Source organism: Mangrovactinospora gilvigrisea (assembly GCF_001879105.1).
Classification (GTDB): domain Bacteria; phylum Actinomycetota; class Actinomycetes; order Streptomycetales; family Streptomycetaceae; genus Mangrovactinospora; species Mangrovactinospora gilvigrisea.
Map to the genome: position 1 here is coordinate 57672 of NZ_MLCF01000043.1, position 112956 is coordinate 170627.

Genomic DNA, 112956 nt, shown 5'->3' on the forward strand with positions numbered 1-112956 from the left:
TCCCCGGGCTGATCTGACACTCCGTCGGCCCCTTGACGAACTCCTGTCACCGATTCGGAAGAACTTTGCCCACTTCTGGCGCACACGGGCTTGGCGACCTCCGCCGCCTCCGCGTTAGGGTCGTTGCAAGAGGTTCGCGGACCACTTCGTTCCGCCGGTCGGTCAACCTTCGTGGGCGACACAGCGTCACTTGACGGCGGGTGATGCCCGATCGGCGGAGAATGGTCATGGATTGCCCGGCTCTCCGGAAGGCGAGCCGCGGCTACCATGGATCCTCTCCCCGTCCGAGTAATTCCCATAACGAACCGTCAGTTCCCGGACAAAGCCGGACCAAACTCACGGAGCCATCCGTCCCGGATCGTCCACGTCAACGGAAGGCCGCATTCCACCCATGGCGAACAACATGTCGTTCATCGGCCGTGACATGGCTGTCGACCTCGGCACCGCCAACACGCTGGTGTACGTCAGAGGTCGCGGCATCGTCCTCAATGAGCCGTCGGTGGTCGCGATCAACACCAACACCGGCGGCATCCTGGCGGTCGGCGCCGAGGCCAAGAAGATGATCGGACGGACGCCCGGCAACATCGTGGCGATCCGCCCGCTGAAGGACGGCGTCATCGCCGACTTCGAGATCACCGAGCGGATGCTCCGCTACTTCATCCTCAAGATCCACCGCCGCCGCTACCTGGCCCGCCCCCGTGTCGTGGTCTGCGTCCCCTCCGGCATCACCGGGGTGGAGCGGCGCGCCGTCGTCGAGGCCTCCAGCCAGGCCGGCGCCCGCGCGGTGCACATCATCGAGGAGCCGATGGCCGCGGCGATCGGCGCGGGCCTGCCCGTCCACGAGGCCACCGGGAACATGGTCGTCGACATCGGCGGCGGCACCACCGAGGTCGCGGTGATCTCCCTCGGCGGCATCGTCACCGCGCAGTCCATCCGGGTGGCCGGCGACGAGCTCGACAACGCGATCATCCAGCACATCAAGAAGGAGTACTCCCTCCTGCTGGGCGAGCGCAGCGCCGAGTGGATCAAGATGACGGTGGGCTCCGCGCACGCCCCGGCGGGCGACGGCGAGGCCGACGACGAGCACACTGAGATCCGCGGCCGCGACCTGGTCAGCGGCCTGCCCAAGACGGTCGTCATCTCCGCCAGCGAGGTGCGGCACGCCATCGAGGAGCCGGTCAACGCCATCGTCGACGCGGTGAAGACCACCCTCGACAAGTGCCCGCCCGAGCTCTCCGGCGACATCATGGACCGCGGCATCGTGCTCACCGGCGGCGGCGCCATGCTCCGCGGCCTCGACGAGCGGCTGCGCCGCGAGACGGGCATGCCGATCCACATCGCCGACAACCCGCTCGACTCGGTCGCGCTCGGCTCCGGCAAGTGCGTCGAGGAATTCGAGGCCCTCCAGCAGGTACTCGACGCCCAGCCCCGTCGTTGATCCCTGCGGACCCGTAAATCCGGAAGGCTTCACGCCGAACTAGAAGGGCGCTGCCGAGCACCGTGAGGGACACGCGCGAGAGCCGGCTGCTGCTGGTCCTCCTCATCGTCATCGCGTTCGCGTTGATCACCGTCGACATCCGGACCGGCCAGAGTTCGCCGCTCGCCGGGGCCCGCAGCGCCGTGGCCGCCGTGTTCGGCCCCGCCGAGCGCGCGGTGTCCGCGGCGGTCGACCCGGTCGGAGGGGCCGTCAACTCGGTCCGCACCGCGGGGAGCAGCCAGGACACCATCAAACGGCTGCAGCGCGAGAACGCGGCGCTGCGCACCAAGATCGCGGCGGGCCCGCTCGCCGCGAGCCGCGAGAAGCAGCTCGACAACCTGCTGAAGACCGCCGGCGCCGGCCAGTACCGCATCAAGGCCGCGCAGGTCATCGCGATCGGGGCGGCCCAGGGCTTCTCCTGGACGGTCACCCTCGACGCGGGCAGCGCGGACGGCATCACCCGCGACATGACCGTCGTCAACGGCGACGGCCTGGTCGGCCGCGTCACCACCGTCGCCTCCAGCACCTGCACCGTGCTGCTCGCCAACGACCCCTCCTTCACCGTCGGCACCCGCCTGGCCGGCAGCAACGAGCTGGGCTTCGCCTCCGGCGAGGGCGAGTCGCCGCTGAAGATGCAGCTGCTCAACGGGCACGCGAAGGTCGGCAAGGGCGACAAGCTGGTGACCTTCGGCTCCGAGCACGGCCGGCCGTTCGTGCCGGGGGTGCCGATCGGCTCCGTGCAGAAGGTGGACGCCACCCCGGGCGAGCTCACCCGCACCGTCGAGGTGAAGCCGTTCGTCCACTTCACCGCGCTCGACCTGGTGGGCATCGTCGTCGCCCCGCCCACCCGCGACCCGCGCGACGCCGTGCTGCCCGCGGCCCCCAAGCCGAAGCCCACCCCCACGGTCACCGTCACCGCGACCCCGGGGGCGAGCGCCTCGGGCTCCCCGAACGCCTCGGGCTCCCCGAACCCCTCGAAGACGGGCGGGTGACGGGCGCCGTGAGACTCCGAATCCGCCGGCACCCCAACCAGGAGGGCAGCTCGCTGTGCTGATGAAGCAGATCCCGCTCTGCGCGGCAGCGCTGATCGCCGCGCTCCTCGTCGAGGTGACGATCCTCGCCCGGCTCCACCTGCCCGGCGCGGTGCCCGACCTGGTGCTGGTGGTCGTGGTCGGCCTCGCCCTGGTCTACGGCCCGCGGGCCGGCTGCCTGCTGGGGTTCTGCGGCGGCCTCCTCGTCGACCTCGCCCCGCCCTCCGACCACGCCGCCGGCCGCTACGCCCTCGTCCTCACCGTCGTCGGCTACGCCGTCGGCCTGATCCGCCGCGAGGCCGGCCAGCTGCGGTCCGCGCTCGGCGGGTTGCTCGCGGTCGCCGCCGCCACCGTCTGCGGCACCCTGCTCTTCGCCGTCGTCGGCCAGATCACCGGCGACAACGGCACCGGCCACCTGCCGCTCTCCGAGCTCACCATCACCGCGCTCATCTACAACGTGCTGATGGCCCCGTTCGTGGTGCCCGCCGTCATGGCGCTGGCCCGACGCACCGTCAGCGACCCGGTGGCCCGCACCCTCGGCGGCTCCGCCGAGAGCGCCGGCGCCGGCGGCGGGGGCGGCCCGGCCGCCGCGTCCGGCTTCGCCATGCCCCGGATCCGCGCCCCGCGCTCCGGCGCCCGCCTCGGCCGCCGCGGCGGCAGCGTCAAGCTGAAGGGGGGCTACCGGCGGTGAGCAACATCCCGGAGACCGGCCGCACGCCGCGCGTCACCCTCCGCCTGATCGTCGTTCAGATCGTCGCCCTCTCCCTGCTCGTCACCCTCGGCGGCCGCCTGTGGTACCTGCAGATCCGCGAGGGCGACCACTACACCGAGGCCGCCTCCTCCAACCACATCCGGCAGATCGTCACCCCCGCGGTGCGCGGCTCCATCCTCGACACCAACGGCGTCGCGATGGCCGACAACAACACCGCGCTGGTGGTCTCCGTCTCCCGCACCGACCTGCTGCGCGAGAAGGACGGCGGCAAGGCCGTCCTCACCCGCCTCGCCGGCGTCCTCGGCACCAGCTACAAGGACGTCGCCGACAAGGTCCGGCTCTGCGACGCCAAGACCCCGCAGCCGTGCTGGAAGGGTTCGCCGTACCAGCCGATCCCGGTCACCGACAAGGCGACCACCCGGCAGGCCCTGCAGATCGCCGAGCGCCGCGAGGACTTCCCCGGCGTCACCGCCGAACCCACCGCGGTGCGCACCTACGAGAGCCCGGACGGCGTCCAGCCCGCCCAGTTCCTCGGCTACACCGGCCCCGTCACCGACAACGAGCTGCAGCAGTCCAAGAACAGCAAGCACCCCTTCCAGCCGTCCGACTCCGTCGGCCGCAGCGGCCTGGAGGCCCAGTACGACTCGGCGCTGCGCGGCGGCACCGGCGTCGACAAGCTGGAGGTCGACAACCTCGGACGGGTCGTCGGCAGCGCCGGCAAGACCCCCGCCGCCCCCGGCGACTCGGTGGTCACCTCGATAGACGCCCGCGTGCAGGCCGTCCTCCAGAAGCAGTTGGAGGACGCCCTCAAGCGCGCCCGCACCCAGGTCGACCCCACCACCCACACCCGCTACAAGGGCGACTCCGGTGCCGCCGTCGTGCTGGACGCGCACACCGGCCGGGTCATCGCCATGGCGAGCGCCCCCACCTACGACCCCAACGTCTGGGTCGGCGGCATCTCCCAGGCCGAGTACGCCAAGCTCACCGGCAAGGACTCCGACTACCCGCTGCTCAACCGGGTCATCCAGGGCACCAGCGCGCCCGGCTCCACCTTCAAAGTGATCTCCACCTCCGCCGCGCTGGCCGCCGGCTTCAACAAGAACAGCACCTACCCCTGCCCGTCCGGGATCTCCATCGGCGGGCAGACCCTCCACAACGACGACAGCGAGTCCTACGGCGACATCACGCTGCCGCGCGCCCTGGAGGTCTCCTGCAACACCTTCTTCGCCGGGCTCTCCTACGCGCAGTGGCAGAAGGACGGCGGCATCAAGCCGCACAAGCACCCCAACGACTGGTTCATGAAGCGCGCCGCCGCGTACGGGCTCGGCAAGAAGACCGGCATCGACCTGCCCTCCGAGACCGGCGGCACGATCGCCGGCCGGCAGTGGAAGCAGCAGACCTACGACCGGATGAAGTCCTACTGGTGCAAGCAGGCCAAGACCGGCAACCCGAGCGACTACGTCACCCGGATCGCCAAGGAGGACTGCGTCGACGGCTACCAGTGGCGCCCCGGCGACGCGATGAACTTCGCCATCGGCCAGGGCGACACCGCCGTCACCCCGCTGCAGATGGCCCGCATCTACGCGGCCGTCTTCAACGGCGGCACGCTGTGGGAGCCGCAGCTCGGCAAGGCGATCGTCAGCGCCGACGGGAAGACCGTGGAGAAGCTGGCGCCCAAGGTCGCCTCGCACCTGCCGGACAGTCAGTCGACGCTGTCGTTCATGCAGCAGGCGCTGGTCGGCGTCTCCCGCGAGGGCACCGCGGCGCCCGTCTACGCCGGCTTCCCGCTGAACAAGATCCCGATCGGCTCCAAGACCGGTACCGCCCAGGTGTACGGCAAGCAGGCCACCTCCTGGTTCGCCAGCGCCTCCAAGGACTTCGCGGTCGTCATGACCGTCTCGCAGGGCGGCTACGGCTTCGCCACCTCCGGGTTCAGCGTCCGCAAGGTCTACGACGCGCTCTACGGCGTCCAGAAGGACGGCTCCGTCGACGACAAGAAGGCCCTGATGCCGCACGGCGAGCCCAGCACCCTGCCGGACGTCAAGCACGACGGCACGGTCGACCCGCCCACCGACCGCAGCGGCCCGACCACCGTCTCCGTCGCCTGGCACCAGCCCTGGCTGACGCCGGCCACCCGCGGCGGCGGCGCCCCCGCCACCCCGGCCACCGCGCCCGTCCGCTCCGCCGTCGCCGCCGCCCGGCGACGCCGCCGCGGCGGCCCCGGCCGCCCGGAGGACGGCCGATGACCGCCGGGCTCTCCGCCGGAAAGCTCCGCGTCACCGGCCGGTTCGGCCCGCAGCAGAGCGGGCTGCGCCGGCTCGTCGCGCGCGACTCCCCGTTCCGCCGCACCGACTGGCCGCTGCTGCTCGCCGCCACCGGGCTCTCCCTGATCGGCGCGCTGCTGGTCTACTCGGCCACCCGCGGCCGCACCGCCCTCACCCACGGCGATCCGCAGTACTTCCTCCAGCGCCACCTCGTCAACCTGGTCGTCGGCATGGTGCTCGGCGCCGGAACGGTGCTGCTGGGCGGCCGGCGGCTGCGCGGCGTCGCGCCGTTCGTCTACATCGGCAGCGTGCTGCTGCTGCTCGCGGTGCTCAGCCCGCTCGGCTCCACCGTCAACGGCGCGCACTCCTGGATCGTGCTGGGCGGCGGATTCTCCATCCAGCCCGCCGAGTTCGGCAAGATCGGCATGATCCTGGCGATGGCGATGGTGCTCGCCGCCCGGGTGGACGCGGGCGAGCGCGAGCACCCCGACCACCGCTCGGTGGGGCAGGCGCTGCTGGTCGCGCTCGTCCCCATGGTGGTCGTGCTGGCGCAGCCGGACCTCGGCTCCATCATGGTCATGGTGGTGATCGTGATGGGCTGCCTGCTCGCCTCCGGCGCCTCGCACCGCTGGATCGCCGGCCTGGTCGGCGCGGGCCTGCTGGGCTGCGTGGTGATCTGGCAGGCCGGGGTGCTGAGCCAGTATCAGATCAACCGCTTCGCGGCGTTCGCCAACCCCGCGCTCGACCCGGCCGGCACCGGCTACAACACCAGCCAGGCGCGGATCGCCATCGGCTCGGGCGGGCTGCTCGGCAAGGGCCTCTTCCACGGCACGCAGACCGGCGGGCAGTTCGTGCCCGAGCAGCAGACCGACTTCGTCTTCACGGTCGCCGGCGAGGAACTGGGCTTCGTGGGCTGCCTGGTCATCCTGGGGCTGCTCGGCGTGGTGCTGTGGCGGGCCTGCCGGATCGCCCGGCTCGCCACCGACCTCTACGGGACGATCGTGGCCGGCGGCATCATCGCCTGGATCGCCTTCCAGGCGTTCGAGAACATCGGGATGACGCTCGGGATCATGCCGGTCACCGGCCTGCCGCTGCCCTTCGTCTCCTACGGCGGATCCTCGATGTTCGCGGTGTGGATCGCCGTCGGGCTGCTGCAGTCGATCAGGATCCAGCGGCCGCTGTCGGCATGACGGACCGGCGGCCGTGACCAGTGCGGCCGCCCCGCAACCCTGATCCGTGCCGGATTTCCCCGATTGTCCCCTTGCCCGCGCGACCAGTACGGAGTTGGCTTCGTGCATGGGCGAAGACGCGATAACCCCCAGGAACGCCGCCGCCACCCTGACCACCGCCGGCACCGAGCTCGAGACGGAACGCAAGTACGAGCCCGGACCGGACTCCGCCGACGACTCCTTCAACGCGGTCCCGGACCTGGCCGCCGTCCCGGGGATCCCGGACGGCGCCGCGCTCCGCGGCAGCGGGCGCATCGCCCTCAACGCGCTCTACTTCGACACCCCCGACCTGCGGCTCTCCGCCGCGGGCGCCACCCTGCGCCGCCGCACCGGCGGCGACGACCCCGGCTGGCACCTCAAGACCCCCACCTCCGACCCGGCCCGGCGGACGGTCCGCATCGAGCCGCTCACCACCCGCGTGCTGGACATCCCGCAGCCGCTCCTCGACGAGGTCGCCCAACTGCTGGGCCCGGACGCGCCGCAGGCGCTGGTCCCGGTGGTGCGGATGCGCACCGCCCGCAGCCCGCGCCGGCTGACGGCCGCCGACGGCCGCGTCCTCGCCGAGATCGACCGGGACCGGGTGACCACGCATCCCACCGAGACCTCCCCGTCCGGGCTGGTGCCCGCCGCCTGGACGGAGATCGAGGTGGAGCTCGGCGAGGCGGGCGACACCAAGCTGCTCGACGCCATCGACGACGCCTTCGTGGCGGCCGGCCTGAGGCGCTCGGCGGCGCCGAGCAAGCTGCGGCGGGCGCTGGGCACGTCGGCCCCCTCGGTGCCCGCGCAGCGCGCGTACGGCGCGGTGGCCGCGCCGAGCGAGGCGGTGAAGGCCAAGCAGAAGGCCGCGAAGGCCGCGAAGAAGGCCGACCGGGCGGCCAGGGCCGGCAAGGCCGCGGCCGAGCCGTCCGCCAAGCCCGCAGCCAAGTCCGCCAAGGCCGGCCGGAAGGTGCGCCGGACCACCGGCGACATCGTGCTCGGCTATGTCGGCAAGCAGGTCGAGACGCTGCACACCCTGGAGCCGGCGGTGCGCGCCGACTCCCACGACGCCGTCCACCGGATGCGGGTGGCGATGCGCCGGCTGCGCAGCGCCTTCCGCAGCCACGAGAACGTCCTCGACCCGGAGATCACCGGCCCGATCGGCGACGACCTGCGCCGCCTCGCGACGGTGCTGGGCCGCGACCGCGACCAGGAGGTGCGGGCGGCCCATCTGCTCGCGCTGGTCGACGAGTTGGACGACGCCTCGGTGGTCGGCCCGGTGCGGGCGACGGTCGCGTCCTGGTCGGCCGAGGAGCACGCGGCGGCCCGCAAGGGGATCCTCAAGGCCCTGGACGGGCGCCGCTGGCGGCGGGTGCGCACCGCGCTGGACGGCCTCGTCGCGGAGCCGGGCGCGGGGCTGCGCCCGCTGGCCGGCTCGGCGCCGCGGCCGGCGCTGGCCGCGGCGCTCCGGGCGGACCTGGAGCGGTTCGACCGCCGGGCGCGGGCCGCGCGGCACGCGGACGTCTCGGACCCCGCGCTGCACGCCGCCCGGAAGGCGGCGAAGCGGGCGCGCTACTGCGCGGAGTCGGCGGTGCCGGTGCTGGGACGGGAGGCGGAGCGGGCGGTGGCGCGGCTGACGGAGGTTCAGGACGTGCTGGGCGCGCACCAGGACCGGGCCCTGACCCGGGAGACCCTCCGGGTGCTGGCGGCGCGGGCGCAGGCGGAGGGCGACAGCGCGTTCACCTACGGCGTGCTCTTCGAGCGCGAGTCGTCGGCCTCCGCGGAGACGGCGTCCGCGCTGGCGTCCGTCTGGCCCAAGGACCGCCTCGCCTCCCTGCTGAAGCGGCTCCCCTAGGTCCGTGGCCCCGCCGCCCCGCCGCCCCTCCGCCCCGGCGGCGGGGCGGCGAACCGGGCGCCGCGCGGACGACTGCATTGCGCGAATGTGAGCGCAAGACGCGTTGACTCTGCATCAACGCGCAAATACATTCCTAGGGTGACCGCACCACGTACCCTGCAGCTGGCCCTCGTCGGCATCGGCATGCGCGGCGGCATCAGCCGCCACGCGCACCGCCCCGACCACCCCACCGCCCCCGCCGCGGTCGTCGCCGCCGCCGACCCCGCGCCGCACGCCGCCGAACGCCTCGCCGAGTGGTTCCCGGAGGGCGCCCCCGCGCTCCACGCGTCCCACAAGGAGCTCATCGCCGAGCACCCGGACCTGGACGCCGTCCTCATCACCACCCCGGACCACACCCACGAGGACCTCGCCGTGGACTTCCTGGAGGCCGGCATCGCCGTCTTCCTGGAGAAGCCGATGGCCATCACCACCGCCGGCGCCGACCGCGTCCTCGCCACCGCCGAGCGCACCGGCACCCGCCTGTACATCGGCCACAACATGCGGCACATGCCCGTCGTCCGCGAGATGCGCCGGCTGGTCCAGGAAGGCGTCATCGGCGACGTCAAGGCCGTCTGGTGCCGTCACTTCGTCGGCGAGGGCGGCGACTTCTACTTCAAGGACTGGCACGCCGACCGGACGAAGACCACCGGCCTGCTGCTCCAGAAGGGCGCCCACGACCTGGACGTCATCCACTGGCTGGCCGGCGGCTACACCCGCGAGGTCAGCGCCGTCGGCGGGCTCACGCTCTACGGCGACCTGCCCCGCGCCGCCCCGGGCGAGCGCGACGGCGAGCTGATGGGCGACTGGTGGAAGCCCAAGGAGAACTGGCCCCCGACGAGCCTCACCGGCCTCAACCCGGTCGTCGACGTCGAGGACATCTCCATGCTGGTGGGCCGCCTCGACAACGGCGTGCACGTCTCCTACCAGCAGTGCCACTACACCCCGGACTACTGGCGGAACTACACCGTCATCGGCACCCACGGCCGGCTGGAGAACTTCGGCGACACCGGCGGCGAGGCCGAGATCCGGGTCTGGAACGCGCGCCGCAGCGGCTACCGCGCCGACGCCGACCTCGTCGTCCCGATCGGCGTGTCCGAGGGCGGCCACGGCGGCGCCGACCCCGCGCTGATCGACGAGTTCCTCGGCTTCGTGCGCGACGGCGGCACCACCGACACCTCCCCGGTCGCCGCCCGCGAGGCCGTCGCCGTCGGCGTCGCGGCCACCGAGTCGCTGCGGGACGGCAGCCGCCCGGTGCGCATCGCCCCGGTCCCGGAGGGCCTGGCCGGCTACTTCGAGGGCGGACAGGACAAGTCCTGACTGCCGGTACGCTGAAGGGATGACCGTCGAGTCCGTCTTCCCCCGGCTGGAAGCCCTGCTTCCGCACGTCCAGAAGCCGATCCAGTACGTCGGCGGCGAGCTCAACTCGACCGTCAAGGAGTGGGACGCCGCCGACGTGCGCTGGGCGCTGATGTACCCGGACGCCTACGAGGTGGGCCTGCCCAACCAGGGCGTCATGATCCTCTACGAGGTGCTCAACGAGCGCGAGGACGTCCTCGCCGAGCGCACCTACTCGGTGTGGCCCGACCTCGAGGAGCTGATGCGCAAGCACGACGTGCCGCAGTTCACCGTCGACGCGCACCGCCCGGTGAAGGCGTTCGACGTCTTCGGCGTCAGCTTCTCCACCGAGCTGGGCTACACCAACCTGCTCACCGCGCTCGACCTGGCCGGCATCCCGCTGGAGGCCGCCGACCGCACCGAGGACGACCCGGTCGTCATCGCCGGCGGCCACGCGGCCTTCAACCCCGAGCCGATCGCCGACTTCGTCGACTGCGCCGTCCTCGGCGACGGCGAGCAGGCCGTGCTCCAGATCACCGACGTCGTCAAGGCCTGGAAGGCCGAGGGCCGCCCCGGCGGCCGCGACGAGCTGCTCTTCCGGCTCGCCCGCACCGGCGGCGTCTACGTCCCGCGGTTCTACGACGTCCACTACCTGGCCGACGGCCGGATCGAGCGCGTCGTCCCCAACCGCTCGGGCGTGCCGTGGCGCGTCACCAAGCACACGGTGATGGACCTCGACGAGTGGCCCTACCCCAAGCAGCCCCTCGTGCCGCTCGCCGAGACGGTCCACGAGCGGATGTCCGTGGAGATCTTCCGCGGCTGCACCCGCGGCTGCCGCTTCTGCCAGGCCGGCATGATCACCCGCCCGGTGCGGGAGCGCTCCATCACCGGCATCGGCGACATGGTCGAGAAGGGCCTGAAGGCCACCGGCTTCGAGGAGGTCGGCCTGCTGTCGCTCTCCTCCGCCGACCACACCGAGATCGGCGACATCGCCAAGGGCCTCGCCGACCGGTACGAGGAAGAAAAGATCGGCCTCTCCCTCCCCTCCACCCGCGTCGACGCCTTCAACGTCGACCTGGCCAACGAACTGACCCGCAACGGGCGCCGGTCCGGCCTGACGTTCGCCCCCGAGGGCGGCAGCGAGCGGCTGCGCAAGGTCATCAACAAGATGGTCTCCGAGGAGGACCTGATCCGGACGGTCGCCACCGCCTACGGCAACGGCTGGCGCCAGGTGAAGCTGTACTTCATGTGCGGCCTGCCCACCGAGACCGACGAGGACGTGCTGCAGATCGCCGAGATGGCCAAGAAGGTCATCGCCAAGGGCCGCGAGGTCTCCGGCCGCAACGACATCCGCTGCACCGTCAGCATCGGCGGCTTCGTCCCCAAGCCGCACACCCCCTTCCAGTGGGCGCCGCAGCTCTCCTCGGCGGACACCGACGCCCGCCTCGCCAAGCTGCGCGACGCCATCCGCTCCGACAAGCGCTACGGCCGCGCCATCGGCTTCCGCTACCACGACGGCAAGCCCGGCATCGTCGAGGGCCTGCTCTCCCGCGGCGACCGCCGGATCGGCCGCGTCATCAAGGCGGTCTACGAGGACGGCGGCCGCTTCGACGGCTGGCGCGAGCACTTCTCCTACGACCGCTGGATGCGCGCCGCCGGCGCCCTCGCCGGCACCGGCGTCGACGTCGACTGGTACACCACCCGCGAGCGCGGCTACGAGGAGGTGCTGCCCTGGGACCACCTCGACTCCGGCCTCGACAAGGACTGGATGTGGGAGGACTGGCAGGACGCCCTCGACGAGGTCGAGCTCGACGACTGCCGCTGGACGCCCTGCTTCGACTGCGGCGTCTGCCCCTCGCAGAGCACCGAGATCCAGATCGGCCCCACCGGCAAGAAGCTGCTGCCGCTGACGGTCGTCAACAAGTAGCCGACACCACGTCACCGAAGACGCAACCGAAGGACTGAGCAACCCTGGCACGCACGCCCGACGGACCGCCGCCCGCACCCGCGGTGCAGCGCATCCGGCTCCGCTACACCAAGCGCGGCCGCCTCCGCTTCACCAGCCATCGGGACTTCCAGCGGGCCTTCGAGCGGGCGCTGCGCCGCTCGGCGGTCCCCATGGCCTACTCCGCGGGCTTCACCCCGCACCCCAAGGTCTCCTACGCCAACGCGGCGCCGACCGGCACCGCCAGCGAGGCCGAGTACCTGGAGATCGCGCTCGCCGAGCACCGCGACCCCGAGGAGCTGCGCGCCGCGCTCGACGCGTCGCTCCCCGACGGCCTCGACATCACCGAGGCGGTGGAGGCCCGCACGTCCGGCCTCGCCGAGCGGCTGCAGGCCTCGATCTGGGAGCTGCGGCTCCCGGGCGTCGCCGCGGCGGACGCGGCGGACGCGGTCGAGGTCTTCCTCGGCCGCGAGAGCGTCGAGGTCGAGCGGCGCACCAAGAACGGCGTCCGCAGCTTCGACACGCGGGCCGCGGTGGCCTCTTTCACCGCCGAATCGCCCGCCACACCGGCCACGTCCGAGCAGGCCAATAGGTCGGACGGCGCCCCCTGTGCGATACTGCGCCTGGTTGTTCGGCATCAGACACCCGCCGTGCGACCCGACGACGTCCTGTCCGGTCTCCGTGCGACGGCCGACCTCGCGACGCCGGTCCCCCCAGAGGTGACCAGGCTGGCGCAGGGGCCGTTCGACGAGGAGACCGGGTCGGTGGCCGATCCGCTCGCGTCCGACCGCACCGCGCCATCGCGCGCCGCGGAGGCGCAGCTCAGCGGCTCCGCCTAGGAGTTGTCGCAGGCGTGCCGAGCAGTGCACCGGGAGCCACCCGGGGACGGCGGCGGCACGCGGCCCACCAGACTTTCGGCGGGCCCGCCCGGAGGGGCGGGGACGCCGAGCCAGACGAACAGCTCCCGCGCAGCAGTCCGCGCCGGCCGCCCCTGACGGGGCGGGAGTGGCGCCGGGACGCCTCGCAGGGAGCGTGACGGGAGAACCGCCCGCATGCTCGACCACACCGAGTCGACCGACGACAACGCGTCGACCAACAACGCCACCGGCAGTCCGGTCGGCGAGAACAGCACCAGCGCCGCGCGGCCGGCGCGCAAGCGCCGCACCGCGTCGCGGCCCGCGGGGCCGCCGTCGGCGGACGCGCCCGAGGCGGGCGCGGCCTCCGGGCCTTCGGGGGCCTCGGGGGCCTCGGGGGAGGAGCCGGCGAAGAAGGCGCCCGCGCGCCGCACCCGCAAGAAGACCGCCGCCGCGGAGCCGGCTGCCGCCGGTGACGCGCCCGCGGACACCGCGAAGTCGGCGAAGTCCGTGAAGAAGGCGCCCGCGCGCCGCAGCCGCAAGAAGACCGCCGCGCCCGAGCCGGGCGCGATCCGCCTGGAGTCGGGCTCCCTCGCCGGCGAGCACGCCGACGACGAGCCGGCCCCGGCGCGCAAGTCCGCCGCGGCGGCGCCCGCCGCCGAGACCGCGCCGTCCCGCCCGTCCGCCAAGGGCGACGGCGCCCGCCGTCTCAGCTCCGGCTCCCTCGCCGACGACGGCGCGGCCCCCGCGCCCGCCGCCGCCCCTGCGGCGGAGGAGGCGCCGGCGGCCGGTCGCCGTACTCGCCGCCGCGCCACGCGCCCTGCGGGCGCGGGCGACGCCGCACCGGCCGACGCCGGGTCCGGGCAGGCGGCGGGATCCGCCGACGCCGCGTCCGCGGGCAACGCCGCGGAGGAGGCGTCGGCTGCCGGCCGTCGCACTCGCCGCCGGGCGACGCGTCCCGCGGGAGCGGGTGCGGGCGACGCGGCGTCGGAGCAGTCGTCCGAGGTGTCGGCTGACGCCGCGTCCGCGCAGTCCGCCGGTACGGGGTCCGCCGCATCCGCTGACGCCGCGTCTGCGGGCAATGCCGCGGATGGGGCGTCGGCTGCCGGCCGTCGCACTCGCCGCCGGGCGACGCGTCCTGCGGGAGCGGGTGCGGGCGAGGCCGCGTCGGAGCAGCTGACGGAGGTGTCGGCTGACGCCGCGTCCGCGCAGTCCGCCGACGCCGACCGGTCCGCCGCGTCCGCCGGTGCCGCGGGGGCTGTTGACGCCGCGTCCGCGGGCAACGCTGCGGATGGGGCGCCGGCCGCGGGCCGTCGTACCCGTCGCCGGGCGACGCGTCCTGCGGGAGCGGGTGCGAGTGACGCCGCGTCGGAGCAGTCGTCCGAGGCGTCCGCCGGTGCCGCGTCCGCGCAGTCCGTCGACGCCGGGTCCGCGCAGTCGGCCACGACCGGCGCCGCGCCGGAGCAGGCGTCCGTCCCTGCGACGTTCGCCGATGCCGATCAGTCCGCCGGCGCCGAGGCGGCCGGCGGCCGCCGTACCCGCCGTCGGGCGACGCGTGCCGCGGGGTCCGCGGCCGAGGCCGAGGCCGCGCCCGAGCTGGTGACCGAGTCCGCCGCGCAGCCCGCCGACGCCGCGCCGGAGCAGCCGGCCGCGTCCGAGCGGAACGCCGACGAGGCGCCGTCCAACCGCCGCAACCGCCGCCGCGCCACGCGCGCCGCCGGTTCCGCGGTCGAGGCCGCGCCGGAGCAGGCCGCCGAGGCCGCGTCCGAGCCCGCCGGTGACGAGGACGGCGCGTCCAACCGCCGCGACCGCCGCCGTGCCGCACGCGGCGAGCAGACCGCCGGGGACGCGTCCGAGCGGAACGGCGAAAGCGGCGACGCCGACGAGGCGCCGTCCAACCGCCGCGACCGCCGCCGTGCCGCGCGGGAGGCCGAGGGCGCCGACGGCGACGAGGACGGTGCGTCCAACCGCCGCAGCCGGCGGCGGGCCACGCGGCCCGCGGGCGCGGCGATGTTCGAGTCGGGGGCCGCCGCCGAGGACGAGGGCGGGCAGACGCCCTCCGGGCGCCCGTCCATCGCCGTCTTCCAGGCGCCGGACTTCTCCGCCGAGCAGCAGCAGCGCCGGGCCAAGCAGGAGGAGAAGCCGGAGCCGCCGGCCGTCGTCGAGCCCGAGGAGGAGGCCGAGGAGGCCGACACCGAGGAGCCGACCGACGAGGTCGAGGCGAACGACGACGACACCCGCGAGGAGCGCGGCTCGCGCCGCCGCCGTCGCGGCGGCCGCCGTCGCCGCCGGGGTGGCGCCGACGACGAGCAGCACGAGCACGACGGTGCCGCCGACGACGCGCACGCCGAGGACGAGGACCGCGAGCAGGACCACGACCAGGGCGGCGCCGCCCACGCCGCCGATGACGACGACGAGCACGGCTCCAGCTCCTCGCGCCGCCGCCGGCGCCGTCGCCGCCGGGGCGGCGGGGACGACAACGGCCCCGCCGAGCAGTCCGGCGACGGGCACGGCGACGACCCCGAGCGCACCGTGGTGAAGGTCCGCGAGCCCCGCAAGCACCGCGACTCCGGTTCCTCCGACGAGGTGCAGTCAATCAAGGGCTCCACCCGCCTGGAGGCGAAGAAGCAGCGCCGCCGCGAGGGCCGCGAGCAGGGCCGCCGCCGCGTGCCGATCATCACCGAGGCCGAGTTCCTGGCCCGCCGCGAGGCGGTCGACCGGGTCATGGTGGTCCGCGAGACCGACAAGCGCACCCAGATCGGCGTCCTCGAGGACAACGTGCTCGTCGAGCACTTCGTCAACAAGGAGCAGTCGCAGAGCTACGTCGGCAACGTGTACCTGGGCAAGGTGCAGAACGTGCTGCCCTCCATGGAGGCCGCGTTCGTCGACATCGGCAAGGGCCGCAACGCCGTGCTCTACGCCGGCGAGGTCAACTTCGACTCCGTCGGCGGCGGCGGGGGCCCGCGCCGCATCGAGGCCGTGCTGAAGTCCGGCCAGTCGGTGCTGGTGCAGGTCACCAAGGACCCGATCGGCCACAAGGGCGCCCGGCTGACCAGCCAGGTCTCCCTGCCCGGCCGCTACCTGGTGTACGTGCCCGAGGGCAGCATGACCGGCATCAGCCGCAAGCTCCCGGACACCGAGCGGTCCCGCCTCAAGCAGATCCTCAAGCGGATCGTGCCGGACGACGCGGGCGTCATCGTGCGCACCGCCGCCGAGGGCGCCAGCGAGGAGGAGCTCCGCCGCGATGTGCTGCGCCTGCAGGCGCAGTGGGAGGAGATCAAGAAGAAGTCCAAGTCGGCGAACGCGCCCGCGCTGCTGTACGGCGAGCCGGACATGACGGTGCGTGTGGTCCGCGACATCTTCAACGAGGACTTCAAGAAGGTCATCATCTCGGGCGACGAGGCGTGGGCCACCATCCACGGCTATGTCTCCCAGGTCGCCCCCGACCTGGTGGACCGGCTGGAGAAGTGGACCTCGGACGTGGACGTCTTCGCCACGTACCGCGTCGACGAGCAGCTGATGAAGGCGCTGGACCGCAAGGTGTGGCTGCCCTCCGGCGGCTCGCTGGTCATCGACCGCACCGAGGCGATGGTCGTCGTCGACGTCAACACCGGGAAGTTCACCGGGCAGGGCGGCAACCTCGAGGAGACCGTCACCCGCAACAACCTGGAGGCGGCCGAGGAGATCGTGCGCCAGCTGCGGCTGCGCGACCTGGGCGGCATTGTCGTCATCGACTTCATCGACATGGTGCTGGAGTCCAACCGCGATCTGGTGCTGCGGCGGCTCATCGAGTGCCTCGGCCGGGACCGGACGAAGCACCAGGTCGCCGAGGTCACCTCGCTGGGCCTGGTGCAGATGACCCGCAAGCGGGTCGGCCAGGGCCTGCTGGAGGCATTCTCCGAGCCCTGCGTGCACTGCAACGGCCGCGGCGTCCACGTCCATGTGGACGCCCCGACGGCGGCGTCCGGCGGTTCGTCCAACGGCGGCGGTTCGTCCAACGCCGGTGAGCGCGGCGGCAAGCGCAAGCGCAACAAGGGCAAGCACGCCGGGAGCGGTGGCGCCTCGGGCGGCGGCGAGCAGGCTGCCGAGGAGCCGGAGCTCGTCGAGGCGGCCGGGCAGCCGGTGAGCCCCGCGGCGGCGGCGATGAACCAGATGGCCTCGTCGGCGCCGACGACGGACGCCGCCGAGCCCGCCGAGGAGGCCGTCGCGTCCGTCGCGGTGGCCGAGCCGGCGGCGGAGGCGAAGGCCGAGGAGCCGGCCGCGCGTGCGGGGGGCCGTCCGCGGCGCCGCGCGGTGCGGCGGGCGTCCGCCCCGGCCGGGTCGGCGCAGGAGATCGTGGTCGCGGCCGCGGCGGTCGCCGCCGAGCCCGCGGCCGAGGTCCCCGCGGCCGAGCCGGTCGCCGAGCCGAAGCCCGAGCCGGAGCCGGCCGTCGAGGTCGTCGAGGCGGCTGCCGAGGCGCCCGCCGAGGAGAAGCCGGCGAAGAAGGCCCCGGCCCGCAAGGCGGCGGCGAAGAAGGCGCCGGCGAAGAAGGCTCCGGCCAAGAAGGCGGCGCCCCGCAAGACCGCGGCCAAGAAGCCGGCGGCCGCCGAGGCGAACGCCGATGCCGCGCCGGAGCCGGTGGCCGAGGTCGTCGAGGCGGCTGCCGAGGCGCCCGCCGAGGAGAAGCCGGCGAAGAAGGCCCCGGCCCGCAAGGCGGCGGCCAAGAAGGCGCCGGCGAAGAAGGCGGCCGCCAAGAAGACGGCGGCGAAGAAGACGACGACCGCTCGCACGACCGCGGCCAAGAAGACCGCCGCCAAGAAGGCGACGGCCGCCGAGGCCGACGAGTAGTCGCCCCGAGCCCCGGCGCCCGCCCCGCGAGGGGCGGGCGCCGGGGGCCGAGGACGCGTCCGGAGCAGGCCCCGCGGCCTGGTAGGCTTGATCCTCGGTGTGTCAGCACCATCCCCCCGAGCAAATCCCTTCCGGCTCCTGGCCGGGAGAGGCCCTCCGCGAGGCATGTGCGCGGAGAGCTGGCGTCGAGGGGCCGTTCCTACGACGAAGGAGACAGCGCGTGACGTACGCGATTGTCCGCAGTGGCGGACGCCAGCACAAGGTCGCCGTCGGCGACATCCTCGAGGTCGACCACCTGCCGAAGAACGTCGCGGGCGAGTCGGTCGAGCTGCCGACGCTCCTCGTCGTCGACGGCGACTCGGTCACCAGCGACCCCTGGGTGCTGGCCGGCGTGAAGGTCCACGCCGAGGTTGTCGACCACACCAAGGGCGACAAGATCCGCATCCAGAAGTTCAAGAACAAGACCGGCTACAAGAAGCGCATGGGCCACCGCCAGCAGTACACGGCGATCAAGGTCACCGGCATCGACACCCCCGGGAAGTAACTGAGATGGCACACAAGAAGGGCGCATCGTCCACTCGGAACGGGCGCGACTCCAACTCTCAGCGGCTCGGCGTGAAGCGCTTCGGCGGTCAGGCCGTCAACGCCGGTGAGATCATCGTCCGCCAGCGCGGCACCCACTTCCACCCCGGTGCGAACGTCGGCCGCGGCAAGGACGACACGCTGTTCGCCCTGTCCGCCGGCGCCGTCGAGTTCGGCACCGCGCGCGGCCGCCGCGTCGTCAACATCGTCACTGCTGCCGCCGAGTAAGTACTCTCGACAGCAGAACCGAGCGAGGGCGGATCGGGTTTCTCCCGGTCCGCCCTCGTCTCGTGCACCACCCCAAGACTTTCCTTCCGGAGGCACCACCATGACCACCTTCGTGGACCGCGTCGTCCTGCATGTCGCCGCGGGCAACGGGGGGCACGGCTGCGCCTCCGTGCACCGCGAGAAGTTCAAGCCGCTGGGCGGGCCGGACGGCGGCAACGGCGGCCACGGCGGCGACGTCGTGCTGGTCGTCGACCCCAACACCACCACCCTGCTGGACTACCACCACTCCCCGCACCGCAAGGCCGCCAACGGCCGCCCCGGCGCGGGCGGCAACCGGCAGGGCGGCGACGGCGAGTCCGTCGAGCTGCCGGTGCCGGACGGCACGGTGGTCAAGTCGCGGGACGGCGAGGTGCTGGCCGACCTGGTGGGCGCCGGCACCCGCTTCGTGATGGCCGAGGGCGGCCGCGGCGGCCTGGGCAACGCGGCGCTCGCCTCGGCGCGGCGCAAGGCGCCCGGGTTCGCGCTGCTCGGCGAGCCGGGCGGCGGCGGCGAGTTCGTGCTGGAGCTGAAGTCGGTCGCGGACGTGGCGCTGGTGGGCTACCCCAGCGCCGGCAAGTCCTCGCTGATCTCGGTGCTGAGCGCGGCCCGCCCGAAGATCGCCGACTACCCGTTCACCACGCTGATCCCCAACCTGGGCGTGGTGACGGCCGGTTCGACGGTCTTCACCGTGGCGGACGTGCCCGGCCTCATCCCGGGCGCGAGCGAGGGCCGGGGCCTGGGCCTGGAGTTCCTGCGGCACGTGGAGCGGTGCAGCGTGCTGGTGCACGTGCTGGACTGCGCGACGCTGGAGCCGGGCCGCGACCCGCTCTCCGACCTGGACGTCATCGAGGACGAGCTGCGCGCCTACGGCGGGCTGGACGACCGGCCGCGGCTGGTGGTACTCAACAAGATCGACGTACCGGAGGCGGAGGAGCTCGCCGAGCTGGTCCGTCCCGACATCGAGGCGCGGGGCCTGCCGGTCTTCGAGGTCTCGGCGGTGGCGCACCGCGGGCTGGACGCGCTCTCCTACAAGATGGGCGAACTGGTCGCGGCGGCGCGGGCGGCGGCGCCCGCGGCCGAGCCGACGCGGGTGGTGCTGCGTCCGACGGCGGTGGACGACGCCGGGTTCACGGTGACGGCGGAGGAGGGGCTGTACCGGGTGCGCGGCAGCAAGCCGGAGCGCTGGGTGCTGCAGACCGACTTCGCCAACGACGAGGCGGTCGGCTACCTGGCGGACCGGCTGGCGCGGCTCGGCGTGGAGGACGAGCTGCGGAAGGCGGGGGCGCACATCGGCGACACCGTGGTGATCGGCGGCGAGGACGGGGTCGTCTTCGACTGGGAGCCGACGGTGGCGACGGGCGGCGAGATGCTGGGGCGGCGCGGCGAGGACCACCGCCTGCTGGGGCAGCGCGCGGCGGTGGGCCGCCGCAAGGACAAGGACGCGGAGTACCACGAGCGCATGGAGGGCTACGACCCCTTCCAGGCCGGCGACGACGAGTAGCGGCCGCCCCGGCGCCCCCGCGGACCGCGAAGCGATCCGGGCGGGGTGCCGGGGTGCCGGGGCGCAGGGGCGGCGAACGGCGAGCGCGGACGGCCGTGTCCGTACCGTGAAACGGCAGGCACGGACGGCGAGGAGATCGCGTACCGTGATCCGGTGGCCATGCTCGTGAACGCTTCGTCGGACGCCGACCTCCGCGCGGAGGTGACCCGCGCCAAGCGGGTCGTCGTCAAGGTCGGATCCTCCTCCCTCACGACCGCCGCCGGCGGCCTCGACGCCGACCGCGTGGACGCGCTCGTCGATGTCCTCGCCCGCGCCGCCGCCGACGAGCGGGAGATCGTCCTCGTCTCCTCCGGCGCCATCGCCGCCGGCCTCGCGCCGCTCGGCTTCCCGCGCCGCCCGCGCGACCTCGCCAGCCAGCAGGCCGCCGCCAGCGTCGGCCAGGGCCTGCTGGTGGCCCGCTACACCGCCTCCTTCGCCCGCTACCGCCGCCGGGTCGGCCAGGTGCTGCTCACCGTCGACGACCTGACGCGCCGTCCGCGCTACCGCAACGCCTACAACACCCTTGAGAAGCTGCTGGCGATGGGCGCCGTCCCGATCGTCAACGAGAACGACACGGTGGCCACCCACGAGATCCGGTTCAGCGACAACGACCGCCTCGCCGCGCTCACCGCGCACCTGGTCCACGCCGACCTGCTCGTCCTCCTCTCCGACGTGGACGGCCTCTACGACGGCGACCCGTCGAAGCCGGGCACCAGCCGGATCCCCGAGGTGCGCGGCGAGGCCGACCTGGACGGCGTGGAGATCGGCAGCACCGGCAAGGCCGGCGTCGGCACCGGCGGCATGGTCACCAAGGTGGAGGCGGCCCGGATCGCCGCCTCCGGCGGCGTCCCCGTGGTGCTCACCTCCGCCGCCGAGGCGGCGGACGCGCTGGCCGGCCGCCCCACCGGGACGCTCTTCCCGCGCACCGGCCGCCGCTCCGCCGACCGGCTGGTGTGGCTGCGGCACGCCTCGGCGCCGCACGGCGCGCTGCATCTGGACGCCGGCGCGGTGGAGGCGGTGGTGGAGCGCCGGATGTCGCTGCTGCCGGCCGGGCTGACCGGCGTGACGGGCGATTTCGCGGAGGGCGATCCCGTCGACCTTCTTGACGAAAACGGCCACGCGGTGGCCCGCGGGCTGGTCAACTTTGATGCGAGGGAAGTTCCCCGGCTGCTGGGGCGGTCCACGCACGACCTGGCGCGCGAGCTCGGTCCCGCGTACCAGCGGGAGGTCGTGCACCGGGACGACCTGGTGGTGCTGGGCTCCCGGTAGCGCGGACGAAGTGTTGGGGCGGGGGAGGGACGGACGGGAGGCAGCGGCTGTGCAGGCAGCGCGTCCGGGTTCCGAGGGGCGGAGGCGGCTCAGCAGTGTGCCGGCGGCGGGAGCGGAGGCGGGTGCGGAGGCGTCGAGGGGTGCCCCGCGCGGGGCACCGCCCGAACGCATGTGGCATGTGACGCTCAGCATGGCCGGTGATCCGGTGCCGGTGACGCAGCTGCGGCGCGCCCTGGAGACGCTGGTGAACGAGCACCCGCCGCTGATGACGGGCCGCTACGCCGCCGACCGCGCCGAGATCCGGTACTGGGAGGAGGCCGCCGAGCTGCAGGACGCGGCGGCGCTGGCGCTCCGGCTGTGGGGCGAGTACCGGTCCAGGGCCGGGCTGCCGGCCTGGCGGACGGTCGGCCTGGAGGTCGTCGACCGGCACACCTATCGGCAGCGCGTCGAGGAGGGCCGCGGGCCCAACCCGGCGGTGGGCGCCGATCCGGTCCGGCCGTTCTGAGCGGCGGACACCGCGGTCCACCCTGTGGGCGGCCCCGTCACGGTGCGCCGCCGGGCCGGTACTCTCGCGCCATGCCCAGCACCGTCACGGATCTCGCCGTCCGCGCCCGCGCCGCCGCCTTCGACCTCGCGGCGGCGCCCCGCGGCGCCAAGGACGCCGCCCTGCTCGCCGTCGCCGACGCCCTGGAGGCGGCCGCGCCGGCGCTCGTCGCGGCGAACGCCGCCGATGTGCGGCGCGCCGAGGAGGCGGGCACGCCCGCCGCCACCGTCGACCGGCTCACCCTCACCCCCGAGCGGGTCGCGGCGATCGCCGCGGACACCCGGCACGTGGCGTCGCTGCCCGATCCGGTGGGCGAGGTGGTGCGCGGCTCGACGCTCCCCAACGGCCTGGAGCTGCGTCAGCTGCGGGTGCCGCTGGGCGTGGTGGGGATCGTCTACGAGGCGCGCCCCAATGTGACGGTGGACGCGGCGGCGCTCTGCCTGAAGTCGGGCAACGCGGTGCTGCTGCGCGGCTCCTCCTCGGCGGCGGCCTCCAACGCGGCGCTGGTGGCCGTGGTGCGGGAGGCGCTGGGCAAGGCGGGCCTGCCGGAGGACGCGGTGCAGCTGGTGCCGGCCGACGACCGGGAGACCGTCCAGCAGCTGATGCGGGCCCGCGGCCTGGTGGACGTGCTGATCCCGCGCGGCGGGGCGTCGCTGATCCGCACGGTGGTGGAGGGCTCCACGGTGCCGGTGATCGAGACGGGCACCGGCAACTGCCATGTCTATGTGGACGAGGCCGCCGACCTGGACATGGCGTCCCGGATCGTGGTGAACGCCAAGGCGCAGCGCCCCAGCGTCTGCAACGCGGCGGAGACGCTGCTGGTGCACGAGGCGGTGGCGGCGGAGTTCCTGCCGCGGGTGCTGGCCGATCTGGCGGACGCCGGGGTGACGGTGCACGGGGACGAGGCGGTGCGCGGGATCGGCGGGGACGCGGTGCTGCCGGCGGGGGAGAAGGACTGGGCGGAGGAGTACCTCTCCTACGACATCGCGGCGGCCGTGGTGCCGTCGCTGGACGCCGCGGTGGAGCACATCCGCCGCTGGTCGTCGGGCCACACCGAGGCGATCGTGACGGGCTCGCAGGCGGCCGCGCGGCGCTTCGTGCAGCGGGTGGACGCGGCGGCGGTGGCGGTGAACGCCTCCACCCGGTTCACCGACGGGGCCGAGTTCGGGTTCGGCGCGGAGATCGGCATCTCCACGCAGAAGCTGCACGCCCGGGGCCCGATGGGCCTGCCGGAGCTGACCTCGACCAAATACGTCGTCACCGGCGAGGGCCAGGTGCGCTCCTGACGGACCGGATGCCGCGCCGGATCCCGAGCCGGGTCCGGCACCGGATCCCGAGCCGGATCGCCCCTTTTGGCCCGGAGCTGTATCCCTGGCAGCGGAGCGGTAATACGCTTTTGTCCATGCCCGATGACACGGGAGGCCCGGCGTTCCGGGAGGGACCCGAACACGGCGGCGCGGACGGCGAGTTCGAACAGTCGGACGAGCTGGCGGCCGTGGTGTTCGACGATGCGTTCGTGCACGCCGCGGCGGTGCACGAGCCGACGGCCGACGAGCGGATCGCGGCCGCGGTGGAGGCCCGGATGCGGGAGCGTCCGCCGGCCGGTGATCGCCTGCTGGGCGACATCGGCTTCGCGGCGCCGCCGGACGGGCCGCATGCGGGGCACCACGGCGCGGCGGGGGCGCACGCCGGCGCGCTCGGCGAGTCCTGCGCGGCGTGCGAGGCGGAGCTGCGCCACGGCGCGCGGACGGCGGCGCGGAACCATCGCATGGTGGCCTGGGTGCTGGCGGTGGTGATGGGGCTGGGGGTGCTGGCGTTGGCCGTGTCCGCGGTCTACCGCAGCACCTCGACGGCGCCGGCGACGCAGCCGGTGGATCGGGTGCCCGCCGGAAACGGGCAGGTCGGGCCGGGTGCGGGCGCGCGGCTGGAGCCGCCGTCGCAGGGCTCCGGAGGACGTCGGGGCACGGTTGCGCCCTGAGGGGCGCGCGGGAATGTCCTGACAGGTACTCAAGCCAAGTGGCCCCGGCTCTCGTGGGGCGGGGGCGGACGTCATACTCTGGACGCATGGCTGGTCGGGGAGAGCCGCCGGAGGGAGGCGCCGTTCCCGGCGGTGAGGACGATTACGGATCCGTCGTGTTCGACGAGTCCTTCGTTCGCGCTGCCCCGCTCCAGGAGCACTCGGCCCGCGAGCGGCTGGGCCCCGAGCACCGGCCGGCCGTGCGCCGCCGCCGCCCGGACCGGCTGCCGCTGACCAAGGGGGGACGCCGGCTCTCGGCGCTCCTGGTGGTGCTGCTGATGGCCTTCGGGACGGCGATCTACCTGGGGCTGCAGCGGCCCAACAACGCTCCCGCGGTGTACCCGCCGCCGCGGTTGAGCACCGTGCTGATCCCGCTGACGGCGGCGCCCTACCTGGACGCTTCGGGCTCGCCGTCGTCCTCCCCGTCCTCGACCTCGTCATCGGCGTCCGCCTCGTCGTCGGCGTCGTCCTCCGCGTCCCCGTCGGCCTCGGCGTCGCCGTCCGCCGGGCCCTCCCGGCAGGATCCGTTCGCCGGCACGCCGGCGGAGGACTACCGGATCGGCAAGGACGGCATCTCGCTGCCGAAGGCGCACGGCACCACGCACTTCACCGCGGACGAGGTGTTCCGGTCGCTGCAGGTCGCCAAGGAGTACCTGATAGCGGCGAACATCGACCCCCAGGCGCTGATGGGCGGCGGCACCCAGGACGTCCGGGCGCTGATCGACGCCCGCCAGTACAAGCAGTTCGACGCGAGCATGGACCACCCGTCGGACGACGGGCAGAACACCGCGACCGGCTGGCTGACCAGGTTCGACCCGAACCGGGTGGCGCTCGCCACCGACGAGGTGCGGGTGGACGGCTCGGTGGTGCTGCGCGAGCTGAACCAGGACTACCTCGAGATCACCACCGACCACACCTATGTGTACGGGCTGGCCCGCAGCCACGGCCGGGGCCGGGACGCGCAGCAGATACTGCCGTTCGTCATCCGGCGCGAGGTGACGATGCAGTTCGACCACGACGATGTGAAGGCGAGCACCGTGCGGGTGGTGCAGTCGGTGGTGGAGGCCGGGCCGCAGGCGTGCACCACCGACTCCTCGGCGTACTTCCACCCGGTCTTCCCGGCGCTGCTGCCGACGGCCGCCGCGTCGCCGTCGCCGTCCGGCGCGAAGTCCGGGGCGGCGCTGCCCTCGCCGGGCGCGGGCAGCGGCTCGCCGTCGCCGGCGGTGTCGCCGTCCTCCTCCGGCAGCCCGCCGGTGACCTCGATAAACCCCTTCGACCACCGGCGTTCGGCGGCCGGCGGGCTCTGCGGGGTGCTGGGCTGACGCGGGTTCTGCCCGCGACATGCGCGAGGGCCCCGGCGGTGCGTCCGCCGGGGCCCTCGCGCTGAGCCGATGGTGCGTTGGTTGCCGCCTCGGGGCTACTGGTCGTCGGTGGACCGGGACCAGGAGTCGCCGTTGTTGCCGCGGTTGTCCTCGTCGCGGTTGCCGCCGTCGCCGCCGCCGGAGCGGGAGCCGGTGAAGACGTTGCGCAGCCGGCTGCCGACGTCGCCGGCGCCGCCGGCCACGTCCTTGAGGATGCCGAGCAGCGGGTCGCTGCTGCTCTTGGCCTTGTCGGCGTAGTGGTCCGCGCCCTTCTTGAACTCCTCGCGGATGGAGCTGCTGCGGTCGTCCTCGCGGCGCGGGTACTCGCCCTCCAGGATGCGCTCGTAGTCGCCGCTCTCCACCCACTCCTTGAGCTCGGCGCAGCGCACCGCGGTGAAGGGGTGCGACTGCGGCAGGACGGCGAGCACCTTCAGGACGCTGTCGCGCACGTCGCTGGTGTTGCGGTACTCCTCGGCCTGCTTGAGGAAGGCGTCGATGTTCATCTCGGCGAGGTGCGCGCCGCCGGCGAGCTTCATCAGGGCGCGCTGCGAAGCCTGGAGGTCCTGGCCGACCAGCAGGCCGGCGCGGTCGCAGGACAGCTCGGACTTCCGGAACCACTCCAGCAGGGCCAGGATCAGCGCCCGGATGGCGATGGTGCCGAGCGGCAGCCACGCCAGGGCGGTGGCGAGCCGGGTGAGGATGAGCAGCATGGTGCGGTAGACCGCGTGGCCGGACATCGCGTGCCCGACCTCGTGGCCGATCACCGAGCGCAGCTCCTCCTCGTCCATCAGGTCCACCAGGCCGGTGGTGACCACGATGATCGGCTTGTCCATGCCGATGCAGAAGGCGTTGGGGATCGGGTCCTGCTGGACGTAGAGGGTGGGCACCTCTTCGAGGTCGAGGATGTACGCCGCGTCCCGGACCATGTTGTGGATGTCGGTGAACTGCTGCTCCGAGGCGCGCACCGCGGTGGCCAGGAACAGCAGGCGAATCGATCGCTCCGAGAAGAGGCCGGCCATCTTCTTCAGGACGATGTCGAAGCCGGCCATGGAGCGCAGCGCGGTGAGCGCGGAGCGATCGGCCGGGTGCTCGTAGGCGCGCGAGGAGATCCCCGGGAATCGGGTCCTGTTGCGACTGGGTGAGTTGTTGGCGTCTGTCATCGCCTTGCTACCCCCTGCTCGTTCCGGTTGGTGGCCACACTACGGCCCTGGGGCCGCTTTCGTACGGTTGCCGCCCGCGCGAAGTCCCGCGAGGGGGCGGCGCTACCCTTTGGGGCGAACTGTCGACGAATGGAAGTACCGAGATGGGTTCCACCGTGGGTGCCGCCGCACTGCTTGCGCTGTCGCAGAGCCAGCAGGACAACGTCCACACCGGGCCGGGATTCCTCCGCTGGGTCGTGATCGGCCTGGTGGTGGGTGTGGTCCTGGTCGGATGGGTGGTGCTGCGCGGGTACGGCAAGCGCTGACGCGTCCGTGGCCGCGGCACCTCGATCCGGTCGCTCCGTCGTCATCACCTGGTCGGACGAGCGAGGTCGGCGGTTGGTTCCCGAGCGGGCGGCCGTAGGATACGGGGGATCGCTCAGCACATCACCGCATCAGACGGCAGCGGCGTCGGGGGACGCCGCGTCAGGAAGCAGAGGGACGGCCTCCGATGAGCCCCACCGCGCTCCACGCGCTCAACACTCTCGCCGAGGGCGGCACGCCGAATCACGAGAGCCTCTCGCCGCTGGCTGTCGGCGGGTCGGCGTTCCTGATCCTGCTGGCGCTGCTCTTCATCGTCACCCGCTTCAACAAGGACCGCTGAACGCCGCCGCGCCGGCCGGCGGCCGCGCCCGGGTGCGCGTCCCCGGCCGCGGCGGCGCCGTCCGGCACAGGTAGGCTGCATCGCCATGACTGCTGAACCGGCGGACCGCGCCGCCCGAAGCCGCGGCAGGCGGCTGGGCGTGATGGGCGGCACGTTCGACCCGATCCACCACGGGCACCTGGTGGCGGCCAGCGAGGTCGCCAACATGTTCGACCTGGACGAGGTCGTCTTCGTGCCGACCGGCCGGCCGTGGCAGAAGAGCGACCAGCTGGTCTCCCCGGCGGAGGACCGCTATCTGATGACGGTCATCGCCACCGCGGAGAATCCGCAGTTCTCGGTGAGCCGCATCGACATCGACCGCGGCGGGCCGACGTACACCACCGACACGCTGGCGGATCTCCGCGCCGAGAATCCGGACGCCGAGCTCTTCTTCATCACCGGCGCCGACGCGCTCAACCAGATCCTGTCCTGGCGGCGCCCCGGAGACCTCTTCGACCAGGCGCATTTCATCGGAGTGACCCGCCCGGGGCACACTCTCACCGACCCGGGTTTCCCGGCGGGGAGCGTCTCGCTGGTCGAGGTTCCGGCGCTCGCCATCTCCTCGACGGACTGCCGCGCGAGAGTGGCCAAGGGGCAGCCGATCTGGTACCTCGTACCGGATGGAGTCGTGCGCTACATCAGCAAGCGCCGCCTGTACCGCGACGGCTGACTCGTTGTTTGAGTAGCGTAGCGCCCCAGGGGGTGCAGGCACGTATCGGCGGAAGGGGCCAAGTGTCCGGAAGCAACGGCTGGGGTTACGGCGGGGACGACCCGTACGACCCCCACGCGCCCCGTCAGCAGCACGAGCAGCACCCCGATCAGCAGCAACAGCAGTACGAGCAGCAGCACCAGCAGCAGTACGGCTACGACGACACCTACGGCGGCGGCTACTCCGACCAGCAGGGCCAGCAGCAGGGCCAGGGCTACTACGACACGTACGCGGGCCAGTACCAGCAGGTACCGCAGACGCCGCAGTCTCCTCCCCCGAACCAGTACGAACAGCAGTACGGCGCGCAATATGCCCAACCGCAACCGTCGATGTACGACACCGGCCAGACCAGCGGCGCCGGCTACGACACCGCCCAGTTCCAGGCCGGCCAGTTCGACACCGGCCAGCAGTGGGCCGTCCCGCAGCAGAACCCGCAGCACCAGGTGCCGGGGCAGCGGCAGCCCGGCGCCGACGAGGGCGGCGGCCAGGACCCGTACGAGACCGGCCAGTTCGCGTTCGCCCAGGAGGACACCGAGAAGTCCGAGGACGCGATCGACTGGCTGAAGTTCGCCGAGACCCGCAGCGAGCGGCGCGACGAGAAGAAGCGCCGCTCCCGCGGCCGCGTCCGGATCCTCGCCGTGCTGCTGGTGATCTGCCTGGCGGGCGGCGGGGGTTGGCTGTGGTGGAGCCACCGCGGCGGCTCGGACACGGCGGCGGCCGCGGGCGGGGGCGGCCAGCGCAACACCATCGTGGTGACGCTGCGCGACCTCAAGGGCGTCACCTCCAACGTGATGCTGGTCGACAACGCCTCCGCGAAGTCCGGCAGCACCCTGCTGCTCCCCTCCAACCTTCAGCTGCCCTCCGGCGACGTGGGCACCGTCACCATGGGCCAGTCGCTCGACCAGCTGGGCCCCTCGGGCACCCGCGACGCGCTCTCCACGCTGCTGGGCGCGAACATCTCCGGCTCCTGGCGGCTCGACTCGCCCTTCCTCTCCACCCTCGTCGACAAGGTGGGCGGCATCACCCTCGACGCCGACACCGCGATCTCGCAGGGCGGCAAGGAGGTGCTGCACAAGGGCAGCAACAGCGGCGTCAACGGCGCCACCGCCATGGCGTACGCCACCTACCAGGCCAAGGGCGAGGGCGACAACACGCGGCTGGCCCGCTTCGGGCAGGTGATGGACGGCGTGCTGCAGCAGATGCCGACCAGCCAGCAGGGCGCCACCGCCGTGGTCAACGCCATGGGCGCGGTGCTCGACCCGTCGCTGCCGGCGAACAAGCTGGGCGCCTCGCTCGCCGCGCTCGCCAAGGAGCGGCAGGGCGGCAAGTACCGCACGGTCTCGCTCCCGGTGGCCGGCAACGGCACCCTGCCGGACGGCGCCGCCGGCCAGGTGGTCAGCACCGTGCTGGGCACCTCCATCAAGAAGTCCGCCGAGGGCGCGGCCCGGGTGACGCTGAGCAACGGCAGCGGCAGCGCCAAAACGGGGTCCGCCGCGCAGGCGTCGCTCACCAACGGCGGCTACAGCATGCTGCCGGGCGGCGGCAACGTCTCCGTCCGGGCCAAGTCGCAGATCGCCTACACCGATCCGTCGAACAAGGCGGACGCCCTGGACATCGCCAAGACGCTGGGCCTGCCGGCGGGCGACGTGGCCGCCACCAAGGCCAAGATCTCCGGTGATGTGGCGGTCACCATCGGCCAGGACTACAAGCCCCAGGGGTGAGCCGCGGTTCCCCCGCGCGGCGGCCGCGGGGGAAATCGTGTGCCGGGTTCCGGGCGCGGCATGAGAACCTTGGGACTGGACACGGCTCAGCCGTGCCCGCCCCCGTCTCCGACCCGAGAGCATGACGTGACCGCAACCGACCGGGCCCTGCAGCTGGTCGCCGAGGCCGCCCTGGCCGCCGACGACAAGCTGGCCCACGACATCATCGCCTACGACGTCAGCGACGTCCTCGGCATCACCGACGCCTTCGTGCTCGCGTCCGCCGCCAACGACCGCCAGGTGAAGGCGATCGTCGAGGAGGTCGAGGCGCGGATCGCCCGCGAGCTGGGCGAGAAGCCGGTGCGCCGCGAGGGCGAGCGCGACGGCCGCTGGGTGCTGCTCGACTACATCGACATCGTGGTGCACGTGCAGCACTCCGAGGAGCGCGTCTACTACGCGCTGGAGCGGTTGTGGAAGGACTGCCCCGTGCTGGAGCTGCCCGGCGAGGTCGCCGAGCAGAGCCGCGGCCGGCGGGCCGCCGCCGACCCGTCCGAGGAGTCCGGCACCGTGGTCGGCTTCCCGGGCGCCGCCGGGGGAGACCTCTGACCGCCGGGCAGCGCCGCGGCCGCCGCATCATCCTGTGGCGGCACGGGCGCACCTCGTGGAACCGGGAGCGCCGCTTCCAGGGCAGCACCGACATCCCGCTGGACGAGACCGGGACCGCGCAGGCGGCCCGGTCCGCCCGCGTGCTCGCCGCGCTGCGGCCGGACGCCATCATCGCCTCCGACCTGCAGCGGGCCGCGGCCACCGGCAAGGCGCTCGCCGAGCTGACGGACCTTCCGATCACCCTCCGCCCGGAGCTGCGGGAGACCTTCGCCGGCCGCTGGCAGGGCATCACCTGGGACGAGATCGAGGACCGCTTCGGCGCCGAACTGGCCGCCTTCCGCCGCGGCGAGGAGGTGCGGCGCGGCGGGGACGGCGAACTGGAGACCGAGGTCGCCGAGCGCTCCGTGCCCGCCGTGCTGGAGGCCGCGGACGAGCTGCCGGACGGCGGCACCCTGGTGGTGGCGAGCCACGGCGGGACGATCCGGATCACCATCGCCGCGCTGATCGGCCTGCACCGGGAGAACTGGAGTTCGCTGGGCGGACTCTCGAACTGCTGCTGGTCGGTGCTGAGCGAGAGCGACCGCGGCTGGCGGCTCACCGAGCACAACGCGGGCTCCCTCCCCGAGCCGGTCGTCGGCGACGACACCTGATTTTTGCGAACCGGCCCCGACCGGCTAAGCTTTCCGACGTCGGAGCCGCGGAGCACACCGCGGGCCGGCGCACCGCGCGGGGCTTTAGCTCAGTTGGTAGAGCGCTTGCATGGCATGCAAGAGGTCAGGGGTTCAAATCCCCTAAGCTCCACTCCGAACCACCGGACGATCCCGTCGGGCCCAACGGCCCGGCGGGATCTTCGCGTTGGGGCGCGCGGGGACCTTCCGGGCCATCGGGGCCATCGGTGCGTCCGCGACGAAGGGGGAGCGGGTGGACGCCTGACGGCATGCCCGGCCGGGCGCCGCACCGCCCGAAACGGATTCGGTTTTCCCGCAGCCGCCGTGTACAGTACTTCTTGCCGCCGCGGAGCTGGAGAAGCGCCGCGGAGGTCCACATCTCGGGGCTTTAGCTCAGTTGGTAGAGCGCTTGCATGGCATGCAAGAGGTCAGGGGTTCAAATCCCCTAAGCTCCACATCCCCAAGATCCCGTCCGAGCCGCGCGGCCCGGGCGGGATCTTTGTCTTGCGTGTATTGCGGCAGGGGGCGGGGTGTTGGCGAAGGCGCGCGGGACGCTGCCGCTGCGCAGCCGTTCCTTCAGGCTGCTGTGGACGGCCCGGACGACCTCGCTGACCGGCAGCGCCGTCGGCCAGGTCGGCCTGCTGCTGGCGGTCGCGCACTCGGCGCACGCCGCCGTCGCCTCCGTGATGCTGCTGATGCTCCTCGGCGACCTCGCCCCCGCGCTGCTGGCGCCGCTCACCGGTGCCCTCGCCGACCGCACCGACCTCAAGCGGCTGATGGTGGTGCTGGAGCTGGGCCAGGCCGCAGCGACCGCGGCCCTCGGGCTGTGGCTGCCGGCCCTTCCGCTGCTGCTGGCGCTCTTCACCGTCCGCGCGCTCTGCGGACAGGTCTTCCCCGCGGCGACCCGCGCGGCCGTCCCCGCTCTCGTCGCGGACGCGGACCTGCCCGCGGCCAACGCCGCGCTCGGCTTCGGCGAGAACGGCCTGGCCGTGCTGGGCCCGGTGCTCGCCGCGGTGCTGATCCCGGCGGCCGGGATCCGCGGGCTGCTGCTGATCGACGCGGCCACCTTCGCCGCCTCCGCCCTGCTGCTGACCGGGTTGCCGCGGATCGCCACCCGGGAGGCCGCCGCGGACGCCGCGGACGGCGAGCCGTCCTTCCTGCTGCACGCCGGCCGGGGCCTCGCCTTCCTGTGGCGGACGGCCGGCATGCGGCTGCTCTTCCTCGGCTTCTCCACCGTCGTCCTCTTCAACGCGGTCGACGACATGGGCCTGGTCTTCCTCGGCAGGCGCACCCTGCACAGCGGCGACTCGGCCACCGGCCTGCTCTTCGCCGGCAGCGCAGCCGGCCTGATCGCGGGCTTCGCGCTGGTCGCCCGGTGGGGCGGCCGGATCGCCGCGCCGGGGCTGCTGGTGGTCGGCTTCGCGGTGAGCAGCCTCGGCAACCTGCTCACCGGCGCCGCCTGGTCGGTGGGGGTGGTGCTGGCGCTGCAGGCCGTCCGCGGCGTCGGCCTCGCCGCCCAGGACACCGCCGCTGCCACCGTGGTGCAGCGCACCGTGCCCCGGGAGCTGCAGGGCCGCGCCTTCGCCAACCTCTACGGCGCCATCGGCCTCGCGGCGGGCGCCTCCTATCTGCTCGGCGGCGTGCTGCTGCAGACGGCGGGCCCGCGCGGCACGTTCGTCGTCGCCGGGCTCGGCGGCATCCTGACGGCGCTGGTCACGGCCGTGCGGATGGGTGTCCGGGGGGCCGGTCGGGAGCGCTGCGGCGGCGCGGACTAAATCCCGGCGTCCCCTCGGGCCCCGCTGTTACCCTGGCGGAGACCTTGCCCCCTGGTTGAGGAGACCGGACATGGTGGTGGACGACGACATCTCGGGGTGATCCCCGGGTGCGACGGGTCGCCGGCCGGTGCGTGAGCGCACCGCGGCCGCAGCGACCCCTTTGTCGTTCCGCCGTTCCGCCGTTCCGTCGTCCCGCCCTGCGTCCGCAGGTGCCTCCCTCATTCGCGAGGTCCTTCGCCATGTCCGACGCCTCTGTCGTCTGCTCCAACCTCACCTTCTCCTGGCCCGATGACACCCCGGTCTTCCGGGACCTGTCCTTCGCGGTCGGCGCCGGCCGCACCGGCCTGGTCGCTCCCAACGGCGCCGGCAAGAGCACCCTGCTCGGGCTGATCGCCGGCGAGCTGAAGCCCGCCGCCGGGTCCGTTGCCGTCGACGGCGTCCTCGGCCATCTGCCGCAGGACCTGCCGCTCACCGCCGATCTGACGGTCGGCCAGGTGCTGGGCGTCGCCGACATCGTCGCGGCGATCGACGCCGTGGAGTCCGGCGACGTCGACGAGCGCCACTTCACCGTCATCGGCGACGACTGGGACATCGAGGAGCGCACCCGCGCCCAGCTCGACCGCCTGGGCCTGGGCGGTCTCGCCATGGACCGGGTGCTGGCCACCCTCAGCGGCGGCCAGGTGGTCTCCCTCGGCCTCGCCGCCCAGCTGCTGCGCCGCCCCGACGTGCTGCTCCTCGACGAGCCCACCAACAACCTCGACCTGGACGCCCGCCGCCGGCTGCACGCCGTGCTGGAGGACTTCTCCGGCTGCCTGCTGGTGGTCAGCCACGACCGCGAGCTGCTGGACCGGATGGACCGCATCGCCGAGCTGGAGCGCGGCGAAGTCCGCTTCTTCGGCGGCAACTTCACCGCCTACCAGGAGGCGGTGCGCGCCGAGCAGGAGGTCGCGGAGAAGAACGTCCGCAACGCCGAGCAGGAGCTGAAGCGCGAGAAGCGCGAGCTGCAGCAGGCGCGGGAGCGCGCCGACCGCCGGCAGAGCAACGCCGCCAAGAACCTCAAGAACGCGGGCCTGGCGCGGATCTTCGCGGGCAACATGAAGCGCGGCGCGCAGGAGTCGGCGGGCCGGGCCGGGCAGATGCACGCCGACCGGGTCGGCGACGCGAAGGCCCGGCTGGACGAGGCGGAGCGCGCCGTCCGCGAGGAGCAGCGGCTGGTGCTGGACCTGCCGGACACGGAGGTGCCGGCCGGCCGCACCCTCTTCCTCGGCGAACGGCTGCGGGTGCGGGACGTCTTCGCGGGGGAGGGCGCCGCCCTGACCATCCGCGGCCCGGAGCGGATCGCGCTGACCGGCCCCAACGGGGCCGGGAAGTCGACGCTGCTGCGGCTGGTCGAGGGCGGTCTGGCCCCGGAGGGCGACGGCACCGCCAAGCGCGCGGACGGCCGGATCGCCTACCTCTCCCAGCGGTTGGACCTGCTCGACCCGGCGCGCACGGTCGCGGAGAACTTCGCGGCGTTCGCCCCGGAGCGCCCCGAGGCCGAGCGGATGAACCTGCTCGCCCGGTTCCTCTTCCGGGGGGCCCGCGCGCATCTGCCCGTCCGGGTGCTCTCCGGCGGGGAGCTGCTGCGCGCCACCCTGGCGTGCGTGCTGTGCGCGGAGCCGGCGCCGCAGCTGCTGCTGCTGGACGAGCCGACGAACAACCTGGACCTGGTCGGCGTCGCCCAGCTGGAGAGCGCGCTGGAGTCCTACCGCGGCGGGTTCGTGGTGGTCAGCCACGACGAGCGGTTCCTGCGCGAGATCGGCGTGCGGCGCGGCCTGCGGCTGGCGGACGGGGTGCTGACGGAGACGGCGGCGCCCTCCTGACGCGTGTCTCCCGTGTTGTGACGGGGGTTCAGGACCGCTCCATGCGCAGCGCCAGCGTCGGGCAGCGGCGCACCGCGGTGCGGGCCCGGGCCCGCAGATGCGCCGGGACCGGCGCCGACGACAGCGTCGGATAGCCGTCCCGGCCCAGCCGCAGCAGCTCGGGGACGACGCCGGCGCAGAGGCCGTGGCCGTCGCAGAGCGTCCAGTCGACCACCAGGCGCTCCTCGCCCGCGGCGGCCGAGGTGGCGGCCGCCGCGGACCCCGCCTCGGTGGGGAGGGGCAGTGCTCCGATCACCGGTCGGTGGCAGCCGCCGCCCAGGGTGTGTGCGGCGAGGTCGTCGGTGAAGACGGTGAGGGCGGAGCGGACGAATGCGGAGGAGCCGTCGGGGTGGGAGCAGGCGCCGCGGCGGCGGACGGCGGCGAGGCCGTTGCGCAGGCGGTCCTGGGCGGTGGGGCTGCCGCCGTCGAGCACGTCGTCCAGTGCGTTGGCGATGTCGGGCAGGCCGAGGTAGCAGGGTCCGCACTGGGCGGCGGATTCGGCGGCGAGCCAGTGTGCGATGCGGGCGGTCTCGCCCAGGGGGCAGGTTTCGCGGGGGAGGGGGATCAGGGCGCCGGCGCCGAGGGTGGCGCCGAGGGTGTCCAGGCCGGGGCGGGAGACGGTGGCGGCGGCGGCGGTCCGTTGGTCGAGGAAGCGTCCGTGGTAGCCGCCGACCAGGAGGGCCTGTCCGAGGTCGGGGGTGCCGGCGGTGGCGGTTACGCGGGAGAGTGGGGTGCCGAAGGGGGCTTCGACGACGGTCTGGTGGGGGTGGCGGTGTCCGGGGGTGGGTGCGGTGACGGTGAGCAGGGTGGTGCCGGGTTCGTTGGGGAGTCCGGTGGCGGCGTAGCCGGTGGGGCCGAGGCGGGCGGCGACGGCGAGTTGGGCGCAGGTTTCGGTGTTGGACAGCAGGGTGGGGCGGCCGCCGAGGCCGCGTTCGGAGGTGCGGGTGCGGCGGCCGTCGGGGAGGGCGGGGCGGCCGGAGAGGCCGCGGATGAGGGCGCCGCCCTCGCCGGAGACGAACCGCTCGGGCAGCCGGACGATCCGGACGGCGCGGCGGGGGAGGCGCCGCTCGGCGAGGGCGCGGCGCAGCGAGAGCTCGCCGGTGCGGGTGGCGACGCCGACGGCGATGTCGTCCGCCTCCAGCGCGCGGGCGGCGAGCAGGGCGCCGTCCAGGACGAGGTGGGGGGCGCGTTCGATGAGGAGGGCGTCCTTGCGGCAGGCGGGTTCGCCTTCCATGGCGTTGACGACGACGGCGGGTGCGAGGTCGCGGCGTGCGGCGGCGGCGTCGACGGCGCGGAGCTTGCGCAGGAAGGGGAAGCCGGCGCCGCCGCGGCCGCGCAGGTCGATGGCCTCGGCGAGGGCGAGCAGGTCGGGGAGGTCGGGTTCGCGGGCGGCGCCGTGGACGGCGAGGTGGGCGGCGCGGTCGAGGCGCAGGCCGTCGGGGCCGAGGCCGGCGGTGAGCCGGGCGACGCCGACGGCGGCGACGGCGACGGCGGCGGCGACGTCAGGCCGCGGCACGGGTGACGGGAGGGGATTGGCGGAACGGGTGGGTTTGGCTCGGGGCACGCGGGTCACTGTCCGTTCTGCGGCAGGGGGACGAACGGCGGTTCGGGTTCGGGGTGCTGCCGGTCGGCGGTCTCGTGCCAGGATCCCGAGCCGGACGGGGGTGCATGGCCGTCGAGCGGCGGCCGACTGCTCGGCACCGGCCCATCCGCGGGGGCGTTCGGGGTGCCCCCGCCCCAGCGGGCGAGGTAGGCCGCCGCGGCCGCACTGCGCATCGGCACGTCTGCGGAGTACGGCCGGGGCGCCGGCGGCCCCTGCGGTGAAGTCGCAGGCGGCGCGGGGGTGTACGCCCCGGCGGGCGGAAGGGCCGCGGGGGCGGGCCGGGGTGCTCGACCGCGGTCGGCCGGTCCGACGGCCGGGGGCAGCGCGGCCGGGGGCAGCGCGGCCGGTTCCGCGGTACGTCGGCCGGACACCGGCGCGGCCGCGGGTTCGGGCCTGCCCGACGGCGCCGGCGCGGGCCGCCCGGGGCGGACGACACGCATCAGCAGGACGAGCGCCGCCACCACCAGGCATGCCGCGTAACCGAACGTCACCAGCGGGCTGGAGACCGGGCGGCCCGCCTTCAGCCCGTGGACCAGGGCCGCGCACCACGCGAGGTATCCGCAGCTGTGCAGCAGCCGCCATCTCCTGGTGGCCTTCCGTCCGGGAGCGAAGGCACTGCGCGCCGCGCCGACCACGGCGGAGGCGACGAAGAGGTAGGCGGCTGTCGCACCGAGGCCGATGTAGAGCCGTTCGCGATCAGCCGCACCCGGCAGCAGCCCGCCCGCGCTCACCTCGCCGTACGCGATCTTCACCAGGATGTGCAGGGCCAGGAAGCACAGGCCCAGGACACCGGTTGCCCGGTGCACCGCCTGGGCCCATAACCGCTGACGCGGGCTCAGCAGGGCTCCGACGGTGGATATCTGGCCCCAGATCACCGTGGCGGTGAGCGAGAGAAGGGTGATCACGCCGGCCCAGAAGTCCAGGAATGCGCCGGCCCCCGTGAGGACGCCGCGCGGGTTGATGCCCAGCGCCGTGCCGCCGACGGTGACCGGCAGGACGACCACCGTGGTCAGGGCGATCGCCGCTCGGCGGCCGCGCGCCGGCGCACCCGCCATCGCGGCGAGCCGCACCCGGCGGGTCCGCCGCGGTGATGATGGCTCCGTCCGGCGCGCGGCCCCGGGTGGTCGGTGGTGATGAGCTGTCATGGTCTGGCGTCCCTCCGGTCAGGAGCACAGTGCTCGCCCGGACAGTAGAGTCGCCGAGAGACCGGCTGCGCGTCTCGGACTTGCCGCAACCCATCGTGATCGCAGAACCGTTCGAGTCCATCGCGATTGCCCCCGTGCGAGCTGGGACGATTCAGAGGCCTCCCCCTCCCCCTCCCCCCTCCCCACCGCCGTCGACCTGCGGGTTCTCCGGACGTAAGCGAAGCGTTTCCGAAACATCAGCGGCATCCGCCACAGTGGTGTCCACAGCGCGGGAACGACCGAAGGCGACGCCCGCACCGACCGCAGGGGGAACCCGATCATGCGCACTTCCCGGATCCGCATCGCCGCTCTGGCCTCCGTCACCGCCGCGCTCGCGCTGGGCCTCACCGCCTGCGGCAACGGCGACGGCAATGTGAAGGCGTCGGGCGGCGCGAGCGCCTCGGTCTCCGCGCACGGCAAGGGCGCCGACGACGGCTCCGGCCTCGGTGGCGACGGGACGGGCGGCGCGAAGCAGGCCAGCAGCGGCGGGACGGGCAAGGGCGGGGCCAAGGCGTCGTCCTCGGCCACCCCGGGGTCGGGCTCGGGCGGCTCGCAGGGCGGCGGTTCGGGCTCGGGCTCCTCCGGCTCGGGTTCCGGCTCCGGGTCCGGTTCGGGCTCGGGCTCCGGTTCGGGTTCCGGCTCGGGCGGTGGCGCCGCGGCGTGCCAGGGGGCCGCGATGCTGGTCACCGCGGTGCACGAGCTTGCCAACCAGCAGGGCGACCACCTGCTGCTGACCGCGTCCAACCAGGGCGACAAGCCCTGCTCGATCACCTCCTTCCCGTCGATCAAGCTGGGCGACGACGGCTCCGTCCTGCCGCACTCCTCCAAGGACAGCGGCGGCTCCGGGCGCATCACGCTGCCGGTCGGCGGCAAGGTCTACAGCGCGGTCGCGCTCTACGACTACGGCTCCGGCGACCAGTCGGCGACCTCCCTGGCCTTCGCACTGCGCGGCGCGGACGGCAGCGAGGGCCCGTTCTACTCGGTCGACGCGAGCGGCAGCACGCCCAAGTTCACCTGGAACGAGGCCGACGTGCTCAACTGGAACACCGAGAAGCCCTACAACTTCTGACGCGCCGAACGCCGCAAGGGCCGGGCCCCCCGATCGTGGATCGGGGGGCCCGGCCCTTGTCGTTCAACCGCTCACGGGCTCACGGCACCGCTACCGCTACCGCTACCGCTACGACCACCACTACCAGTGGTGCCCCTTCCCCCGGGACGAGGTCGCCGTGGGCGTCGAGGTGTCGGTCGGGTTCCCGCCGGGGCAGGTGATCAGGCCGCACCAGCCGCCGGAGGTGTCCGTCGCCGAGGGCGTCGGGTCCGGCGTGTTGCCGCCGGTGGGCGTCGCGGTCGGGCAGGTCCGGTTCCGGCCGTGGCCGGGCGGGCAGCCGGTGTCGGTGGCGGACGGCGTGGGGCTCGGCGTCGGCGAGTTGTCGGTCGGCGTCGGCGAGGGGCTCGGCGACGCGCCGTTCTCGTCGGCGCCCTTGCCCAGGTCGGGAGCCTGCGGGAAGTTCTGCACCGGCTTGCCGTGGAGGGCGGCCTGCATGTAGTTCGTCCACACCTCGGTCGGCATGTTGGCGCCGTAGACCTTCTCGTCGCCGCCGACGCCCTTCATGCTCAGCAGCGCCGGGTGCTTCGGGTCCTCGCGGAACATCGAGACCGAGGTGACCAGCTGCGGGGTGTAGCCGATGAACCAGGCCGACTTGTACTCGTCGGTCGTACCGGTCTTGCCGGCCACCGGGCGGCCGAGGGCCTTGGCGTTGCTGCCGGTACCGTTCTGGACCACGTTCTGCAGCACCTTGGTGACCGTGTTGGCGGTGTCGGACGGCATCGCGCGGACGGTCTTGGGCTTGTCGAAGCCCGTCATCGGCTTGCCGCTGTTGAGCACCTTGGTCACCGAGTAGGGGTCGCGCTGCAGCCCCTGGTTGGCGAAGGTGGCGTAGGCGTCGGCCATCCGGATCGCGGAGGGCGTCGAGGTGCCGATGTAGAAGCCGGGCGTGTCGTACTGCAGCGAGGTCTTCAGCAGGCCGGCGGAGAGGGCTTCCTTCTCCACGTTGTCGTACCCGGTGTACTCGCCGAGCTGGACGTACGGCGTGTTGATGGACTCCTGCATCGCGTAGTTGAGCGTCACGAAGCCGTACTTGGTCGCGACGTCGTTCTTCTGGTGGAAGAGGCCCGTGGGGTCCTTGCTGTCCGGGATCACCTTCCCGGCCTGGTTCTTGATGGTGATGAGGTCGTTGCCGTTGAACTTCGAGTCCGGCGTGATCTTGGACGCGGAGGCGCCCGGGTTCAGCACCGCGCCGTTCTCCAGCGCCGCGGCGAGCACGATCGGCTTGAACGTCGATCCGACCGGCACGCCCTGGGCGTCGGCGTTGTTGGAGTAGTGGCCCTTGTCGAAGCCCGCGCCGCCGTAGATGGCGACCAGCGCTCCGGTCGTCGGGTCCACCGAGGCGGCGCCGACCTGCACGTTCTTGTCGATGGAGCGCAGCTTGGTGTTGAGGTGCTTGGCCTGCATCTTGTTGACGGAGGCCTGCAGGTCGTTGACCTTGCCGCGGTCGAAGGTGGTGTAGACCTGGTAGCCGCCCCGGCTGAACTGCTGCTCCGTCAGGTGCGCCTTCTGCTCGACGTACTTGGCGGCGGTGTCCATCAGGTAGCCCTTCTGGCCGCTGATGGAGCTGTTGTCCGACTGGGGCTTGGGGACCGGGAAGCCGGCCTTCATGATCTGGTCGTACTCGGCCGGCGAGATCTTGTTGAGCTTCTTCATCCAGCCCAGCACGTACTGCCAGCGGTTGGTGGCCGCGGCGCGGGCGCCGGCGTCGCTGTCCGCGTTCATCAGCACGGACGGCTCGTTGACGGTGGAGGCGATGAACGCGCCCTGGCTCACCGTCAGCTGGGAGGCGTGCACGTGGTAGTACGCCTCGGCGGCGGCCTCGATGCCGTTGGCGCCGCGCCCGTAGTAGCTGCTGTTGAGGTAGCCCTGGAGGATCTGCTGCTTGCTGTACTCCGAGCCGATCTTCAGGGAGATCATGATCTCCTTGAACTTCCGGCTGACGGTCTGCTGCTGGGAGAGCATCGCGTTCTTGACGAACTGCTGAGTGATCGTCGAACCCGACTGCACATCCCCGCCGCTGGCCATGTGGTAGACAGCACGCACCATGCCGAGCGGGTCGACGCCCTTGTCGGTGTAGAAGGTGCGGTTCTCGGCGGCGAGGAAGTCCCACTGGACCTTCGCGGGCACCTGGCCGAGCGTCACGTTCTGCCGGTTGACCGAGCCCTGCCGGCCCAGCACGGTGCCGTCGGACCAGTAGAAGACGTTGTCCTGGGCCTGGGTGCTGGGGTTGGGGCTGGGGATGTCCAGCGTCATGTAGTAGACGGCGCAGGCGGCCATGCCGCCGCCGCAGACCAGCAGGACGACGCCGAGGATCCACTTCCAGCCGGGGATCCGGAAGCGGCGCTTGCCGCCCCCGGTCGCGGAGCCGCGTCCGCCGCCGCTGCCCGCGGCGCGGCGGCGTCCGCCGCTGCCGCCGTGGCCGCCCATGTTGGAGGCGGCGGGTTCCATGCGGCGGGTGGACGGACCGGACGAGGACGGACCGGACGAGGACGGGCCGGACGAGGGCGGGCCCGACGAGGACGGCGGGGGGCCGGTCCTCCGGGGGCCTCCGGACGCCCGGCGCGAGCCGGAACCGCCCGTCGCACCTCGCAACCAGGACGGCGGGTTGGCCCCGGACCGTGACGGGCCCTTGCGACGGTGATCACTCATAACTGCCGGATTCCTCCAGTGGCGGCCCGGCTTCGGGGCCCGGTCGTCTGCGTATCCCCCTTGCTACGCGTGAGCACTGTAATGGACTACGGGCCTGTAGACGCCCGCGGGGCGGCGGCGGTTGCGCGCCACCGGGGTGAAGCACGAGGCCCGCACCGCCCCGCCAGGACTGTAGTGCGGGCAGCTGTGGGGGAGTTCCAACTCCCGGCAACACGCCGGTCGGTAGGGGGTGAACCCAGTCACATCGGTGTTGCCGTCCACCCCATAGCGGTACCAATCAGGCGTAAGGTTCCTCCCTCGCCGCGGCCCGGGAGCGCCGCCCCGGGCAATCGCATGGCCCCGGGACCGTTCACGGCGAGGCCACCCCGTGCCTAGGCTTGCGCCCGTGGCAACCAGCGCCCTCGACGACCTGAACCTCACCGCACTCATCGACGCACTCCTCCTCACCCAACCGCCCGGCGAACGCGACGCCCTGGCGCCGCGCTACCGGACGGGGCTCACCGACCCCGCCGATGTCGCCCACCGTCACGAGATCGTCCGGGACCTGTCGAACACGCAGGTGTCGGACGCGGTGCGGGGCTTCACCCGGGCGCTGCGCAACATCCGCGAGCACCTGTCGCTCGGCGAGCGCCTCCCCCACCCGCTGCAGAACCACCTGGTGCGGCTGGAGGCGGTGCACGACTACGGCGCCGCCGTCACCGCCTTCGCGGAGGCGCTCACCGCCCCGGAGGCGGAGCCGGACGGCCTGGGCGCCGCCCTCGGCGAGCTCGTCGCCCATCTGCGCTCCGCACTCACCCCGGGCACGCCCTTCGCCGAGCTGCGGGCGGCCGCCGACAAGGTCACCGCGGACCTCGCCGAGGTCCGCTACACCCTGCACATCCGCGCCAACCGGATCAGCGTCTCCCGGCACCGCGGGGAGCGCGACCACGGCGCGGACATCGCCGGCCTCTTCGCCCGGTTCCGCCGCGAGGGCGCCCCCTCCCATCTCGCCGCGATGCCCCGCGACCTGGAGATGGACCCGGTCGAGGCGCGCATCCTGGGCCTGGTCGCCGACCTCAACCCGGAGCCGTTCGCGGCCCTGGAGGAGTTCGCCGCCAAGCACCGCGACTTCCTCGACCCGGTGCTCGTCGACTTCGACCACGAGATCCGCTTCTACCTGGCCTATCTGGACTTCACCGGGCCGCTGCGGGACGCCGGGCTGCCGTTCTGCCTGCCGCGGATCAACGAGCCCGGCGGGCCGGTGCGCATCCTGGACGGCTACGACCTGGCACTCGCCGACAAGCTCGCCCACGAGCGCCCGGACACCGGCGCCGAGGCGATCGTCGTCAACAGCGTCGCCCTGGAGCCGCCGGAGCGGCTGCTCGTGGTCACCGGCCCCAACCAGGGCGGCAAGACCACCTTCGCCCGGATGTTCGGCCAGCTGCACCACCTCGCCGCGCTCGGCCTGCCGGTGCCCGCCGCCGACGCCGAACTGCCGCTGCCCGACAACCTCTTCACGCACTTCGAGCGCGAGGAGGACCTGCGGACGCTGCGCGGCAAGCTCGACGACGAGCTGGTGCGCATCCGCGAGGCGCTGGAGGAGGCCACCTCCCGCAGCGTCGTCATCATGAACGAGAGCTTCAGCTCCACCTCGCTGCACGACGCCCGCTTCATCGGCGAGCACGTCCTGGACAAGCTCGCCGCGCTCGACGTCACCTGCCTCTACGTCACCTTCGTCGACGAGCTGGCCGCCCTGCCGCGCCACGGGGAGCGGACGGTCTCGCTGGTCGCCACGATCGTCCCGGACGACCCCTCGCAGCGCACCTACCGGCTGGTCCGCCGCCCCGCCGACGGCCGCGCCTACGCCACCGCCATCGCCGCCAAGTACGGCCTCACCCACGACGCCCTCCGGGAGCGACTGCGCTGATGGACGTCCGACTCCTGCACTCCGACCGCGAGTTCGCCCCCGACACCGCGGACCGCCCGCTCGCCCACTCCGGCGACCTCACCGACGACCTCGAACTGGACACCCTGCTCGCCGCCATGGACCCGCCGGACGAGGCCGCCGCCGCGACCGCCCGCGCCGCGCTGCTGGCGCCGCTGCGCACCCCGGACGAGATCCGCTACCGGCAGCGCGTGCACGCCGACGCCCTCGCCCACGAGAGCGCCGTCCGCGAGCTGCACACGCTCGCCGCCGACGCCCTGGAGCGGGAGCGGCGGCTCAGCATCGTCCTGTACCCCACGCCGGAGTCGGTGCTGCGGCGCGCCGTCAACTCGCTGGACGTGCTCACCGAGCGCCTCCGCGCGCTGCGCCGGCTCGCCGCCCGCCTCGCCGCCCAGGACGGCTGGGCATCCGAGGGCTTCACCGGCCTCTTCGCCGAGCTGGACGGCGAGGTCGACGACGACTGGTTCCGCGAGGTCGCCCGGCACCTGAAGGAGCTGCAGTTCCGCCGCGGCATCCTGCTCTCCGCGCGGCTCGGCGACGGCGGCCGCGCCACCGAACTGGCCCTCGGCCGGCCCGACCCGGACGCGCCGGACCCGGCCGACCGCAAGCCGGCCCGCCGCTTCCCGCTCGGGCCGCGCCGCCCGGACACGCTCAGCTTCACCCTCCCGGAGAACGACGACCGCAATGCCAAGGCGCTGGAGGAGCTGCGCGACCGCGGCCTGAACTCCGTCGCCGACGCGGTCGCCACCGCCGCCGACCACCTGCGCGACTGGTTCGCCGCGCTCCACCGCGAGCTCGGCTTCCACCTCTGCCTGCTCAACCTGCGCAAGCGGCTCGCCGACCGCGGGCTGCCGCTGTGCACGCCGGAGCCGCTTCAGCCGGGCACCGCGGCGCTCGCCGCCCGCGACCTCTACGACCCCGGGCTCGCCCTCACCGCGGACGCGTCCACCGCTATCACCCGCAACGACGTCGAAGCGGGCGGCGCCCCGCTGATCCTGGTCACCGGCGCCAACCAGGGCGGCAAGTCCACCTTCCTGCGCAGCGTCGGCACCGCCCAGCTGCTGCTGCAGTGCGGGGCGTTCGCGCCCGCGGCGGAGTTCCGCGCGGAGGTGCGCACGGGGCTCTTCACCCACTACCGGCGGCGCGAGGACGCCACCATGACGCACGGCAAGCTGGAGGAGGAGCTGGCCAGGATGAGCGGCATCGCCGACGTCCTCGCCCCGGGCGCGCTGCTGCTGTGCAACGAGTCGTTCGCCGCCACCAACGAGCGGGAGGGCTCCGAGATCGCCCGGGAGATCCTCACCGCGCTCACCGCCTCCGGTGTGCGGATCGTCTTCGTCACCCATCTCTTCGCGCTCGCCGACGGGTTCGGGGGCGACGCGGACGCGGTCCGGCTGCGCGCCGAGCGCCGCGACGACGGCACCCGCACCTTCCGGATCGTCCCCGGCGACCCGCTCCCCACCAGCCACGGGGAGGACGTCTACAAGCGGGTCTTCGGCACGGCAGGCGCTGCGCCCCACCCGTAGGGGTGGGGTTTGCCCCCGGGTCGATCCACCGGATCACTCCATCGTTTCGCGGACTCCTGGTCGACAGGCTGATCAGTAGGAAAGAGCAGCCCTACCGAGCCACCGGGAGCCCCCGTGACCACCGCGATCCTCGACCCCCAGACCCGGACCCGGCCCCTCCCCCTGCGCGCCGCCGCCCCGGCGCCCGCCCCGGCGAAGCCGCGGCGCTCGGTCGTCCCGCTGGCCTGGACGCGGCTGGCCGTCTGGGGGCCGGTCACCGCGCTCGCCGCGATGCTCGCGGTGCACCTGGCCGGCCACCTCAACCCGGTGACCAGCGTGCTCTCCTCCTACGCGCTCGCCCCGGGCACGGCGGGCCTCTTCGCGGTCGCGGTGCTGGCGCTGGGCGCCGGCGCGGCGGGCCTGGGACGGGCGCTCCGCACGGCGGCCCCGGCGGTCGGCCGGGCCGTCCCCGCGCTGCTCGCGGTGACGGCGGGGATGCTGGCCCTGACGGTGATCTTCCCGACCGACGCGGAGTTCGCGCCGATCTCGCTGAGCGGCAACATCCACCGCTACGCGGCGACGGTGGCGATGGTCGCGATGCCGGTGGCCGGGCTGCTGACGGCCCGTCGGCTGCGCGTCGGCGCGTGGCGGCGGGTCGGCAAGGCGGCGGCGCTGGCGACGGGGGCGTCGCTGCTGACCCTGGTGGTCTACCTGGTCACCTGCATCCCCTCGGTGCTCCCCCACACGCCCCTCGCCGAGGCCTTCAACGCCGCCTTCCCGGGCTTCAACGCCCGCGGCCTCACCGAGCGGATCGTCCTGACGGCCGAGGTCGCCCTCGTCCTCACCACCGGCCTCTCCCTCCTCAAGGCCACCACCTCCCGCCGCGCCGCCTGACCTCCTGGCCGCCCCTCCGCCCCGGCACCCCGCCCACAGCGCGGGGCGCCGGGGCGTCGGCGGTGACCACGACGGCGCGCTACCAACCCACCGGGCCCTCGCCGCGTCCGAACACCACCCACCCGAAGTCGGACCCCCGCGCCCGGTCCACCACACCCCCCAGCAACGCCGCCGCCCACACCAGCAGCCCCCCGACGACCGCACCCACCACCCACCCCGCCCACACATCGTGCGGATAGTGCACCCCCACCAGCACCCGCGAGGCCCCCATCAGCAGCGCCGCCACCACCGACACCAGCGCCATCCACCCCACCCCCCGCCGGCCCCGGGGCGACCCCGCCGGCCCCGCCGTCCGAGGCGCCCTCGGCACCGACAGCGCCAACCCCACCGCCGCCACCGCCGCCGCCGCGGCGATCACCGCGTGGTTGCTGGGGAACGACCAGTCCGTCCGCCCCGGGCAGACCACCACCGTCCGCACCCGCAGGGCCACGCACGGCCGCACCTCCCGCGCCGCGGCCTTCACCACCTCGTTGATCCCGTACGCGGCCACCACCGCCACCGGTGCCGCCCACGCCCGCGCCATCGCCCGCCCCGGGGCGGGCCGCGCCGCCCACCACCCCCACACCATCAGCAGCGCGAACACCGCCAGCCCGTACTCGGCGTAGCCGGAGATCAGCGAGCGCAGCCAATCCGGCTGCCGATCCGCCCACTCGGCGATCGTCCGGTAGAGGCCGCCGTCCATCCCTGAACCCAACTCCATGACGGACAAAGCTACCCAACATCACCCAAACCCCAGCCGAGCCACACCCCCGCACACGACCGACCGCCGCTGAATTCACCACCGCACAGGTACTGACAAAGTCGCAACACCCGGTTAACGTTCGAGCAGGCCGACGCTCCTCGGCCCGGACTCCGGAGCCCGCCCGGGCATCGGGGGCCTCCATCCTTTACTCGGATCGTCCGGCACGTTCCTGCCGGTGAAGGGGAGATTGAGTCAATGGCGACCGTTACGTACGACAAGGCCACCCGTATATACCCGGGCACCGAGAAGCCCGCCGTGGACAAGCTCGACATCGAGTGCGCCGACGGCGAGTTCCTCGTTCTGGTCGGCCCCTCCGGCTGCGGCAAGTCGACGTCCCTCCGCATGCTCGCGGGCCTCGAGGACGTCAACGAGGGCTCCATCCGCATCGGCGACCGCGAGGTGACGCACCTTCCCCCGAAGGACCGCGACATCGCGATGGTGTTCCAGAACTACGCGCTGTACCCGCACATGACCGTCGCCGACAACATGGGCTTCGCCCTGAAGATCGCCGGCGTCAACAAGGCGGACATCCGCAAGCGCGTCGAGGAGGCGGCCAAGCTCCTGGACCTCATGGAGTACCTGGACCGCAAGCCGAAGGCGCTCTCCGGCGGTCAGCGCCAGCGTGTCGCGATGGGCCGCGCCATCGTCCGTGAGCCGCAGGTCTTCCTCATGGACGAGCCGCTGTCCAACCTGGACGCCAAGCTCCGCGTCCAGACCCGCACCCAGATCGCCGCGCTGCAGCGCCGCCTCGGCGTCACCACCGTCTACGTCACCCACGACCAGGTCGAGGCCATGACGATGGGCGACCGCGTGGCGGTGCTCAAGGACGGCCTGCTGCAGCAGATCGACACCCCGCGGAACATGTACGACCGCCCGAACAACCTCTTCGTCGCGGGCTTCATCGGCTCCCCGGCGATGAACCTGGTCGAGGTGCCCGTCGCCGACGGCGGAGTCAAGTTCGGCAACTCGATCGTCCCGGTCACCCGCGACGCGCTGGGCCAGGCCGGCTCGGACAAGACCGTCACGGTCGGCGTCCGCCCGGAGCACTTCGACGTCTCCAAGGCGGGCGAGGGCACGTCCAAGGGCGACGAGGGCCTGCCGGTCTCCGTCAACGTGGTCGAGGAGCTGGGCGCGGACGCCTACGTCTACGGCACCATCGAGGTCGGCGGCGAGTCGCGCGACCTGGTGGTCCGCGTGAGCGGCCGCGACATCCCGATGAAGGGCGAGACGCTGCGCGTCGTGCCGCGCTCCGGCGAGACGCACGTCTTCTCCACCTCCACCGGCAACCGCCTCGGCGACTGACGCCGAAGCATCGTTCCGACCCGCACCCCATTCGCCCGGCGCAGCCGGGCGGGTGGGGTGCGGGGGTTTCAGGGCGGCACCGCCCGGGCCCGCACCACGCGGCCCGCTACCGTGCCCCTCGACCGCAACCCGACCCACGGACCGCAACGGATCGCAGCGTGAAACTCACCGCCGCATCGCCCACCCAGGCCCCCACCGAACTCCTCGCCCTGCCCTGGAACCTCCCCCTCACCGCGTGGCCCGACGACATCCTCGTCGACCTGCCCCGCGGCATCTCCCGCCACGAGGTCCGCTTCGTCTGCTCCTCGCACAGCGCGAGCGGCGACGTCCTGGCCGTCAAGGAGATCGGCGAGCACTCCGCGCTCCGCGAGTACTCCCTGCTGCGCGACCTGGACCGGCTCGGGGTGCCCTCCGTCGACCCCGTCGCGGTCGTCACCGGCCGCTCCGACAGGGACGGCAACCCCCTCGAACCCGCCCTCGTCACCCGGCACCTGGCCCGCTCGCTGCCCTACCGGGCGATGTTCGAGCAGACCATGCGGCCGGACACCATAGAGCGGCTGCTGGACGCGCTGGCCGTGCTCCTCGTCCGGCTGCACCTGGTCGGCTTCGCCTGGAACGACTGCTCGCTCTCCAACACCCTCTTCCGGCGCGACGCCGGCGCCTTCGCCGCCTACCTGGTCGACGCCGAGACGGGCGACCTGCGGCCGTCGCTCTCCGACGGGCAGCGGCAGTACGACATCGAGACCGCCCAGATGAACATCGCCGGCGAGTTCTACGACCTCGCCGAGGGCGGCCTGCTGCACCCCTCGCTCGACCCGATCGTCCTCGCCGAGGTGGTGCTCTCCCGCTACCTCGACCTGTGGCACGAGCTGACGGCCCCCACCGTCTACCGCTCCGACCAGCGCCACCGCATCGACGCGCGGGTGCGCCGCCTCAACGAACTCGGCTTCGACGTGGGCGAGCTGCAGATCGACAACCATCCCGACGGCGGCAAGGTGACGATCATCCCCAAGGTGGTGGACGCCGGCCACCACCAGCGGCAACTGCTCCGCCTCACCGGGCTGGACGTCCAGGAGAACCAGGCCCGCCGCCTCCTGAACGACCTGGAGGCGTTCACCGCGGTGCAGCCGGACCACGACCCGGACGACCCGGTGATGTCCGCGTCGCCCGAGGTGATCGCGCACCGCTGGCTGCGCGAGGTGTTCCGTCCGGCGATCCGGATGGTGCCGCGCCGGCTGCGGCCGTCGATCGACCCGGCGCAGGTCTTCCACGAGATGCTCGACCACCGCTGGTTCCTCTCCGAGGAGTCCGAGCACGACGTCGGGATGGAGACGGCGGCGCGCGACTACGTCGACAAGGTCCTGCTGCCCTCCCTCGACCCGGCGCTGCTGGACCCCGCCCGGATCGACGAGAATGCCCTTCAATCCAAACGCCCTGACGATTAGTCAATTCGCTGCACGGGCCATCACCCTCACGCGTGTCATCCTTTCGCGTGTTCCCCGGGATTCGGATCTTTATGGCTCGCTAGCATCGCCAGAGTGAATCAGGCAGCACGCCGACTCGGCAGATCAATCGCACTCATCCTTCCGGTTTCGCTGGTGCTCTCCGGCACGCTGGCCGTCACCCGGGTGCCCTGGGTCGCCTCCTCCGCGGGCTCCCAGCTCCTGACGGCCTCCACCTCGACGGGAGGCGGCTCCGAGCATGCCGCCCGCCCCGCCGCGGCGCCGCCGCAGCAGCACCGGCCCCTGACGGCCGCGGGCCTCAAGGGCTCGCTGCTGACGACGGTTCGGGAGAAGGACCCGGGCGTCGCGCTCAACGACCTGAACCGCGCCGTGCTGGAGCACCCCTCCCTCGCGGCGCACTGCACCGCGCTGGCGCACAGCATCGGGCACGCGGCCGTCGCCAAGTACGGCGCGGCCAAGGCCCGCACGTTCGCGCGCCCGGTCTGCGACGCCTCCTATCTGAACGCCACCGACGGAAGAAGCTGAATCCAAGGAAACAGCACCTCGACAGCAGGGAAGGAGGAGGGCGGCCCGGGAATTCCCGGGCCGCCCTCCTTCCCTGCTGTTGCCGTGTTCTTTCCGCGGCGCTCCGGCTACCCGCCGAGCAGGCCGCCCAGCGTGCTGCCGTCGCCGCCCCCGCCGCCGCTGGAGGGGCGCGCATGGGTCGGCGCCGGCTGCTGCGCGCCGCCCGTGCCGCTGCTGTGCGAGGACGTCGTCGCGCCGCCCCCGGTGCCCGTCCCGGACGGCTCCCGGCCGTAGCCGTGGGACGAGGACGTCCCCTGGCCCGAGCCGGCCGGCGCACCGCCGGTCGTCGTCCCCGAGGGGGAGCGGGACGGCGCCCCGCTCGGCACCACCGCCGAGTTGGACGGCGTCGGCGACGGCGAGCTCGACCGGGTCGGCGACGGCGCGGCGGAGTGCAGCCGCGGCTCACCCGGCACCACCGGCCCCATCGGCGAGGAGCTGTGCGAGGGCAGCGGCTCCTGCGCCGGCAGCCCCGGCCCCGTCCCGGTGCGGGCCTGGCCGCGGGTGGAGGCGCCCAGCCCGGCGCCGAGCAGCAGCGTCAGGCCCAGCACCAGCGCCACCATCGGGGTGCCTCGGACGATCACCCGGCGGCGCAGCTGCCACACCTCGGGGCGCGGCTGGAAGCGCCGCCACGCCTCGGCGGCGAGCCGGCTGTCGATGGAGAACAGCGGGGCCCCGGCGATCAGCAGCGGGCTCCAGGCGGCCAGGTAGAGCGCCGCCGGGGTGTCCCACACCGGCGCCGACCGCCAGCTAACCGTCACCAGCAGGGCCGCCGCCAGCAGCATCCCGGCCGCGGCGCAGACCCGCTGCCACAGGCCGAGCACCGACAGCGCGCCGATGGCGATCTGGACGAAGGCCACCGTCAGGCCGGAGCCGATCGGGTGCTGGATGGCGAAGTCGACCAGCGGGGCGGCCAGTTGCCAGGGGTGCAGCGACAGCAGCCAGCGCATCATCGAGCCGCGCGAGCCGCCGTCGAAGTACACCGGGTCGGTGAGCTTGGCGACCCCCGCGCCGATCATCATCACGCCCAGCACGATGCGCAGCGGCAGCAGCACCAGGCCCAGGTTCATCCGCCGCCCGGGGTACCAGGCGTGCACCCCGGTCAGCCGGCGGAACGCGCCGGTCTGCTCGGTGGCGCTGAGCGGGACGGCGGGCCGCGCCTCGTCCTGCGGCGGGGCGATCCGCACCGGCGGCATCATCGCCGTCTCCTGCAGCGGCGGGGGCGTCGGCGCCGGCACGGGCCGCGTCACCCCTCCCCCGCCGGGCCGGCGGCGCAGCACCCGCGCCCCGGCCGCGACGACGGGCAGCGCCTGCGTCGCCTCGGGGTCGCCGCCGCCGGAACCGCCGTGGCCCGCGAGGCCGTTGGGGAGGGCGGGGCCGGGAGCGCCGGCGCGCCGGCCGCCCACCGCGCCCGCGCCGACGGCGGAGGCGAGCAGGGCGGCCGCGGCGTCACCGGAGGCCGCGGCGGCGTGCCGGTCCGGCATCACCACCCGGCGGCGCGGCGGCCGCGCCACCCCGGACCCGGCCACCACCCCGGTGTGCCCGATCGCGGAGGCGCTGGCCCGGCCGACGGCCGCGGCAGCGCCGCCCCGGATCAGCGGGATGCCGGTCAGTGAGGTCTCCATCGGGGTCTCCGGCGGCGCCGCGCGGCGCGCCGAGACGCCCCTGCCGGGCAGGCTCACCCGGAAGCTGACCCCCGTGGTCGCCACTCGCGCGGGGTCGCTCGGCACCCGGTGATGGGAGCCGGGCCCCGCGTCCCCGGTCAGCTCGTCGCTCCCGCCCGCGAAACGGCTCGGAGTTCTGGTGTCCACACCCCACTAACCGAATGAGCGGCGGAGAAGACACCCTTCCGGCCGTCATTTTTCAGAGTCTCACACGGTGTGACGGAGACTCCGGCGGCCGGACCGCCCCGCTCAGGCGCCGGCGCGGCGCCGCGCCGCCTCGTAGAGCACCACGCCCGCCGCGACCCCGGCATTGAGCGACTCGGCGCCGCCCGGCATCGGGATACGCACCGTCAGGTCGCAGGTCTCGGAGACCAGCCGGGACAGGCCGTTGCCCTCGGAGCCGACCACGATCACCACCGGGCCGTCGAGCATCTCGCCGACGGAGGCGTCGGTGAGCTCGGCGCCGCCGTCCGCGGCGAGGCCGATCACCATCACGCCGGCCTTCTTCAGGGCCTCCAGCGCGCGGGTGAGGTTGGTGGCGCGGGCCACCGGCAGCCGCGCCGCCGTCCCGGCCGAGGTCTTCCACGCCCCCGCGGTCATCCCGGCGGCGCGCCGCTCGGGGACGATCACGCCGTGCCCGCCGAACGCCGCGGCGGAGCGGACGACCGCGCCGAGGTTCCGCGGGTCGGTGACGCCGTCCAGGGCGACCAGCAGGGCGTCCTGCCCGGCGGAGGCGGCCGCGTCCAGCAGCTCGTCGGGGTGCGCGTACTCGTAGGGCGGCACCTTCAGCGCCACGCCCTGGTGGTTCAGCCCGCCGGTGATCCGGTCCAGCTCGCCGCGCGGCGTCTCCATCAGCGGGACGTTCCGCTCCACGGCGAGCTTGAGCACCTCGCGGACGCGGTCGTCGCTGTCGATGTACTGGGCGACGTAGACGGCGGTCGCCGGCACCCCGGCGCGCATCGCCTCGGCGACCGGGTTGCGGCCGACGACCATCTCGGACCCGAGCTTGGCGGCGGGCCCGCCGCGGTGGCCGCTCTGCCGCGCGGACCGCCGCGCCGAGGCGGCGGCCTGGCGCTGCTTGGCGTGCCCCTTCCGCATCTCCGCGGGCGGGGTCGGGCCCTTGCCCTCGAGCGACCGACGCCCGTGGCCCCCGGTGCCGACGACCGCACCCTTCTTGGACCCAGGGTTGCGGCGATTCCTCCGCTGGCTGTTCCCGGCCATCAGGCGTCCCTCTCAGAAAGCATCAAGTAATCACAACAAGCGTAACCGTCCGTGAACACCCCACGGACCGCCGGCGCCCCGGCGCCCCGGGTGGGGTGCCGGGGCCGAGGGGCGGCAACAGCGACCCCCGCCGACCGCACCGCTCAGGCGAGCGACCACCGCGGACCCGCCGCGGTGTCCTCCACCACAACCCCGGCGTCCCCCAGCGCATCCCGCATCGCGTCGGCGGTCGCCCAGTCCTTCCGTCCCCGCGCCGCCTCCCGCTGCGCCAGCAGCGCCGCGACCAGCGCGTCCACCGCGGACCTCAGCTTCTCCCCCTCGCCGGAGGCCGCGCCCCCGCTCCACCCGGCATCGAGCGGATCGAGCCCCAGCACCCCCAGCATCGCCCGCACCTCGGTCAACCGGCGCCGCACGGCGTCCTTGTCGCCCTCGCCGAGGGCGACATTGCCCGCCCGCACGGTGCGGTGCACCTCGGCCAGCGCCTGCGGCACCCCGAGGTCCTCGTCCATGTGCGCGGCGAACGCCTCGGGCACCGCCTCGGCCGGCTCGGCGACGCCGACCAGCTCGACGGCGCGCTGCACGAACCCCTCGATCCGGCCGAAGCCCTCCTCCGCCTCGCGCAGCGCCCCCTCGCTGTACTCGATCGCGGAGCGGTAGTGCGGCGTCCCCAGGTAGTAGCGGAGCACGATCGGGCGCCAGCGCTTGACCATCTCGGAGACGAGCACCGAGTTGCCCAGCGACTTGCTCATCTTCTCGCCGGCCATGGTCACCCACTCGTTGTGCATCCAGTACCGGGCGAAGGGGTCGCCGGCTCCGGTCGACTGGGCGAGCTCGTTCTCGTGGTGAGGGAAGATCAGGTCCCGTCCGCCGCCGTGGATGTCGAACTCGGCGCCCAGGTACTTCCGGGCCATCGCCGAGCACTCCAGGTGCCAGCCGGGGCGCCCCGGCCCCCACGGGGAGGGCCAGTGCGGCTCGCCCGGCTTGGCGGCCTTCCACAGCGCGAAGTCGCGGCCGTCCCGCTTGCCGGTCTCGCCCTCGCTCTCCGGCTGCCGCAGGTTGTCCAGCTTCTGCCGGGAGAGCGCGAGGTAGCCGGGCTGCGAGCGGACGTCGAAGTAGACGCTGCCCTCGGAGGGGTAGGCGTGGCCGCGCTCCATGAGCTGCTGCATCAGCTCGACCATCTCGGTGATGTGGCCGGTGGCGCGGGGCTCGTGCTGCGGGGCGAGGCAGCCCAGCGCGTCGTAGGCGGCGTTGAAGGCCCGCTCGTTGCGGTGCCCGATCTCCCACCAGGGGCTGCCGGACTCCTTCTCCTTCGCCAGGATCTTGTCGTCGATGTCCGTGACGTTGCGGACGAAGGTGACGCGGTAGCCGCGGTACTCCATCCAGCGGCGCAGGATGTCGAAGTCGACGCCGGAGCGGATGTGGCCGATGTGCGGGGCCGACTGCACGGTGGCACCGCACAGGTAGATCGAGACGCAGCCGTCCACGAGCGGGACGAAGTCACGGATCTGCCGGGCGCTGGTGTCGTACAGCCGAATGCTCACAACCCAAGGGTAGACGCTGAGCGAGACCGTCCGGTCCCCCATTACTACTGTTGCCGACACAAGCCACAGGCCATTCACACGACCCGTCACACGTTGAGGTCGCGCCGCTCGAAGAGCACCGTTCCCAGCACCACCGCGACCACCGTCACCCCGGCCAGCAGCAGGCATCCGCTCGCCGAGATCCCGTGCACCAGCGGAGTATTGCCGTCGAACCAGTAGAACGGCGAGAAGTGCTTGATCCCGCCGATCCCCTTGATCAGCGGCAGGAAGGAGTTGGCCAGGTACCCGAAGACGACCACCACCACGCCGATGCCCAGCGACAGCCCGCGCTTTCCGGTGCCGGCGCTCACCAGCAGCGTCACCCCGCCGGTGCAGACGCCCAGCAGCACCAACTGCAGCGTGGCGGCGGCGATCCCGCTCGCCGCGACGGCGCCCAGTCCGACCGGTCCGCGCAGCGCCAGCAGCGCCGCCACCACCAGCACCCCGAAGCCGGCCAGCACCGCGACCATCGCCGCGAAGCGCTGCAGCACCAGCTTGCGGCGGCTCACCGGTTGGGCGAGCAGCAGGTCCAGCAGCCCGGACTCCTCCTCCCCGGCCACCGCCCGGGTGGCCGTCACCAGCGCATAGGCCGAGAACAGCATGGCCAGCATGATCCCGAAGACGGTCGACCCCAGATATCCGGCGGGCGATCCGTAGTCCTGCATGCCGAGGGCCTTCTGCAGCGACTGCGGGGCGCCCGCCATGACGTTGCCCTTGGCCTTGCCGATCAGCTTGTAGCTGGAGGTGTAGAGCACGCTGACGACGACCACGCCGTACGTCCATGCGACGAGCGCCTTGCGGCCGTCCCTGATCGTCTTTCCGAGGACGCTACGCGCCATGGCCGGTCACTCCCCCGGTCTCCCTGCCGCCGTTGTGGTTGTAGAGGGTGAAGAACACTTCCTCGAGGTCCGGCTCCTCCAGCTCCAGCGCCGCCACCCCGTACCGGGCCAGCGCCTTCACCAGGCCGTCGGCGCGCCCGTCGAGGGTGCAGCGCAGCTCGCTGCCGCCGGCCGCGTCCGCGGCGGGCCGCACCTCGAGGTCCCGCACGCCCGGCGTCCTGGCGAACGCCTCGGCGTCGACCTCCTCCGGGCCCTCGTCCAGCCGCACCGCGACGTGCCGCACGGCGTGCTCGCGCAGCGAGTCCACGGTGTCGACGGTCAGCAGCCTGCCCTCCCGGATGACGGCGACCCGGTCGGCGACCGCCTGGACCTCGGACATGATGTGCGAGGACATGAAGACCGTCCGGCCGTCCTCGCGCGCCTCCCGCACCAGCGCCAGGAACTCCTGCTGGAGCAGCGGGTCGAGGCCGGAGGTGGGCTCGTCGAGGATCAGCAGTTCGGGCCGGTGCATGAACGCCTGTACGACGCCGACCTTCTGGCGGTTGCCCTTGGACAGCTGCCGCACCTTGCGCTTCAGGTCGAGGTCGAGCCGTTCCGCGAGGCCCTCGATGCGCATCGGCGGCACCCCGCCGCGCAGCTCGGCGAGGAACCGCAGCGCCTCGCCGACGGTCTGCCGGGGCTCGATGACGAAGTCGCCGGCGAGGTAGCCGACGCGGCGGCGCAGCCCGGGCCCGCCGGAGCGCGGCTCCTCGCCGAGCACCCGCACCGTCCCGGAGGTGGGCCGGAGCAGGTCGAGCAGCATCCGGATGGTGGTGGACTTGCCGGCGCCGTTGGGCCCGAGGTAGCCGAAGACCTCGCCCCGCCGCACCGTCAGATCCAGCGTGTCCAGGGCCCGTACGCGCTTGCGGCCGCCGCCGTACTCCTTGCTCAGCCCTTCGGCGAGCACCGCCGCTTCCCCGCCGCTCATCGCTCCCCGTCCTTCCGGATGTCCTCGACGATCCGCTCCGTGACGCCGACCCAGCGCGGGTCGGTGAAGAGGCCGCGCGAGTAGATGTCGATGATCTGGCGACCGGCGCGCATCTGCGCCTCCAGGTCGTAGATGCTCTTCTCGCCGATCGCGGCGGCCAGGTGGTCGCCGAGGACGACGAAGCCCAGATGCCAGGTGATCATCGTGGCGGCGCGCGCCCGGTTGTCGTCCGAGGGGACGACCTCGCCGTTCTCCTGCATCCGGTCGAGGTAGTCCTCGGTGCGGTCGACGACGATCTCGAAGATCCGCGCGGCGCCGGGCGTGTTCTCCCGGAACGCCTGGGCGAGGTAGCGCTGCATGGGGCCGACCTGCCGCAGCAGGTCGCCGAGCGCGGAGATCGGCGGCGCCTCGGGCGAGGCGCCCTCGGTGATCGTGAACTTGTGCTGGACGAGCTCCAGGACGAACTGGTCGCACGCCTCCATCAGGCCCGCCTTGGACCCGAAGTGGTGCACCACCAGCGGCGCCGAGACGCCCGCGTCGGCGGCGACGGCCCGCAGCGTGGACTTCGCGATCCCGTCCTGCCCGAACCGCGCGAGAGCGGCATCCCTGATCCGCGCCCGCGTCGTGAAATCTTCCTTTGAACGCACGTTCAGCATCTTGAACCCGCGTTCAACGCACCGCAAGCGCTTCCCCGTAAAGACCGCAACAAAAAAGCGCCGCCGCGGCCCGAGGGCCACGAACGGCGCTGCACCAGCGGGCACGGACTACCGCAACGGAACCACCAACGCCGTCGCGATCCCCATCAGCCCCTCACCCCGCCCCGTGAACCCGAGCCCGTCGGACGTCGCCGCGGACACCGAGACCGGAGCCCCCACCGCCTCCGACAGCGCCGCCTCCACCTCGGAACGCCGCTTCCCCACCTTCGGCCGATTCCCGATCACCTGAACCGCCACGTTCCCGACCGCGAACCCCGCCGCGCGCACAATCCGCGCCGCCTCGGCGAGCAGCTTCACCCCCGGCGCCCCCGCCCACTCCGGCCGCCCCATCCCGAAGTGCCGGCCCAGATCCCCCAGCCCGGCCGCCGAGAACAGCGCGTTGCACGCCGCATGCGCCAGCACGTCCGCATCGGAGTGCCCGGCGAGCCCGCACTCCTCGCCCTCCCACTTGAGGCCGCCGAGCCACAGCTCCCGACCCGCCTCGAACGCATGGATGTCCGCGCCGATCCCCACCCGCGGCAGCACGTACCCGACCTCGGAACCCGACTCAGAACCCATCCGCGACACTCCGATGCGCCAGCAGCGCCTCCGCGAACACCAGATCCAGCGGCCGCGTCACCTTGAACGCGTGCTCGTGCCCGCGCACCGCGACCACCCGCCCGCCGGCCAGCTCCACCAGCCCGGCGTCGTCCGTGATCGGCGCCCCCGGGCCCGCCTCGCGGTGCGCCTTCTCCAGCACCGCCCGCCGAAACCCCTGCGGCGTCTGCACCGCGCGCAGCACCGACCGGTCGGGCGTGTCGAGCACCGGCTCCGCGCCGTCCGCGTCCGCCGGGCCGACCCGCTTGACGGTGTCCGTCACGGGCAGCACCGGCACCACCGCGTCCGCGCCGGCGGCGACCGCGGCCACCACCGACTCGATGACGCCTATCGGCACCAGCGGCCGCGCGGCGTCGTGCACCAGCACGATCTCGGAGTCGTCGGCGACGGCGTCCAGGCCCAGCCGCACCGACTCCTGGCGGTCGGCGCCGCCGGGGACGACCCGGACGTCGGCGCCCTCCACCCCGCGGTCGGCGTCGAGCATCGCCCGGACATCGGCGACCTCCTCCGGCGGGGCGACCACGACGACGCGGCCGATGGAGCGGGCCCTGCACAGCGCCCGCACCGCGTGGACCAGCATGGGGACCCCGCCCAGGGTGCGCAGGGCCTTCGGGGCTCCGGGCCCCAGACGTTCTCCCCGTCCGGCGGCGGGGACGATGGCGCTCGCGTTCAGGTTTCGTTCCTTCATCGACATGGGTATCGACGACAGCGACAGCGTCGGACGGACACCCTTCCGTGACAGTCCGTCCGATGCGTCACCGTCTCACTGCACGGCACGACACGGCACTGCGCGCAGCACGGCACGGCAGCACCGCACGAGTGAACTGTACGAGCAAAGAGCACGAGAGCCGGGGACCGGAACGAGCCTTCCGGTCCCCGGCTCTCGAACACACCGCCACGGCGGTGCGTCGGCGTCAGGAGGCGAGCACCTCGTCAAGAAGCGCCTCGGCCTTGTCCTCGTTGGTGTTCTCGGCCAGCGCCAGCTCGCTGACCAGGATCTGGCGGGCCTTGGCGAGCATCCGCTTCTCGCCGGCCGACAGGCCGCGCTCGTGCTCGCGCCGCCACAGGTCGCGGACGACCTCGGCGACCTTGATGACGTCACCCGATGCAAGCTTCTCGAGGTTCGCCTTGTAGCGGCGGGACCAGTTGGTGGGCTCCTCGGTGTACGGGGCGCGAAGCACCTCGAAGACCCGGTCCAGCCCGTCCTGCCCGACTACGTCACGCACGCCCACGAACTCCGCGTTGTCGGCGGGCACGCGCACCGTGAGATCGCCTTGGGCGACCTTGAGCACCAGATAAGTCTTGTCCACGCCTTTGATCTGGCGCACTTCGATGGCCTCGATCAGCGCGGCCCCATGATGGGGGTAGACCACGGTGTCGCCAACCTTGAACGTCATGTGACAGGTACCCCTTCCGTGGCTATCCAGAATAGCATGCGAACCCCCCGATGATGAAGGCGTTTCCGCAGGTCAGGGCCATTCTCAGGGCTTGACAAGCGCCCCGTTTCCATGCTTTGCCCTCAAGGAGGGGGCCTTTCGGCAGGTGTCTGACGACCTGTCGATCCGCAGGTGAGGACACATATTCCGAGGATCGATCAAGGTGTTGCGGGAGGGTCGATGCGAAGGCCCGCAAGGGGCCTCGGTAATCTGATGCGGAGCTGACGACCTCTCGTACGTTCCCCACAGCCCGTACGTGTCAGCCGAAGCGGGCTACCCGATCATTCAAGGAGAAGCCGCGCCGTGAGTCGCAGTCTTCCCGCGAGCACGAGCCTCCGGCGCGCCGGGGCCGCCGCCGCGCTCGTGATCGCCGCCGCCGTCTCCGCCTCCGCGTGCGGCGCCGGATCCGACGCCGCAACGAGCCAGGTCCGTCCGGACAACGCGACGGCCGACCTGAACGGCATTCATGTCGCCAACATCCAGCTGGTGGTCGACCAGAACGTGCCCGGCAAGGTGGCGGTCACGGGTTCGATCGTCAACGGCTCGAAGTCGGCGGACACCCTCACCGGCATCAGCATCTCCGGCGCGTCCGGCGCCCCGGTGAAGCTCTCCGGGGGCAGCATCGCCACGCCGAAGCAGCAGCTGGTGCGGATCGGCGGAAAGGGCAACCCCTCCGCGATCGCCACCACCGACACGGTGACCGAGGGCGACTTCGAGAAGGTGACGTTCACCTTCCAGAACGCCGGCTCGGTGAGCCTGAACGCGGGGACCAAGTACGCCACCGGCGGGCTCGCGGGCGAGGGCCCGACGGCGGCGCCGACGCACGCGGCGTCCACCGCCTCGCCGGGCGCGACGCCGACCGGTTCGGCGACGGCGACGGCGGGTGCCACGTCCGGCGCCACCGCCACGGCCGGCGCGACCCCGTCCTCGACGGCGACCCGCTAGTCCCTCGCGAAAGGGCGGTACCGGCGCGGCGCGCCGGTACCGCCCTTTCGCCGTCGGGCCGTTCGGGTGCCTAGGGCTCGAACTTGTACCCGAGCCCGCGCACCGTCACCAGGTGACGGGGCATCGCCGGGTTGGGCTCGACCTTCGCCCGCAGCCGCTTCACATGCACATCGAGCGTCTTGGTGTCGCCGACGTAGTCGGCGCCCCACACCCGGTCGATCAGCTGCATCCGGGTCAGCACCCGGCCCGCGTTCCGCAGCAGCATCTCCAGCAGGTCGAACTCCTTCAGCGGCAGGTCGACCTTCTTGCCGTCGACGGTGACGACGTGCCGCTCGACGTCCATCCGCACCGGACCGGCCTCCAGGGCCGCCGCCTCCACCTCCTCGGGCTCGCCGCGGCGCCGCAGCACCGCGCGGATGCGCGCGACCAGCTCCCGCGAGGAGAACGGCTTGGTGACGTAGTCGTCCGCGCCGATCTCCAGGCCGACGACCTTGTCTATCTCGCTGTCCTTGGCCGTCACCATGATGACGGGCACGTTGGAGCGGGTCCGCAGCTGCCGGCAGACCTCCGTCCCGGGCAGACCCGGGAGCATCAGGTCGAGCAGGACAAGATCCGCTCCGGACCGGTCGAAGACGTCGAGCGCATCGGGTCCCGTCTCGGCGACGGAGACCTCGAACCCCTCCTTCCGCAGCATGTAGGACAAGGCGTCGCTGAACGACTCCTCGTCCTCGACGACGAGAACTCGGGTCACGGCAGGACCTCCGGGGCATGGTGGGTGAGCTGTTCCTCGGAGTCGGGGCCGGTTCCGGGCGCCTCCTTGCGCCGTTCGGTCCCCTCCTCCCGGTTCGTCGCCTGCGCCGGGGGCTGCTGCTTGTGGGCGGGCAGGCGGACGGTGAAGGTCGATCCCTGGCCCTCCACGCTCCACACGGATATCTGGCCGCCGTGCGCGGCCACCACGTGCTTGACGATGGACAGTCCGAGGCCCGTGCCGCCGGTCTGGCGGGAGCGGGCGGGGTCGACCCGGTAGAAGCGTTCGAAGATCCGCTCGCGGTCCTTCTCGGGGATGCCGATGCCCTGGTCGGTGACGGTCAGCTCGATCTGGGAGCCGCCGGTGCCGGGCACCGTGCGGAACCCGATGGCCACCCGCGTCCCTTCCGGGCTGTAGTTGACGGCGTTCTCGACGAGGTTTCCGAGGGCGGTGGAGAGCCGGTCGCGGTCGCCGCGCAGGCACAGATCGCCGGCGTCGGCGACGGCGATCTCGATGTTCTTCTTGTCGGCGGTCTGGCGGATGCGCGAGACCGCCTCGTCCACCAGGGCGTCGACGGGCACCGGGTCGGGATCGGCGATGGGGCCGTCGTCCTGCACCCGGGAGAGGTCGATGAGCTCCTGGACAAGGTTGGTGAGCCGGACGGCCTCGGTCTGCATCCGCCCGGCGAACCGGGTGACGGCCTCGGGGTCGTCGGCGGCGTCGGTGACCGCCTCGGAGAGCAGCGAGAGCGCCCCGACGGGGGTCTTGAGCTCGTGGCTGACGTTGGCGACGAAGTCGCGGCGCATCGCCTCGGTGCGGCGGGCCTCGGTGAGGTCCTCGACGAGCAGGAGGACGAGGCGGGAGCCGAGCGGGGCGACGCGGGCGGAGACGGCGAGCGGGTCGGCCGAGGCGATGCCGCGGACCTTGGGCCGGGGCAGTTCGATCTGGGCCTGCCGGATCTCGCCGTCGCGGCGGGTGAGCCGGGCCATGGCGAGCAGCTCGTCGACCACCAGGGTGGTGCCGCGCACCAGGCCGATGGCGTAGGCGGAGGTGCTCGCCTTGATCACGGCGTCGCTGGAGTCGAGGACGACGGCGCTGGAGCTGAGCACCGAGAGCACCGTGTCGACGCCGGGCGGCAGGGCGTCCTCGGGGCGCTGGGTGCGGCGCCCGGCCTCGCGCTTCTGCTCCCGCTCGCTCCACCTGAAGGCGAGCGTCGCCACGACACCGGTGCCGAGGCCGGCGAGGGCGCACGAGGCGGCGGTCGCCGCGTTCAGGTCCATGCCACCAGGGTAGGCGGCGAGGTGAACAGGTCAGAATCCCTCGGGTCCGCTTCTGGATCTTTCGTGGTCAAGAGTTCACTCGCGGGCCTTCTACGATTTACCACGATCGGTCCAGGGGGACGTTTCTGCCGATCATCCTGCCGGGAGCCGGTCGATGACGGATCATGACGGATCACCGATCGACGGCTGAACAGGCTGGACGACCCCGAAGGACGAAGGCGTGAGGGGCCATCATGCGTGACGCGTACCACGAGGAGCTGCACTCCATCTCGCTGGACCTGGTGGAGATGGCGCGGTTGGCCGGGTCCGCGATCGGCCGCGCCACCACGGCGCTGCTGGACGCGGATCTGCGGCTGGCGGAGAGCGTGATCGACTCGGACGACGAGATCGACGCGCTGGAGCACGGACTGGAGCAGAAGGCCATCGGGCTGCTGGTGCGCCAGCAGCCGGTGGCCACGGATCTGCGGCTGATCGTGACGAGCCTGAAGATGAGCGCGGACCTGGAGCGGGCCGGCGATCTGGCCCGGCACATCGCCAAGCTGGCGCGGCTGCGCTACCCGGACACCATGGTCCCGGCGGACCTGCACGCCACCGTGCAGGAGATGGGGAAGCTGGCGCAGCGCCTGATCGCCAAGGCCGGCGAGACCGTCATCACCCGGGACGTCGCGCAGGCCAAGCAGTTGGAGAGCGACGACGACGAGATGGACCTGCTGCACCGGACGATCTTCCAGCACCTGCTGGACGAGCGCTGGGAGCACGGCGTGGAGACGGCGGTGGACGTGACGCTGCTGGGCCGCTACTACGAGCGCTTCGCCGACCATGCGGTGTCGGTGGCCAACCATGTGGTGTTCCTGGTGACGGGGGAGCACACCGCCCCGGCTCCGTGACCCCGGTCCCTGGTTAGGGCCACCGTGCGCCGCGTGTGCGCCCTGCTGCGCTCCGTCCGGCGGTACTTGACTGGTGATCGGCCGGTCGGGTGTCGGCCGGAGCGACGACGGGAGCCAGCGCATGGAGAGCACGAGGAGCGCCAGGAAGCGGGTCGAGCAGCGCCCGGCAGCGGAGCGCGACACGCGGATACGCGGGCCGCAGCAGGTGGTGGGGGCGTGCGGCTGCGGGGCCGACTGCCAGTGCGGGTGCCAGGGCGGTGATGCCTGCCAGTGCGGTGGGGGATGCGGCGGGGGGTGATCCGCTCCCTGCCTTAGGCGCTCGTCCGGTCCGGCCGCTCGGTTGCGGCCGGGCCGGAGGCGTTGGCGGCGCGGGCCTCGAGGCCGTCCAGGATGGTCCCGAGGCCGAAGGCGAACATGCCGTCGCGGTGGGCGCGGATGTCGAAGTCCGGGGGCGGCACCGGGACGGACTCGGGCCATTTGCCGGACTTGGCGAGGCCGTCGAGGATGCCGCGGTAGAACTCGTTCTCGTCCTCGCCCTGCTGGAACTTCTGATGCCACTGCGACTCCGACAGGGCCGTCCCGAAGACGTACTGGATGACGGTGCCGAGGGCCATCTGCAGGTCGGTGCCGTCGAGGCCGGCCGAGGCGAAGATCTCGGTCATCGAGGCGTTGACGGAGATCGCGGAGGGGCCGATGCTCAGGTGGCTGCCGTACAGGGGGGCCGCCCAGGGGTGGCGGAGCATGCTGGCGCGCAGGCCCAGGGCGAGGGACGTGGCGCGGTGCCGCCAGCCGGGGCCGGGCCCGTCCTCGGCGGCGGGGACCTCGACCTCGCCGAAGACCCGGTCCAGCGCCAGTTCGATGAGCTGGTCCTTGTTCTCGACGTACCAGTAGGCGCTCATCGGGGAGACGCCGAGCTCGGCGGCGAGGGCGCGCATGGAGAACCTGGCGGCGCCCTCGCGGTCGAGGAGCTTGACGGCGGCCTCGGCGAGGAGGTCGCGGGAGAGGGGCGGGGCGCCCTTGCGGGTGCGGCGGGCGGGCTCCTCCGGGGGGCGGAACCACACGCTGTTGCTGTAGTGCTGCTCGCCCGCCGCGCGGATGTCGCGGTTGTCGCTGCCGTTGCCGGACATGGCCGCCTCGCTCCTTCTCACTCGCCCTGAGCCTCGGCCCCGTTGCCTGCGTCGACCCTAGACCTGCGGAGCAGGTAGGCGGCGACGAGTCCGCCGGCGAGGACGGCCGCGGCGCCGATGTACTGGCTGTTGCCGAGGGCGTCGCCGAAGGCGTGCTGCACCTGGCCGAGGAGCGACGGCCCGGCGGCCTGCTGGGCCTCCGGCAGGGAGTTGGCGGCGGCGTGCGGGACGCCGTGCGGGAGCCGGCCGGCGAACCAGGCGGTGAGCAGGGCGCCCAGGACGGCGACGCCGAGGCTGTTGCCGAGCTCGTTGAGGGTGCCGTTGATGGCGGAGCCGACGCCGGCCTTCTCCGGCGGGATGGCGCTCATGATGGCGGTGGCCATGGCCGGGGTGGCGAGGCCCATGCCGATGCCCATCAGGATCAGCCCGGCGAGGGTGCCGCCGTAGCCGTCGTTGGAGAACCGGGCGATGGCCGCGAGCCCGGCCGCCATGACGATCATGCCGCCGGCGATGGAGATCGAGGTGCCGACCTTCTTGAAGAGCAGCGCGCCGAGGCCGGTGAAGTTGACGACCAGCAGGCTGAGGGCGAGCGGGGCGATGCGCAGTCCGGCCTGCAGGGGGGTGTAGCCGAGCAGGAACTGCATGTGCTGGGTGAGCAGGAAGAGCGAGCCGCCCATGCCGAAGGCGACCAGGATGCTGCCGGAGACGGCGCCGGTGAAGGCCCGGTTCCGGAAGAACGCCATGTCGAGCATGGGGTTGTCGATGCGGCGCTCCCAGATCACGAAGGAGCCCAGCCCGGCGACGGCCACGGCGAAGGAGATCAGCACCTTGGCGGAGCCCCAGCCGGCGGACGGCCCGGAGATGACGGCGTAGACGAGGGCGGCGACGCCGATGGTGGACAGCAGCGCGCCGAGCAGGTCGGGGCGGTCGCCGCGGGGGTCCTTGGACTCGGGGACCATCCAGGCGACGGCAGCCAGGCCGATCGCCGCGACCGGCAGGTTCACCAGGAAGATCGCGCCCCACCAGTAGTGCTCCAGCAGGAACCCGCCGAGCAGCGGCCCGCCGACGAAGGCGAGCGCGTTGACGCCGGCCCAGATGCCGATCGCCTTGGGGCGGTCCTTGGCCGGGAAGACCTGGACGAGGACGGCGAGCACGGTGGCGTAGAGCAGGGAGCCGCCGATGGCCATGAAGGCGCGGGCGCCGATGAGCGCCCCGGGCGAGTGCGCGAGGGCGGCCGCCCCGGAGCCGACGCCGAAGACGGCGAGGCCGGTGAGGAGGGCGCGCTTGCGTCCGTAGCGGTCGGCCATGGCGCCGGCGGTGAGCAGCAGCCCGGCCTGGACGAGCGAGTAGGCGTTGATGAACCACTGCGAGTCGGCGGTGGTGGCGTGCAGGTCCTTGGTGAGCGTCGGGATGGCGACGTTCAGCACGGTGTTGTCGATGACGACGGTGAGGAGGGCGAGGGCGAGGACGGCGAGGATGGCCCACCGCTTGGGGTGGCCCTGCTCCTCGGGTTCGGGGGACGGCTGCGCGTCGGGCTGCGCGGCTGTGGTCGCGGCTTCTGACATGGCGGCGGCATCCGTTTCTCTTACGGTGTACGACTGGACTTGTACACCGTAAGAGTAAGGCCTCCATGATCGCAAGCAGATATCCGCGGGAGAACGGCGGAAGGGCCCGCCGAGACGAACTCGGCGGGCCCTTCGGGGAGTTGGGAGGCGCGGCTGGCGCGGCTGGCGCGGGCGCTACTTCCCCTGGTTCTTGACGGCCTCGATGGAGGCCGCGGCGGCGTCCGGGTCGAGGTAGCGGCCGCCCTTGGTGAGCGGCTTGAGGTCGGCGTCCAGCTCGTACAGCAGCGGGATGCCGGTGGGGATGTTGAGGCCGGCGATGGCCTCGTCCGAGATGCCGTCCAGGTGCTTCACCAGCGCGCGCAGCGAGTTGCCGTGCGCGGCGACCAGCACGGTGTTCCCGGCCTCCAGGTCCGGCACGATCGCGTCGTACCAGTACGGCAGCATCCGGTCGACGACGTCCTTGAGGCACTCGGTGGCCGGGCGCAGCTCCGGCGGCAGCGCCGCGTAGCGGGGGTCCTCGAACTGCGAGTACTCGGCGTCGCGGGCCAGCTCCGGCGGCGGGGTGTCGTACGAGCGGCGCCAGACCATGAACTGGTCCTCGCCGAACTCGTCGCGGACCTGCTTCTTGTCCTTGCCCTGGAGCGCGCCGTAGTGGCGCTCGTTGAGCCGCCAGGAGCGGCGCACCGGGATCCAGTGCCGGTCGCAGCCGTCGAGGGCGATCTGCGCGGTGCGGATGGCGCGACGCAGCACCGAGGTGTGCAGCACCTCGGGGAGCAGCCGCTCCGCGGCGAGCAGCTCGCCGCCGCGGACGGCCTCCTTCTCGCCCTTGTCGTTGAGGTCGACGTCGACCCAGCCGGTGAAGAGGTTCTTGGCGTTCCACTCGCTCTCGCCGTGGCGGAGGAGGACGAGCCTGTAGGGGGCATTCGACATGCATCTCAGCCTAGTCGCGCCCGGGCTCCGCCTCGTCGCCGCGCTCCGCCAGGTGCGCGAAGGCGGCGAGGTTCGCCGTCGGCAGGCCGCGCTTGGTGCGCCAGGCCCACTCGCGGCGGATGGAGGTGGCGAAGCCCAGCTCCAGCAGGGGGTTGAAGCTCCCGTCGGCGGCGTCCAGGACGGTGCCGAGCACCTGGTCGACGTGGGCGGCGGTGAGGCCGTCGAGGGGGATCCGGCCGGCGAGGTAGATGTCGCCGAGCCGGTCGAGCGCGAAGGCGACGTCGGCGAGCCGGAGGTTGCGCTCCAGCAGCCAGCGGTAGACGGCCTCGTGGTTCTCGTCCGGACGGCGCACCACGAAGGCGTTGACCGAGAGGGTGTGGTCGCCGACCACCAGCGAGCAGGCGGTGGAGAGCTTGCGCGTCCCCGGCAGCGCGGCCACGTACGTCCCCGGCCGCGGGCTCTCCCACTCCACCCCCGCCTCGTCGAGCGCACGGGCGAGCAGGGCTTCGGCGGACTCCGTCATGGCCTCAGGCTACGGGCCCAGGCGACGGCGCTCCGCGCGGCCGCCGCGTCGGCGTAGACCTCGGCCGTCGCCTCCGCCGCCGCGGACCAGCCGAACCGCAGCGCGCGCAGCGCCGCCGCCGAGCCCATCCGCTCCACCAGCCCGGGGTCGCGCGCCAGCCGGCCCAGCGCGGCGGCCCAGGCGTCCGGGTCGTGGCCGGGGACGAGCAGGCCCGTCCGGCCGTCCGAGACCGCCACCGAGAGGCCGCCGACCGCGGTGGCCACCACCGGCGTTCCGCAGGCCTGCGCCTCGATCGCGGTGAGCCCGAAGGACTCGTTGTAGGAGGGCATCACCAGCGCGGTCGCCGCCCGGAACCAGTCGGCGAGCCGCTCCTGCGGGGCCGCCGGCAGGAAGCGGACCAGGTCCGCGATGCCGAGCCGGTCGGCGAGCCGGTGCAGCCAGGCCGGGCGGGAGGCGCCCGAGCCGCTGGGCCCGCCTATCACCGGGACGATCAGGCGGGCGCGCAGCGCCGGGTCCGCCTCGACCAGCCGGGCGGCGGCGCGCAGCAGCACGTCCGGACCCTTGAGGGGCTGTATCCGCCCGGCGAACAGCAGCACCGCGGCGTCGCCGGGCAGGCCGAGGCGGGCGCGGGCGTCGGCGCGGCCGCGGCCCGGGTTGAACAGGTCCAGGTCGGCGCCCGGGTGGACGACGGCGACGCGGGAGGGGTCCGCGGAGTAGTGCCGCTCCAGCTCGGCCGCCTCGGCCTCGGTGTTGGCGATCAACCGGTCCGAGGCGTCCACCACCTGCTGCTCGCCGATGACGCGGACGGCGGGCTCGGGGGTGTCGCCGGCGGCGAGGTGGGCGTTCTTCACCTTGGCCATGGTGTGCATGGAGTGCACCAGCGGGACGCCCCAGCGCTCGGCGGCGAGCCAGCCGACCTGGCCGGAGAGCCAGTAGTGGGAGTGGACCAGGTCGTAGTGGCCGATGTCGCGGGCCGCCTCGGCGGCGAGCACGCCGTGGGTGAAGGCGCACAGCTGGGCGGAGAGGTCTTCCTTGCGCAGGCCCTCGTAGGGGCCGGCCTCCACGTGCCGGACGAGGACGCCGTCCTCGAGGCGGACCAGCGGCGGCTGGGCGCCGGAGGTGGCGCGGGTGAAGATCTCCACCTCGATGCCGCGGGCGGCGAGGTGGCGGGCGAGCTGGACGATGTAGACGTTCATGCCCCCGGCGTCGCCGGTGCCGGGCTGGTGCAGGGGGGAGGTGTGCACGCTGAGCATGGCGATCCTGCGGATCGCCGTGGCACGGTGACGGTCATGGGGCACGAGGGCGCGAACACCGCGCCCCCGCGGCTTATTCCCTGCTCCTGCCGCCCCTTCGCCCCGGCGCCCCGCCCGTGGGCGGTCGCGGTTGGCCGTAGCCTGGTCGGGTGGACAAGCCGGTGGGCGCCCCGACGCGCGGGACGACGAACCCGAACCGGCTGCGCCGCATGGACCGCTGGATCGCCGCCGTCCAGGAGAGCAGCCTGCGCCGCGGCGCCGCGCCCCTCGCCGTGGACCTCGGCTACGGCGCCTCCCCCTGGACCGCCGTGGAGCTCCACCACCGCCTGCGCCGCGTCAACCCCGCCGTGCGCGTCCTCGGCCTGGAGATCGACCCCGCCCGCGTCGCCGCCGCGCAACCGCACGCCGCGCCGCCCGGGCTGACGTTCCGTCGGGGCGGCTTCGAGGTGCCGGTGCCCGGCGGCGGGCAGGCCACCGTCATCCGCGCCGCCAATGTGCTCCGCCAGTACGACGAGGACGAGGTCGCCGCCGCCTGGGCGCTGCTGCGCTCCCGCCTCGCGCCGGACGGCCTGCTGGTGGAGGGGACGTGCGACGAGATCGGGCGGAGGCACGCCTGGGTCGCGCTCGGCCCGGAGGGGCCGCGCAGCCTCACCCTCGCCGCCCGGCTGGCGGTGCTGGAGCGCCCCTCCGACCTCGCGGAGCGCCTGCCGAAGGCGCTGATCCACCGCAATGTGCCGGGCGAGCCGGTGCACGCCTTCCTCGCCGACCTGGACCGCGCCTGGGCGGCCGCCGCGCCGTACGCGGCGTTCGGCGCCCGGCAGCGCTGGGCGCGCGCGGTCGGGGCGGTCGCCGCGGACTGGCCGCTGGTGCGGGGGCGCGAGCGGGAGGGCGAGATCACCGTCCGCTGGGACGCGGTCGCCCCGCGCTGACCGCCCGGGGCGGCTACCGTGCGACCTCCGCCGCATAGATGTCATAGCTTTCTTCGCTGAACAGGACGAACCGGACCTCTTCGAAGACGTGCCCGCGGCCCGCGGCCTCGTGCACCGCCGCGCGCACGGCCGCCACCGCCACCGGCGCCGCCGCGTCGACCGGGTAGCCGAAGATGCCCGTGGAGATCGCCGGGAAGGCCACCGTCCGCGCCCCCAACTCCGCCGCCGCCCGCAGCGCTTGGGTGTGGCAGGAGGCGAGCACCTCGGCGGCCTCCTCGGCCCGGCCCGGCGTCCAGACCGGGCCGACGGTGTGGACCACGCAGCGGGCCGGCAGCCGGCCGGCCGTGGTCACCACCGCGCGGCCGGGCGGCAGGCCGCGGCCGTAGTGTCCGGCGCGCAGCCGGCGGCAGGCGGCGAGGATCTCCGGGCCGCCCTTCCTGTGAATCGCGCCATCCACTCCCCCGCCGCCGAGCAGCGAGGAGTTCGCGGCGTTGACGATCGCGTCGACCTGCTGTTCGGTGATGTCGCCGCGGACCGCGGTGAGGGCCGTGCCGGTCTCGTCGGGTGCGTTCATCGGTCCTGCCGCCTCCTCGGTCGCCGTCCGGGCCGGCCGGCCCGCCCGGCGCCTCCGTTATGGTCGGTGTCTGCACGCAGAGTTGGAGTGACGGTACCCATGAGGCATGACACACCGGGGCCGGGCGTCGGCGCGGCGCCCGCGGTGCCGTCGGCCCCGTTGTCCCTGCTCCTGGTCGAGGACGACGCGGGCGACGCGTTCCTCGTCGAGGAGCTGCTCGCCGAGGCCGGCACCGACGTCCGCATCCGCTGGGCGAAGTCGGTGCGCGAGGCGGCCCGGCTGCTCAACCCGTCGGTCGACTGCGTGCTGCTCGACCTCGGGCTGCCCGACTCGGCGGGCCTGGACGGGCTGCGCCGCCTCATCGAGGCCGCGCCCGGCACCGCCGTCCTGGTGCTCACCGGTATGTCGGACGCGCACCGCGGCGCCGCCGCGGTGGCCGCCGGCGCGCAGGACTACCTCGTCAAGCAGGAGGTGGACGGCTCCCTGCTGACCCGCTCCATCCAGTACGCGGTGGAGCGCAAGCGCGCCGACGAGTCGCAGCGCCGACTGGTGGAGTCGGAGCTGCGCGGCCAGGAGAACGCCCGGCTGGAGCGCGGCCTGCTGCCGACGCCGCTGCTGGAGGGCTCGGGCCTGCACTTCGCCTCCCGCTACCGGCCGGGCCGCAGCCGGGCGCTGCTGGGCGGCGACTTCTACGACGCGGTGCGGGACGCCGACGGCACCGTCCATGTGATGATCGGCGACGTCTGCGGGCACGGCCCGGACGAGGCCGCGCTGGGCGTGCTGCTGCGGATCGCCTGGCGGACGCTGGTGCTCGCCGGCCTGACCGGCCGTCGGCTGCTGCGCACCCTCCAGCAGGTGCTGGAGCACGAGCGGGACACCGAGGAGATCTTCGCCACGCTGTGCATGGTGGAGATACCGGCCGGCGCGGGTTCGGCGGGGCTCCATCTGGCCGGGCATCCGGCGCCGGTGGCGATCCCCCGGCAGGGCGCGCCGGCGCTGCTGCCCGCCGACGGCGCGGGCCCGGCGCTGGGCCTGCTGCCCGGCGACGGGGGCGACTGGCCGCGGATCGACGTCCGGCTGGGCGAGGAGTGGCAGCTGCTGCTCTACACCGACGGGCTGATCGAGGGCCGGGTCGGGCGCGGTTCGGCGCGGCTGGGCGAGGACGGCATGATCGACCTGCTGGGCCGCCAGTTGGCGGCCGGGCACGCCGGGCAGGCGCTGATCGACCGCACGCTGGCCGAGGTGGAGCGGCTCAACGGGGACGCGCTCACCGACGACGTCGCCGTGCTGCTGCTGGGCCGGCGCCCGGACGGCCCGGTGGCGGGGGCCCGCTGATGGTGCGGGAGCACGACCAGCGGGCGGACCACCGCAGGCCGCGGCCGCTGCGGCGGCGCTCGCCGGGGACGGCCGTCCCCGGGGTGCGGGATCTGCGGCGGCTGCTGGGCTTCGCCTCCTGGGTGCTGGGCGCGGTGCTGCTGGCGGCGGCCGGCTGCACGGCGTGGGCGGTGCAGGCGCACGCCGACGAGGCGCTGCAGATCACCCTGGCCGCCGCGGTGGTGGTGCTGGCGCTGCTGGCGATGGTGCTGCTGGTGACGGTGCGCCGGCTGATGGTGGTGCCGATCACCCTGCTGGGCCGTCAGGTGCGGCGGGTGACGGAGGGCGAGTTCGAGCGGAGCGTGGAGGGCACCGGCCCCAACGAGATCGTGGGCCTGGGCGAGGACGTCGATCTGATGCGGCGCCGGATCATCGACGAGTGGACGTCGGCCAACGAGGCGCGCCGGATGCTGGACGAGCACGCCGAGGAGCTGCGCCGCTCCAACGCCGAGCTGGAGCAGTTCGCCTATGTGGCCTCGCACGACCTCCAGGAGCCGCTGCGCAAGGTGGCGTCCTTCTCGCGGCTGCTGAAGCGCCGCTACGCCGGGCGGTTGGACGAGCGGGCGGACGCCTATCTGGACTTCGCGGCGGACGGCGCGGACCGGATGCAGGCGATGGTGGCGGGGCTGCTGGAGTTCTCCCGGGTGGGGCGGCGCGGACACGGGGCGGCCGACGGCACGGCGGTGGATCTGACGGAGGCGGCCCGGCAGGCGCTGGCGTCGCTGGCGACGGCGCGGGAGGAGTCGGGGGCGCGGGTGGAGATCCTGCCGCTGCCGACGGTCCGCGGGGACGCGGTGCTGCTGCGCCAGCTGCTGCAGAACCTGATCGGGAACGCAATCCGCTTCCGGGGCGGGGAGCCGCCGCGGATCCGGCTGGCGGCGCGCCGGGCGGGCGACGAGTGGGAGTTCTCCTGCGTCGACAACGGCATCGGGATCGACCCGGAGCACGCCGAACGGATCTTCGTCATCTTCCAGCGGCTGCACCCGCGCGAGGAGTACGAGGGGACGGGCATCGGGTTGTCGCTCTGCCGCAAGATCGTGGAGCACCACGGCGGGCGCATCTGGCTGGACACCTCGCCGCGGGAGCGGGGCGCGGTCTTCCGGTGGACGCTGCCGCGCTGGAGCGCGACCGCCTACGGCGACGGGGAGTAGCGGGCCCGCGCCGCGGGAGCGCGGCTACCAGGGGCCGTAGGGGCCCATGGTGTTGCGGGAGGTGCCGCGGCCGCCGCCCTTGCCGATCTGCTTGACGGCGGGGCGCACGTCGACCTGGTAGATGATCGCGACGATCAGCCCGGCGACGCCGAAGATGCTGATCAGGCCGCCGAGGCCGGGCACCAGGTCGAGGACGACCGCGAGGCCCAGCAGGATGATCCAGAAGCCCTTCTGCTTCTTGTCGGCGGCCCGGAACGCGCCGGCCGGGCGGATCGCCGCGTCCACCAGCATGACCAGCTTGTAGAGGGTGAGCGCGAGGCCCAGGTAGTACAGGACGAGTCCGAAGTAGCCGATCAGCAGGCCGCCTTCGCCGAACATGGGTCCTCCGGTGGATCGGGGCGGGGCCGGCCCGGGGCCGGTGGGGCGTTCCGTCCGATCCATCCTGACACGGACCGGGGGCGCCGCGGCGGCGGACCCGGCGCGTCCGGTCCGCCGCGGCGGCGGTCACTCGGCGTGGCCGTCGTCCTCCGGACGGGCGGCGCCGGGCTTCGCCGAGTTCGGCCCGGCGGAGTCGGGCTTGGCGGTGGCGCGGGTGGTGCGGGAGCGGGCGCCGGCGCCGCCGCCCGTGCCGGTGGTGCGGCGGGAGCGGGCCGCGCGCGGCTGCGGGGCGCCGTCCTTGGCGGTGGCGTCCTTGGGCGCGGCGTCCTTGTCCTTGGCGGCCGCGCCCCGACGGGCGGTGCCCCGGTGGGTCGCGCTCTTCGGCGCGGCGGCGCCGCGGGCGTTGGCCGTCCGGCGGGCGCTGTGCTCCTCCGGCGGCTCGGCGACCTTGACGTGCTCGGGGGCGGGCTCCGGCTCGGCGCCCAGCACGGTGCGGCCGCGCTCGATGTAGCCGTCGTAGGCGTCGCGGGCCCGGCCGGCCGCCTCGACCACGACGCCGACCTGCTGCAGGGCGAACGCCTGGGCGCGGTCCGGGATCTGGCGCACCCCGCCGCCGGCGAGCGCGCCGACGGCCTCGATCATCTTGGCCTGGACCTCGTGGACGGTGCCGAGCAGCTCGCCGCGGGCGGCGCGCGGGTCGGCGGCGAGCCGGGTGATCCGCTCGCGGGCGGCGTCGCTCGCCCCGGCCGCGGCGTACAGCGGGCCGGAGTCGGGCAGCTGCGAGGCCATCTCGTTGACGAGCTTCTTCACGTCGTCCGGGGTGGGAAGGTTGGGGATGTTCGGGATGCCGGGCATGGGTTCTGCCTCCCGTTGCTGGAGTGGCCTAGGTGGGCTCGGCGCTGCCGTCGGCGCCGAGGGACGCGTTCTCGCGGCGGAACGCGTCGTAGATCTCGACCAGGACGCCCTTCTGGCGCTCCGTGATCGTGGGGTCGTCGAGGATCGCGGCGCGGGTGCCGACGCCCCGCTCGTCCTTCTCGTCGAGGATCCCGGCGTGGACGTAGAGGGTCTCGGCGGAGATCCGCAGGGCCTTGGCGATCTGCTGGAGGATCTCCGCGCTGGGCCGGCGCAGCCCGCGCTCGATCTGGCTGAGGTAGGGGTTGGAGACCCCCGCGGCCTCGGCCAGTTGCCGCAGCGAGTACTGGGCGCTGCGGCGCTGCTCGCGGATGTACTCGCCGAGCGTGCCGACGCCTTCCTTGAGCGATGCCATGCCCCCAGCGTGCCGTCCGGCGCTTGCAATTGCAAGCGCCCTGCTAGCTGGAGTTAACCGTGTCGGCGGAACGGCTCGGCGTCCGCCTCCCGCGCCGGCGCGGACGGGGAGTCCATGTCGAGCAGCACCATGGCGTCGTGGTCGGGGGTGCCCGGCTCGGCGTGGTAGGCGACCATCCGGGCGCCGTCGGTGCCGTCGAGGGACATCACCTCGTAGCCGAGATCGAGGTCGCCGACCTCGGGGTGGCGGAAGCGCTTGGTGCCGTCGGTGCGGGCCCGGACGTCGTGGCGCTCCCACAGCCGGGCGAAGTCCGAGCTCTTCACCGCCAGTTCGCCGACGAGCCGCACCAGGTCGGGGGCGTCCGGGTCGGCGCCGGCGAGCGCCCGCAGATGGGCGACGCTGGACGGCAGCAGCTTCGCGTGGTCGCGGTAGAGGGTGTGCGCGGCCGGGTGCAGGAACAGATAGCGCGTCATGTTGCGCCGCTCGGCCGGCCATTCGTCCATCCCGGCGATCAGCCGCAGCCCGGGGCGGTTGGCGGCGATCAGGTCGTTGACGCGGTTGACGACGTAGACCGGGTTGGGGCGCAGCGCCTCCAGCAGCCGCAGCGTCCCGGGCCGCACCAGGCGCTCGGCGGCGTCGGGGCGCGGGTCGGGGTTGCGCCTCCGGTAGGAGCCGCGGGTGGCGAGGCCGCAGAGGTAGGCGCGCTCGTCCGGGTTGAGCAGCAGCGTCTCGGCCAGCGCGTCGAGCACCGCGTGGCTGGGGTGGCGCTCGCGGCCGCGCTCCAGGCGGGTGTAGTAGTCGACGCTCACCCCGGCGAGGGTGGCCAGCTCCTCGCGGCGCAGGCCCGGGGTGCGGCGCCGCCCGTGGCCGGGCGGCAGGCCGACGTCGGCGGGGGCGACCTGGGCGCGGCGCGCCTTGAGGAACTCGCCGAGGGCGTTGTCGCTTGCCGGTGCGCTGCTCATGACGGCGAGTGTCGCACCGGGCGGCGGCGGTTGGGAGGGTGTGCCGCTCCCCCTCATGGCGCGGTCTGGGTGGACCCCTTCGATCCCGGGAGGCTCGGTGCCGACGCCGAGGGGCCGCGGGGCCCGAGGGAGGAGAGACACCATGGCTGTCGGGATACGGAGCCTGCCGCCGAGGGCGGCGGCGGTGGAGCGGCCGGTGCACGCCGGCGCGGTGCTGGCGGCGGCGCTGCTGGGCGGGTTCGTCATCGCCCTGGACGCGCTGATCGTCACGGTGGCGCTGCCGGACGTGCGGCGCGAGCTGCACGCCGGGATGGCCGGCACCCAGTGGGCGGTGGACGGCTACACCCTGCCGTTCGCGGCGCTGATGCTGTCGGCGGGGGCGGTGGCCGACCGGTTCGGGGCGCGCCGGGTCTTCGCGGCGGGGATCGCGCTCTTCGCGGTGGCGTCGGCGGCGTGCGGGCTGGCGCCGACGGCGGGGGCGCTGATCGGGGCGCGGGTGGTGCAGGGTGCGGCGGCCGCGGTGGTGATGCCGGCGACGCTGGCGCTGCTGCGGGAGGCGTTCCCGGACGCGGCGCGGCGGGCGCGGGCGCTCGGGGCGTGGACGGCGGGCGCCTCGGTGGCGGCGGCGGCCGGTCCGGTGCTGGGCGGGGTGCTGGTGACGGGGCTGGGCTGGCGCTGGGTGTTCCTCGTCAACCTGCCGGTGGCGGCGGCCGCGCTGGTGCTGCTGCGGTCGGCGGGCGCGGTGGGGGTGGTGTCCCGGCGGGGTGCTCCGCTGGACGGGGCCGGGCAGGGCCTGGTGGCCGCCGGGTTGGGGCTGCTGGCGTTCGGGGTGATCGAGGGCCGGGTGTGGGCGACGGCCGCGGGGCCGCTGCTGGTGGCGGCGTTCCTGTGGCGGCAGGGGCGGATCGCGCATCCGCTGGTGCCGCTCGCGCTGCTGCGGTCGCGGACGGTGGCGGCGGCGCTGGCGGTCGGCTTCGCCGTCAACGCGGCCTTCTACGGCGGGGTGTTCGTGATGACGCTCTGGTTCCAGCAGGTGGCCGGGGCGTCCGCGCTGCTCACCGGGGTGCTGTTCCTGCCGATGACGGCGCTGATCTCGGCGGTGAACCTGGCCGGTCCGCGGCTGGCGGCCCGGTTCGGGCCGCGGGCGGTGGTGGCGGGCGGCCAACTGCTGCTGCTGGCCGGGCTGCTGGCGCTGGCCCTGGTCGGCCCGGGCGCGGCGGCGGGGCTCCCGGTGTGGGCGGCGGCGCTGCTGCTCGCCCCGGTGGGGGTGGGCTGCGGGGTGACGGTGCCGGTGGTGACGGCGCAGATGCTGGGCGCGGTCCCGGCGGAGCGGGCGGGGATGGCGTCCGGACTCTTCAACACCGTGCGGCAGTTGGCGGGGGCGCTGGCGGTGGCGGTCTTCGGGGTGCTGGTCGCGGGCGGGTCGTTCGCGGGGTTCGCGGCGTGCTGGTGGATCGCGGGCGGGGCGACGGCGGCGGGCGTGGCGGCGCTGCTGCTGGCGGGACGGGTCCGTCCCGAGGGCCGAACCTCCTGACGGATGCCGCGCGCGGATGGCAGGCTGTCCCGATGATCAGACCTGCGACGGCCTGCCACCGCGCCCACGACGGCGAGTTCGCCGCCCCGGCGCCGGACGCCCCCGACACCGCCGGCACCGATCGGCGCGCGATCCTGGAGCTGGCCGGGGCCGTGCGCGGCCGGCGGATCCTCGACCTGGGCTGCGGGCCCGGCCGCTGCGCGGAGGAGCTGCTGCGGCGGGGCGCCGCGCTGGTGGTGGGCGCGGAGGGCAGCGAGGCGCGGCTGGAGCAGGCCCGGGAGCGGCTCGGCGGATGGCTGGCGGGCGGGCGCGAGGCGCCGGCGCGGAAGGGCGGCGGCGGGCGGCGGGCGGGCACCTCCGCCGAGCTGCATCTGCACGATCTGGAGGAGCCGCTGGTCTTCGCGGGGGACGCGTCCTTCGACACCGCGGTGATGGCGCTGGCCTACCACCGCGTCCGCGACCGGGCGGCCCTGCTGGCGGAGGTGCGGCGGGTGCTGCGGCCGGGCGGGGTGCTGCTGCTGTCGACGGCGCATCCGGGGGCGGGGGCGGCCCGGCCGCTGACGCTGGAGGCGCTCTTCGGGGAGCTGCTGGGGGCGGGGTTCGTCCTGGAGGAGCTGCGCGAGCCGCGGGCCGCGGAGGAGGACGACCGGGAGCTGCTGGCGCTGCGGCTGCGCCGGCCGTAGGGCGCCTTCTCCGGGCCGGCGGGTTGGCAGGTTGGCGGCTTGGCGGGCCGGCGGGCCGTCAGATCAGGTCGGCGTCGCCGTCCCAGGCGGCGTCGTCGGGGTCGGGGGCGGCGTCGACCCCGTCGATCTCCTGCTGGACGTGCGGCGGCAGCACATGGATGTGCCGGGAGAGGGTGTCGGCGAAGGCCGCGGTGAGCGGGTCGGGCCGGGTGCGGGTGTAGGCGGTGAGGGTGCGCCGGATCGGCGGGTCGGGCAGCAGGATCCGGCCGTCGATGTGCCCGGGCACCATGTTGGCCGGCACCAGCGTGGGGCCCATCCCGGCGGCGGCGAGCAGCGGGCCGGCGGCGGCCTGGTTGGTGCGGACGGCGATCCGCGGCCGGTAGCCGGCGTCCGCGCAGGCCTGGTCGAGGAGGTCGGCCATGCCGTGGCCGGGCTCGTAGTGCACCCACTCGCGCTCCTTCAGCTCGCGCAGCGGCACCCGCCGGCGGCCGTCCTCGCTGAGGCCGACGGCCGGGTCGCCGTGCGAGACGACGATCACCAGCTCCTCGACGCCGAGCCGCCGCATCGGCCCCTCCCAGCCCTCCGGCTCCGGGCCGACGGCGAGGTCGGCCTGGCCGGCGGCCATGGTGGACTGCAGGGCGTCGGCCGTCATGTGCTCCATCAGCCGGATGGCGATCCCGGGGTGCGTCTCGTGCCAGGCCCGCAGCGCGACCGGCAGCACCCCGAGGCTGCCGGAGACCATGGTGGCCAGCTGGATCTCGCCGTGCGAGAGCCCCGTGACGCGCCGCGCCGCGGCCACCGCCCGCGCCGAGTCGGCGAGTGCGGCGCGGGCGTGCGGCAGGACGGCCCGTCCCAGCGGGGTGAGCCGGGTGGCCCGCGGCAGCCGCTCCAGCAGCGAGCCCCCGAGGTCCCGCTCCACCGCCCGGATCTGGTGCGACAGCGCCGGCTGCGTGACATGCAGCTGTTCGGCGGCCCGGGTGAACGAACCGTTGTCCACCACGGCCACCAGGTACTCGAACTGCCGCAAGGTAGGCATAAACAAAGATTATCGGCCCGTGCGAGCGCTCGGCGCCCGCCTCCGCCTCACCCCTGCGGGAGGCTCGGCGGGAGGCGGAAGGCGGCGAAGAGCGCGGGGTCGATGAAGGCGGTGGTGCGGGCGATGCGGGTGGGGGTGGTGGTGAAGACCTGGATGCTGTGCGGGAGGTAGGGGCCGGAGCCGGCGTCCGCGGGGCCGCGGTAGGCGGCGAGCGCGGGCTGGGCGTTGGCGGTGAGCGGCACCATCCGCCAGCGGCCGCGGGCGGGCGGGCAGGTGCGCTCCAGGAAGGCCCGGTACGCCGCGCGGCCCAGGAACCAGGCGCGGGACGGGGGCATCTCGAGGATCGCCTCGTCGGCGAGGAGCCGGGCGAGGCCGGCGAAGTCGGAGGCCTCGAAGGCCGCGGCGTAGCGGTCGACGACCGCCCGGTCCGCGGGGTCGGCGGGGTCGTCGACCTCGTCCTCGGTGACGCCGGCGCGGCCCAGCCGCGCCCGGGCCCGCTGCAGCGAGCTGTTGACGGCGGGGACGGTGGCGTCCAGCATCGCCGCGACCTCGGCCGCGGGATGGTCCAGGACGTCGCGCAGGATCAGCACGGCCCGCTGGCGGGGCGGCAGCAGCTGCAGCGCGGCGACGAAGGCCAGCCGCAGCCCGCGCCGGCCGACCAGGACGTCCGCCGGGTCCTCCCCGTACGGGCCGGGGAGCGGCTGCAGCCACGGCACGTCGGGCTCGCGGTGGATCAGCAGGTGCGGGTCGTCGCCGGGGTCGCCGGCGGGCGCGCCGAGGCCGGCCGGCAGCGGCCTGCGGCGGCGGCCCTCCAGCGCGGTGAGGCAGGCGTTGGTGGCGATCCGGAAGAGCCAGGTGCGCAGCGAGGCGCGGTGCTCGTCGTAGCGGTCGAAGGCGCGCCAGGCGCGCAGCAGCGTCTCCTGCACCAGGTCCTCCGCGTCGTGCGCGGAACCCGTCATCCGGTAGCAGTGGGCGAGGAGTTCGGCGCGGTGCGGGGCGGTGCGGCGGGCGAAGTCCTCGTCCGCGTCGTGGGGCGGGGCCGGCACGGCGTCCATGATGCCGTACCGGCCCGCCGCGCGGGGCGGCGCGCTCACCGCGTCGCCCGGCGCAGGGCGAGGGCGGTGAGGACGCCGAGCAGCATCAGCCCGGCCTCCAGCACCCCGGAGGCGGCGACCGCGTGCCCGGCGGTCCGCGCCCCGGGCCCGGCGAGGCCGAGGTAGAGGGCGCCGACGCCGGTCATCCCGGCGAGCTGGCCCACCTGCATGGCGGTGGTGAGCAGTCCGCTGGCGTCGGCGGCGTGCCGCGGCTCGACCTTGGCGAGCGACTGGTTCAGCGCCGGGCTGACGATCAGCCCGAGGGCGGCGCCGAAGAGCGTGAACGCCGTCCAGGCGAGCGGCCCCGGCCCGGTGCCGTCCCGCAGCCCGGCGGCGATGCCGAGCAGCGCGGGGACGCTCAGCAGCGCCCCGGCCGCCGGCAGCAGGCCGTGCACCCGGGCGGGCAGCCGCCGCCATCCCAGGCCGACGAGGCCGAACGCGGCGGCGAACGGCAGGAACGTCAGCCCGGCACGCATCGGCCCGTAGCCGAGGTCGGCCTGCAGATGCAGCGCGAGGACGAAGAGCAGCGCCCCGTACGGCGCCGCGCAGCAGACGATGGCGATCGCGCCGACGCCCAGCCCGGGGGTGCGCAGCGACGCCGGGTCGAGCAGCGGGTCGCCGCCGCGGGCGGCGATGCGCTTCTCCGCCGCCCAGAAGGCCGCGCCCAGCAGGACGCCCCCGGCCATCGCGGCGAACGTCCAGGCCGGCCAGCCGAGTTGGCGGCCGAGGACGAGCGGCAGCACCAGCGCCACCACCGCGGAGACCGCCAGCACCAGCCCGAGCGGGTCGAGGCGGCGGGCCGGCGCGCCCGGCGCGCGCCGCGGGTCCGCGGGCACCAGCCGCGGCACCAGCGCCAGCAGCACCGCCCCGATCGGCACGTTCACCAGGAAGGCGGGCCGCCAATGCGCCCCGAACAGGTCGGCGCCGACCACCGCGCCGCCGATGACGAGCCCGGCGACGGCCCCGGCGGAGAGCACCACGGTGTAGAGGCCGAGCGCGGTGGCCCGTGCCCTGCCGCGGAAGTTGACCTGGATGACGCTCATGATCTGCGGGACGAGCACGGCCGCGCCGGCGCCCTGCACCACCCGGAAGGCGATGAGCGCGGCGGCGGTGGGCGCGAGCCCGCAGCCGAGCGACGCGAGGGTGAAGCCGGCGATGCCGGCGAGGTACATCCGGCGCCGCCCGTAGAGCGCGCCCAGCCGGGCGCCGGTGATCAGCAGCATCGCGTAGGCGACCACGAACCCGCCGACCACCAGCTGCAGTTCGGATCCGGTGGCGTGCAGGTCGGTGCTGATGGAGGGCAGTGCGATGTTGGCGATGTAGACGTCGAGCAGGGTCATGAACTGGCCGACGAGCAGGACGGCCAGCATCCCCCAGCGCCGCCCGCCGGGGCCTTCGGCGGCCTCGGCGGCCTCGGCGGCTGCGTTGGTCGCGGCGGTCGGATCGGGGGACGGGACGGTGCCGCGCGGCGAAGGCGCGGCCGGTCGTGCGGAGTGCGTTGCGGTCATGGGAATCCGGCTCCTCTCGCCGGTACATACCGGCGGGAGGGCGCGGACTCATCGGGTCGGGCTCATCGGGTCGGGCTCATCGGGTCGGGCGGGTGCTCTGGGGACGTCCGGCCGGCGGGAAGGGGCCCGGGCCCTTGACGGTGCGGTGGATCGGCGAGGTGATGACGCGGGTCAGGTCGGGGATGGCGGCGACGGACTCGGTGAGGTAGCGGTACAGGGCCGTGCCGTCCCGGCAGCTGACAGTGGCCCAGAGGTTGTGCTCCCCGGTGGTCGCCGCGGCGAAGCCGACCTCGGGGTGGGCGGCCAGCGCCCGCCCGGCGGCGGCCAGGCCCGCGGGCGGGACGTCCAGCCAGAGCGCCGCCCGCATCCCGCGGTTGATCAGCTCAAGGTCCAGGTCGAGGTCGAAGTAGAGGGCGCCGGTGCGGCGCAGCTCGGACATCCGGCGCCGCACGGTCGTCTCCGACCAGCCGGTGGCCTCGGCGAGTTCGGCGACCGGGGCGCGCCCGTCGCGGGCGAGGACGCCGACGAGGACGCGCTCCCGCTCGTCGAGGGTGCGGCCGAGGACGGAGCCGTCCGGGCCGTCCTCGGGGGCGAGCGCGGCGACCTGCTCGGCGGTGAGCGGCCCGGTGCGGGTGATGGGCGCCTGCTCCTGGCCGAAGTAGGCGTGCAGCCGGGCGTGGGCCTGCACATCGGTGACGCGCGGGGTGCGGGGCAGCCGGCGGAGCAGCAGGTTGTCGGGCGAGGCGGCGGCCTGCGGGAGCTCGCGCACCGAGAGGCTGATCTCGGTGCCGCCGGAGATGAGGGAGACCCAGCTGGTCTCCTCGCGGCGGGCGAGGGCCTCGGCGAGCGCGGCGGCGGCGTCCGGGGTGCACCGGACGCGGACCATCCAGGAGGTCTCGCCGCAGGCCAGCGGGTCGACCTGGCCGATGGCGCGGAGCGTGCCGGAGGCCACCAGCCGGGTGTAGCGGCGGGCGACGGTCTGGTCGGAGACGCCGAGGACCTCGGCGATGCGCCGGAAGGGCGCGCGCCCGTCCAGCTGGAGGGCGTGGGCGAGGCTCAGGTCCTCGGGGGGCAGCGGCAGCGGGCTGTCGGATTCCACCGGCCCAGGCTATTCGGTGTCGAGTTCCGCCGCGAGGGCGCTTGCGGGGGCGTGTTCCGGGCGTGCGGGCCGGAGTCTGGCCAGCGACAGACGGACCGGAAACGACAAGGAGTGCGTCCGATGCGCAAGTGGTGGCCCCTGGTGGCGATATGCCTGGGCTCCTTCGTCCTGCTGCTCGATGTGACGATCGTGAACGTCGCGCTGCCCCGCATGGCGCGGGACTTCGGCGCGTCCTTCTCCGCCCTGCAGTGGGTGGTGGACGCCTACGCCCTGGCGCTGGCGGCGGTGCTGCTGGTGCTCGGCTCGGTGGCGGACCTGTGCGGGCACCGCCGGGTCTACCTCGGCGGGCTGGTGCTCTTCGCCGCGGCGTCCGCGGCATGCGCGGCCGCGCCGGACGCGGCGGCGCTGGTGGCCTCGCGGGCGGTGCAGGGCATCGGCGGGGCGGCGATGTTCGCCACCGCGACGGCGCTGCTCACCAAGACCTATGCGGGACGGGACCGCGGGGTGGCGTTCGGCTACTGGGGCGCGGTCAACGGGGCGGGCGCGGCGGCCGGCCCGCTGCTGGGCGGGCTGCTCACCCAGCACATCGGCTGGCAGGCGATCTTCCTGGTCAATGTGCCGATCGTGGCGCTGACGGTGGGTCTGACGCTGCGGGCGGTGGCGCCGGACGGGCGGCAGGCGGCCGGGGCCGGGCGCGGCGGCCGGCGGCTGGACGTGCCGGGCGCGGCGGCGTTCACGGCGTGTGCGGCGCTGCTCACCTTCGCCCTGATCCGGGGCGGCGGGCACGGTTGGACGGACGGCGCCGCGCTGGGCGCGTTCGGGGGTGCGGCGGCGGCGCTGCTGGTCTTCGTCCTGGTCGAGCGGGCGTCCGGGGATCCGATGCTGGATCTCGGCCTGATGCGCTCGCCGTCGTTCGCGGGCCTGATGGCCTCGGCGGTGCTGCTGCAGGGGGCGGCGTTCGGGCCGCTGGTGCTGGTGTCGATGTGGCTGCAGTCGCGCTCCGGGTCGGGCCTCGGGCTGGCGCCGGTGCCGGCCGGGATGGCGCTGCTGCCGCTGTCCGGGGTGTCGTTCGCGGTGTCGGCGGTGGCCGGGCGGTGGATCCAGCGGCTCCCGGCGCGCTGGGCGATCGGCGTCGGGCTGCTGGTCATCGCGGCGGGGCTGCTGCTGATGCGGCATCAGCTGGTGCCGGGCGCGGGCCGGTCGGCGCTGTACGCGGGGTTCGCGGTGATGGGGGTGGGCGTGGGCCTGGCGACGCCGGTGCTGGCGTCGGCGGCGATGGCGGCCGTCCCGCCGCGGCGGATCGGCATGGCGGGCGGCGCGGTCAACACCTTCCGGCAGCTGGGCATGACGCTGGCGATCGCGGCGTTCACCACCGGGCTGCACCGGGTGCTGGCGGTGGCGGCCGGCGCGGCGGCGCTCGGGGCGGTGATCGCGCTGGTGCTGGTGCGGTCCGCGCGGCGGGCGCCCGGGGGCGTAGGTCCGCGGTCCTCGGTCGGCGGGACCGCCGGGGCCGATCCGCAGCGCGTGCCATAAGCGCTGTTTATGGAAACCGAAAGCAACGGGACTTGGACTCATCGCAGCGAAAGGAGGATGGTGTTGCATGCATCAGCGCGCGGTTGCGGACGAGACGGACGGAAGGGGCGGGTTCCATCATGGCGGACGGCACACGCTCGCTCGACGGCAAGCGCCTGGTGGTCATCGGCGCCGGTTCGCACACCGGCCGGCTGCTGGCCCGCGCCGCCGCCGAGGCCGGCGCCGAGCTCGTGCTCGCCGGGCCGGACGAGCGCCGCCCGCAGTGGACGGCCGGCGAGCTGCCGGTCACCGAGGAGTCCGTCGAGGTCGCCCGGGTCGACCTGACCGACGAGGACTCCATCCGCGAACTGGCCGCCCGGGTCGGCCGCTTCGACCATCTGATCTCCACCGCCGCCCTCCCCACCGACGGGCCCGTCGCCGAGCTGGAGCTGGCCGCCGCGCGGCGCGCCTTCGACGCCAAGGTGTTCGGCCCGCTGATGCTCGCCAAGCACCTCGGCGGGCAGGTCCGGGAGGGCGGCTCCTTCACCTTCTTCTCCGGGATGACCGCCTGGCGCCCGCGCCCCGGCAAGGTGCTGCGCGCCGCCGTGGACGGGGCGCTGGCCTTCCTCGTCCCGGCGCTCGCGGTCGAGTTGGCGCCGGCCCGGGTCAACGCGATCGCCCCCGGCTATGTGGACACCGGCGCGTGGGACGCGCTGGGCGCCGACAAGCGGGTGGTGCTGCGGCGCGCCGCCGAGCGCAACCCGGTGGGGCGGATCGGCCGGCCGGAGGACCTCGTCCAGGCGGTGCTGTACGTCGTCACCAACCCCTATGTGACCGGCACGGTGCTGCACGTCGACGGCGGCGGGCGCCTGGTGTGACCGCCTGCCGGTGCGACCCCGAGACTTTTTCGACCACCACGACGACAAGGCAGGAGATGCACAGATGATGCTGCACGCGGCCGAACCGATACCGGAGCCCGACGCCGATGCCTCCGCGCCCGTGGGGGTGGAGTCCGAGACCCCCGCGCAGACCACCGCCCGCTTCGAGCGGGACGCGCTGCCGCACCTGGACAAGCTGTACGCGGCGGCGCTGCGGATGTCGGGGAATCCGGCGGACGCGGAGGACCTGGTCCAGGACACCTTCGTGCGGGCGTTCCGCTCGTTCCACCAGTACCGGGACGGCACGAACCTGCGGGCCTGGCTCTACCGGATCCTCACCAACACCTGGATCAACACGTACCACAAGCGGCGGCGCGAGCCGCTGCGGGTGGACGCGGGCGAGGTGGAGGACTGGCAGTACGCGCGGGCGGCGTCCGTGCACTACCTGGGGGGCATCGGGGGGCTGCGGTCCGCGGAGGACGAGGCGCTGGACCGGCTGCCGGACTCGGCGGTGCGCGACGCGCTGGCCTCGCTGCGCGAGGACTTCCGGGTGACGGTCTACCTCGCGGACGTCGAGGGGTTCTCGTACCAGGAGATCGCGGACGTGACGGGGGTGCCGCGCGGGACGGTGATGTCGCGGCTGTTCCGGGCGCGGCGGCGGCTGCGCGCGATGCTGGAGGAGCACGCGGCGGTCGACGGCATGGTGACGGCCGCGTAGGCCTCGCGGTCGGCGCGACACCCGGGTTCGTCGCACCTTCGCCCCGGCACCCCCACCCGGACGGCATGGCCGTCCGAGGGGTGCCGGGGCGGTGCGCTGTCAGGCCGTCAGGGACTGGGCCACCAGTTCGGCGATCTGGACGGCGTTGAGCGCGGCGCCCTTGCGGAGGTTGTCGTTGGAGACGAAGAAGGAGAGCCCGCGGCCCCCGTCCACGGTCTCGTCGGCGCGGATGCGGCCGACGAAGGACGGGTCCTGGCCCGCCGCCTGAAGGGGCGTCGGGATGTCGGTGAGCACCACGCCCGGCGCCCCCGCCAGCACCTCCGCCGCCCGCGCGGGGCTCAGCGGACGGGCGAAGCGGGCGTTGATCTGGAGCGAGTGCCCGGTGAAGACCGGCACCCGCACGCACGTCCCCGCGACCTTCAGCCCGGGGATCTCCAGGATCTTGCGGCTCTCGTGGCGGAGCTTCTGCTCCTCGTCCGTCTCGTTCAGGCCGTCGTCGACGATCGAGCCGGCGAGCGGCAGCACGTTGTAGGCGATGGTGCGGGCGTACTTCACCGGCTCCGGGAAGTCGACCGCCGCGCCGTCGTGGGTGAGCTTCGGCGCCTCGTCGCCGGCCTTGGCGACCTGCTGGTAGAGCTCCTCCACGCCGGCCAGCCCGCTGCCGCTGACGGCCTGGTAGGTGGCGACGACCAGCGCCTGGAGCCCCGCCTCCGCGTGCAGCGCCCGCAGCGAGGGCATCGCGGCCATGGTGGTGCAGTTGGGGTTGGCGATGATGCCCTTGGGGCGGTCCGCGATCGCGTGCGGGTTGACCTCGGAGACGACCAGCGGGACCTCCGGGTCGCGCCGCCACGCCGAGGAGTTGTCGATGACGACCGCGCCCGCCGCGGCCACCTTCGGCGCCAGCACCTTGGACGTCGCGCCGCCGGCCGAGAAGAGCGCGATGTCCAGGCCGGAGAAGTCGGCGGTGGCCGAGTCCTCGACGGTGACCTCGCCGTCGCCCCACGGCAGGGTGCGGCCCGCCGAGCGGGCGGACGCGAAGACCCGCAGCTCGTCCACCGGGAACGCGCGCTCCGCGAGAATGCGGCGCATCACGCCGCCGACCTGGCCGGTGGCCCCGACGATCCCGATCCTCATGCTGCTGGTCTCCTTCGTACTGGCTGCGGCTGCGACTGCGACTGCGGCTGCTGAAGTGCTCCGGTGCACGGCGCTGTGCTGCGGCTCTCCCTGCCCAACTCTGCCCTATCGAAGCGCGGGGTCGTCCAGCCGATTGTCCGCATCGCGGACCGACTCGGGGCGGGCGGCCAGCAGCGGCAGCCGCACCTCGGGGCCGGCGATCAGACCGCGGGCGTGCAGAACGCCCTTGGTCACGGCGGGATTCGGCTCGGCGAAGAGCGCCGCGGCGGCCCGCGCGAGGGCGGTGCCCAGCGCCCGGGCGCGCGGCAGGTCGCCGCGCTCCCGCCAGCACGTGATCAGTTCCACATGGCGCGCGGTCGCCAGGTGCGCGGCGGCCAGGATGCCGCCGTCCGCGCCGAGCGCGAGCATCGCGGGGGCGAAGGCGTCCTCGCCGGCGAGCACCGCGAAGCCCTCGGCGGGGCGGTCGGCGAGCAGCGCCACGGTGTCCGCGTCGATCCCGCCGACGGCCTGCTTGACCCCGGCGATGTTGGGGTGCGCGGCGAGCCGCAGCAGGGTGGCGGCGGAGAGCTGCTGCCCGGTGCGGTAGGGGATGTTGTAGACGATCAGCGGGACGGGCGAGGCGTCGGCGAGCGCGGTGAAGTGGGCGAGCGCGCCGGCCTCCCCGGGGCGGGTGAACGGCGGGACGGTGACCAGCGCGGCGTCCGCCGGGGCCCGCTCGGGCAGGGCGCGCAGCGCCTCGGCGGCGGAGCGGGTGTCCGGGGCGGGGACGCCGACGGTGAGGTGGGCGCCGGGGGTGTCGGCGACGGCGGCGGCGATGACGGCGAGGACGGTCTTCCGCTCGTCGGCGTCGAGCGCGGCCGGCTCGCCGGTGGTGCCGAGGGCGACCAGTCCCGCGGCCCCGTCGGCGAGCGCGCCGCGGGCCAGCCGGTCGAGGGCCGGGGCGTCGACGGCGCCGTCCGGGCCGAACGGGGTGATCAGCGGGAGGTGGAGGCCGGAGAGGGTCATGCGTCCAGGTTCGGGCCCGGCCGAGGCTCAGGTCCAGTTCACGTTTCTGACGAGCAGCGTAAGCAGAGCCGATGCTCGTCCGGGCGGGTTCGGCGAGGCAGGGCGCTCCCCCGGCCTTCGGCCAGGAGGGCCCCTCTCTGCGTGCCGGGCGGCGCGGGAGGTGTGCCCTGCTTCGCCGAACCCGCTTACGCTTCCGGGCATGCTGGATCTTCGACGTCTGCGCCTGCTGCGGGAGCTCGCCCACCGCGGCACCATCGCCGCGGTCGCGGAGGCGCTCTCCTTCTCGCCGTCCGCCGTCTCGCAGCAGCTGTCCGCGCTGGAGCGGGAGGCCGGGGTGGCCCTGCTGGAGCGGACCGGGCGGCGGGTGGTGCTCACCCCCGCCGGCACGGGGCTGGCCCGGCACGCCGAGGCGCTGCTGGAGCGGATGGAGCGGGCCGAGGCGGAGCTCGCGGCCGGCGCGGGCCGGGCCGGGGTGCCGGCCGGGACGGTGCGGCTGGGGGCGTTCCCGACGGTGGCGCGGGGCGTGGTGGTGGGGGCGCTGGCGGAGCTGGCCCGGGAGTGCCCGCTGCTGGAGGTGCGGGTGGAGGAGGTCGACCCGGCGGGGGTGGCGGACGCGGTGCGCGGCGGCGAGCTGAACGCGGCGCTGGTGCACGAGTACGACCTGGTGGCCGGGGTGCTGTGGGAGGCGGCGGGGCTGGCCCGGGTGGATCTGCTGGAGGAGCCGGTCTACCTGGCCGAGGCTGGCGGGGGCAGCGGCGGCGACGGAGGCGACGGCGACGGCGACGGCGACGACGGAGGCGACGGCGGACCGGCCGACGCGGCGGATCCGCTGACGCGGCATCGGGAGTCCCCGTGGATCATGTCGCGGCCGGGCACGCTCTGCCATGCGATGGCCGTCCGGGCCTGCGAGGCCGCGGGCTTCGCGCCGCGCATCCGGCACCGGGTCGACGAGTACGCCACCGTGCTGGAGCTGGTCGCCGCGGGCCAGGGCGTCGCCCTCGTCCCCGGCCTGGGCGCGGTGGGCGCGCCGGAGGGGGTGCGGCTCACCCCGCTGCGGATGCGCCGCCGCATCGCCGTCCTGCACCGCAGGGGCGCGGCGGAGCACCCCGCCCTGGCGGCGGTCCTCGCCGCCCTGGCCAGGGGCGCGGGACGGCGGACGCGCGCGGCGCCCTGACCCCGCGTCACCTGATCAGGCGTCACCCGTCCGGCCACCGCCCCCGGGCCGCGCGGCCCCTCCCCCGGCGACGCTGGAGCGGTGACCCCTGCCACCGCGAGCCGCAAGCCCGAGCCCGCCGCCGAGCCGCCGACCGCCGACATCGCCGCGCCTCCGGAGCTCTCCCTCCGCCAGCGCAACGTCGTCTTCGGCACCATCGCGCTCGGCATGCTGCTGGCCGCCCTGGACCAGACCATCGTCGGCACCGCCCTGCCGACGATCGTCGCCGACCTCGGCGGCGCCTCACACATGTCCTGGGTGGTCACCGCCTACCTGCTCGCCGAGACCGTCTCCACCGCCCTGGTGGGCAAGTTCGGCGACCTCTTCGGCCGCAAGCTGATCTTCCAGCTCTCGGCGATCATCTTCATCGTCGGCTCGTTCCTGTGCGGGCTGGCCACCAACATGCTGCTGCTGATCGTCTGGCGGGCGCTGCAGGGCATCGGCGCGGGCGGGCTGATGGTGACGGCGATGGCGCTGATCGCGGACGTCATCCCGCTGCGCGACCGGGGCCGCTACCAGGGCGCGATCGGCGGGGTGTTCGGGCTCTCCACGGTGATCGGGCCGCTCATCGGCGGGCTCTTCACCGACCACGCCAGCTGGCGCTGGTGCTTCTACGTCAACGTCCCGATCGCCGTGCTGGTGGTGATCGCCGCGGCCCGGAACATCCCGGTGGTGCGCTCCGCGGTCCGGCCGATCATCGACTACCTGGGCATCGTGCTCGTCTCGGGCGGGGCGTGCGCGCTGATCCTCGCCACCAGCTGGGGCGGCAACCAGTACGCCTGGACCTCGCCGGAGATCATCGGACTCTTCGCCGCCGGGGTGGTGCTGCTCGCCGCGTTCTGCTGGGCGGAGACCCGCGCGGTGGAGCCGATGCTGCCCATGCACCTGTTCCGGAACCCGGTCTTCGCGGTCTGCACCGCGCTCTCCTTCGTGGTGGGCTTCGCGATGCTCGGGGCGATGACATTCCTGCCCACCTATCTGCAGTACGTGGACGGCAACTCCGCGACCGTCTCCGGGGTGCGGACGCTGCCGATGGTGGTCGGGCTGCTGGCCGCCTCCATCTACAGCGGCAACGTGGTCAGCAAGACCGGCACCTACCGGATCTTCCCGATCATCGGGACTCCGGTGATGGCACTCGGCCTCTTCCTGCTCTCCCGGATGGGGCGCGGCACCAGCATCTGGCTGGAGTCGCTCTACATGTTCGTGCTCGGCCTCGGCATCGGGCTGTGCATGCAGGTGCTGGTGATCGCCGTCCAGAACACCGTGCCCTACTCGGAGATGGGCACCGCCACCTCCGGGGTCTCCTTCCTGCGGACGATGGGCAGCGCGTTCGGCACCGCCGTCTTCGGCACCATCTACACCAACAGCCTGGGCCCGGCGCTGCGCAGGGGCGTCGAGGAGGCCGTCGGGATCGCGGGCGGGCAGAATGCGGCCGGCATCGCCAGGGCGGCGGGCAGCCCGGAGGGCCTCAAGTCGCTGCCGGCGAACGTGGCGGCGCCGATCATCGACGGCTATGCGCACGCCCTGCACACCGTCTTCCTGTGGACGGTGCCGGTGGCGCTCGCCGGGTTCGCGGTCTCCTTCTTCCTCAAGCAGGTGGAGCTGCGCGGGGTGGCCCGGGCCGCCTCGGCCGACCTGGGCGAGGGGTTCGCGGCGCCCCGCTCCGGGGACGCGCGGCGGGCGCTGGAGTCGGCGGTCGGCGGGCTGCTGCGGACGATGGACGGCAGCACGGTGCGCCGGGTGCTGCGCTCGGCCGACACCCGGCTGGACGTCGCCGGGGCGTGGGCGGTGCTGCAGATCGCGCTCTTCGAACGGCTCGTCGGGCACGGCAGCCTGCGGCTGATCGCCGCCCGGCGGCGGGTGCCCTGGGACGTGCTGCTGCCGGTCTTCGAGCGGATGACCGAGGAGGGGTTCCTGGAGCGCGGCGGCGGGGCCGGGTCCGGGTTCGGCTCCGGCGCGGGCATCTACTCGCTCACCGCGGCGGGGCGGCGCGAGGTGGCCGCCATCGAGCGCGCCTACGGCGAGTGGCTCTACGGCCGGCTGGAGCCGGAGGACGTCGGGCCGCAGTCGGAGGAGTCCGGGCTGCGGCTGCGCGACGCGGTCGACGCGGTGGCCAAGCGGTGGCTGGCCGAGGACCTCACCTCGGGTGCCGTCTCGGCGCACCAGGCGGCCGCCCCGGCCTGACACCGCGTCGGGTCGGAACGCCACCGCGCCGGATCAGAAGCCGTCCGGGCTCCAGGGCAGCCGGGCCTCGTTGAAGAGGGTGTCGATGCGGGCGGCGGCGCCCGTCCACTCCTCGGCGAGGCGGCCCGCGGCCTGCAGCCGGCGGGCCGACTCGCCGCCCAGGTACAGGGTGCCGAGAGAATCCACCGGAAGGGTGATGTCCGGCTCCTGGGTGGTGCGGGTGCAGGTCGCCCCGTCGAGGCCGCCCTCCAGGTGGTAGCTGCCGTTGCAGTGCCCCTGCGGGTCCTCGACGCGGATGATGACCTCGCCCTCCGCCTGGTAGGTGCGGGCCTCCAGCGCGGCGGGGACGTCCAGCACGCGCAGCCACAGCATGTCCTCGCCGCCCACCCGGCGGGCCGCCCGGGCGTCCTCCAGCAGCAGCGGGAACGGGTCGTCCGGGGAGCGGCCGCCGGTGGAGACGGTGCCGATCCAGTCGACGGAGGTGACGTACTGCCAGAGCGCGGCGGCGGCCACCGCGTCGTCGCGGGCCCGCTCGGCGCCGACGATCAGGTCGTCCACCTTGAGCCGGACCTGCGGCACGCCGCCGATCCAGTTCTCCTTGTCCTCGATGCGGTAGGTGAGCGCGCCGGTCGGGCGGCCGCTGGAGTCGCGGTGCAGGACGTAGAAGGCACCCTCCCGCTTGTGCACGGGGTGCGGACGCTGACCGGTCATCATCTGCCAGCGCCACTCCGGGCGTTCCACGGCGCCGACCTGGCGGGCCCGGAAGCGGGCGTGCACCTCGGGCGCGGCCTTGGCGTACTCCTCGGCGTCGACGATCTCGACGGTGCCGGCGGCCCGGTCGATCCAGTCGACGACCTCGGCGCGCAGCCCGCCGCGCGCGCAGTCGACGTCGAACTCGGCGGAAAAGGTGGCCGGACCGAAGCCGAAGCGGCCGTAGATGGGCCACTCGACGGAGATCAGGATGGCCAGCGCCTGGTCGCGGGCGACGGCCTCGGTGAGCTCGGTGGTCATCATCCGGGTCAGCAGGCCCTGGCGGCGGTGCGTGGGCAGCACCGTGACGCCGGTGATCGCGTCGGCCTCGACGGCGCCGCCGCCGGGGACGGTGATCTCCATCGGGAAGCTGCGCAGCGTGCCGACGCAGCGCTCCCCGTCGAACGCCCCCTTCAGGCGGTGGCCGCGCGAGGAGAAGACGGGGCGCCAGAACTCCTCGTTCTCGGGGCTCGGGGGGCGGAGGAACCCGAGGTCGGCTGCGCGGTGCCAGGCCGAGCGCGCGGCGCGGTCGACGTCCTTGATTCGGATGGCCATGCCGGTCAGGCTAGCCTGCCGCACCCTCCAGCAGGTCGTCGACGCTGGCCTCTCCCTCGCGGTAGCGGCGGGCGATCTCGCTGGAGGCGGCGTCCGCGACGCGCTGCACGGCGTGCCGGCGGCCGGAGAGCTGCTGCTCGTAGCCGACCAGGCGGGCGCGGGCGTCGGCGAGTTCGGCGTCGTCGTGCGCGCCGAGGTCGGTGAGCTCACTGGCCATCACCACCGGGACGAGCTCGCGGTAGCGGCGGGCCCGGGGGGCGCGGACGGTGAGGTGGCGGGCGGACCCGCGGACCCGCGGCGGGGCGTCCCGCAGGATCTCGGAGAGGCGCCCGACCAGGTCGTCCTCCTCGGGGGCGGCGTCCCGGGGCGGGGCCGGCGGCTCGCCGTCCCGACGGCGGGTCAACTCGGCGCGCAGGATGTCGATCCGGCCCTGGAGCATGCGCCGCAGATAGGAGAGGTCGGCCTCCTCCTCGCGGGCGGCGGCGCGGATGGCGCGGAGCCGGTCGAGGGGCAGCCGGCGCAGTTCGGCCGGGTCGTCCGGGCCGAGGTCGGCGGCGTCGGGGCCGACGCCGCCGATCGGATCGTGCGCGCCGAGCCCGTACACCGTCGCACCGCCGAGCAGGTCCGTCACGCGGGGACTCTCGGGTTCCACCAGCAACACCAGCATTCCGTGGGCGGGGGCCCGGCCGCGAAGCGCGACCGGCCGCACAATCGTCCCATCCGCCACCGGCGGAATGCAGCCTTCCGGCACTCGAACGAGCCCGGGCTGGGCGGCTGTTCGGTGGCGCGTTCGATGGCTGGGGCGGCCGGCGGGTGCTGCCCTAGTGGAAGCTCAGCTGGGAGAGGGAGTGGATCGGCAGCAGGAAGGAGCCGAAGCCGCAGAGCACCCCGACCACCACCAGCAGCGGCGTCACCAGCAGGTGCTCCACCTTGTCGCCGGCCCGGAAGCGCAGCACCTTCGGCGTCCCGAACGGGTACCAGCGCTTGCCGTCGATCGGGATCGGCCAGAACAGCGGCGCGCCCGACTCGGTCAGCGCGTCCCCCAGGATGTGCACCAGCACGCCCAGCGCTATCGGCAGCCCCAGCCAGGCGTAGGGGTGCGGGAAGAGCCAGTCGGCCTGCCCGGGGTGGTTCGACAGCTGCTCGTAGACGATCCAGGAGACCGCCGCCGACAGCAGCCAGGTGATCACGTCGTGGCCGCGCCGCGCCCAGCGCCAGAGCAACCCCTCGATGGCCAGCACCAGATGGACGAAGAAGATCGCCAGCACCGCCCACTTGCCCAGGAAGGAGAGCCCGTAGGCGGCCGCCCCGGTGGCCGCCGCCCAGAACCAGGTGTGGGTGAGGGTGCGGTGCCCGCCCTCCCGGTGCGAGTCGCGGCGGGTGCGCGTCGCCTTGTAGACGATCTCCGCCAGATCGTGGGTGAACCAGCAGGCCAATCGCGATATCGGCCCGAAGGACCGGGAGATCGTCGCCGCCTTGTGGTCCAGGTCCGGGGCCAGGGCCGCCCCCGCGCAGATCACCGCGCCGACCGCGAGCACCAGCGGCGGCATCGGCGTGCCCCGCTCGGCGGCCACCGCCCCCACCGCGAGCCACGCCACCGCCCCCGACAGCGAATGCGCCGGTCCCATCATCGGCCCTGCTCCTCCCCGTTGGCCCTGCTGACGTCGCGACTGACGTCGAGTTAGCCAATCAGATCATCCCGGCGGACGGATGCGGAAACCGGGTCTGCGAAGATTGGCCGCATGCGAGCGGTGGTTCAGGTGGTCACGGAGGCGAGCGTGACGGTCGACGGGGAGAGCGGGCCGGTCGGCTCGATCCTCGGGCCGGGGCTGTGCGTGCTGGTGGGCGTCACCCACCAGGACACGCCCGAGCAGGCGCGGGCCCTGGCCCGCAAGCTGTGGTCGGTGCGGCTGCTGGACGGCGAGAAGTCCTGCTCGGACCTGGGCGCGCCGCTGCTGGTGATCAGTCAGTTCACCCTCTACGGGGACGCCCGCAAGGGCCGCCGTCCCACCTGGAGCGCGGCCGCGCCCGGCGAGGTCGCCGAGCCGCTGGTGGACGCGGTGGTGGCCGAACTGCGGGCGCTGGGCGCGACGGTGGCCACCGGGCGGTTCGGCGCGGACATGAAGGTCTCGCTGGTCAACGACGGCCCGATGACGCTGCTGCTGGAGGTGTGAGGCCGCCGCCCCCGGCTATGCGGGGACGATGACCTCCTGGGCGGCCGGCACGGCGTCCGCGATCAGGGCGGCGTCCTCCGGGGTGTTCCGCTTGACCAGCGCGAGGGCCACCGGGCCCAGCTCGTGGTGGCGGGCCGAGGTGGTGACGAAGCCGATCGCCCGGCCCTCCGGGCCGTCCGCGGCGAGCCGGACCGGCGCGCCGTGCGCGGGCAGCCGCACCTCGCTGCCGTCCAGGTGCAGGAAGACCAGCCGGCGCGGCGGCCTCCCCAGGTTGTGGACGCGGGCCACGGTCTCCTGGCCGCGGTAGCAGCCCTTGTCGAGGTGGACGGCGGTGGCCAGCCAGCCCACCTCGTGGGGAATGGTGCGGTGGTCGGTCTCGAAGCCGAGGCGGGGGCGGTGCGCCTCGACGCGCAGCGCCTCCAGGGCGAGCAGGCCGACGGGGGCGTCGGCGGCGTCCTTCGCCCACGCGCCGGAGACCGCCTCCAGGCTCTCCCGGGGCACGATCAGGTCGCGGCCCCAGGCGTGCTCCAGCACGGCGGCGGTGCCCCGCGGCGGCTCCAGGATCGAGCCGGCGGGCAGGTGCAGCACCGCGTGGCCGGCCGTCAGGTCGGCGGCCTCCACGCGGTAGAAGAACTTCATGCTCTCCAGATAGCCGAGGAGCGCCTGCGCGGTGCCCGGCTCGACGTGGATCCAGGTGGCGGCGCCGTCGTCGACGAGGGTGAGGTGGTGCTCGATGTGGCCCTGGGCGGAGAGCACCAGCGCCTCGGTGGCGCGGTGCGGCTGGAGGTGCTCGACGTGCTGGGTGAGCAGCAGGTGGAGCCATGCCAGCCGGTCCTCGCCGGAGACGCGGAGGACCTCGCGGTGCGAGAGGTCGACGTGCCCGCGGCCGGAGGCGAGGCGGCGCTGCTCGCGGAAGAGCTCGCCGTAGTGCGCGGCGACGGGTTCGTCGACGCCTTCGCCGGCGACGGCGCCCGGGGTGTTCAGGAGGGGGGACGACGGTGCTGCAGCCATGCGCTCCAGCGTACGTCGCGTGCGGTCACGGCCCGGTCTCGGGCTCCTCCTCGCTCCGGCGGCAGGCTTCGCACCGCCCGTAGAGCGCGAAGTGCTTGACGTCGGTGGCGAAGCCGTAGTCGTCCAGCAGGCGGGTGACGAGCGGATCGGCGGCGGAGACGTCGACCTCGGTGACCGTGCCGCAGCCCCGGCACACCAGGTGCATGTGGTGGTGGCGGGCGGCCAGGTGGTAGGTGGGCGAGCCGTGCCCGAGGTGGGCGTGCGAGACCAGGCCCAGCTCCTCCAGCAGCTCCAGGGTGCGGTACACGGTGGAGATGTTGACGCCGCTGGCGGTGCGGCGGACCTCGGCGAGGATGTCGTCGGGGGTGGCGTGGTCGAGCCGCTCGACGGCCCGCAGCACCAGCTCGCGCTGCGGGGTGAGGCGGTAGCCGCGGCGGCGCAGCCCCGAGCGCCAGTCGTCGTCGTGCTGCTCCGCCATGCGCGCGGCCTCCTCGGCTAGGGGTGGAACGCGAGCCCGTTCTCCGGCACCTTGCGCAGCTGCGCGGACATGAAGGGCTTGAGGGCCTGCTTGTCGGCGGCCCGCTCGAAGACCCACATCAGGTCGCCGCCGACCAGGCCGTAGAGGCGCTTGCCGCCGGTGTAGGCGGGGGCGGAGGGGATCCGGGCGACCGCGTCGGTGACGAGGTCGATCTGCGGCTTCTTGTCGGCGAGGTTGCCGTACCAGATCTCGATGGTGCCGTCGTCGCGGGTCATGGTGATCTCGACGGTGCGGGCGTCCGGGGCGAACCGCCAGTACCCGTGCTCGCTGTCGATCGGCCGGACCTTCCGGCCGCTCTCGCCGAGCTCCCAGGTGTGCGAGGAGTACTCGAGGACGGCGCGGCCGTCCTGGGAGAACGTCACCTCCTGCCCGAAGTTGACGCTGGTCGCCTCGGGATCGCCGCCGGCGGCGGACAGATCGGCGACGCCGGCGCCCTCCCAGGTGCCGAGGAGGAAGGCGAGGGGCACGAGGGACGGATCGAGGTCCTCGGGAATCTCAAGCATGGCGGTGGGGTGCTTTCGGTTTGCTCGCGGTCTCAGCGCTGGCCCTGGTACAGCTTCGTCACGGCGTACCAGGCGAACCAGAGGGTGGCGACGCAGACGAGGACCAGGAGGGTGGTGAAGACGGCTTCCATGGAACGGTGCTCCTTGCGGTAGCGCGGGCGCGGGCGCAGACGCTGCGTGCGACGTGTTCGGCTCGCGGCCGATTCTATCGGGAGGGGGTGGGGGGGAGCGCCCGGGTCAGCTCGTCGAGGTGTCGCACCACCCACTGAGCGCCGGCGTCCCGCAGCAGCCGGACCTTCTCCTCCCGGTTCGCGTACCCCACGAACCCCACCCCGGCGGCCCGAGCGGCGGCGACGTCCGCGACGGAGTCGCCGATCATCAGGCATTCCGCGGGCGGATGCCCGCCCATCGCCTGGACGACCACATAAGGATCGGGCTTCATCCGCCCCACCCCGTCCGGCTCCCGCCCGAAGATCGCCTCCGGCGGGAACGCCTCCCCCAGCAGCCCCCGGTCCGCGAGGTGCTTCCGGACGGCGGCGGCGCAGTTGTTGCTGGCGACGGCGAACGTCGCACCGTGCGTCAGCAGCACAGCGACCAGCTCGTCCGATCCGGGGGTGGGCGCGGCGGTGGCCGCGGCCTCGATCTCGTGAGCGGCGAGCAGCGGTTCCAGCCGGGGCAGAGCCCGGACGACGACATGAGTGTCCGTCGCACCCTGCAGTTCCGCCGGGGCCTCGGGGGCGGAAGCCAGGAGTTCGTCGGCGACATCGGTGGCGGGGTACCCGTCGAAGAGCCCGCACAACGGGCCGTCGAAGTCCCATATGACGCGGCGGGCTCGGAGCACGGCGGCGTGACGGCCGTCAGGCCGGCTGAGGTCCATGCGCTCGAGGGTATGCGCGTTCGCTACTTCCCTCTGACGAGGGATGACGGTGAAAGGTTTCGCAGCGTTCACGAGCGTCGCTTGCTACCCACCCGACTCACCCTGTAAACCTTCTTCCTGACACTCTGACACCTGTGCAGATGGCGCCGCGCGGAGTGCTCTGCCGCCTGGAGACCCCCGGAACAGGGCCACGCGCTTCCCTCGCTCTTCGCATACTTTCGGTTCCTGGAGTTCAGCTCGATGGGTTCCATCAGCATCGCGGGACGGCCGGTCGGCAACGCGACCAGGCCCTATGTCATCGCCGAGATCGGCCACAATCACGGGGGCAGCCTGGAGGCAGCGAAGGAGCTGGTCAGAGCCGCTGCCGAGGCAGGGGCCGACGGCGTGAAGCTGCAGAAGCGCACCAACCGCGCCATCTTCACCGAAGCCATGTACAACGCTGAGTACACGGGACGCAACAGCTTCGGCCCCACCTACGGGGCACATCGTGAATACCTGGAGCTGGACCAGTCCGACTACCAAGAGCTACAAAAGGTCGCATTCGAGTGCAACGTCGACCTCTTTGCGACTGCCTTCGATCCGCAGAGCGTGGACTTTCTCGAAAAACTCGACGCCCCGGCAATCAAGATCGCTTCGGGCGATCTGACGTACACCCAGCTGCTGCGGACTGCAGCGGCGACCGGGATTCCGATGATCGTCTCCACCGGGGGCGCCGATGCCGCCGAGGTGCGCCGCGCCTACGAGGCGATCCGCGGCGAGTCGGCAACGGTCCCGCTCGCGCTCCTGCAATGCACGGCCACCTACCCGGCCCGACCGGAGGAGCTCAATCTCGGCGTGATCTCCACCTACGCCCGGGAGTTCGACGACCCGCACACCGTGACCGGCTACTCCGGGCACGACTCCGGCATCGACGGAGCGCTGCTGGCCGTCGGGCTCGGGGCACGGGTGGTGGAGAAGCACTTCACCCTCGACCGCACGGCGCCGGGCAGCGATCACCACTTCTCGCTGCTCCCCGAGGAGTTGGGCGAGTTGACCTCCCGCCTCGACCTGTGGGCGCGGATGCTCGGCGATCCGCGGAAGCAGCGGCTGCCGCAGGAGGCCGCGGCGCTCCGGAAGATGCGGAAGTGCCTGGTTGCCGCGCGCGACCTGGAGCCGGATGCGGTGCTCACCGAGAAGGACATCGCCTTCAAGTCCCCGGGCGACGGGCCGATGCTGCCCTACGAGGCGGACGAGCTGATCGGCCGCACCATGCGGGTAGCGGTGCGGAGGGACGAGTTCTTCGACCGCGGCATGCTGGCTCCCGCGGGCACGCCGTCCCGGGGCGGAACCGGTCGGCGCGAACCCGCTGCCACCGCCGGCAGCCGGCCATGACGGTGGCGGCGCAGGCGGGTCAGGCCGGGGCGGCGATGGTGTCCCAGTAGCTCTCGAACCAGGCCTTCAGCTCTTCGGCGTAGGTGCCGGTGTGGCGCCGGAGGTCGAGGTTGAAGCCCGCCACGTCATAGGCCTCCACCTCGGCGCCGCCGTCGAGCGGGGTGACCCACTTCTGCACCTGGTACAGACCGCTGAAGACGGCCCTCCGGTTGAGGACGTAGAGCTTGAAGGTCGGCGTCAGCGGAACCGTGCGGAGCTCGAACCGGAGCTCCGTCCGTGGCACCGCGAGCTTCTGCATCTGCGCGAACTGGGTCCGCAGGACTCCGACCTGATTCCGGCGGATCCCGTCCATCCGCTGGCGCGGGCGCGCATCGTCCGGATCGGTGACGGATCGCGGGAGGGCGAGATGCGCACCATCCGAGGGCAGCATCAGACGGAGAGTGACCGATTTCGGTTGCAGCGCACCGATCCGCATGCGGCGGATCGGCAATTGCATGGCCGAGTTCAGCGTCTCGGCCGTGAACCCGAAGTAGTCGATCGTGACGTCCTGTTGCTCACCGAACGCCGTCTCGACCGCGTCGGCCAGGAAGATCCCGCCCTCGGAAACCTGGGCCCGATCTCCCGCGACGACGGCCCGGCGCCCGCGCTGCATCGGGTCGATGACCCCGTCGTTCTCCAGAATCTTCAGCGCGAGCTGGACAGTTGGGCGCGAAACCTCGAATTCTCCCGCCAAATCACCCTGCGACGGGAGCTTCTCCCCTGCATGGTACCGACCGGCATCGATGGCGTCGCGCAGCTCCCCCGCGACCCACTCGGGCTTGGCTGTCGGACCGCCGTTGCCACCATCGAGCGACATGGCAGAAGCATACTGGCTCGGCCAAGTTGAGAACCCACATGGTGTCAACTTCCTTGCCAGGTTTGGCGATCCTGCCAAGCAGGTATCTCACTACCAGTCAGGGTTTCCGCCCCGGTAAGGGGTTGTCGGGGCGGGTTGCCGGACCGTGACTGCTGCAACGGGGGTCTGCGCGGTTGGAACGCCACGCCGATCGCGCAGGACCTTCGTGGCGCCCGCCGCAGCTGCGCCACGCACAACGACGTGCGAGCTACCCCTTGTTGCTCTCAAAGCAGGCAAGGAGGAAGCGCCAGTGTCAGTCTTCGGGAAAGAAGCCGTCGACCTCATCCTCGGATGGATCGTCAGCAACGCACTTGGCACCAGCTCGGTCGTGGTGAGCCTGCTCATCGCGCTCATCGCAAAGTCGCCGGCGATCAAGCTCGCCGCCGTCATCATCGCTGTCCTGCTGATGATCGGCGTCGGTGGATCGCTGAGCATGTCGCACAGCAAGTCGCACGACGGCGGCGGCTCCCAGGTCCACGCCACCGCAACGGCCCGGCCGTAGAGGCCGGCCTGCTCCACCTGCGCTCGTCGCGGTCGCGCCCCAACAGCGCGGATCGCGACGACGCCACGGTGCGCGGTCGCCCCGCTCCCCTACTGGTCCCACCACTTGTCGTCGCGGTCGCGGCGGTTGGCGACTATGGCGGCGAACGGGGGGATGGCCATGGCGACGACGCACATGGCGATGGCCGCGGGGATGGACCAGAGGCGGACGACGCCCCAGGCCAGGACGAAGAGGGCGATGCAGATGCCCATCATCACGAAGTAGCGGCGACGCCGCTGCGGCTGCGCCATCATGCAACCCAGCGTACGCCGCCGCTGACCTCGGCGAATCTCGGCGAACCTCGGCAGACCTCGGCGAGGTGCCTCAGACCGTGATGGCCACCTCGGCCGTCGCGCCGCGGACGGCGACGACCGCGCGGTCGGCCGTCGCGCCCGGGACCAGGGCCCGGAGGGTCCACGTGCCCGGGGCGGCGAAGAAGGTGAAGGTGCCCGCGTCGCCCGTCGGGACCTCCGCGGTGAACTCGCCGCCCTCGTCCAGCAGCCGGACGTAGCCGCCCACCGGCTGCCCGTCGCGGGTGATGATGCCGCGGATCACGGCCTCGGTGGTGGTGTCGACGCCGGAGGCGTCCCGGCCGCCCTCGGGGGCGCCGCAGCTGTCGCTCATAGGATCCAGTCCCCTTCTCGCTGCTTGCTACTTGCCGGAGCCGAGCTCGATCGGCACGCCGACCAGCGAGCCGTACTCGGTCCAGGAGCCGTCGTAGTTCTTCACGTTCTGCTGGCCGAGCAGCTCGTGCAGCACGAACCAGGTGTGCGCGGAGCGCTCGCCGATGCGGCAGTAGGCGATGGTGTCCTTGGACAGGTCGACGCCCTCGCCCTCGTAGAGGGACTTCAGCTCGTCGTCGCTGCGGAAGGTGCCGTCGTCGTTCGCGGCCTTGGACCACGGGATGTTCTTCGCCGAGGGCACGTGGCCGGCGCGCTGCGACTGCTCCTGCGGAAGGTGCGCCGGGGCGAGCAGCTTGCCGGAGAACTCGTCGGGCGAGCGGACGTCGACCAGGTTCAGGCTGCCGATCGCCTTGACGACGTCGTCGCGGAAGGCGCGGATGGAGGCGTCCGCCTCCTTCGCGGTGTACTGCGAGGCCTCGCGGGCCGGCTTCTCGGCGACCAGCTCGCGCGAGTCCAGCTCCCACTTCTTGCGGCCGCCGTCCAGCAGGCGGACGTCGCCGTGGCCGTAGACCTTGAAGTACCAGAAGGCGTAGGCGGCGAACCAGTTGTTGTTGCCGCCGTAGAGGACGACCGTGTCGCCGTTGCCGATGCCCCGCGCGGACAGAAGCTTCTCGAAGCCCTCGCGGTCGACGAAGTCGCGGCGGACCGGGTCCTGCAGGTCCTGCTTCCAGTCGATCTTGATGGCGTTCCGGATGTGGTTCTTGTCGTAGGCCGAGGTGTCCTCGTCGACCTCCACGAGGACGACCTTCGGGTCGTCGAGGTGGGACTGGACCCAGTCGGCGTCGACCAGGACGTCGCTGCGACTCATGGGATGTGCTCCTCCGGGGTGCGTGCGGTGCGTGGGCAGGCATGGCATGGGCGGGAGGTGCGCCTGAGGGGGCCCGCGTTCGCCGATCCGGTCATGCGGTCCACAAGGTGAGACGTGGCCGGCCGATGGATGGGCTGCTGGGCTCCGTCACGGGCAGAGATGACCCGCTGCGTTCAGGCGCAGCAGGGCAGCATGTCGGTGAGACCGGTAAGTGCCGCCCCGTCAGATCATTCGACACAGGCAGGTGGCAACGCGGCACAGGTCGACTGCGCGCCGCTTGGTGAGTGCCACCCCTGTTCTCTGCATGGGCCCGATCGTACGGACACCGAGACTTCGGTGTCACCAGGGTCTCGGAATATGGGATGGGCTGTGGGTGATTTGTCCCGATTGATGGTGATTACGGCGCCATTTTGGGGGCCATCTGTTTCGGAGTGTGGGACGGCCGGGACGGCTAGAGCGTCAGGTTGGTGCCGGTGAAGCCGACATGGACGCCGTCCGCCTCCGGGTCGACGGTCTGCAGCCGGACGCCGCCGGGCAGGCCGGAGAAGCTCCGGTTCACGGTGAGCTGCTGCGCCACCAGGTCGCTGATGATCGGGATCGGCGCCCCGTTGAGCTTGACCCCGCTGGAGGCGATCGACGAGCCGCTCTTGCCGACCACCAGCCCCGCGGTTCCGGTGATGTGGCGCTGCTGGCCGAAGAGGGTGCGGGTGGTGGTGAACTTGACGCGGCCGTTGCCGTCCGAGCCCTTGCCGCCGTAGGCGATCGAGGTGTGGTCGTCGCCCATCAGCTTGTTGACGTCCCCGTAGGAGAGCACGAACGAGCCGCTGACGCTCTCCGCGGAGGCGTGGCTGTAGTTGTCGCGCGGCTTGACGCCCCGCAGCTCGACGGCGAGGTGGCTGAGCGCCAGGTCGTCGCCCTGCGCCTGGACGCGGCCGGTGGGCGCGGCCAGCACCACGTCCTCGAAGGTGCCCGACGCCACCTGCGTCAGGAACGGGAAGCCGTTGATCGACACGGACGGCTTCGAGGTGAGCAGGAACCGCCCGTTGAGGCGGTCGGCGGCCTTGTTCTGGACGACGTGGACGCCGATCCGGTCCGCGGCCACCGCCAGGGCCAGCACGACCACCAGCAGAATGACCAGATTGCGCAGCAATCGCATGGTGCTCGTGCTCCGTTCCGTTCCGATGCCTACGTGGTAGAGCGGTTCCGGTGCGGGGTTGGTTCCACCGGACGGCGCCGGGACCGGTCGGAACCAGTCGGGACCGATCAGCCCAGGCCCCACCCGGTGAGGAAGACGAGCGGGACGGCGCACGTCAGCGGGAGCGCGACGCCGGCCGTCAGATGGACGAAGCGGGACGGGTAGTCGTAGGACGCCACCCGGTGCCCGATCAGCGCGCCGACCGCGCCGGCCAGGCCGACGACCGCGCCGGTTCCGGCGCCCATGCCGAGCGCGGCGGACCCGAAGACGGCGCCGAACGCCGCGGCCACCACCGCGGAGGCGGCCAGCGAGGCGGCCTCCATGGGCAGTTCGGCGGCCTTGCCGACGGCCAGCATCCCGGCACGGACGATCACCGCCACGGCGACGGCGAGCGCCCCGAGGGTGAGGACGGCGCCGGACGCCCAGGCGTGCTGCGGGTGCAGCTCCCGGGTGGGCAGCCAGGCGGCGGCGAGCACGGTGAGCGCGACGGCCGCGACGGTGACGGCAAGTGCCTGGGTGAGTTCGCCCTGCGGCGCGCGGGCCCGCATCTGCAGCACCAGCACGGCGACGAGGGCGACGCCGATCGCTCCGGCGATGGCCTGCCAGGCGGCGCCGGCCGGGGCGAGCAGGATCACCGCGTCGACGGCGAGCCCGGCCACGCCGGCCAGGGCGATGCCCTGGCGGGCGGGCCACATGCCGTTGAGGCGGAACCATCCGGCGGCGGTGAAGCCCTGCAGCACCAGGACGGCGAGCGCGGCGAGGGGCCGGCCGCCGAATGCGGAGAACAGGGTGAGGACGAGGGCGAGCCCGGTGGTGAGCGCGGCGGGCTGGACGCCGGGGTAGCGGATCGGGTTGCCGACGCGCGGGTTGGGCGCGATGCGGGACTTGGCCCGGGAGCGGGCCTCCCCCTGCGGCTCTCCCTGCGCCTCCCCCGGCGCCTCCCCCTGCGCGGGTGGCGATGCGGGGTCCTGCGGCTGCTCCGGGTTCCCGGCCGGCTCGGCGGCGGACTCGGGCGCGGCGCTGCGGGGCCAGTCGTCGGCGGCGGGGGCGGTGGCCGCCACCGCGGCGGAGACCTCCTCGGGGGCCGGCACCGGCTCAGGCGCCTCGGCGGGCACGGTGAACCAGCCGTCCTCGGCGAGCGGCAGGACGGGGGCCGGGGCCGAGGTGTCGGACTCCTCGGAGCTGTCGTCGGTGGCCGGCGGCGCGGCGGCGGCCGGCGGCGCGGCGGCGGCCGGGGGCGCGGCGGCCGCGGGGGCGGGCTCGGGCACGGCCGCGGTCGACGGGGCGGCCGGGTAGGGCCAGTTGCCGACCGCGGAGGTCTCGTCGGCGCTGCTGTAGGAGGGCGACGGCGGCTCGGGCGCCTCGTCCCGGAAGAGCGGCCCGGTGACGCGCGGCGGCGCGGGCCGCTCCGGCTGCTCGGCAGGCGGGTACGGCGCGTAGGCCTCGTACGGCGCGTACGGCTCGTACGGCCCGTCCGCGACGCGGGGCAGCTTCGCCGTCTCCGCGGAGTCGGGCGCGGAGGGCGCAGGCGGCGCGGGGGGTGCGGGGTGCCAGTCGGGGGCCGGGGCCTGCTGCGGCCACGGCTGCGGCGCGGGGGCCGGGGTCTGCGCGGGGGGCGCCTGCTGCCAGGGCTCGTCCGGGATCCGCGGCAGCTTCTGCGTCGCGCCGTCGTCCGCGGGCGGCAGGTGGTGCTGCGGCCACGCCTCGGCCTGCTGCGGCACCGGCGGCAGCTTCTGCGTCGCGGCGCCGCCGTCGTCCTGGTGGCCCCAGGTGTGGGACGCGTCGTCGGGGGCGGTCCCGGGACCGGGCAGCGTCGGCCACGGGGCGCGCTCGCCGCCGGGCTGCGGCACCGGGATGTGCCGCGTCGCCGCGGGGTCCTCCGGGGCGCCCGGCAGGCCCGCGCCGCCGGCCTCGCCGACCTGCGGGAGCCGCTGGGTGGCGGCGGTGTCCGGGGCGGACGCAGGCCGTCCCCGCTCGTCGTCGTGTGGATGCTGTGCCGTCAAGGTAGTCCCTCACCCGCCCGCGAAGGGCGGCAGCACCTCGACGGTGCCGCCGTCGGTCAACCGGATCGTCTCGGGGGCACGCTTGCCCACCGGATCGCCGTCCACCAGGAAGGAGCAGAGCGAGAGGACGGACGCGAACCGCGGCCGGTCCGCGTGCGCCTGCCGCGCCGCGTCCAGGGCATCGGCCAGCGTCGCCGCGCGGTACGGCTCCTCGGCCCTGCCCGCGGCGTCCTTCGCGGCGGCCCAGTAGCGGATCGTGCCGCCCGCGGCCGGGGTTGCGGTCACGCTCTTCCCCCTGCCTTCCCTGCCTTCGTCTCCTGCGGGCCGGACGGCCCGCGGTGGTCGGGTGCTGACGGTACCCGCGCCCCGGCACCGGTGGCCAACACGGCGCGTCGAAGCCATCCGGCGAGCCGGGCCAGCAGCTCCTCCCCCACCGCGTTCTCGGCGTGCCCCATGCCCGGCTCCACCCACAGCTCGGCGCGGCCGCCGGTCGCCTCGTGCAGCGAGGTGCCGTGCGCGAGCGGGAAGTAGCGGTCGGCGTCGCCGTGCACGATGAGCAGCGGGACGCCCGCCTCGGCGGCCTCCCGGGCCGCGATCCGCGGCGGCATCGGCACCACCTCCCAGTCGCGCGCTATCCGGGTGCCGAGCACCCAGCGGGAGAAGAGCCGGCCCTCGGGGCGCTGCACCGCCCAGTGCAGCAGCCGCATCGGGCGCGTCCCCTTGTAGTACCAGCGGCCGGGGGAGCTCACCGCCGCCGCGGCGTCCGTGCGGCCCGGCAGTCCGCGGCAGAGCGCCGCGTGCCGGAGCACCACCGCCGCGCCCATCGAGAAGCCGACGGTGACGATCCGTCGATAGCCCAGCGAGCGCGCCCAGGAGACGGCGGCGTCAACGTCGAGCACCTCCCGATCACCCACGCTGGAGCGTCCCCCGGATGTCCCATGGCCGCGAAACGAGAATGTAACAACCCCGAATTCGGTGGAAAGCGCGGCGGCGATCCGGCGCACGCCGGGCCGCGACAACGCGCCCGAGAATCCGTGGGCGAGCACCACCGCCGTCTCCACCGACCCGCCCCCACCTGCGAGTTCGCCACCAGGTGCGGAGCGCGCCGGGTAGTGGACGGCGCGCAGCCGAACACCGTCCGCGGTGAGCAGCACGGCCGCCGCAGGCCCCCTTCGCGCACCCGTGCGCCCGTTTGTGTCGCGTTCGTTTTCTTTCAGGGACGGGTTCATGTTCGCTATCCTCTCTCCGCAGGAGGACCCGGGCAGCGACGCCCTCAGGGTCCTCGTCTGTTTTTCGAGGACCGATCCGAGGCCCGTGTCCGGGTTTCAGGAGAGGGGACACCCCGCGCATGAGTTCGCTGCTGCTGCTCACCGATGCTCTCCAGCCGTCCGCCGAAGTCCTGCCCGCGCTGGGCCTGCTCAGCCACGAGATCCGGGTGGCCCCGGCCGAGGCCGCCGCGCTCGTCACCGAGGCCCCGCCGCGCACCGACGCGATCCTCGTGGACGGCCGCCGCAGTTTCGCGCAGATCCGCGGGCTGTGCCGGCTGCTCCGCTCCACCGGGCTGGACTGCCCGCTGCTGCTCGTCACCACCGAGGGCGGGCTCACCGCCGTCAACGCCGAGTGGGGCGTCGACGACGTGCTGCTCGACACCGCCGGGCCCGCCGAGGTGGAGGCCCGGCTGCGGCTCGCCGTCGGCCGGCTCCAGATGGAGGCCGAGGACGAGGCGCCGCCGGAGATCCGCAACGGCGACCTCACCATCGACGAGGCCACCTACGCGGCGCGGATCAAGGGCCGGGTGCTGGACCTCACCTTCAAGGAGTTCGAGCTCATCAAGTACCTGGCGCAGCACCCGGGGCGGGTCTTCACCCGCGCCCAGCTGCTCCAGGAGGTGTGGGGCTACGACTACTTCGGCGGCACGCGGACGGTCGACGTCCATGTGCGGCGGCTGCGGGCCAAGCTGGGGCCGGAGCACGAGCAGCTGATCGGCACCGTCCGCAATGTCGGCTACCGTTTCGTGGTGCCGGAGGCGCCCGCGGCGGAGGCGCCCGCGGCGGAGGCGAATGCGGCGGAGGCGAATGCGGCGGAGCCGATCGCGGCCGACGGCCACGGCTCGGCCACCGCCGCCCCGCAGGCCGCCACCGGCTGACGCAACCTGCCGGGGAGGCCCTAGAATCACGGCGTGCCCAGGGTGACGCGCGACGATGTGGCCCGGCTGGCCGGGACCTCCACGGCCGTCGTGTCCTATGTCATCAACAACGGTCCGCGGCCGGTCGCTCCGGCAACGCGGGAGCGCGTGCTGCGCGCGATCGAGCACCTCGGCTACCGCCCCGACAGCGTCGCCCAGGCGATGGCGAGCCGCCGCACCAACCTCATCGGCATGATCGTGCCGGACGCCCGGCAGCCGTTCTTCGGGGAGATGGCGCACGCGGTGGAGCGCTACGCCTCCGAGCAGGGCAAGCTCGTGCTCATCGGCAACTCCGACTATGTGGACGACCGCGAGGTGCACTACCTGCGGGAGTTCCTCGGAATGCGGGTCGCCGGGCTGATCCTGGTCAGCCAGGGCCCCTCGGAGGCCGCCGTCCAGGAGATCACCGACCGGGACGCCCAGGTGGTCTTCCTCCACCAGCGGCCCGAGACGCTGGACGCGCTGAGCGGCGCCGCCGTGCACAGCGCGGTGATGACGGACGACGTCGGCGGCGCCGAGCTGGCGGTGCGTCATCTGCTGGGCCACGGCCACCCCTACGTGGTCTGCTTCGGCGGGCCGGTGAGGATCATGGCGCCGGGCGACCCGGTGGTCGACCACATCGCGGGCTGGCGCCGGGCGATGGACGCGGCCGGCATCGGCACCGAGGGCCGGCTGCTGGACGTGCCGTTCGACCGCTACGGCGCCTACCGGGTCGGTCTGGACCTGCTCGGCGGCAAGCACCTGGCGCACCCCGAGGTGCCGCCCGCGGTCTTCTGCTCCACGGACGACCAGGCGATCGGCCTGCTGCGGGCGGCGCAGGAACTGGGCGTGTCGGTGCCCGGCGACGTGGCGGTGGCCGGCTTCGACGACATCCCGGAGGCCGAGCTGGCGTCGCCGCCGCTGACCACGGTGGCGTCGGACCGGGAGGGCATGGCGCGGGCGGCGGTCGACCTGGTGCTCGGGGAGCCGAAGGAGCCGGCGGAGGGGCCGCGGGTGAAGCGGTTCCCGTCGCAGCTGGTGGTGCGGCGGAGCTGCGGCTGCGGATGACCCCGCCGGGGCCCGCGCCGCACCGCAGATGGCGGTGCGCCCGCCGGGGAGCCAGTGCCGTGACCGGCAGGGTTTGCCCGGAAGGAGCGTCGTTCGGTGCGTGCGATCGGCGTGCCGGACGAAAGCCGCGAGTGGCGGAGCCACGGCGGTTTCTGGCCGGTGCGGCAGGGGGCACCTCCCGGACGGAGTCCGGGGGAGTGCGTGCCGGGCGGCGCGACGGGGCAAACCCTGCCGGGAGGGGCACTAGTTCTGCCGGGGTTCTCAACCCGCTCTAAGGGATCCTTCATGGTGGAAGCGGACGGTAATGCCATGAGCAGCGACTACCCGAGCAGCACTACCACTCCCTACGCCGAGTCGATCCAGGGCACCGTGCTGGCCTCCGAGACGGAGACCCCGCTCGGGGCGAGCATCCCGCCGCCGCCCATCGACCCGCCGGTCGCCCACGGCGCCGAGGGCCGCAAGCGCCCCCGCCGGCGTCCCAGCAAGGTCGTCGCGCTGGCCGCCGCGGCCGTCATCGCCGCGCTCGCCGGCGGCGGCGCCACCGGCTACCTGACGGCCACGCACTTCGCCGGCAGCAGCTCCTCCACCTACACCACCGGCAGCACGCTCTCCTCCAGCAAGCAGGGCAACGTCGCCGCCATATCGGCGAAGACCATGCCCAGCACCGTGGAGATCTCGGTGACCACCCAGTCCGGCTCCGACACCGGCTCGGGGATCATCCTCAGCTCCACCGGGGAGATCCTCACCAACTACCACGTGATCGCGGACGCGGCGCAGGGCAACGGCACCGTCAAGGTCTCCTTCAGCAACGGGAAGACGGCGAGCGCCACGGTCACCGGCAGCTCCGCCTCCAACGACCTGGCCCTGATCAAGGCGAGCGGCGTCTCCGGGCTCACCCCCGCCTCGCTCGGCGACTCCTCCAAGGTGCAGATCGGCGACCAGGTGGTCGCCATCGGCTCGCCCGAGGGCCTCAGCGGCACCGTCACCTCCGGCATCGTCAGCGCGCTGAACCGCAAGGTGAGCGTGGACGTCGGCGGCTCCTCGTCGGGCTCCGGGTCCGGCGGCTTCGACGGGCAGCTGCCGCGCAACTGGTGGAACCAGCAGTACGGCGGCGGCAGCGGCGGGAGCGGCAACGGCAGCAGCTCCGGGACGACCGCGACCTACCAGGCCATCCAGACGGACGCCTCCCTCAACCCCGGCAACTCCGGCGGCCCGCTGATCAACTCGGCCGGCCAGGTCATCGGCGTCAACGCGGCGATGTACTCCGACTCCTCCTCCGACGGCTCCTCCAGCACCGACTCCGGCAGCGTGGGCCTGGGCTTCTCCATCCCCATCAACCACGTCAAGGACGTCATCAAGCAGATGGAGCAGAACGGCTCGTCCTGACGCACCGGCCCGCACCGCTTTTCTAGGATTCGGACATGAGCGACCAGGAAGCCACCATCCTCGTCACCGACGACGAACCGGCCGTCCGCGAGGCCCTGGAGCGGAGCCTCTCCTTCGAGGGCTACCAGGTGATCCTCGCCGACGACGGCTTCGCCGCCCTCGACCAGGCCGAGAAGCACCATCCCGACCTCGTGCTGCTCGACGTGCTGATGCCCCGCATGGACGGGCTGACGGCATGCCGGCGGCTGCGCTCCCGCGGCGACACCGTCCCCGTGCTGATGCTGACCGCCCGCGACACCGTGGGCGACCGCGTCACCGGGCTCGACGCCGGCGCGGACGACTACCTCGTCAAGCCCTTCGAGCTGGACGAGCTGCTGGCCCGCGTCCGGGCGCTGCTCCGGCGCGGCGCCATGACCTCGGCGCACGCCGACGAGGGCGACCGGCCGGACGAGGACGTCATGGAGTTCGACGGGCTCCGAATGGACACCCTCTCCCGGGAGGTCACCCGGGACGGGCACCCGCTGGAGCTGACCCGCACCGAGTACTCGCTGCTGGAGATGCTGCTGTCGCACCCCCGGCAGGTGCTGACCCGCGACCAGATCCTCAAGGCGGTCTGGGGCTTCGACTTCGAGCCGTCGTCCAACTCCCTCGACGTCTACATCATGTATCTGCGCCGCAAGACCGAGGCGGGCGGGGCGCCGCGCCTGGTCCACACGGTCCGCGGCGTCGGCTACGTCCTGAAGAACACCGACTGAGAGAGCCGCATGCCGTTCCAGAAGTCCCCGCTGACGCTCCGCTCGCGGATGACGCTGCTCATCGCGTCGGCCGTGGCGGTGGCCATCGCGGTCTGCGCGTTCGCCTGCTGGTTCATCGTCCGGGGGCAGCTGTACGAGCAGCTCGACAAGACGCTGACGCGCGGAATGCAGATGAGCAGTGAGGAGGCCGCGAGCTATGTGGCCGCCTGCCAGACCAAGGCCTCGAGCGGCGGCAGCTCCTATCCCGGGCACGGGCCGCCCTTCGGCGGCTACGCCCAGATCGTCCTCGCCACCGGGGAGCGCTGCCTGATCAGCACGGTTCCGCAGGGCGAGGCGACGGCATCGGTCAAGGTGACGGCCTCCGACATGGCCGTGGCCGAGGGCAAGGAGACGGACAGCCTCCACAACAGCACCGTCGACGGCGGCGCCGGCAAGGGCACCGACGTCCGCGTCTTCACCACCGCCATCAACGGACCCATCGCCCGCTACAAGGGCCAACTCATCACCGGGGCGGTCTCGGTGGCCCGGCCGCTCACCGAGGTGGAGAACTCGCTCAACAACCTCGCCCTGCTGCTGGTCGTGGTCGCCGCGGCCGGCGTGCTCGGCGCCTCGTCCGCGGGGCTGCTGATCGCGCGGGCCTCGCTGCGTCCCGTCAACCGGCTCACCGAGGCCGTCGAACACGTCGCGGAGACCGAGGATCTGACGATCCGGATCCCGGTGGAGGGCAAGGACGAGATCGCCCGGCTGAGCACCTCCTTCAACGCCATGACCAGCGCGCTGGCCAGCTCGCAGGAGCGCCAGCAGCGGCTGATCGCGGACGCCGGGCACGAGCTGCGCACCCCGCTGACCTCGCTGCGGACCAACGTCGACCTGCTGCTGCGGAGCGACGAGACCGGCCGGGCCATCCCGCCCGACGACCGCCGCCGGCTGCTGCACAGTCTCCAGGCGCAGATGGGCGAGCTCTCCGGGCTCATCGGCGACCTGCTGGAGCTGAGCCGCCCCGACAGCTCCAAGGACGCGGGCCGCGTCGAGGTGGTGCCGCTGCACGAGGTGGTGACGGCGGCCGTGCAGCGCGCCCGGCTGCGGGCCGAGCCGATGGGGCTGGAGGTGGTGGAGGACGTCCAGCCCTGGTACGTCGTCGGCCATGCCGCCGCGCTGGAGCGGGCCGTGGTCAACCTGCTCGACAACGCCGTCAAGTTCTCGCCGGCGGGCGGCCGGGTGGAGGTGCGGCTCGGCGGGGGCGGGCTGACGGTGCGGGACCACGGGCCGGGCATCCCGGCCGGCGATCTGCCGCATGTCTTCGAGCGGTTCTGGCGCTCGCCCTCGGCGCGGTCGATGCCGGGCTCGGGGCTGGGGCTGTCCATCGTGGCGCGGGCGGTGGAGGGCGCGGGCGGCCGGGTGTCGCTGGCGCCGGCGGCCGGCGGGGGGACCGTCGCGCGGGTGGACCTGCCGGGGGCGCCCGTTCCGCCGCCGTCCTGACCGGCCGTCCGAGAACCTCCGCCGCCGCCGCTTCGCCCCGGCACCCCGCTCCTGGGGGCCGGGGCGAAGGCACGTTCCGCGAAGGCACGTCCCGCGAGAGTGCGTCCCGAGACAGAACGTCCCGCGAAAGAACCTCCCGCGATTCTCATCGGCCCTTAAGGGTCGGCTCAGCACCCTCCCAGGCCGTCTCGGGACCTTCATTGACATGAGCCAGATGATCGCGCCCGAGGCGGACATGGATCGCGTGCCCCGCGGCGCCGCGCCTCCGCTCGTCGAAGTCGTCGTCCCGGTCTACAACGAGGAGCACGTCCTCGAACGGAGCATCCGGCGGCTGCACGCCTACCTGACGGACGAGCAGTTCCCGTTCACGTTCCGCATCACCATCGCGGACAACGCCAGCACCGACCGCACCTGGGACGCGGCCGCCGCGCTCGCCGCGGAGATCCCCCAGGTGCAGGCCGTCCATCTGGACCGCAAGGGACGGGGCCTGGCGCTGCGTCATGTCTGGGAGCAGAGCGACGCCCGGGTCGTCTCCTACATGGACGTCGACCTCTCCACCGGGCTGGAGGCCTTCCTCCCGCTCGTCGCCCCGCTGATCACCGGGCACAGCGACGTGGCCATCGGCTCCCGGCTGCACCGCCAGTCGGCCGTGGTCCGCGGGCCGAAGCGGGAGTTCATCTCCCGCTCCTACAACCTGCTGCTGCGCACCACCATGGCCGCCGGCTTCTCCGACGCGCAGTGCGGGTTCAAGGCGGTGCGGCGGGAGGCGGCCGAGCAGCTGCTGCCGCTGATCGAGGACAACGCCTGGTTCTTCGACACCGAACTGCTGGTGGTCGCCGAGCGCGCCGGGATGCGCATCCACGAGGTGCCCGTCGACTGGGTGGACGACCCGGACAGCCGCGTCGACATCCTGCGCACCGCCCTGGACGACCTCAAGGGCATGGCCCGCGTCACCCGGCGGGCGCTCTCCGGGGCGCTGAACCTGCCGGTGCCGGAGCGGGTCGCCAAGGCCCAGCTGCCCACCGGGATGAAGCGCCAGCTGCCGAGCTTCGCCATCATCGGCGTCTGCTCGACCGTCGCCTATCTGGTGCTCTACCTGCTGCTGCGGCAGGTCTCGCCGGCGTTCTGGGCGAACGCGCTGGCGCTGCTGATCACCGCGGTCGCCAACACCTCGGCGAACCGGCGCTTCACCTTCGGCGTGCAGGGCCGGCGGGACGCGCTGCGCCACCAGTTCGAGGGCCTGATCGCCTTCCTCATCGGACTGGGCTTCAGCTCGGGCGGGCTGGCGCTGGCCAACACCGCGGTGGCGCGTCCCACCCACACGGTGGAGCTCGGCTTCCTGGTCGTGGCGAACGCCCTGGCCACCGTGGTGCGCTTCCTGCTGCTGCGGGTCTGGGTCTTCAACCCCAGGCGCGGGCGGGCCGCCGCCGACCTCCCCACCCCTCTTCCCTCGGAGCACTGATCGTGAGTCACGCCTGGACCGGGCCGACACCTGCGGGTGGACCAGCCGGCCCCGACACCGCCGTCCCGGAGTCCCCGGGGGAGGCCGACCGCCGCGGCGCGGCCGCCGCCCCCGTTCGGGTCAGGGATGCCGACCCGCGCTGGGCGAGGCCCGCCCTTCTGGCGATCCTGGTGGTCGCCGCGGCGCTCTACCTCTGGGGCATCACCAGCGGGAGCGTCAACACCTACTACTCGGCGGCCGTCTACAGCGCCACCAAGAGCTGGAAGGCGTGGTTCTTCGGCTCACTGGACGCGGGCAGCTTCATCACCGTCGACAAGCCGCCCCTGTCGACGATGGTGCAGGGGCTCTTCTGCCGGGTCTTCGGCTTCGGCACCTGGCAGCAGCTGCTGCCGATGGCGCTCGCCTCGCTGGGTTCGATCGCGGTGCTGCACGCCGCGGTGAAACGTGCCTTCGGGGCGGTGCCGGGCCTGGTGGCGGCGCTGGTGATGGCGGTGACGCCGATCGCGGTGGCCATCACCCGGGACAACAACCCCGACCCGATCCTGGTGCTGCTCATGGTGAGCGGCGTCTGGGCGGTGCTGCGGGCGGTCTCGGACGGCAAGCTGCGCTGGCTGGTGCTGTGCGCGGTCTTCTTCGGGCTGGCCTTCAACGCCAAGATGCTGCAGGCGTTCATCCCGCTGCCGGCGGTGGTCGGGGTGTACCTGTACGCCGGGCCGGGCGGCTGGTGGCGGCGGGTGCGGCAACTGCTGGTCGCCGCGGTGCCGTTGATCGTGGTGGCGTTCTCCTGGATGTTCGCGGTCGACCGGATACCGGCGTCCTCGCGGCCGTTCATCGGCGGCAGCGGATCCACCAACAGCGTGTGGAACCTGGTCATCGGCTACAACGGCCTGGGCCGGATCTTCGGCGG

At 73.6% G+C, this 112956-nt stretch carries 104 protein-coding genes and 2 tRNA genes (1 of these 106 cut by a window edge); 58 read left to right on the forward strand and 48 right to left on the reverse strand.

Annotation, left to right across the window (positions count from 1 at the left end; translation table 11 throughout):
* From ndk to BIV57_RS25065, 19 genes are all read left to right on the forward strand, one after another.
* Positions 1-17: the 3' end of a nucleoside-diphosphate kinase gene (gene ndk, locus BIV57_RS09370; RefSeq protein ID WP_071656235.1), read on the forward strand. Its footprint begins 394 nt before the window's first position; only the last 17 of its 411 coding nucleotides appear in the window; its start codon lies beyond the left edge, outside the window; its stop codon occupies positions 15-17.
* 386 nt (positions 18-403) lie between these two features.
* Positions 404-1438: a rod shape-determining protein gene (locus BIV57_RS09375; RefSeq protein WP_071656321.1), complete on the forward strand. Its 1035-nt coding sequence runs from the start codon at positions 404-406 to the stop codon at positions 1436-1438.
* Positions 1439-1500: 62 nt separating this feature from the next.
* Entirely contained in the window at positions 1501-2469 is a 969-nt protein-coding gene (gene mreC / locus BIV57_RS09380) for a rod shape-determining protein MreC (RefSeq protein ID WP_071656236.1), read from the forward strand.
* 55 nt (positions 2470-2524) lie between these two features.
* Positions 2525-3199, forward strand: coding sequence for a rod shape-determining protein MreD (gene mreD, locus BIV57_RS09385; RefSeq protein WP_071656237.1), 675 nt, complete (start codon positions 2525-2527; stop codon positions 3197-3199).
* Positions 3196-5466, forward strand: coding sequence for a penicillin-binding protein 2 (gene mrdA / locus BIV57_RS09390; protein ID WP_071656238.1), 2271 nt, complete (start codon positions 3196-3198; stop codon positions 5464-5466). The genes mreD and mrdA overlap by 4 nt, the downstream gene beginning before the upstream one ends.
* Positions 5463-6674, forward strand: coding sequence for a rod shape-determining protein RodA (rodA, locus tag BIV57_RS09395; RefSeq protein ID WP_071656239.1), 1212 nt, complete (start codon positions 5463-5465; stop codon positions 6672-6674). Before mrdA ends, rodA begins: the two co-directional genes overlap by 4 nt.
* A 106-nt stretch (positions 6675-6780) precedes the next feature.
* Positions 6781-8544: a CYTH and CHAD domain-containing protein gene (locus tag BIV57_RS09400; protein ID WP_071656240.1), complete on the forward strand. Its 1764-nt coding sequence runs from the start codon at positions 6781-6783 to the stop codon at positions 8542-8544.
* A 138-nt stretch (positions 8545-8682) separates the two neighbouring features.
* Positions 8683-9900, forward strand: a complete 1218-nt coding sequence (locus tag BIV57_RS09405; protein WP_265736984.1) for a Gfo/Idh/MocA family protein — start codon at positions 8683-8685, stop codon at positions 9898-9900.
* A gap of 19 nt (positions 9901-9919) precedes the next feature.
* Positions 9920-11845 (forward strand): TIGR03960 family B12-binding radical SAM protein, encoded by a 1926-nt coding sequence (locus tag BIV57_RS09410; RefSeq protein WP_071656241.1) that lies wholly within the window; start codon positions 9920-9922, stop codon positions 11843-11845.
* 83 nt (positions 11846-11928) lie between these two features.
* Entirely contained in the window at positions 11929-12702 is a 774-nt protein-coding gene (locus BIV57_RS09415; protein WP_071656242.1) for a TIGR03936 family radical SAM-associated protein, read from the forward strand.
* Between the two features lie 213 nt (positions 12703-12915).
* Positions 12916-17544 carry an Rne/Rng family ribonuclease gene (locus BIV57_RS09420; protein ID WP_071656243.1) on the forward strand — a complete coding sequence of 1543 codons (4629 nt, stop codon included), beginning with the start codon at positions 12916-12918 and terminating at the stop codon, positions 17542-17544.
* A gap of 220 nt (positions 17545-17764) precedes the next feature.
* Entirely contained in the window at positions 17765-18088 is a 324-nt protein-coding gene (rplU, locus tag BIV57_RS09425; RefSeq protein ID WP_071656244.1) for a 50S ribosomal protein L21, read from the forward strand.
* Positions 18089-18093: 5 nt separating this feature from the next.
* On the forward strand, positions 18094-18354 hold the full coding sequence (gene rpmA, locus BIV57_RS09430; protein ID WP_071656245.1) for a 50S ribosomal protein L27: 261 nt from the start codon (positions 18094-18096) through the stop codon (positions 18352-18354).
* Between the two features lie 100 nt (positions 18355-18454).
* Positions 18455-19894 (forward strand): GTPase ObgE, encoded by a 1440-nt coding sequence (gene obgE, locus BIV57_RS09435; protein WP_071656246.1) that lies wholly within the window; start codon positions 18455-18457, stop codon positions 19892-19894.
* Between the two features lie 159 nt (positions 19895-20053).
* Entirely contained in the window at positions 20054-21202 is a 1149-nt protein-coding gene (proB, locus tag BIV57_RS09440) for a glutamate 5-kinase (protein WP_071656323.1), read from the forward strand.
* Positions 21203-21392: 190 nt separating this feature from the next.
* Positions 21393-21707 carry a hypothetical protein gene (locus BIV57_RS09445; RefSeq protein ID WP_336445899.1) on the forward strand — a complete coding sequence of 105 codons (315 nt, stop codon included), beginning with the start codon at positions 21393-21395 and terminating at the stop codon, positions 21705-21707.
* Entirely contained in the window at positions 21704-23032 is a 1329-nt protein-coding gene (locus tag BIV57_RS09450; RefSeq protein WP_265736985.1) for a glutamate-5-semialdehyde dehydrogenase, read from the forward strand. The genes BIV57_RS09445 and BIV57_RS09450 overlap by 4 nt, the downstream gene beginning before the upstream one ends.
* A gap of 116 nt (positions 23033-23148) precedes the next feature.
* Positions 23149-23724 carry an SCO2584 family spore wall biosynthesis protein gene (locus BIV57_RS09455; RefSeq protein WP_071656249.1) on the forward strand — a complete coding sequence of 192 codons (576 nt, stop codon included), beginning with the start codon at positions 23149-23151 and terminating at the stop codon, positions 23722-23724.
* 86 nt (positions 23725-23810) lie between these two features.
* Positions 23811-25085, forward strand: a complete 1275-nt coding sequence (locus BIV57_RS25065) for an SCO2583 family membrane protein (RefSeq protein ID WP_473234600.1) — start codon at positions 23811-23813, stop codon at positions 25083-25085.
* Positions 25086-25180: 95 nt separating this feature from the next.
* Here BIV57_RS25065 and BIV57_RS09465 read toward each other — a convergent pair whose 3' ends face one another.
* Positions 25181-26284 carry a M48 family metallopeptidase gene (locus tag BIV57_RS09465; RefSeq protein WP_071656251.1) on the reverse strand — a complete coding sequence of 368 codons (1104 nt, stop codon included), beginning with the start codon at positions 26282-26284 and terminating at the stop codon, positions 25181-25183.
* A gap of 143 nt (positions 26285-26427) precedes the next feature.
* On the opposite strand from BIV57_RS09465, the gene BIV57_RS25070 reads away from it, so the two are divergent.
* The 10 genes from BIV57_RS25070 (at position 26428) to BIV57_RS09505 (ending at position 34286) form a co-directional block, all read left to right on the forward strand.
* The gene (locus tag BIV57_RS25070; RefSeq protein WP_175548707.1) at positions 26428-26589 is read left to right on the forward strand and encodes a hypothetical protein; all 162 of its coding nucleotides are present in this window, start codon (positions 26428-26430) and stop codon (positions 26587-26589) included.
* A 185-nt stretch (positions 26590-26774) separates the two neighbouring features.
* Complete coding sequence (locus tag BIV57_RS25075) at positions 26775-26927, forward strand: hypothetical protein (RefSeq protein WP_175548711.1); 153 nt, start codon at positions 26775-26777, stop codon at positions 26925-26927.
* Between the two features lie 85 nt (positions 26928-27012).
* Entirely contained in the window at positions 27013-27636 is a 624-nt protein-coding gene (nadD, locus tag BIV57_RS09470) for a nicotinate-nucleotide adenylyltransferase (protein WP_071656252.1), read from the forward strand.
* Positions 27637-27698: 62 nt separating this feature from the next.
* Complete coding sequence (locus tag BIV57_RS09475) at positions 27699-29396, forward strand: LCP family protein (protein WP_071656253.1); 1698 nt, start codon at positions 27699-27701, stop codon at positions 29394-29396.
* 126 nt (positions 29397-29522) lie between these two features.
* A complete protein-coding gene (gene rsfS, locus BIV57_RS09480) occupies positions 29523-29981 on the forward strand; it encodes a ribosome silencing factor (protein ID WP_071656254.1) in 459 nt (152 codons plus the stop codon).
* Entirely contained in the window at positions 29978-30631 is a 654-nt protein-coding gene (locus BIV57_RS09485) for a histidine phosphatase family protein (protein WP_071656324.1), read from the forward strand. The genes rsfS and BIV57_RS09485 overlap by 4 nt, the downstream gene beginning before the upstream one ends.
* A 78-nt stretch (positions 30632-30709) precedes the next feature.
* Positions 30710-30782 (forward strand) — tRNA-Ala (locus BIV57_RS09490).
* A gap of 249 nt (positions 30783-31031) precedes the next feature.
* Positions 31032-31104: transfer RNA gene (locus BIV57_RS09495), tRNA-Ala, on the forward strand.
* Between the two features lie 78 nt (positions 31105-31182).
* Positions 31183-32424, forward strand: a complete 1242-nt coding sequence (locus tag BIV57_RS09500) for an MFS transporter (protein WP_217651715.1) — start codon at positions 31183-31185, stop codon at positions 32422-32424.
* A 239-nt stretch (positions 32425-32663) separates the two neighbouring features.
* Positions 32664-34286, forward strand: coding sequence for an ABC-F family ATP-binding cassette domain-containing protein (locus tag BIV57_RS09505; RefSeq protein WP_071656255.1), 1623 nt, complete (start codon positions 32664-32666; stop codon positions 34284-34286).
* A gap of 28 nt (positions 34287-34314) precedes the next feature.
* On the opposite strand, the gene BIV57_RS09510 is transcribed toward BIV57_RS09505, so the two are convergent.
* On the reverse strand, positions 34315-35841 hold the full coding sequence (locus BIV57_RS09510; protein ID WP_107409517.1) for an NADH-quinone oxidoreductase subunit NuoF family protein: 1527 nt from the start codon (positions 35839-35841) through the stop codon (positions 34315-34317).
* A gap of 53 nt (positions 35842-35894) precedes the next feature.
* Entirely contained in the window at positions 35895-36983 is a 1089-nt protein-coding gene (locus BIV57_RS24055) for a hypothetical protein (protein WP_139275563.1), read from the reverse strand.
* Between the two features lie 409 nt (positions 36984-37392).
* Here BIV57_RS24055 and BIV57_RS09520 point away from each other — a divergent pair, with 409 nt between their 5' ends.
* The gene (locus BIV57_RS09520) at positions 37393-38181 is read left to right on the forward strand and encodes a DUF4232 domain-containing protein (protein WP_071656257.1); all 789 of its coding nucleotides are present in this window, start codon (positions 37393-37395) and stop codon (positions 38179-38181) included.
* A gap of 120 nt (positions 38182-38301) precedes the next feature.
* Here BIV57_RS09520 and BIV57_RS09525 read toward each other — a convergent pair whose 3' ends face one another.
* A complete protein-coding gene (locus BIV57_RS09525) occupies positions 38302-40668 on the reverse strand; it encodes a transglycosylase domain-containing protein (protein ID WP_245797500.1) in 2367 nt (788 codons plus the stop codon).
* Positions 40669-41254: 586 nt separating this feature from the next.
* Between BIV57_RS09525 and BIV57_RS09535 the strand changes: the two genes are divergently transcribed.
* The 3 genes from BIV57_RS09535 to BIV57_RS09545 all read left to right on the forward strand — a co-directional run bounded on the left by BIV57_RS09535 (position 41255) and on the right by BIV57_RS09545 (position 45192).
* Positions 41255-42775, forward strand: a complete 1521-nt coding sequence (locus BIV57_RS09535; protein ID WP_079170173.1) for a MutS-related protein — start codon at positions 41255-41257, stop codon at positions 42773-42775.
* Entirely contained in the window at positions 42775-44319 is a 1545-nt protein-coding gene (locus BIV57_RS09540; RefSeq protein WP_071656260.1) for a MutS-related protein, read from the forward strand. The genes BIV57_RS09535 and BIV57_RS09540 overlap by 1 nt, the downstream gene beginning before the upstream one ends.
* A 114-nt stretch (positions 44320-44433) precedes the next feature.
* Complete coding sequence (locus BIV57_RS09545) at positions 44434-45192, forward strand: DUF998 domain-containing protein (RefSeq protein WP_071656261.1); 759 nt, start codon at positions 44434-44436, stop codon at positions 45190-45192.
* Positions 45193-45271: 79 nt separating this feature from the next.
* Here the strand turns inward: BIV57_RS09545 and BIV57_RS09550 are convergent, their stop codons facing one another.
* Entirely contained in the window at positions 45272-45952 is a 681-nt protein-coding gene (locus BIV57_RS09550) for a phosphatase PAP2 family protein (RefSeq protein ID WP_071656326.1), read from the reverse strand.
* 237 nt (positions 45953-46189) lie between these two features.
* Between BIV57_RS09550 and BIV57_RS09555 the strand changes: the two genes are divergently transcribed.
* The 3 genes from BIV57_RS09555 to BIV57_RS09565 all read left to right on the forward strand — a co-directional run bounded on the left by BIV57_RS09555 (position 46190) and on the right by BIV57_RS09565 (position 49284).
* Positions 46190-47296, forward strand: coding sequence for an ABC transporter ATP-binding protein (locus BIV57_RS09555; RefSeq protein ID WP_071656262.1), 1107 nt, complete (start codon positions 46190-46192; stop codon positions 47294-47296).
* Between the two features lie 158 nt (positions 47297-47454).
* Positions 47455-48741, forward strand: coding sequence for a DUF4032 domain-containing protein (locus BIV57_RS09560; protein WP_071656263.1), 1287 nt, complete (start codon positions 47455-47457; stop codon positions 48739-48741).
* A gap of 93 nt (positions 48742-48834) precedes the next feature.
* Positions 48835-49284 (forward strand): hypothetical protein, encoded by a 450-nt coding sequence (locus BIV57_RS09565; RefSeq protein ID WP_071656264.1) that lies wholly within the window; start codon positions 48835-48837, stop codon positions 49282-49284.
* A gap of 107 nt (positions 49285-49391) precedes the next feature.
* Here BIV57_RS09565 and BIV57_RS09570 read toward each other — a convergent pair whose 3' ends face one another.
* The 9 genes from BIV57_RS09570 to BIV57_RS09610 form a co-directional block, all read right to left on the reverse strand.
* Complete coding sequence (locus tag BIV57_RS09570; RefSeq protein WP_107409519.1) at positions 49392-51029, reverse strand: DoxX family protein; 1638 nt, start codon at positions 51027-51029, stop codon at positions 49392-49394.
* 204 nt (positions 51030-51233) lie between these two features.
* Entirely contained in the window at positions 51234-52205 is a 972-nt protein-coding gene (rlmB, locus tag BIV57_RS09575; protein WP_071656265.1) for a 23S rRNA (guanosine(2251)-2'-O)-methyltransferase RlmB, read from the reverse strand.
* A 143-nt stretch (positions 52206-52348) separates the two neighbouring features.
* Complete coding sequence (gene cysS, locus BIV57_RS09580) at positions 52349-53746, reverse strand: cysteine--tRNA ligase (RefSeq protein ID WP_079170174.1); 1398 nt, start codon at positions 53744-53746, stop codon at positions 52349-52351.
* Positions 53747-53832: 86 nt separating this feature from the next.
* Positions 53833-54624, reverse strand: a complete 792-nt coding sequence (locus BIV57_RS09585) for an ABC transporter permease subunit (RefSeq protein ID WP_071656266.1) — start codon at positions 54622-54624, stop codon at positions 53833-53835.
* Entirely contained in the window at positions 54614-55591 is a 978-nt protein-coding gene (locus BIV57_RS09590) for an ABC transporter ATP-binding protein (protein WP_071656267.1), read from the reverse strand. The genes BIV57_RS09585 and BIV57_RS09590 overlap by 11 nt, the downstream gene beginning before the upstream one ends.
* A complete protein-coding gene (locus tag BIV57_RS09595; RefSeq protein WP_071656328.1) occupies positions 55588-56238 on the reverse strand; it encodes a TetR/AcrR family transcriptional regulator in 651 nt (216 codons plus the stop codon). Before BIV57_RS09595 ends, BIV57_RS09590 begins: the two co-directional genes overlap by 4 nt.
* 117 nt (positions 56239-56355) lie before the next feature.
* The gene (gene ispF, locus BIV57_RS09600) at positions 56356-56865 is read right to left on the reverse strand and encodes a 2-C-methyl-D-erythritol 2,4-cyclodiphosphate synthase (protein WP_071656268.1); all 510 of its coding nucleotides are present in this window, start codon (positions 56863-56865) and stop codon (positions 56356-56358) included.
* On the reverse strand, positions 56855-57598 hold the full coding sequence (gene ispD / locus BIV57_RS09605) for a 2-C-methyl-D-erythritol 4-phosphate cytidylyltransferase (RefSeq protein WP_071656269.1): 744 nt from the start codon (positions 57596-57598) through the stop codon (positions 56855-56857). Before ispD ends, ispF begins: the two co-directional genes overlap by 11 nt.
* A 220-nt stretch (positions 57599-57818) precedes the next feature.
* Positions 57819-58301 (reverse strand): CarD family transcriptional regulator, encoded by a 483-nt coding sequence (locus tag BIV57_RS09610; RefSeq protein WP_071656270.1) that lies wholly within the window; start codon positions 58299-58301, stop codon positions 57819-57821.
* Between the two features lie 342 nt (positions 58302-58643).
* Between BIV57_RS09610 and BIV57_RS09615 the strand changes: the two genes are divergently transcribed.
* Positions 58644-59285 (forward strand): hypothetical protein, encoded by a 642-nt coding sequence (locus BIV57_RS09615; protein ID WP_071656271.1) that lies wholly within the window; start codon positions 58644-58646, stop codon positions 59283-59285.
* A 70-nt stretch (positions 59286-59355) separates the two neighbouring features.
* On the opposite strand, the gene phoP is transcribed toward BIV57_RS09615, so the two are convergent.
* Positions 59356-60036 carry a two-component system response regulator PhoP gene (gene phoP, locus BIV57_RS09620; RefSeq protein ID WP_071656272.1) on the reverse strand — a complete coding sequence of 227 codons (681 nt, stop codon included), beginning with the start codon at positions 60034-60036 and terminating at the stop codon, positions 59356-59358.
* The gene (locus BIV57_RS09625; RefSeq protein WP_071656273.1) at positions 60033-61313 is read right to left on the reverse strand and encodes a sensor histidine kinase; all 1281 of its coding nucleotides are present in this window, start codon (positions 61311-61313) and stop codon (positions 60033-60035) included. The genes phoP and BIV57_RS09625 overlap by 4 nt, the downstream gene beginning before the upstream one ends.
* Before the next feature lie 233 nt (positions 61314-61546).
* On the opposite strand from BIV57_RS09625, the gene phoU reads away from it, so the two are divergent.
* Positions 61547-62200 (forward strand): phosphate signaling complex protein PhoU, encoded by a 654-nt coding sequence (gene phoU / locus BIV57_RS09630; protein WP_071656274.1) that lies wholly within the window; start codon positions 61547-61549, stop codon positions 62198-62200.
* A gap of 311 nt (positions 62201-62511) precedes the next feature.
* On the opposite strand, the gene BIV57_RS09640 is transcribed toward phoU, so the two are convergent.
* The 5 genes from BIV57_RS09640 to mshA form a co-directional block, all read right to left on the reverse strand.
* Positions 62512-63327, reverse strand: a complete 816-nt coding sequence (locus tag BIV57_RS09640) for a TetR/AcrR family transcriptional regulator (protein ID WP_071656276.1) — start codon at positions 63325-63327, stop codon at positions 62512-62514.
* Between the two features lie 17 nt (positions 63328-63344).
* Positions 63345-64892, reverse strand: a complete 1548-nt coding sequence (locus tag BIV57_RS09645) for an MFS transporter (RefSeq protein WP_071656277.1) — start codon at positions 64890-64892, stop codon at positions 63345-63347.
* Between the two features lie 174 nt (positions 64893-65066).
* Positions 65067-65822 carry a phosphoglyceromutase gene (locus BIV57_RS09650; RefSeq protein ID WP_071656278.1) on the reverse strand — a complete coding sequence of 252 codons (756 nt, stop codon included), beginning with the start codon at positions 65820-65822 and terminating at the stop codon, positions 65067-65069.
* Positions 65823-65832: 10 nt separating this feature from the next.
* Positions 65833-66345 carry a type III secretion system chaperone family protein gene (locus BIV57_RS09655; protein WP_071656279.1) on the reverse strand — a complete coding sequence of 171 codons (513 nt, stop codon included), beginning with the start codon at positions 66343-66345 and terminating at the stop codon, positions 65833-65835.
* A complete protein-coding gene (mshA, locus tag BIV57_RS09660; protein WP_071656280.1) occupies positions 66342-67643 on the reverse strand; it encodes a D-inositol-3-phosphate glycosyltransferase in 1302 nt (433 codons plus the stop codon). Before mshA ends, BIV57_RS09655 begins: the two co-directional genes overlap by 4 nt.
* Positions 67644-67807: 164 nt before the next feature.
* Between mshA and BIV57_RS09665 the strand changes: the two genes are divergently transcribed.
* Entirely contained in the window at positions 67808-68527 is a 720-nt protein-coding gene (locus tag BIV57_RS09665) for a class I SAM-dependent methyltransferase (protein ID WP_245797510.1), read from the forward strand.
* 13 nt (positions 68528-68540) lie between these two features.
* Here BIV57_RS09665 and BIV57_RS09670 read toward each other — a convergent pair whose 3' ends face one another.
* The gene (locus BIV57_RS09670; protein ID WP_071656282.1) at positions 68541-69101 is read right to left on the reverse strand and encodes an O-acetyl-ADP-ribose deacetylase; all 561 of its coding nucleotides are present in this window, start codon (positions 69099-69101) and stop codon (positions 68541-68543) included.
* A 99-nt stretch (positions 69102-69200) separates the two neighbouring features.
* Between BIV57_RS09670 and BIV57_RS09675 the strand changes: the two genes are divergently transcribed.
* Positions 69201-70436, forward strand: a complete 1236-nt coding sequence (locus tag BIV57_RS09675; protein ID WP_071656283.1) for a PP2C family protein-serine/threonine phosphatase — start codon at positions 69201-69203, stop codon at positions 70434-70436.
* On the forward strand, positions 70436-71626 hold the full coding sequence (locus BIV57_RS09680) for a sensor histidine kinase (RefSeq protein ID WP_071656284.1): 1191 nt from the start codon (positions 70436-70438) through the stop codon (positions 71624-71626). The genes BIV57_RS09675 and BIV57_RS09680 overlap by 1 nt, the downstream gene beginning before the upstream one ends.
* Positions 71627-71650: 24 nt before the next feature.
* Here BIV57_RS09680 and BIV57_RS09685 read toward each other — a convergent pair whose 3' ends face one another.
* From BIV57_RS09685 to BIV57_RS09700, 4 genes are all read right to left on the reverse strand, one after another.
* Complete coding sequence (locus BIV57_RS09685) at positions 71651-72004, reverse strand: DUF2516 family protein (protein WP_079170177.1); 354 nt, start codon at positions 72002-72004, stop codon at positions 71651-71653.
* A gap of 126 nt (positions 72005-72130) precedes the next feature.
* Entirely contained in the window at positions 72131-72859 is a 729-nt protein-coding gene (locus BIV57_RS25080; RefSeq protein WP_071656285.1) for a hypothetical protein, read from the reverse strand.
* A 28-nt stretch (positions 72860-72887) separates the two neighbouring features.
* The gene (locus tag BIV57_RS09695) at positions 72888-73271 is read right to left on the reverse strand and encodes a helix-turn-helix domain-containing protein (protein WP_071656286.1); all 384 of its coding nucleotides are present in this window, start codon (positions 73269-73271) and stop codon (positions 72888-72890) included.
* Between the two features lie 53 nt (positions 73272-73324).
* A complete protein-coding gene (locus BIV57_RS09700; protein ID WP_071656287.1) occupies positions 73325-74233 on the reverse strand; it encodes a helix-turn-helix domain-containing protein in 909 nt (302 codons plus the stop codon).
* Between the two features lie 142 nt (positions 74234-74375).
* Between BIV57_RS09700 and BIV57_RS09705 the strand changes: the two genes are divergently transcribed.
* Together BIV57_RS09705 and BIV57_RS09710 are read left to right on the forward strand one after the other, a co-directional pair.
* Positions 74376-75767, forward strand: coding sequence for an MFS transporter (locus tag BIV57_RS09705; RefSeq protein ID WP_079170178.1), 1392 nt, complete (start codon positions 74376-74378; stop codon positions 75765-75767).
* Between the two features lie 32 nt (positions 75768-75799).
* The gene (locus BIV57_RS09710; RefSeq protein WP_071656288.1) at positions 75800-76450 is read left to right on the forward strand and encodes a class I SAM-dependent methyltransferase; all 651 of its coding nucleotides are present in this window, start codon (positions 75800-75802) and stop codon (positions 76448-76450) included.
* 58 nt (positions 76451-76508) lie between these two features.
* On the opposite strand, the gene BIV57_RS09715 is transcribed toward BIV57_RS09710, so the two are convergent.
* From BIV57_RS09715 to BIV57_RS09730, 4 genes are all read right to left on the reverse strand, one after another.
* A complete protein-coding gene (locus BIV57_RS09715) occupies positions 76509-77486 on the reverse strand; it encodes a LysR family transcriptional regulator (RefSeq protein ID WP_079170179.1) in 978 nt (325 codons plus the stop codon).
* Between the two features lie 47 nt (positions 77487-77533).
* A complete protein-coding gene (locus BIV57_RS09720; protein ID WP_245797504.1) occupies positions 77534-78580 on the reverse strand; it encodes a sigma-70 family RNA polymerase sigma factor in 1047 nt (348 codons plus the stop codon).
* Positions 78577-80088, reverse strand: coding sequence for an MFS transporter (locus BIV57_RS09725; RefSeq protein WP_079170180.1), 1512 nt, complete (start codon positions 80086-80088; stop codon positions 78577-78579). The genes BIV57_RS09720 and BIV57_RS09725 overlap by 4 nt, the downstream gene beginning before the upstream one ends.
* A gap of 76 nt (positions 80089-80164) precedes the next feature.
* A complete protein-coding gene (locus BIV57_RS09730) occupies positions 80165-81187 on the reverse strand; it encodes an Lrp/AsnC family transcriptional regulator (protein ID WP_071656290.1) in 1023 nt (340 codons plus the stop codon).
* 120 nt (positions 81188-81307) lie between these two features.
* Here BIV57_RS09730 and BIV57_RS09735 point away from each other — a divergent pair, with 120 nt between their 5' ends.
* The 3 genes from BIV57_RS09735 (at position 81308) to BIV57_RS09745 (ending at position 84295) form a co-directional block, all read left to right on the forward strand.
* Positions 81308-82720, forward strand: a complete 1413-nt coding sequence (locus BIV57_RS09735; protein ID WP_071656291.1) for an MFS transporter — start codon at positions 81308-81310, stop codon at positions 82718-82720.
* A gap of 119 nt (positions 82721-82839) precedes the next feature.
* Positions 82840-83577, forward strand: a complete 738-nt coding sequence (locus BIV57_RS09740) for an SDR family oxidoreductase (protein WP_071656292.1) — start codon at positions 82840-82842, stop codon at positions 83575-83577.
* A 67-nt stretch (positions 83578-83644) separates the two neighbouring features.
* Positions 83645-84295 (forward strand): sigma-70 family RNA polymerase sigma factor, encoded by a 651-nt coding sequence (locus BIV57_RS09745; RefSeq protein WP_175548715.1) that lies wholly within the window; start codon positions 83645-83647, stop codon positions 84293-84295.
* Between the two features lie 99 nt (positions 84296-84394).
* Here BIV57_RS09745 and BIV57_RS09750 read toward each other — a convergent pair whose 3' ends face one another.
* Both BIV57_RS09750 and BIV57_RS09755 read right to left on the reverse strand, forming a co-directional pair.
* Positions 84395-85429, reverse strand: coding sequence for an aspartate-semialdehyde dehydrogenase (locus BIV57_RS09750; protein ID WP_071656293.1), 1035 nt, complete (start codon positions 85427-85429; stop codon positions 84395-84397).
* A gap of 105 nt (positions 85430-85534) precedes the next feature.
* Positions 85535-86434, reverse strand: coding sequence for a dihydrodipicolinate synthase family protein (locus BIV57_RS09755; RefSeq protein WP_071656294.1), 900 nt, complete (start codon positions 86432-86434; stop codon positions 85535-85537).
* Between the two features lie 199 nt (positions 86435-86633).
* Here BIV57_RS09755 and BIV57_RS09760 point away from each other — a divergent pair, with 199 nt between their 5' ends.
* Both BIV57_RS09760 and BIV57_RS09765 read left to right on the forward strand, forming a co-directional pair.
* Positions 86634-87608 (forward strand): LysR family transcriptional regulator, encoded by a 975-nt coding sequence (locus tag BIV57_RS09760; protein ID WP_071656295.1) that lies wholly within the window; start codon positions 86634-86636, stop codon positions 87606-87608.
* An 81-nt stretch (positions 87609-87689) separates the two neighbouring features.
* Positions 87690-89831 (forward strand): MDR family MFS transporter, encoded by a 2142-nt coding sequence (locus BIV57_RS09765; RefSeq protein WP_079170182.1) that lies wholly within the window; start codon positions 87690-87692, stop codon positions 89829-89831.
* Between the two features lie 33 nt (positions 89832-89864).
* On the opposite strand, the gene BIV57_RS09770 is transcribed toward BIV57_RS09765, so the two are convergent.
* The 3 genes from BIV57_RS09770 to BIV57_RS09780 all read right to left on the reverse strand — a co-directional run bounded on the left by BIV57_RS09770 (position 89865) and on the right by BIV57_RS09780 (position 92767).
* Positions 89865-91136, reverse strand: a complete 1272-nt coding sequence (locus BIV57_RS09770; protein ID WP_071656335.1) for a GNAT family N-acetyltransferase — start codon at positions 91134-91136, stop codon at positions 89865-89867.
* A gap of 10 nt (positions 91137-91146) precedes the next feature.
* Positions 91147-91767 (reverse strand): RsiG family protein, encoded by a 621-nt coding sequence (locus BIV57_RS09775; protein WP_139275566.1) that lies wholly within the window; start codon positions 91765-91767, stop codon positions 91147-91149.
* A 190-nt stretch (positions 91768-91957) separates the two neighbouring features.
* Complete coding sequence (locus tag BIV57_RS09780; protein ID WP_071656296.1) at positions 91958-92767, reverse strand: metal-dependent hydrolase; 810 nt, start codon at positions 92765-92767, stop codon at positions 91958-91960.
* Between the two features lie 111 nt (positions 92768-92878).
* On the opposite strand from BIV57_RS09780, the gene dtd reads away from it, so the two are divergent.
* Complete coding sequence (gene dtd / locus BIV57_RS09785) at positions 92879-93310, forward strand: D-aminoacyl-tRNA deacylase (protein WP_071656297.1); 432 nt, start codon at positions 92879-92881, stop codon at positions 93308-93310.
* 15 nt (positions 93311-93325) lie between these two features.
* Here the strand turns inward: dtd and ygfZ are convergent, their stop codons facing one another.
* The 4 genes from ygfZ to BIV57_RS09805 all read right to left on the reverse strand — a co-directional run bounded on the left by ygfZ (position 93326) and on the right by BIV57_RS09805 (position 96239).
* Positions 93326-94321, reverse strand: a complete 996-nt coding sequence (gene ygfZ / locus BIV57_RS09790; RefSeq protein WP_071656298.1) for a CAF17-like 4Fe-4S cluster assembly/insertion protein YgfZ — start codon at positions 94319-94321, stop codon at positions 93326-93328.
* Positions 94322-94346: 25 nt separating this feature from the next.
* Positions 94347-94799, reverse strand: coding sequence for a Fur family transcriptional regulator (locus tag BIV57_RS09795; protein ID WP_071656299.1), 453 nt, complete (start codon positions 94797-94799; stop codon positions 94347-94349).
* A 17-nt stretch (positions 94800-94816) separates the two neighbouring features.
* Positions 94817-95362 carry a heme-binding beta-barrel domain-containing protein gene (locus BIV57_RS09800; protein ID WP_071656300.1) on the reverse strand — a complete coding sequence of 182 codons (546 nt, stop codon included), beginning with the start codon at positions 95360-95362 and terminating at the stop codon, positions 94817-94819.
* A gap of 205 nt (positions 95363-95567) precedes the next feature.
* Positions 95568-96239: an HAD family hydrolase gene (locus BIV57_RS09805; RefSeq protein WP_071656301.1), complete on the reverse strand. Its 672-nt coding sequence runs from the start codon at positions 96237-96239 to the stop codon at positions 95568-95570.
* Positions 96240-96479: 240 nt separating this feature from the next.
* Here BIV57_RS09805 and BIV57_RS09810 point away from each other — a divergent pair, with 240 nt between their 5' ends.
* Complete coding sequence (locus BIV57_RS09810; protein WP_071656302.1) at positions 96480-97610, forward strand: N-acetylneuraminate synthase family protein; 1131 nt, start codon at positions 96480-96482, stop codon at positions 97608-97610.
* A gap of 19 nt (positions 97611-97629) precedes the next feature.
* Here the strand turns inward: BIV57_RS09810 and BIV57_RS09815 are convergent, their stop codons facing one another.
* Positions 97630-98466: a winged helix-turn-helix domain-containing protein gene (locus tag BIV57_RS09815; protein ID WP_071656303.1), complete on the reverse strand. Its 837-nt coding sequence runs from the start codon at positions 98464-98466 to the stop codon at positions 97630-97632.
* A gap of 289 nt (positions 98467-98755) precedes the next feature.
* On the opposite strand from BIV57_RS09815, the gene BIV57_RS09820 reads away from it, so the two are divergent.
* Entirely contained in the window at positions 98756-99007 is a 252-nt protein-coding gene (locus BIV57_RS09820; protein ID WP_071656304.1) for a hypothetical protein, read from the forward strand.
* Positions 99008-99096: 89 nt separating this feature from the next.
* Here the strand turns inward: BIV57_RS09820 and BIV57_RS09825 are convergent, their stop codons facing one another.
* From BIV57_RS09825 to BIV57_RS09855, 8 genes are all read right to left on the reverse strand, one after another.
* On the reverse strand, positions 99097-99297 hold the full coding sequence (locus BIV57_RS09825; RefSeq protein ID WP_419185698.1) for a DUF3099 domain-containing protein: 201 nt from the start codon (positions 99295-99297) through the stop codon (positions 99097-99099).
* A 73-nt stretch (positions 99298-99370) separates the two neighbouring features.
* Entirely contained in the window at positions 99371-99670 is a 300-nt protein-coding gene (locus BIV57_RS09830) for a DUF1416 domain-containing protein (RefSeq protein ID WP_071656306.1), read from the reverse strand.
* A 27-nt stretch (positions 99671-99697) separates the two neighbouring features.
* Positions 99698-100537, reverse strand: coding sequence for a sulfurtransferase (locus BIV57_RS09835; RefSeq protein ID WP_071656307.1), 840 nt, complete (start codon positions 100535-100537; stop codon positions 99698-99700).
* Positions 100538-100759: 222 nt separating this feature from the next.
* Entirely contained in the window at positions 100760-100843 is an 84-nt protein-coding gene (locus tag BIV57_RS26750) for an Ms5788A family Cys-rich leader peptide (protein ID WP_419185699.1), read from the reverse strand.
* Between the two features lie 145 nt (positions 100844-100988).
* Positions 100989-101693 carry an LmeA family phospholipid-binding protein gene (locus tag BIV57_RS24065; RefSeq protein ID WP_107409523.1) on the reverse strand — a complete coding sequence of 235 codons (705 nt, stop codon included), beginning with the start codon at positions 101691-101693 and terminating at the stop codon, positions 100989-100991.
* A 107-nt stretch (positions 101694-101800) separates the two neighbouring features.
* Positions 101801-103735, reverse strand: a complete 1935-nt coding sequence (locus tag BIV57_RS24070) for a hypothetical protein (protein ID WP_071656309.1) — start codon at positions 103733-103735, stop codon at positions 101801-101803.
* 9 nt (positions 103736-103744) lie between these two features.
* Positions 103745-104020 (reverse strand): MoaD/ThiS family protein, encoded by a 276-nt coding sequence (locus tag BIV57_RS09850; RefSeq protein WP_071656310.1) that lies wholly within the window; start codon positions 104018-104020, stop codon positions 103745-103747.
* On the reverse strand, positions 104017-104964 hold the full coding sequence (locus BIV57_RS09855; protein WP_079170185.1) for an alpha/beta hydrolase: 948 nt from the start codon (positions 104962-104964) through the stop codon (positions 104017-104019). Before BIV57_RS09855 ends, BIV57_RS09850 begins: the two co-directional genes overlap by 4 nt.
* Before the next feature lie 119 nt (positions 104965-105083).
* Between BIV57_RS09855 and BIV57_RS09860 the strand changes: the two genes are divergently transcribed.
* The 7 genes from BIV57_RS09860 to BIV57_RS09890 all read left to right on the forward strand — a co-directional run.
* Positions 105084-105881, forward strand: a complete 798-nt coding sequence (locus tag BIV57_RS09860) for a response regulator transcription factor (RefSeq protein ID WP_071656312.1) — start codon at positions 105084-105086, stop codon at positions 105879-105881.
* Between the two features lie 33 nt (positions 105882-105914).
* A complete protein-coding gene (locus BIV57_RS09865; RefSeq protein WP_071656313.1) occupies positions 105915-106967 on the forward strand; it encodes a LacI family DNA-binding transcriptional regulator in 1053 nt (350 codons plus the stop codon).
* Between the two features lie 654 nt (positions 106968-107621).
* On the forward strand, positions 107622-108353 hold the full coding sequence (locus BIV57_RS26550; protein WP_473234601.1) for a S1C family serine protease: 732 nt from the start codon (positions 107622-107624) through the stop codon (positions 108351-108353).
* A 35-nt stretch (positions 108354-108388) separates the two neighbouring features.
* A complete protein-coding gene (locus BIV57_RS09875; protein ID WP_071656315.1) occupies positions 108389-109108 on the forward strand; it encodes a response regulator transcription factor in 720 nt (239 codons plus the stop codon).
* 9 nt (positions 109109-109117) lie between these two features.
* The gene (locus BIV57_RS09880) at positions 109118-110587 is read left to right on the forward strand and encodes a sensor histidine kinase (RefSeq protein WP_071656316.1); all 1470 of its coding nucleotides are present in this window, start codon (positions 109118-109120) and stop codon (positions 110585-110587) included.
* Positions 110588-110801: 214 nt separating this feature from the next.
* A complete protein-coding gene (locus BIV57_RS09885; RefSeq protein ID WP_175548716.1) occupies positions 110802-112049 on the forward strand; it encodes a bifunctional glycosyltransferase family 2/GtrA family protein in 1248 nt (415 codons plus the stop codon).
* 2 nt (positions 112050-112051) lie between these two features.
* A partial coding sequence (locus BIV57_RS09890) for an ArnT family glycosyltransferase (protein ID WP_139275567.1) occupies positions 112052-112956 on the forward strand: 905 nt, incomplete at its 3' end.

Bases quoted from the DNA above. Each gene is read 5' to 3' on its own strand.
- BIV57_RS09880 (WP_071656316.1), top strand. From the start codon at position 109,118: ATGCCGTTCCAGAAGTCCCCGCTGACGCTCCGCTCGCGGATGACGCTG.
- BIV57_RS09805 (WP_071656301.1), bottom strand. From the start codon at position 96,239: ATGGACCTCAGCCGGCCTGACGGCCGTCACGCCGCCGTGCTCCGAGCC.
- BIV57_RS09590 (WP_071656267.1), bottom strand. From the start codon at position 55,591: ATGAGCGGCGGGGAAGCGGCGGTGCTCGCCGAAGGGCTGAGCAAGGAG.
- BIV57_RS09835 (WP_071656307.1), bottom strand. From the start codon at position 100,537: ATGAGTCGCAGCGACGTCCTGGTCGACGCCGACTGGGTCCAGTCCCAC.
- obgE (WP_071656246.1), top strand. From the start codon at position 18,455: ATGACCACCTTCGTGGACCGCGTCGTCCTGCATGTCGCCGCGGGCAAC.
- BIV57_RS09455 (WP_071656249.1), top strand. From the start codon at position 23,149: ATGCCCGATGACACGGGAGGCCCGGCGTTCCGGGAGGGACCCGAACAC.
- BIV57_RS09655 (WP_071656279.1), bottom strand. From the start codon at position 66,345: ATGACGGAGTCCGCCGAAGCCCTGCTCGCCCGTGCGCTCGACGAGGCG.
- rpmA (WP_071656245.1), top strand. From the start codon at position 18,094: ATGGCACACAAGAAGGGCGCATCGTCCACTCGGAACGGGCGCGACTCC.
- ispD (WP_071656269.1), bottom strand. From the start codon at position 57,598: ATGTCGATGAAGGAACGAAACCTGAACGCGAGCGCCATCGTCCCCGCC.
- BIV57_RS09750 (WP_071656293.1), bottom strand. From the start codon at position 85,429: ATGAGGATCGGGATCGTCGGGGCCACCGGCCAGGTCGGCGGCGTGATG.
- BIV57_RS09885 (WP_175548716.1), top strand. From the start codon at position 110,802: ATGATCGCGCCCGAGGCGGACATGGATCGCGTGCCCCGCGGCGCCGCG.
- BIV57_RS24055 (WP_139275563.1), bottom strand. From the start codon at position 36,983: ATGGCGGGTGCGCCGGCGCGCGGCCGCCGAGCGGCGATCGCCCTGACC.
- BIV57_RS09685 (WP_079170177.1), bottom strand. From the start codon at position 72,004: ATGTTCGGCGAAGGCGGCCTGCTGATCGGCTACTTCGGACTCGTCCTG.
- BIV57_RS09855 (WP_079170185.1), bottom strand. From the start codon at position 104,964: ATGAACCCGTCCCTGAAAGAAAACGAACGCGACACAAACGGGCGCACG.
- BIV57_RS09860 (WP_071656312.1), top strand. From the start codon at position 105,084: ATGAGTTCGCTGCTGCTGCTCACCGATGCTCTCCAGCCGTCCGCCGAA.
- BIV57_RS26750 (WP_419185699.1), bottom strand. From the start codon at position 100,843: ATGCAGAGAACAGGGGTGGCACTCACCAAGCGGCGCGCAGTCGACCTG.
- BIV57_RS09550 (WP_071656326.1), bottom strand. From the start codon at position 45,952: ATGGAGTTGGGTTCAGGGATGGACGGCGGCCTCTACCGGACGATCGCC.
- dtd (WP_071656297.1), top strand. From the start codon at position 92,879: ATGCGAGCGGTGGTTCAGGTGGTCACGGAGGCGAGCGTGACGGTCGAC.
- nadD (WP_071656252.1), top strand. From the start codon at position 27,013: ATGACTGCTGAACCGGCGGACCGCGCCGCCCGAAGCCGCGGCAGGCGG.
- BIV57_RS09505 (WP_071656255.1), top strand. From the start codon at position 32,664: ATGTCCGACGCCTCTGTCGTCTGCTCCAACCTCACCTTCTCCTGGCCC.
- BIV57_RS25080 (WP_071656285.1), bottom strand. From the start codon at position 72,859: ATGCCCGGCATCCCGAACATCCCCAACCTTCCCACCCCGGACGACGTG.
- BIV57_RS09780 (WP_071656296.1), bottom strand. From the start codon at position 92,767: ATGATGGGACCGGCGCATTCGCTGTCGGGGGCGGTGGCGTGGCTCGCG.
- BIV57_RS09585 (WP_071656266.1), bottom strand. From the start codon at position 54,624: ATGGCGCGTAGCGTCCTCGGAAAGACGATCAGGGACGGCCGCAAGGCG.
- BIV57_RS09525 (WP_245797500.1), bottom strand. From the start codon at position 40,668: ATGGAACCCGCCGCCTCCAACATGGGCGGCCACGGCGGCAGCGGCGGA.
- BIV57_RS09645 (WP_071656277.1), bottom strand. From the start codon at position 64,892: ATGTCAGAAGCCGCGACCACAGCCGCGCAGCCCGACGCGCAGCCGTCC.
- BIV57_RS09795 (WP_071656299.1), bottom strand. From the start codon at position 94,799: ATGGCGGAGCAGCACGACGACGACTGGCGCTCGGGGCTGCGCCGCCGC.
- BIV57_RS09770 (WP_071656335.1), bottom strand. From the start codon at position 91,136: ATGGCCATCCGAATCAAGGACGTCGACCGCGCCGCGCGCTCGGCCTGG.
- BIV57_RS09715 (WP_079170179.1), bottom strand. From the start codon at position 77,486: ATGCCTACCTTGCGGCAGTTCGAGTACCTGGTGGCCGTGGTGGACAAC.
- BIV57_RS09540 (WP_071656260.1), top strand. From the start codon at position 42,775: ATGGACGTCCGACTCCTGCACTCCGACCGCGAGTTCGCCCCCGACACC.
- BIV57_RS09700 (WP_071656287.1), bottom strand. From the start codon at position 74,233: ATGAGCAGCGCACCGGCAAGCGACAACGCCCTCGGCGAGTTCCTCAAG.
- BIV57_RS09705 (WP_079170178.1), top strand. From the start codon at position 74,376: ATGGCTGTCGGGATACGGAGCCTGCCGCCGAGGGCGGCGGCGGTGGAG.
- BIV57_RS09800 (WP_071656300.1), bottom strand. From the start codon at position 95,362: ATGCTTGAGATTCCCGAGGACCTCGATCCGTCCCTCGTGCCCCTCGCC.
- BIV57_RS09815 (WP_071656303.1), bottom strand. From the start codon at position 98,466: ATGTCGCTCGATGGTGGCAACGGCGGTCCGACAGCCAAGCCCGAGTGG.
- ygfZ (WP_071656298.1), bottom strand. From the start codon at position 94,321: ATGGCTGCAGCACCGTCGTCCCCCCTCCTGAACACCCCGGGCGCCGTC.
- BIV57_RS09760 (WP_071656295.1), top strand. From the start codon at position 86,634: ATGCTGGATCTTCGACGTCTGCGCCTGCTGCGGGAGCTCGCCCACCGC.
- BIV57_RS09725 (WP_079170180.1), bottom strand. From the start codon at position 80,088: ATGACCGCAACGCACTCCGCACGACCGGCCGCGCCTTCGCCGCGCGGC.
- rlmB (WP_071656265.1), bottom strand. From the start codon at position 52,205: ATGGCCGGGAACAGCCAGCGGAGGAATCGCCGCAACCCTGGGTCCAAG.
- BIV57_RS09610 (WP_071656270.1), bottom strand. From the start codon at position 58,301: ATGACGTTCAAGGTTGGCGACACCGTGGTCTACCCCCATCATGGGGCC.
- BIV57_RS09740 (WP_071656292.1), top strand. From the start codon at position 82,840: ATGGCGGACGGCACACGCTCGCTCGACGGCAAGCGCCTGGTGGTCATC.
- BIV57_RS09420 (WP_071656243.1), top strand. From the start codon at position 12,916: ATGCTCGACCACACCGAGTCGACCGACGACAACGCGTCGACCAACAAC.
- BIV57_RS24065 (WP_107409523.1), bottom strand. From the start codon at position 101,693: ATGCGATTGCTGCGCAATCTGGTCATTCTGCTGGTGGTCGTGCTGGCC.
- BIV57_RS09665 (WP_245797510.1), top strand. From the start codon at position 67,808: ATGGACCGCTGGATCGCCGCCGTCCAGGAGAGCAGCCTGCGCCGCGGC.
- rodA (WP_071656239.1), top strand. From the start codon at position 5,463: ATGACCGCCGGGCTCTCCGCCGGAAAGCTCCGCGTCACCGGCCGGTTC.
- proB (WP_071656323.1), top strand. From the start codon at position 20,054: ATGCTCGTGAACGCTTCGTCGGACGCCGACCTCCGCGCGGAGGTGACC.
- BIV57_RS09465 (WP_071656251.1), bottom strand. From the start codon at position 26,284: ATGACAGACGCCAACAACTCACCCAGTCGCAACAGGACCCGATTCCCG.
- BIV57_RS09640 (WP_071656276.1), bottom strand. From the start codon at position 63,327: ATGTCCGGCAACGGCAGCGACAACCGCGACATCCGCGCGGCGGGCGAG.
- BIV57_RS09745 (WP_175548715.1), top strand. From the start codon at position 83,645: ATGCTGCACGCGGCCGAACCGATACCGGAGCCCGACGCCGATGCCTCC.
- BIV57_RS09625 (WP_071656273.1), bottom strand. From the start codon at position 61,313: ATGGACCTGAACGCGGCGACCGCCGCCTCGTGCGCCCTCGCCGGCCTC.
- BIV57_RS09445 (WP_336445899.1), top strand. From the start codon at position 21,393: ATGGCCGGTGATCCGGTGCCGGTGACGCAGCTGCGGCGCGCCCTGGAG.
- BIV57_RS25070 (WP_175548707.1), top strand. From the start codon at position 26,428: ATGGGTTCCACCGTGGGTGCCGCCGCACTGCTTGCGCTGTCGCAGAGC.
- BIV57_RS09555 (WP_071656262.1), top strand. From the start codon at position 46,190: ATGGCGACCGTTACGTACGACAAGGCCACCCGTATATACCCGGGCACC.
- BIV57_RS09825 (WP_419185698.1), bottom strand. From the start codon at position 99,297: ATGGCGCAGCCGCAGCGGCGTCGCCGCTACTTCGTGATGATGGGCATC.
- BIV57_RS09675 (WP_071656283.1), top strand. From the start codon at position 69,201: ATGAGGCATGACACACCGGGGCCGGGCGTCGGCGCGGCGCCCGCGGTG.
- BIV57_RS09810 (WP_071656302.1), top strand. From the start codon at position 96,480: ATGGGTTCCATCAGCATCGCGGGACGGCCGGTCGGCAACGCGACCAGG.
- phoU (WP_071656274.1), top strand. From the start codon at position 61,547: ATGCGTGACGCGTACCACGAGGAGCTGCACTCCATCTCGCTGGACCTG.
- BIV57_RS09875 (WP_071656315.1), top strand. From the start codon at position 108,389: ATGAGCGACCAGGAAGCCACCATCCTCGTCACCGACGACGAACCGGCC.
- BIV57_RS09710 (WP_071656288.1), top strand. From the start codon at position 75,800: ATGATCAGACCTGCGACGGCCTGCCACCGCGCCCACGACGGCGAGTTC.
- BIV57_RS09410 (WP_071656241.1), top strand. From the start codon at position 9,920: ATGACCGTCGAGTCCGTCTTCCCCCGGCTGGAAGCCCTGCTTCCGCAC.
- BIV57_RS26550 (WP_473234601.1), top strand. From the start codon at position 107,622: ATGCCCAGCACCGTGGAGATCTCGGTGACCACCCAGTCCGGCTCCGAC.
- BIV57_RS25075 (WP_175548711.1), top strand. From the start codon at position 26,775: ATGAGCCCCACCGCGCTCCACGCGCTCAACACTCTCGCCGAGGGCGGC.
- BIV57_RS25065 (WP_473234600.1), top strand. From the start codon at position 23,811: ATGGCTGGTCGGGGAGAGCCGCCGGAGGGAGGCGCCGTTCCCGGCGGT.
- BIV57_RS09755 (WP_071656294.1), bottom strand. From the start codon at position 86,434: ATGACCCTCTCCGGCCTCCACCTCCCGCTGATCACCCCGTTCGGCCCG.
- BIV57_RS09520 (WP_071656257.1), top strand. From the start codon at position 37,393: ATGCGCACTTCCCGGATCCGCATCGCCGCTCTGGCCTCCGTCACCGCC.
- BIV57_RS09830 (WP_071656306.1), bottom strand. From the start codon at position 99,670: ATGAGCGACAGCTGCGGCGCCCCCGAGGGCGGCCGGGACGCCTCCGGC.
- ispF (WP_071656268.1), bottom strand. From the start codon at position 56,865: ATGGGTTCTGAGTCGGGTTCCGAGGTCGGGTACGTGCTGCCGCGGGTG.
- BIV57_RS09680 (WP_071656284.1), top strand. From the start codon at position 70,436: ATGGTGCGGGAGCACGACCAGCGGGCGGACCACCGCAGGCCGCGGCCG.
- BIV57_RS09735 (WP_071656291.1), top strand. From the start codon at position 81,308: ATGCGCAAGTGGTGGCCCCTGGTGGCGATATGCCTGGGCTCCTTCGTC.
- BIV57_RS09375 (WP_071656321.1), top strand. From the start codon at position 404: ATGTCGTTCATCGGCCGTGACATGGCTGTCGACCTCGGCACCGCCAAC.
- BIV57_RS09695 (WP_071656286.1), bottom strand. From the start codon at position 73,271: ATGGCATCGCTCAAGGAAGGCGTCGGCACGCTCGGCGAGTACATCCGC.
- BIV57_RS09650 (WP_071656278.1), bottom strand. From the start codon at position 65,822: ATGTCGAATGCCCCCTACAGGCTCGTCCTCCTCCGCCACGGCGAGAGC.
- BIV57_RS09670 (WP_071656282.1), bottom strand. From the start codon at position 69,101: ATGAACGCACCCGACGAGACCGGCACGGCCCTCACCGCGGTCCGCGGC.
- BIV57_RS09400 (WP_071656240.1), top strand. From the start codon at position 6,781: ATGGGCGAAGACGCGATAACCCCCAGGAACGCCGCCGCCACCCTGACC.